Below are 115,343 nucleotides of genomic sequence, written 5' to 3' on the forward strand. Positions count from 1 at the left end.
CCCGCAAGGATCAAATCCTCACAGGCAAAGTGTCAATCAAACCTTCAGCAGTCCCAGGCTTGCGGCAAATCTAGTTAGAAAAAGAATTGGTGATATGTAGGGCCTTTGTGGCAGAACTTGCTTGCGATGGGGAATAAGTCGACATGGCGTAGAAGCATCAAGGGTTTTTACATTTGGCTGTCAACTTTTCAACACCTAAGTTTTGCTCTCCATGAATTTTAGGGCCCAGACCGTTGGGCCAAGCAGTCACGTCAGCTCAGGCGGCAACTGCCGGAAATACCACGATCGATCCGTCCTTGTTCCGTTCGATCTCAATTGCAACGTCGGCTTGTCCGCTGCTTCCGTTCAGGCCAGGTCCAAAATCACGCAGGCGGTATGCCGCCTTAAGCAGGTTGTCCACTTCTCCCTGAGTGACCATGAGGTTGAGGAAACCGCCTCCCCGCTTCAGTTCTATATTCGACAGCCGGGAAAGAACCGTGTTGATGTTAGCTTCCAACTCATTGATACGTTGCTCGTCGTCACGTAGTGCACCGATGAAACTTTTGAATGGGTTCTCTGTGTCCTGTTGAGCGTGCTCAACCGCCTGGAGGACCAGCACGCGACGTTTCAGGGCAATAGCAAGCCGAGCGATCTCAAGGTGGGCACGAAACGTTCCGCCTTCCTCGTTAATACCGGGAAATGACTTCGTCAGCTGATCCAGCTCGACTGGCCCCTCAGGGAGCGCTGCCAGCGCATCCTGCCATTTACTGAGTCTGCGTTCTGTTGCGTGGATGACCACGCTGATTGCATAAGACGAGGAATCTAGGCCCAGGGAAAGACCCACCCTACCCCGATCGAGAAGGACGGAGGTCGCTTTATCGATGGCGTCACGGCAAGCGCCAAGCTCGCTGCGTTCCTGCTCGAGCTTATCGTCGTGTAGCTGCTCCAGCAGGTCAGTAATCCGCTCAATCGCTTGCTGTCGCTGGTGTTCGGCGTGGGCGCTCACGCCCACGGCAACCGCCATCAGCACGAGGGGGGCAGCAACTGTCAGCGCCCCCGCACTAGCGACAGCGACACCAGCGGTTGCGGCCGATCCTGTAGCTGCCCCCGCGACTGCTGCCTGACCGGCAACCGGAACAAAAGTGGCCTGTGCTGCAATGCCGCTCGGGGTGCGAAGAGCGCTGTGGATGCCTCCCGCCACCGCCTTCGAAGCCATGGGCTGCACGAGTCCGCTTCCTACCTGAGCGGCAACCTTTGCCGGCACTACCATCCGATAGAGAACCTCACCGCTGGCTCCGATGTTCAGCTTTGAGGGGGCCGTTTTTGCGGTCTGAGAGACGAGCTGAGCTAGCTGTTGTGCGAGGGGACTGGCCGATCCCAGCGGAATAGCACCCTTTCGATCACGTGGGGTGGTTATGGGATGTGCCTCAAGTGTCGCAACGGGCGAATCGGCAAGTGCTGCGAGGACGGTCCTTAGTTCTGCGAGTCGAGGCGGAGTCATCTCTCCCTCGCCCAGCACATCTGTCACACTGACCGGCTCAGTAGAGAGCGCCCACACTGGCACGAGGTCCTGATTATCACCGGTCACGCTTTGTCCCCTCTGAAAATGAAAGTCTTTACTAACGATGGTAGCGACACCATTCCGGACATCATGATGCAAGACCGTATCGACTGCCGTGTCGTGTCGGCGATTCGAAGTCGCCGTGGCCCGTGTGATGTCCCGTGACATATTCGCGGGTGAGCGCCGCCACTACCCACCGTTTAGCGTCGGTTTCCACGCCTGCGTACGTGACAGGGCCTGCTTCAGCTCTCGGCCCCCTGCCTTTTCCAGCAGCCCTGAATCACCCACAATCACGAGCAGGCTCCGAGCCCTTGACAGCCCGACGTACAGCTGTTCCGGGGCCCGGCCCATGTCCTTGAAACCGTTGACGCAGAGAACAACCACGGAACGTTCCAGGCCTTTGAATCCCAGTACATGGCCATAGAACTCAGCCTGGTTGGCGTGGAATTCCCGCCAGTACTCCTCGGTGGCTTCCCGCTTAAAATAGTCCAAGTGGATGGGGTGCCGGTCCTTCGTGGTGAGGAGCGCGATCTGGTTGTTGGCCCAGCCTTCCTCGATCAGCGCCTCGACGCAGTCGCCCGCGACTTCGAGAGCGTCCTCCGTGGGGCAGTCCACGAAACGTACGGGCAGGCCGGTGCTCCCGCGTGGTGTGAAATGTTCGCCCGCGAAGGGCCGGAAGGACTCGGCGATCTTGCGGGTGTTGCGGAGGTTGTCGTTGATGTGGATAGGCACCAGGGACGCCATCGGGCCATTAGTGAGGTCCGCCGTCGCGCCTCCCCAACGCTGGTAGACATCCTGCCGGTCATCCATGAACGCGTACACTTCGCTCGCGGAGGGATCCGTGGTGCACGCGAGCAGCGCTTCCCACCAGAGAGGCGCGAAGTCCTGTGCCTCATCGACCACCACGGCGTCCAACCGCTCCTGGGGATTCATCCCAGCCGCGAGTTCCTTGAGAAGACGTGGCATCTCGACGTCGAAGTAGTCCTGCCCCTTGCCGTTGGGGACGCCCAGTCCGCGCACGTATTCGTGAAACTCGCCCGTGAACACCGGCTTCGCCTGTCGCCATGTAGCCACACGGTCCTGAAGGTACTGCCCAAGGCCCTTGTTGTAGCAGAAGAGGCCCACGCGCTTGCCCTGCTTGCTGAGCATGCGAGCCTTTTCGACGGCGAGCCACGTCTTTCCGCTCCCCGCACCGCCGGTGAAGCGGATCCGGGGGAGTGAGCGGGTCGCCTCCAGCAGCACGGACTGGCGCTCCGTGAGGTGGTCCTGTGCTGCTTCGTCCTCCTGCGCGGTGGTGGAAGGTACGACGGTAGTGTCCAGGTTTCCGCCCAACTTGCCGACGAGGCGTTCCAAGAAAGCCGGGGCCAGAGGGGCGGCGCCGCCGCCTTCGTTTTCGATGGCCTGACGGACGAGCTCGGCGGGGGACTTGCTCTCGGTCTGGTCGAGGATGAGCGGCCGGGGGCAGCCGGCCATGGCCCAGCCGCAGGGAACGTCGGTATAGGGAAGGCTCACCATGTAGATACTTCGACTGCTGAAGCGTGCACCGAGTTGTTGCTCAAGCCAGTTCTTGAGGGCGTGGAGTGAGCTTTGGGACTGCGCCACGGGGCTTTGGATCCTGCGCTTCTGGGTGCGGTCCGACTGGTACCACTGCCCGTCCATGATGCTGACCTGGCCGCCCTTGACCTCAATCGCCGCCATGCCAACGTTGGGCCAGAGGACCAGCAGGTCAATCTCGTATTCGTTCCGGCCATTGCGGACTTGGACCGAGTGGGCCAGGACGCAGTCATCGGGGAGGCTGTTCCGCAGGGAGGTCCAGACGGCCTTCTCCGCGTGATGTCCCTCGCCGAACTCCGGTTCTTCCGGAATGCACCTCATTGTCGCCCCCATATTGATAAACCGGCCTCCCGATTTTGCCCTTACAACGTTAGCGGAGCCCCCAACTTGGCAGTGCACTACTGCTGGCAGGTGGGCGATTTTCCAGACCCTCGGTACTGACAGCGTGTGGGGCTTCGCAGCAGTAAGTGGCGGTCGCAAAGCTTGGTCACTTCCAGTGCTAAACCCTTAACCCAGTGGGTACTGCCGCCCGTTATCGATACGTGATCTTTGCGCGGATTGGATCAGTAGCCGCATCACGATCCACTTAGTTTTGGACAGCTTGACGAAGAGGTCTCTGCATCAGGACTAGTATTAGCAAACTGAGCGAGGAAGCGTGGGGCATAAGTTTGGATCGGTGGGATTACGATCGGTGGCAGAAGGAACTTGACACCGTCTTGATAAGGGGACGGTCGTCCAAGGAGCCCGTTGTTCTTTTCGTGAATCGCGAATTGTTGCACCAGAACTTCCCGTTCTTCGACGCGCCAATTGAGTCTTTGGCCCAGGCTGTTGCCGAGAATCTACGGTCGGCGTCCATGCGGCACGTGTTCAATCCGATCCGGCAGCGTTTGGACAGATGGCAGGAAGCGGCCCTAGATGCTACCCCGCCGATACTTCCCCTATTAGCACTCACTGTCGTTGCGGCCGCCGATATGGGCGCAGACGATAAGGGCGGCCCTTTGATGTACTACGGGCGTCTCCAAGAAATTTTGGGTCACCCCTTCACTGCAAACCAGCTTGCTAATTCCTATGATGACGTTGCATACATCTGGCGCGCTCTGCATCAATGGATTGAAGATCAAGCCTGGCTGGGTGCGAGCACAATTTTGGAGGATGACCACTTTTCCCGTATTGGATACGCCCGCTCTCAAGCCGTAATGTCCAAGCAGGACGCCCTCAATCTAAGTGATTTTTTTTACAAGGTCGGTAGCGCCAAACTAAACACGCTCAAACAAACCCAACTCCTAGAAGAGTTGGCCCGATGGAATCGAAAGTATAAGCGCCTTTCCAGGACGATGTCCCGGACCTTGGAAGAGGATACCCTGGGATCAGGGCGACTTGTCTTGGCGTCAGTCCTTTCGATTTTGGTGAAAAATTGGGACGGGAAAGCAAAGGTACAACAGGCCGAAACCACTTTTCATGTGCAGATGCGGCTGGATCTCGACGAATGGAAGTCGCGATGGGTTGTTCCTCGCCGTCACGACATCGATTTTTTCGAGGCCGTGGATAGCGGAGGGGTCAAGCTTCGTCTCAGTACCAGTGGTGTTGGGAACTTTTATACCTCCTCAGGCCTGCCTGAGTCCGTACCGGAGTCAATTGACATCAGCCGTACCTGGTCCAATCCAGAAGGAGGGCGCGTCCTGCTAAGGCCGCGTAAAGTTTGGATATTCGCCATCGATCCAGTGTCTGGAGACTGGGTTTCGACGAACGGGGCCGATCCTTATGAGGAGATGGTCTTACTTGTGAGGGATGATCAAGCGGAAGCTCTATCAACCCTCCTCGATACTGTAAGTGTGCAGGGCTACAAGCGGATTGGAGGGCCTCGCCAGATTGTTCGCGGCTGGGACCTATTCCTTCGAGTTGTGATATCGGACTACTCTAGTGATACGCGACTAGGAGACTGGCTTGGATTTGGGCAAGCCTCAGCTGAAGAGGCTGCCGAGAGGCCAAGGCTTGTGAATGGGCTCGGGATACGCACACACTCAGGGGTGGACGTATTCCTCGTTGGTGGCGAACCGGATTTGGTTGTTCCCGCGACCCCGTTCGGAGCGTATTCGCTTTCTTTAGATGACTCACCGGAAACCGAACTTCGCGCAAACGGAAGCCCTCTTCCTTTGCATAAGCTGGTTGTCCCGGCCCCTGGGCAGCACATTCTACTCATAAACGATTCCGACATTTTGGAGTTTGAGACAGTACGTCCCGACCACAACAGCCTTTCATCTTCAACTGGTGAATGCCTTGAGCCGCGACATGACGAAAAAGAGCAGCCTCTCGCTTCAGGTCAGGATCGGAAGATCCTTTCTCGAAGCGCTAGCTACTTTATAGTTCATAAGTTCGGATCAATTTCTGAAGCCACGGCTCCAGTCACACCCCAGTGGCTTGAACGTGCCGGTTATGCGGACGGATCTCGATTTGATTTATCTATTCCTCCAGACGCCATTTGGCTGATCACCTTGCGCAGGGGAACCGTTCGCACAGTAGAAGAATTACTGCACGAAGACGTGGAGGTAAGGCAAAGTGTAGCCGAAGTCTCCATCGGAAAGTGGAATACGTTACTGGAGGACAAAGCACTGAACACTCGAAGTGCCGCATGGCTCAATGTCCTCTATCAGGCTAGACGGACTTTGAGGTTGTAATGGATCGGGCTGATACTTTCCTATTTTGGCTGACGGCTCAGTGTGGGGGAAGCTATGGGCCGCTAATTCGGACCATCTCGAGCTACTTCGGAGAACAGCTTGGCCCAGATGTGTCCAGCAGCGCACGACGTGCAGTAAAGCAACTGCAGCATCTTGGTTATATCTCTGTGGATTGGTCGACGGGGCGCTGGCAAATCAAGAAGCCAAGGATGCATCTGCTCCCGGGGGGGATGGCACTCGCAGCACTTCGAGGTGGAAGGAGCGCCACTACTCTCAGTGAGCTAGCAGATGCGGGCCTATTCCCCAAAGGGATTTGCGCGGGTGGTGCGAGCACCGGAACAGGTTACCTGCCGCAAACGATCTTGGTCGAGTTCGATGATCTAGATGAATTAGCAAGCAGCTGCAGGTTACTCGGGATTCCATTCGAGCTCGCATATGTGGAGCAACTCGCTTCAAAGCTTTCACGAATTGGGAACTTTCCGACGGCGGCCGGCCCCTCACACGCGGGAGCGCCGGTTCAGAAATATGATCCTAATTCTTATACGTACAGGGACGTTTCTCTCATACGAGGCGATGGCCTTTATCGGCAACAGGGGCTGGGTCTCGCACGATACTGGATCCGCATCCAGGAGATTTGGTACCACACAAGCCGTCCAGAGGGTCAATGGTTCGTTTCAGCAGAGGCCCAGCACCGGCTATTGGCTTGGGTATCCGGGACTAACTCCCCGACGGGACAACTGCAGGTTCCATCCGCGCTTATATTCCCAACTCAGCACGCTGAACTTTTGTCGGCCTGTTCGGGCGTGCTTCCGGAGAATACAGCGGAGCGAAATTTGCTGTTTCAGAATATTCCGCGAACTGCCTTTGAAGCCATATGTTATTCGCTAACGTCAAATTCCTTAGAAACGTCTTTTAGTCGCCAGGAGAAGTCTAATGTCATCTAGCAAAGGCATTGATGCCTACGGTTCTTTCGTATCGCTCAAGGATGCACTCTTGAGTTACTATGACACGCCCTTTGCACTGGCTAATGAATCACTCATGGAAGAACGAAGGGCGCTCTTGGACCGTGACGGCGGACTGTACCGGGAGCCTCTGCTCGAATTGAGGGCAGCATATGAGACCACTGGCAGGGAAGTAAGAGAATCTGCTGCCATGGCCGGCCTGACTTCTGATGAGTCTGCCTTTCTGACTAGTGGCCTGTTGGAGTCAGGCCTTCAACTTTATACACATCAAGAAAGCTCCCTCGTTTCGGCACTCAAGAACCAGAGGAACGTCGTTCTTACTCCTGGTACAGGGTCTGGAAAGACCGAAGCCTTCCTGCTTCCCCTGATCGGACAGCTTCTACGGGAATCGCGAGATTGGAAGGAGCCGGGTCCGGAGGCAGGTCGATGGTGGGAGAAGGCAAGGTCTGATTATTCTCCTACACGGCCAAGAATTGCGGGACGGACGCCAGCAGTTCGTGCCTTAATTCTCTATCCTATGAATGCTCTGGTTGACGACCAGCTTGTCAGGCTGCGACGGGCTCTCGACAGCAGTGCTGCCCATGAGTGGTTGGACCAGCATCGGAAAGGCCATCGCTTCTATTTCGGTCGGTATACAGGCGCTACTCCTGTGACTGGGGTGCCAGGGAATAGAAATCAAGTGGAGCTACTGCGTACCCTCATGACCGACGCAGCTTCTCTTCACGATGCGGCTCGACGCGCCGGTGAAGGTCGTGAATTCTTCGTTCCTCGTTTGGACGGAGGAGAGATGTTCAGCAGGTGGGACATGATTGATTCGCCGCCTGACCTGCTTATCACCAACTACTCCATGCTGAATGTGATGATGCTTCGGGAAACGGAAAGTTCCTTTTTCGCCTCTACCCGGGCTTGGCTCGAGGAGCACGACGATAACGTGTTCACCATAGTTCTGGATGAAATGCATTCCTACAGGGGAACCGCGGGAACTGAGGTGGCCTACCTCCTCCGTAACCTGAAAAAGCGACTGGGACTAGACACTTCACCTCATAAGCTTCGTGTTATTGCCGCTTCCGCTTCCCTGGAGCCGGAACGCGACACCGCTTATCTGGCCGATTTCTTTGCCTTACCCACGAAGTCTTTTGACTTTCTGGGCGGTTCGGTACAGAGATGCAAAACCGCCCCCGAGGACACCACGGAACTCACCGATGCACTACTCGGTGAAGAAATTGAACCAGACGCTGCACTTGCGGCCGCGCTGGAAGACGCATTCTATGACGCGCCCAATTCCGGTATTGCGCCTCAGGTCCGAACTATTGAAGACCTAGGGTCCAGGCTCTTTTCAACATCTAATCCCGGCCACGCAGCCGAAGCAGCGAAGGGGCTCCTAAAGTTGGCGCAGAGCCGCCCTGATATTCCTTGGCCCAAACTACGTGCTCACTTGTTCTTCCGTAATATCCCCGGGATGTGGGCGTGCAGCGACCCGAACTGTCGGGAGATCCCCAACACCCGGTCGCAGCCTGCCAGCATCGGGAGGCTCCATGCAGTCGCGACTCCTCGTTGCGGATGCGGCGCCAGGGTGCTGGAACTCCTATACTGTCAAAGCTGTGGTGATGTCCTCCTTGGGGGCTATACGACTGCCGGTGCAACCCAGAAGAAGGCACTAAGCCTAGCTTTGCTGTCGGACATCCCTGATGTTTCCATGGTGCCCGACAATGTCTCTCTGGAACGAACTGCCAATAATTACGTAGTCTATTGGCCCAATCCTCGTCAGCCGGAGGTCATTGCTAAGGACGCTAGCCCCGACGGCGGAAGAGTTTCGTATAACTTCGCCCCTGTCGTCCTAAATCCAGCTGCGGGACGCCTTAAGTCGACTGATGGTAGTCACACTGGTTGGGCCTTTAGGGCAGTTGCAAACAAACCCCAAGACCGATCTCCCGAATCGATTCAGCCATTCCCGGTCTGTTGTCCCGCCTGCGGCGATGACTGGCGAATCAATTATGATTCTGGCGGCCGGATAAAGCCGACAGACGCACGAGCAATGCGATCCTCTGTTCGTACAATGCGAACAGGCTTTGAAAAAGTCAATCAAGTTTTAATAACCGAGCTGATGCGCCAGCTCGATGAAGCAAATAGAAAATGCATAATTTTTGCAGACAGTCGGCAGGATTCCGCGAAGCTCGCATCAGGAATTGCACTTAACCATTACCAAGATAGTGTTCGATCCCTCCTGTATATATCCCTAAACTCACACGGTCAGGGCCTCCCCGACATATCTCAAGTACGGGCATTTTTTTCGGGTGACAGATCGGATCCTAACCGCGCTGCGGCTAATGCGCTGAAGGATCAAAACCCTGCTGTGCTGGCGCGGCTGCAGAATGTGTGGTCGGGTCTTTCTGACGAAACTGAGCAACAAGTAATAGCAGAGCTCACAGCCGCGCCCTCTGTTCTAGAGCTGGCCAAACGTGTGAGGGAGGAATTCCTATCACGAGGAATGAACCCGGGCGGGCCTGGGGTCGATTTGGCTGGGACGGCCGAAGCTGGCGAGGGAAATCGCGAAGTGCCATGGACCAGAATCTATGACTTCAGCACTCCAGTTCCGGAAGTGAAATCGGTCGTCTCCCCCTCATTGGAACTCCTATTCAAGAAGATAGAAGGATCCCTCGTATACAACGTGGAGGAATCCCTTGTTTCAGGAGCTGGCCGTGACTTCGAATCGATAGGACTCGGTTGGCTCGCCACCACTCGGCAGGGAGAACCGGACGCCACGACGGACCTCTACGCTGCGATAGCCCAGTCAAGTCTTCGTATTCTGGCGGAAAAAAAGAGATTCGTCGGCCTCCGCCAGGAACTTGAACAGCCGCCAGCGGTTCTTAAAAAATTCTGGACAAGAGTTTGCGAACGACACAACCTAGATAAGGATGAGCTGAGGGAGAAAGTACTTGCCGTATGGGGCGAAGCGGTCAAGACCTACTTGATAGAGCCCTCGCGAGTGTATGTTCGACGAGCTAGTGATTCCGTCTTTCGGTGTGGAAGATGCCGTCGTATACACATGGTTGCGGGGGTAGGTTTATGCACCAGATGCGGTAACTTGCTTCCCGAAGAGTCGGCCGATGTTACTGCAAGTGTCGACTACTATGCCCGCCGTGCCACGGCTGAAGAGGGCGCCTTCAGACTGAACTGCGCCGAATTGACCGGACAGACTGACAGAAGTGATGCACAGTTGCGGCAGGCTCGCTTCCAGAAGGTTTTCCTCGGGGACCGGGACATTCCCCTGGCTGATGAGGTCGACATCCTTTCCGTAACTACGACTATGGAAGCTGGCGTCGACATCGGTGCTCTTGACGCAGTGGTGATGGGGAACATGCCGCCCACCCGGTTCAACTACCAACAGAGGGTTGGGCGTGCAGGCAGGCGGGGGGCTCCAATGGCGGTTGCCCTCACAGTTTGTCGTCCAAGAAGCCATGACGATCATTATTTCGCCGACCCTAGGGAGATAACTTCGGCCCCAACTCCGGCTCCATATCTGGCCCTGGACAGCGTCACCATTGCAAGAAGAGCACTTTCCTCCGAAGTGCTGAGAATGAGTTTCCATGCGAACGCAGAGTCGATTGCAGAGGAAGATCTGGCTACGACAGTCAACACCCACGGTCGCTTTGGATTTTCCCAAGATTGGCAGACGGTGCGTCCGTTAATAGTCAAATGGATTTCCGAAAATAGTTCCACTATTTTGCATGCGGCGAAAGCACTCCTTGAAGCCACGCCCCAAGCCTCCAATACAGAAAGTTTCGCGAAGGAAACCGTTGAATGGCTGATTCCTAGGGTTGATTCTGTTGCTGCTGATACAAAGGGGCATGACGAGCTTAGTCAGCGACTTGCGGAGTCTGGAGTGCTTCCAATGTTTGGGTTCCCGTCCCAGTCCAAGAATTTGTTTTTGAAGCAGCCGGAAAACCGCTACCCCTGGCCTCCTAAAGCAACAATTGATCGGGATGCAGTGCTGGCAGTGTCTTCCTTTGCGCCTGGTAGTGAATTGATTAAGGACGGTTGGATATACAGGGCAGAAGGAGTAGCTAACTACGTACCCACGTATCCACGCCCAAGTCTTGAGGCGGATCCCATGGGTAAGTCTCGAGTCGTCCAAACATGTCGCCGATGCGCCTTCTTATGTGAGAGCCCGGAACCACAGCAGCAGAACTTACCCTGCCCTCAGTGCTCAGCTGAACCGGGCATTGCCAGATTCGTAGATTTGCGACAACCCGCTGGCTTTTCGGCCAGTAAGGACCGCCGGCCTTTCGACGGCAACTTCTCTTGGGTTCCCGGAGCAACTCCTGTACGGGCCATGGTTGACTTGCATAAACTCACGCCCGATACACACGGCGACTTTGCTACATATAGGGGTGAGGCCTTCAAGTATGTCATTAACGACAATGGGGGTCGAGATTTCGAATTCTTGTCGTTGGCTGGTGGAAAAAAGTTTGTAGAACGTTCTCACTTCACATCTGACATTACTGAAGAAATGTCCAGCAATGCAGTGCGGGTTGCCCTCGGCGCGATTCAACCAACTGATTTTCTGTTTGTTGGACCAAAGACGCCGAAATTCGCGAACGGGTGGAGACTAGATCTAACATCCGAAGGCCAGCAACTAAACGGACAAACCGACCGCATTGACGGTCGGCGTGCTGCTTGGTACTCGTATGCTTTCCTTTTGCGTAAGACGGCTGCCCTTCATCTTGATGTTCAGCCTAACGAGCTTATCGCTGGCCTGTTTTCAACTATGCAGAACGGGATTTCGACATCTTATGCATTCATTGCAGACGAGCTTGAGAATGGCGCGGGTTTTGCTACTAGCCTGGGTGATTCGAAAAACTTTGAAAAATTCAGGGTAGCTATCGACCAGATCCTAGCTCGACTCGAGGAATCGGAACATGCTAGCGATTGCCGGGGTGCCTGCTACGGGTGCCTGCGAGACTACCAGAATATGGCTTTCCATCCTCTTCTTGACTGGCGCCTTGCCCGTGACGTGCACCGTCTGTTGTCCGGGGTATCCGTCGCCGTGAACCGCGAGCGTCAGCGGACCTTGCTGGAACAGTGGCGCCTTGCTAACGACGGTGACGTGCATGAGTTGGAGGCCGGTCCCGTGCTCGCGAGTAGCCATCCGGGTCGCGGCGACTTCCTCATCCTGCCCCACCATCCCCTCGAAGGGGTCACCGATGAATGTGTTACAGAAAGGATCTGTGAACTGATCCTGGAGGCAGAAGAAAAGTTTCCTGAACATACCCCTGTGTTCGTAGACGATTTTTCGCTAGATCGAACGCCAGCAATAGCTTTGGAATTGATGCAGAACCTTGCTGAATCCGGCACCTCGTGACCAGCTCGCGAACTTGGGTGGGGGCGACCAGCATTCATCGATTGATGTACTGCTTAGCCTCCGGCGTGGCTTCCGCCTCGGCGCCAGTACCTAGGCCCGCGTCATCGTTCGGCACGGACATTGGCTCGATGGCACACCGAGCCCTAGAACGCTGGACGCGGCAAGGAATATGGGTTGAAGATGAAGATGGGAGCCTTCTAAGGCGCGGATACGAACTTGAAGGCTTGCGGTCCGGAATCAAAGTGAACGAAGAGCCCGGCGGCCGCTTGCTAGGCATGAGGGTTAGGAACTTGGGGCGATCTCTCCGAGAGAGACTTTCCGCTGTGGCGCCAAACAAAATCTTTCCGGAAGAGGCGGTGAGAGACTCCGCTTCGGGAATCCGCGGCGTCATCGATCTCCTTATTATCGAGGAGGAAACGGCGCACGTGTATGACTACAAGACCGGCAGAAATGCCGTCACCGCGGCTAAGCTTGCTTCGGATTCTGTCCGTACCCAAATGACCGCCTACGGCCTAGTTGTCTCACGCCTGTATCCAGATCGTCAGCTACATTTGGCTGTTGTGAGCCCAAGCCAGGGGATTGTAGAGGTGCCGTTCGACGAAGAGTACGGTAGGCAAATCGTGGACCGTGTCCAAGAGTTCGCCCTTCTGTCCGAAGCAGGACGTGACCAGCTGGCGAAACCTGATTCCTCCTACTGTTACTACTGCCCGCGTAGGCTCCGCTGCGAACCCCAGTGGCAGGCCGCGCTGACCGCCGGCTGGGCAGACGTTGTCGCCGGAGAGGTGGTCGACAAGAGAGTTAGTGACAACAAACGTCTTTCATATGCCGTAAACACGGGTCAGGGTTTGTCGTGGGTACTCGATGCGTCCCCTGAAAGAACGGAGGGGCTCGAGGGGTCGTCAAACTCCTACCTACGCGGCGTCCGATTGAACCGCGTTTACAACGAAGACGGTGTTGACGTGCACTATCGGGCGAGGGCTGATACAGAGCTCATGCTCTCGTCTCAGCCTCTCATGCCTCAATATTTGGGCGATGAAGACTAGCAAAAACCGCTGCGCTGGAGCTTTTCCTTCAATCCCGATGGTGCTGGAACCCTCGATGCTACCTCCTTGGAAACGGATGATGCGCGAGCACTGAAGGCCGCCTTTCGCGTTCCTCTGCCTCGTCGAGTTCCTCTCATCGCGAGAAACACCTGCCGGAGTCCTGCAGGTTGGAGTTGACAGTGCCGGCGAGGGACTCGAGTCGCGTACACAAAACGCTGTTGCGGCGATGTATCTTTTCAAGGTGGGGGAATCGAAGCCTTGGAACGAAGACGAGACGGGTGAACTTGTCAGAGCGTATTTTGCAATGCTCGCAAGTGAAAGGGACGGCCAGGCCTACTCGAAGATTGCTCATAACCGACACGTCCAAGCGCTAACTGGTCGGAGCAAAGGCTCCATTGAGTTCAAATTCTGCAATATCAGCCATGTTCTCGCAGAGGCCGGCCTGCCGTTTGTCCTTGGATACAAACCGCGAAGTCATGTTCAGGAGGCTCTCCGCATAGCCGTCCTTGAGGCGGCGAGAAGCGGGGACAAACGAAGGTCTGAAGGGGCTGTAGCTCCAACCACAATCTATCTACTGCCCTCCGAATCGTCCCCCAAAGCCCCCCAGCTGTCCTCAGCCTTCAACGAAAGAGGTCCGTTGCGCGCTTCAGCCCCAGACTTGAAAAGTGGTAATCCTTGGGATGGCCTTGCCGGTTTATGGGATCGGGCAACAGGAGGAACCGATGTCGCGGCACGGCCCGACCACCCTGTGGATTCGTCTTGGCCGTCTGCACTACGTCCCGCCGGCGTAGAAGAGGCCTGTGAATGGCTGAAATCGGGCGTATCTGCTGGGCGCCCTCCTCGATTCCTGTTCCTGGTCGGAGGGCCAGGCGCGGGAAAATCCCATGCCACGGCGCACGTGGTACAAGGCATGCGCCTCATGAGCGAGCTCGAAGAAGGACTGGCACATCGACTTTACGAATATAGGGGGACGCTGGCTGATCTAGTCGTCGTCAACGACGCCACGATCAACTTGGAGGCTTCCAATCGGGCTCCGCTCATTTCGGACATTGATCGGGTTGCAGGCGTCGGCATGGGAGCGGTCCCGCCGTCCCGTTCGCGCCATTTGATGGCATGTGTGAACCGAGGCGTCCTGGTTGAGGAGATGTCAGAGTCCCGGCTCCGTGATTCACACGACTGGACCGCGGGAGATGTACTGGTGCGCTGGCTGTACGGCTCTCCTCCGACCGGCCCGATTGAGTCGTCGTGGCAGGTGACTGGCGTGACCGGTCAGGACTTTGTCCGTTCCGCCAAGTTGAGCCACATGGGTGAGCACGTCGCCAACGTATTGGCAGTGTTCGTCGACGAGTGCTCGCTTTTCGAGGAACGTCCCGCCATAAGTATCGGGGCCGATTCCAGCGTGTCCGCTGAAGAATACCGGATTGTGCCCCTGACGCAGCGTCCAGAAATGCAGGCGACGCGGTCTCCAGCCGCCGACTTGTTGGTCAATGTCCTAGAGGCTGTGGAAGAGCCAACAAGCGATTCCCAAGGACACGTGTTGGAGACCGTGGTCGACCCTCTTGTGGCCAATCTGCAGTCGCTCCGCTCACCGTTGGTGCGGTCAGGGCTATTGACCATTGCCCGAAGCGCTGAATTAATGTCAGCAACCCGTATGACCTATCGGGAACTTTGGGGTTTCCTGACTCGCGCCTTGGTGGGTGATGCGCCATCCCGGATGCCTCGAGAACACTTGGGCGAGTTTGTCATGGCCAACCAGCCAACGGGTCTGGGGGTGGAGAAAGATTTTGAACGCATGCGAATCCTATCGGCGCTTCGGTTCAACCAGAGCATCTTTGGTGCTGGGGAACGCTCGGCAGCACCGGACGGCTCAATGCGAGATCCAGTCCTGAAGCTCCTCATCCCAGTCGACCCAGTCAGCGATGCCGTACCAGGTTCGAACCCATATGCGCCGGGAGAAGGCTGGGCCACTCGTATTTCTGACGCCTTCGGTGTCCACGCCTCGGACGGGACGCCTCTACAAAGCCTGCTTGATTCGGCGGCAGAGGATGGTCCATTACACGCTGTCGTGACCGACTTTGACCGGCGTCTCGACGAGGCTTTCTGTCAGTTACTTCAGTCGCCAGAGCTCAAGGACGAGAAGCGGTTGGAAGCCATCGGCTGGTATGGGGCCTACCTAACGCGCCTATACGCTGTGTCCCACGGAATCTGCGCGTTCCGGCGCGAGGTGGACATGCTAATTAGAACCTGGGTGCAGTCCCCCCACCTTCCGGATGACTTGAAATCCCCGCTGCGTACCCTCATCAGGCCCAAGCGAAATCCGGCTGAATCTGGCTCGTCCCTCTTGCCGTTATACGACAGCAGGACGGAGCCAATTACCGGAAGAACCGCGGCGCCGAAGCTAGCTGTCCGCGTCAGGGAACCAGAACTTTCAACCGATCGGCAAGGACAGGGTGAGCAAGTCCTTTTGGTGATTGGGACAGATGGAACGACCATGAGCCGAGTGTCCCTGGACTTTCCGTTGATCCGGGAGGCGTTGGCCTGCGTAGACGACCATATAGGCGTCACTGACCTCATTGATGTGACCGCACCACGCTTGGAACGTATTCGAGCATCTCGGCTCCTATCGTCTCACCTACACGGGGCAGAGTTCTGCCTGGCCGATGGCGATCGTGAAGTCCAAATAACTCAGCGATACAGGAAGGACTCTTGATGGACAGGGTTGCCGAAGCGAAACATCTCCTGCTCCCGTTCAATCGGCCCGAGTACTTCTCAGTCCCCGAGGCCCTGCTCTCGTCGCTTGCTTGGCGTGCCTACGACATCGCATCAGACACGGATGCGCGCAAGCCTGTCGGCCTGATGTACAAGGCCGATGCCAAGGAGACACAGTACCTTTCGCTGCGGCCGACGAAACCAGCAGGTGCCGCCGCAGAAGCGCTTGGACATGGGCTCAAGAAAATGGCCCTGAATACCGCTGCTCCTGACCTTCTCTTGGGCGAGGCCGTCGCGTCGAGCGTCATGGGGATCCGAATCGAGAAAACGGGGAACCAGCCCTCCAGCCCGATGACGCCGGCTCTTGCACTCATGCAAGATCCCCGTGGTGTCTTGGTGAAGAAGGGGCCACCAGACTTTGCCTCCATTATTGAAAGCCTATTCACAGTTGGCCATAACCCCGGCGGGCCGCCGGAGTCCGCCACGCAGCTGTGGCTGCGCGCCGCGGATCAGCGGCTGGAGCTGGACCCGCTGTTGAACGTAATTGATGCGTCCATGATGTCGACGGTCTTCGACGATACATGCAAGCGACGCTCATCGTTCCCTATCTCTGAAGACAGCGTCGACTGGTGCGGCTTCTATCCAGAGACCCCCTATCAGTGGTTTGCCAAGTCGTGGGCGACCCTGACCTCTGAAGGGTGGGTCGAGGCGCTTCCCGCACGAGTCTGGGTTGACTGGGCAACCACGGTCCTGCGGCTGGCAATGGGGCTCGGATTCCTGTGGGAATATGCGTGGTACGAGGCGCTGGGCGCCGCGATAATTCAGGACTCCGTGCCTGACACTTTTGAAGAGCTGCGAACCACAGTCAGGTCGCCGCTGCCTTGGCAATCGAGCCGATCGTCTATTTCCGTGCGCGATGTTGGTTCCAGCATCAAGTGGCGTATTTCGCGGGGTGAAAGAATTAGGAAGAGCCTCAAGGAACGGTTGAACGAACTTGGCGGGCAGCAGGACGCCATGGAATTTCTACGCGGCGCGGCCGAAAGTGACTTCAGGCGCTCGCTAGCGGCCGAGATTGCAGAAAAAAAGGAAGCCGGAAAGCTTGTTTGGGAAACCGTTAAGTACGGCCTGCAGGTCCGCGAATCGAGCGGACCTTTCACGGACTATTACGGAATTCTCAAAACGCGGGGGCGCAGGTACCTCGTAATCGATCCTGGCACGGAGTGGATTGCAGTTGTTGCCAGTCTCACGTGTGGTACGCCCGGGTCTCAGTGCAACGTTGGAGACGTCTTACGGGACCTAACGATATTAGGAATGCGGCCTGAACTGGGCGACCTCGTGTCTTTGCTTGAGCGGGCCGGGATGGCACGCGGCAGCGCAGACGCCGACCACGCCGTTATTGTCGAGAGCGCTTTCTAGGAGAATCATGGCGTCGATTTCATTGGGCAAAGTTCTCGGACGTGCCCTTGCAACAACCAGCGGCCTCGTACACGTTCACCTCCCAGAGGGAATCGGAAGCGAGGTTGCAGAGGAGATTGTTCGCTCTGCCAATACTGCTCGGCCGACCACACCCCCGTTTGCCCTTCTAGTCAGGGCAGGGAAAGAGTCTCTCGAGGATGTGAACTGTCCGCGTGTGAACCCCCAGCGCACAATCCAATACCGTCAGGGCGACCATTTGGCGGTCGTTTACGGCCGGCAGCCGGACCTTTCATCATTCGTTCAAGTCTTCCGTGAGGTCTTTGGCCAGAGCTTTCCGGAACAGGCTGAAGGCGCAGTGGCTATCCACGAGCTATCAAACCAATTGGTGCATGAACTTGTCGGGGAGTTCGGCCTCGAACGGCTGAATGAGAGCCAAAGAGCACGCTGCTCCGAGGTTCTTTCTTCGTGCCTATCCACGCTTTCGACTGTACATTCGCGGTCGGCGGACAGCGGACGGAGCTGGAACGCGGCCTGGTTTGCGCATGTTGATCGCGGAATAAGCAACCTGCTTGTAATACTGGACCACTTAGTGGCGACCGGCTCCTCCTTGGAACTGCTGGAGGCCTTGGCTACGTATGCCTACGCGTGCTTCGCGTTGCCCAGACCCAGCTCTGCCGCGGCAAGGTCGTTCCTTTCCTCTGTATCGGCGGCAGTAGCGCTGGGGGATTCCCTATCGGAGTGCTGGAGCGACGAGGAAACCTTTCGGATGAGCGCAGGACAGCTGGCTACCCGTCCAGAGGTCAAAGCGGCCGGGGGCAAGCACCCCCTCGAGGATTTCGCTATTGACCACCTCGATGAGACAGTCTCCCGCGAAGGCAACGCATGGTTGGGGTTGGCCAACGTCATCGGAGTATCTCCGGAGAACATCGAGCGCTTCTCGGAACTGACGGAGGCACAGTTTAGGAGTCCAGCCCGTGAGGACATCGACTCCCTGACTATTGATATCGCGTTCGCGGGGGGAGGGTCGCTCGTGCTTGACCCTGAACTCCCAGAAAGTCCCTTCCTGATTCCTTTGTCTTCGGATGGATCCGCCGGTGGACGGCAGCTCCAATCCGAGCTTCTGGCGATTCGCATACCGACGTTGGAGCGCATCGGTCCAGACGTCACCCGCTCCTCTCAGCTTGCGATTCAAGTCTTGCCTGCAAACATCGCAAATTGGGTGGGGAACGTGGAGATAACCGGAGACGGAAGCTTGCTGGCCGTTGGCAGGTTCGTAAAACCTCGCGGAAACGGGCGCAGGGCCGCGCCATTCCGTTTTGTCTCGCTAAGGGTTTCGCTAACGGCCAACGACCCGCTTGCGCCTTTGGTGCGGACCGACCTCACTGCCAAGGGGTATGTCTTTTCTGGTATGCAGTCCTTTCTGGCGGCAGCGCCATTCAAGAAGTCGGGTGCGCTCGGGAAGGTCTCGTACCTCGGACCAATGGATTGGACTCCGTCCTCCAACCCGGATGAGCGCGAACAGGACTTCGCCGACGAACTTCCAGACGTGCCGGGTGGTTACCAAGTCATGCTTTGGCACCCTGACGCCGCGGAGCGACCGCTGTTGGACGGCGTCGCACTCAAGGTTCATCCTGTACTTGCGGGGCTGTACCCACTCCGCTTCGCGCCCACAGGCGACAACGAATTCGTGGCCAGCGGAACTACGTTCCGTGTGAGGCCCGTGGCAGCTGGAGGGGGCCACCAGTCCGCGCTCCTCGCTGCTGCAGTCAAGCAGCAAGTCGTACCGGACAGGCCCAAACTAGCGACCGAGGGTTCAGTCCGTGGGCAAGCGGAATCGTTCTATGCCAGCCGGATAGTGGCCGGGGACGAGTCCATCATCGCCGCCCTTGGCCACATCATGATGCCAAGTAATGAGTCGATGCGCGTCGCCGACGCGCGTCCCCAGGACCGCGGTGCAATTCTCATGCCAGATGCCGCCCGAACAGCTCTGGACAGTGTCAGCTATTTCGAGGTGGAGCAAGACTTTGTACGTGGCGCCGAAGCGGAGAGGTTCCGAGACGCATTTCGAGCCCTAGACCTGGCCGGCCTCCTCCTGCGAAAAGACGTGCACGGTGAGGGCGTCGATTTTGAATGGCCGTCCCGGACGTCCTGGCGGTCGCTCTGGGGCTCCGCGGAGTTAGGCGAATACTTGGACGCTTACACGCAACTCGTTGACGCTGCTCGGGCAACGGGAAGGGACGAGAACGTCTTCTGGGCGGCTTACCCAATGTCCGTCAGCGTATGGGATGTCAGGGCGGACGAAGGCTGTCAGGCCGTGCTCTTGAGCCCACTCCATCCGCTAAGGCTGGCATGGCTGGCTGGTGTGGAACATGTACTATTCGAAGCCAAGAACTCGGTGCAGCATGCGGGCTCAATCGAAGGATGGAACCTTCCACTAGTTGGCCCCGGCGAGTCTAGCTCTGGACGGATGTTGGCTGTTCCCACGGACTCGGGGGAGGACCAGATATTTCTGGGATGGTCTATGATGCTTCCCCCTGGGCGGTCAAGGCCCAGGAGGCTGTCTCCCCCGGAGCGGATCGGAAATGCCGTCACACCGGGAACGGCAGTGAGTGGCCTGAATGCAACAGCGGTGGATGCTGCCCTGAGATCTTTCCGCAGGATGCATCCCCACATCACGACACTGACGGTCGACTTGCATGCCCAGGACCGCCAGATCCGCTTGACCGAAATTGACGATTCCGTCCTCGCCGTCGCGGAAGAATGGGGTAAGGACGATCCCGGACGCCTGATAGGCGGTGTGAGGGTGCTCGACTCCGTTATGCGCGAGGGCCCAGTCCCCCGGGATGCCGTAACGAGACTAGTCCGAGAGAATCGCGACATGCTCTTGACCTGGTCCAGGTATGTCCCAAGTCCGAACTCAAAGGTCTGGTGCAATATACGGCTACTGCAGGACTCAGGCACTACGGTCCGGGTGGGGGACGGCGGGGAGGCCTACGGTGTGCTGGGAGTTGTGCCCCTTCGACGATTTGAAAGCAACCTCAACCGGCTGACTGAAAGGCGACTCAGCCAGAGCCAGCCAGCGGTTCCAGGGCATATGGGCTGGGTCCCATTTAGCTGCGCCCTCGAGGCATGTGAGTCCGACGATTCCGCTTGCGTCGTTGAAGCCGGGATGATGCGCCGTGACGTAGCGGATGTGACAGCGGACTGGACCGTGATGGGAGAATCGTTCCTTAGCCCCGCGATCATGGCTGAGCTGATGGACGCGCACGGCGAAGGCGCGCGCATGCTGTGGGAATGGCGGCCGCCGGTCTTCGAACGGTCCGCGGACGTTCCTTTCATGGAACGACGTCCCTTTGTGTCAATCGCCAAAGTTCCCGACAGCTTCGGGCATCAACTTGAGAGTCTCTTGACAAAGGCCACGGGGCAAGCGGACACGTCTGCCCTCAAAGCGTCAGTCATGTCGAGACTTGGCAGCCGTGGAGTTGGCCTGTCGTCCCTGCTTTCCATGGGCGGCACGCACGTCGCAGGCGCTCTCGGATTCTTCCTCACGTTTGGCCTTTTTGATAAGGCACTTTCCGGAACAACGAACCGATTCGTTCTCCCAATCGACGCTGCTGACTATTTCCTGCGTACTCTCTCCGGGCAGGCCAACCATGGCCAGCATCAGCGTCGTGCTGACTTGCTTTTCATAGAAATGGATGACGAACAGATCGTTCTTTCTCCGGTAGAGATCAAATGCTACGGCCTAAAAGGTGATTCAATCGGCTCCACGCTTCCCGGCCCAGCCTCGGCGGCACTAAAGGAACCCCTTGCGCAACTCGAAGCCAGCTACCGCCTGTTGACAGGCATTGAGCTCAGGGCTGGCGAAGTCTCGGGGGCGGACAGGGTCATCTGGATGAACAGCTTGGCCACCTTGGTAGAGACAGCGGCGCGCCTTAACCCCGTTCTTGCCGGTTCGCCGGGTGAGTTCGCTAGTCGCCTATCGGCCTTGGTGGATGGTCGAATGAAGGTTCGTGTGGGCAGGCCGCTCCTCACATACCTTCAACATGGCGCGACCACGTCAACAGGTGATGCCTTCTACGCTGGCACGGTCGGCGGCGACGAATTCCAAGTTGGGGCGTTAATTGCCGATACCGCGACAGTCTTTGAGGCGTTGGACACAGCTGATGAGAGCAGGATTATCGAGGGCTGGGCCAAGCTGGTCGACTGGTCCGCGGCCGGGCCAGACAGCGGTGAACTTCCTATCAGGGGCGTTTCGGACGAAGAGCTGATCGCCGAAAATGTTGGCCAGGAAGGATCCGAAAGTCAACAAACGGCCGATCCAGAGTCACGGCAGGGCATGCCTAGCGGTCAGGAGCCGTCTTCCGGATCGGGAGTCGGCGCTGCAACGCAGACTGGTTCCGACAATTTGGAATCAGGTCGAGATGTGGGCGGGGAGCCCGATCCTCGGGTTGGAATAGCTGGGGACGGGGTCCGAATCAAGGTTGGTAGCCTGTTGGGTTCCGTGGGCAACTCGGAGGTGGATTTTTGGCCGAGCACCACGAACCTTAATCAGATGAACGTCGGAATCGTTGGCGACCTGGGAACAGGTAAGACCGAACTCGTGAAAGCTTTGATCGCCCAGATCAGGGAGCAAGCTCGCGAAAAGCAGCCTTCGATGGTGACGTCCATGTTGATCTTCGACTATAAGGGCGACTTCCAAAAGGAAGAGTTTATTAGCCGTGTCGGCGGCGTTGTCTTGGAACCACACCAGATACCAGTGAACATATTCATGCCTGTGACTGGCGAACATTCAAAGCTGCCATACCAACAGGCGGCAGCCTTCGTCGACGTGCTCCGGAAGATCTACCGGGGCGTGGGTCCAGTCCAAGCTAGCCTCCTGAATGAGGCCGTCAGGGAGCTCTATGAGCAGAATGACAATAGGCCACCAACGCTCGCGGAAGTCAGGCTTGCCTATTTGGGGAAGTCGGGCAATCCAGATTCCGTATCATCCATACTCGACAGCTTCGTTCTTAGCCAGATATTTAGTGCCGACAGGGAAAATCTAAAGCCGTTTGGGGCGTTACTCGAGGGCAAAGTACTCATCGTTGCCCTGGACCGACTGGGTCAGGACCAAAGCGCCAAGAATGCCCTCGTCGCCCTGTTTCTGAACCTCTATTACGACAACATGTTGAGGACGCCCAAGCCGCCGTTCCAGGGAGACCCACCTAACCAGCTTCGCTACTTGAAGTCATTTCTGTTGGTCGACGAGGCAGTCAACATCATGCGGTACGATTTTCAGGTCCTCATGGACTTGATGCTTCAAGGTCGCCAGTTCGGGTACGGGGTCATGCTGGCGTCCCAGTATCTTTCGCATTTCAGGGAGGGCCGCGAGAACTACGGACAGCCGTTACGGACATGGTTCATCCACAAAGTGCCGTCCGTTAGCGGACGTGAACTTGCCTCCCTGGGTCTGCCGGACCTTTCGCCGGATGTACCCAGAAGAATTCCCGACCTTCGCCAGCACCAAGTCTTGTACAAATCTCTGGGCTATGACGAAGGTCGCTTCATCAGTGTGGTGCCGTACTACGAGCGATACGGGCTTTGATGCGCGCGCGTCACTGCGCCGTGCCCAAGGAATGGGGTCGAGCTCTGGCACAATGTATCAGTGATGAAGTTCGTTGACCTGTTCTCGGGTTGTGGTGGTCTCTCGTTGGGCATGGAGCGGTCGGGGGGAGAACTTGTCGCTGCCGTCGAGAAGTCAGATATGGCGGCTCGAACCTTTTTCCATAACTATGTCGCGGATGCGGCTGACATGCGTGTCTGGCAGCAATACCTGCAGCGCAGCCTCCGACGTCAGTTCGAGGGCAAAGTGCTGGTAAGTGAGCTGGCCAAGGTGCTCGCTGATGATGACCTCATCGAGAGATTCAAGGAGCAGGATCTTGATGCCGTAGTTGGTGGCCCTCCGTGCCAGGGGTTCTCGCTTGCCGGCCGCAGGCTTAAGGACGACCTGCGGAACCGGCTTGCCTGGGAGTACCTGGACTTCGTGGAACGCACTGCCCCAAAAGCGGTTGTGATTGAGAACGTTGTTGGTATGAGCCAAAGCTTCGTAAAGGGCGAGGAATCCTCCTTCTCGCAGCTGCAGGCCGCACTGACCAACATCGGATCTGGATACGTAGTCCAAGCCGTTCGTGTGAACGCTGTCCACTACGGAGCCCCCCAGTTCCGGCCCAGGCTCATGTTGATTGCCCTGCGGAGTGACGTCGCGAGAGAACTAGGGGTACTGGCGACGCCCGGAATTTGGAAATCAGATTTTGCGGATCTGGTGGGCGACGTCCCGCGCCTAGCGCCCGTACCCACCACCATGTCTGGTCGTGCATTCACTATCCGTGATGCCATCTCCGATTTAGGCGGCTGGGAAGCTGCGGACACTGGTAGGAACGGCGAGTACTTAGCAGGCCTGAGGCAGGCCGAGGCGGCCCTACGCCCCAAACGTCGCGAAAGTCCCGACGATCCTCCAAACCAGACACCCAGACGCCACACGGACCTTGTCGTTACTAGGTTTTCTTTCTACCGGATGATGCACAGCCATGGCATCGACGGGCGCCTGCTCAGCCACATGAGCGCTTTGGACCCGGAAGGTCAGAAATCGCTGGCGAAGCGTGCCTTGGCGAACGTCGAACTTCCCTTGGACCTTCAGTTTTCGACGAGGCCATCAGCGGCGAGGACTATCCGTTCCTTGGACGAGTTGGTGGAACTTGCTGTTGGCCTTGTGACGAGGAAGCACAGCCAGAAAGTACTTAGTGCCAGCGAACCGAGCAGAACGGTAGTCACACTGCCGGACGACTATGTCCACCCCATGCAGTCCCGGATCTTTACAGTTCGAGAGCTTGCCCGTTTCCAAGGCTTTCCAGATTCATTCGAGTTCTTGGGCAGGGAAACCACCGGTGCGCACCGGCGGAAGTTGGAAGTACCCCAGTACACCCAGGTCGGGAACGCAGTATCACCGTGGCAGTCGTTTGCAGTGGGCACGCTTCTCTGGGGGCTGCTGGCAGAATACAGGGGAACTATGGCCTCGGAACAGGTCCCTGCACGCACGGCATAGCGGCCAGAACGAAACTAAAATATGAGCATGGCTGACTTTATGAGCCCTGAACAGCGAAGTGCCCACATGGCAAAAATTCGCTCTAAAGACACAAAGCCAGAGATGCTCCTACGGCGAATGTTGCATCGCGAGGGGCTTCGATACCGCCTCCATGATCGCGGGTTGCCCGGACGGCCGGACTTAGTATTCCCGGGGCGCAGGAAGGTGATCTTTGTTAACGGGTGCTTTTGGCATGGGCACGATTGTCCGGTGGGATCACGCTTACCAAAGAGCAACAGTGAGTTTTGGGCAGACAAACGACAGCGGAATCAGGAACGGGACGCCAGACAGCGCATTCAATTGGTTGACCAGGGCTGGGGCTACCTAGACGTTTGGGAATGCGAAGTGTTGGCCGATAAAGATCTCCTCAGCCACGTCAGGCTCTTTCTGGAGCATTGACAAGGGAAGGAGTACAACTGCCGTCGTGTCGAGAGTTCGATTGCCACCTACCCCTTGGCCCCAGCAGTTCAAATCGGTGCGTGGCCATTAATTCAGGGTGCTAGTTTCGCCCGGCTTCGTCCCTAGCGTCGCACGGTCGTGCTCGTCGGCCATCCGGATAAACAGCGGACTATTTGAGAGACTGTTCATCTGGAACGGATCGTCCGCACAGCAGGCGTACGGAGCCAGAGGTTTGCCATCCGGATCAGAGAAATCCGGCACGCCCCAAATCGGATAGTCTTGCCTTATGAGTATTGAATCTGCGGAATTTAGCAAGGAATACGACCCGCTGGAAAGAATTCTAACCGAGGATGAGTTGCAGGACCTCGTTGAGAAAGAGGGCGCTCCCGTAGCTGTAACATATACAACTCAAGATTTCGATGTGGCGGGCCTGGTTTCCCGCCTGCAGCGAGAATCAATGCTCATTCCCCAGTTTGGTGGTACGGACGGTCGCATCACTACGGCAGGATTCCAACGAGGCTTTGTTTGGACAAAGGCTCAGATGGACCGTTTTATTGAATCGCTACTACTGGGCTATCCTGTTCCGGGGATTTTCTTGATCCGGCAGACCGACAATCGCATGCTCGTACTTGACGGTCAGCAGCGCCTCGTTACACTACGGCACTTTTATGATGGACTTCATAATGGTAAGGAGTTCACCTTAAATAATGTTGGTGACGAATTTGCTGGATTGTCATACAAGACTCTTGATGAAAATCTTAAGTTTAAGCTGGACGATTCATTTTTGCAAGGAACGATTGTTATTGCCGATGGTTCCGCCGAAGTTGACGATGCGATATACCAGATATTTGAGCGATTAAACTCTGGTGGCACACAGCTTACGCCCCACGAAATCAGGGTAGCGCTCTATGCCGGTCCGCTTATTGATCATCTGGAAACATTGAATCAGGATGCAGCCTGGCGCGAGCTTTATGGAAAGAAGTCGGTACGAATCCGTGATCAAGAGCTCATAATGCGCATCTTGGCACTTTATCTTGGCGCGCCTGATTACACGAAACCGCTGAAAGGATTTCTCAACAAATTTGCCGCCGAACACCGATCAGTGACTGCGCCGGTTGTACAGGCGGGCAAACTATTCGCGGAGGCTTCCGGAGCCCTCGCCCGACATGTTGGACCCGAGGCCCTACGGCGACCCGGAGGAAACACCCCAAACGTCGCCCAATCCGAGGCCATCTTTGTGGGTACTATGCGCGCGCTTAGCGCAGGCAATATCGCAAAAGACCTCGCACATCGCGTAGCGGGCCTAAAGCTGGACCCAGAATTCGTCTCCGCAACAACTAGGTTCACCGCGGACAAGGATTCAACACATTCTCGTCTCGAACTAGCCACTAAAGCGCTCTCAGAATAGAATGACTAATTTTCTGTCCGCGTCCCTTGTTCAGCGGCGAATCGACCTCAGAGACACTCAGTCTGCAGTCAGGGACATGCGATCTTCCACTCCCGATATCGTCCAACGTGCTATGGCTAGATATCTGGTGGTTCGGTCCGCCGGCTACATCGAAGCGGTCCGCGACGACGTTGCAGATTATTTTTCGGCGACTAAGGCGTCAGATGAAGTAGTGAGACGTATCCGGCTTCACCTCAGAAACGGACAAGGCGTTATGCCCAACCAGCTCCTCGAGTTTGTCAAGTCCTTTCATCCGGATTGGCACACGGAGCTCGAGACATTGTTCGCTCAGGACGACAATCTGCTCAAAAGCCAACTTGGCGCGTTGGTATCGGCACGCAAGAAGATTGCGCATGGGGAAGGAGAAACTGTTACGGCATCAAAAGCCCTAGCGTGGTCTGAGGCAGCGGAGATTCTGGTGAATTGGCTGGTCCAACGTTTTGATCCGAATTACCCAGTGCGTAGTCCAGTAATTCGGGACGCCTCGAGCTAATTTTTCCGTGCTGTGCCGCTTGGGTTGGAATACCACCGCTGCGTTGCAACAGGCTACTCTTGCGATTGGTCCCCTCTTAGCCCCGTTATCTGGGAAGGCGTCCCCGGTATCTTGACCGTGATGGGCAACCTCGTCCGGGGATGTACAAAGCCCACATCTGGTCCTCCACTAGCTAAGCCAGCCTGGCGACGGCTGGGGTGAGGAGCGGAGTTAGAAGAATTGGCGGAAGAAGAACTACGCGACTCCATCGTTCATGGCCGCAAACCCGCTTCGGGAACCCCCTCGCTCGCGCCAGCCGCGTTCATACGCGACGCCTTCACCATTGTTTACAGATGTTCTCCCCGGGCCGGATCACGGACGCCGCCCACGGGCAATGGCATGCTTCTGCTCGAACGCCTCGCCGGTGCGCTGCTGCAGCGACGCCTCAGGGTGAGCGTTGCCCAGCGCCATTGCCCCGCCGTAGGTGCGGGCCAGCCGGTCCTGCCCGTTCCCCAAGGGAGCGAAATCGTTGCCTACTGCCGCGGCCCATACTGCGTCTACGCGGACGAGGCCGTTCGGCTGCTCACGGACGAAGGGCGCCGTTCCGTCAGGCTTGAAGAGGGCTTCCCCGAGTGGAAGGCGGCAGGGCTTCCGATAGAAAAGTCGGCCACCTGAGCGGCTTCCATCGCAGGAGCGAAACTGCGCCTTTCTGGAACCGTCCCCTTGGCGGCTCAACGACCGAGAGCGGGCGAAGAGCGGAAGGCCAGATACCGGGGATCCCCTCGCCCCACCAGCCGACGCAGGGCTTCGACGGCTTCAAAATCCGCGGCACCCATATCCGTGGACAACCATCGAACCAGCAGCGCGGCGTCCCACTGGCCCTTACAGCCGCCCCAACCGCCAGGTCCAACTGGTCCCGCAGAAGCTGCACCGCCAGAACGCCCGACCGGCTGAGCAGGGGAGCCGGGTAGGCCTCCAACGCTTCCGCCACCTGGCCTTCGCGCAGCAGCCGCAACACCCGCCCCGAATCCGAACACCCGGCCAGCCCGCCAGCAAGCCGGTACGGGTTCGACTCCACGGCATCGCCCAGCATCGACCGCACCCGGAACATCTCCGTCCGGATGGCGTGGGGCGTGCCCGCGTCGCCGCGCAGCTCATACGCAAGCTCCTCAGCACTCCAGCCCTGCGACCGGGAATCCAGCAGCGCCAGGATCTCCGCCCGACGCAGCGTCAGCGGCACCCCGCTCCCGTCGGTAAACACCGCGGCTGGCTTGTCGCCCAGCAGCTCGAGCCGCTCCACGACCACACCAGCCCGCTGGACAGCCTGCCGGGACGCATGCACGGGAGATGCCGCACCTAAGGAGGTGCCGCCGTCGGGCGTTCCCAGCAGCGACTCCGCCGCCCGGACCGCGCACCGCACCATCCGCAGCGTGTCCGCGCTGATGGTGTCCAGCGGCCCGGAAACATCGAGCACACCAAGCAACCCACCCGTCAAAGGATCCGTGATGGGCGCCGCTGTGCAGGCCCAGTCGTGGTGGGTGCGGACCAGGTGTTCGGCGGAGAACAGCTGCACCGGCGCGCCGGTGACCAGCGCCTCGCTGATGGCGTTGGTGCCGATCCCGGCCTCGGACCAGTCCGCACCTTCCGAGAACTCCAGCCGGTCCGCCCGGTGCAGCGCCTCCCGGCTGCCCACCCGCCACAGGATCTCGCCGGTGGCGTCGGTGAGCACCAGCAGGTGCCGGCCGGAACTGGAATCGTCGGCCAGCAGGTCCTGGAGCGCCGGCATCACCCGCTGCAGCTGGTGCTCCCGCCGCAGCTGCAGCACCTCGGATGGATCGTGCAGGTGCCGCGGGCTGTGTTGTCCGGGCTGATGCCCAGCGCCATGGACCGCCAAGATCACCGGCAACGCCGTGGTGATGGACGACGGCACCGAGCTGGAGGCCGACCTGATCGTCTACGCCACCGGCTACGGGTCCATGAACGGGTGGCTGGCGGACCTGGTCTCGCCCGAAATCGCGGACCGCGTTGGCAAGTGCTGGGGATACGGCTCAGACACGCCAAAAGACCCTGGCCCGTGGGAGGGGGAGCTGCGCAATATGTGGAAACCAACCAATGTCCCCAACCTCTGGATCCACGGCGGCAACCTGCACCAGAGCCGGCACTACTCCTCCTACCTGGCCCTGCAGCTCAAGGCCCGGATGGAGGGGCTGGAGACGCCGGTGTACGAACTGCAGTCCAGCCACCACACCCGCTAAAGGAAGAGCCATCATGAAGGCAGCACGATTCCACGCCCGCAAGGACATCCGCATCGAGGACATCCCGGAGCCGGAACTCCGCGCCGGGGCGGTGAAGATCGACGTCGCGTGGTGCGGTATCTGCGGCACCGACCTGCATGAGTACCTGGAAGGGCCCATCTTTTGCCCGGCACCGGGCCATCCGCACCCACTCTCGCACGAGGAATCCCCGGTGACCCTGGGGCACGAATTCTCCGGGACTGTCTCCGAGGTGGGTCAAGGGGTGACGGGCCTGGCGAAGGGGGACAACGTCGTCGTCGAACCCTATTTTGTGGACGGCACCTGCGACATGTGCCAGGCGGGCAGCTACCACCTGTGCCGGCAGATGGGCTTCATCGGGCTGTCCGGCGGCGGGGGAGGGCTGAGCGAGAAGATCGTGGTGGACCAGCGGTGGGTGCACCCTATCGGGGACATTCCGCTCGATGAGGCGGCGCTGATCGAGCCGCTGTCCGTAGCCCACCACGCCGTGGCCCGCAGCGGCGTGAAGGCGGGCGACACGGCGCTGGTGGGCGGGTCCGGGCCGATCGGGCTGCTCACCGCCGCGGTCCTGAAGGGCATGGGGGTGACCACGATCATCAGCGAGCTCACCCAGGCGCGCAAAGAAAAGGCCACCTCCAGCGGCGTGGCCGACCACGTGTTGGACCCAAGCAAGGAGGACGTCCCGGCACGGGTGCGGGAGCTCACCGGCGGGACCGGGGCCGACGTCGCGTTCGAATGTGCGGGCGTGAACGCGGTGTTGGACACCATGCTCGACGCCGTCCGGCCCGGCGCCGTGGTGGTCAACGTGTCCATCTGGGGCGCACCCGTCACCGTGGACATGCAGAAGCTGGTGCTCAAGGAGATCGACCTGCGCGGCACCATCGCTTACGTCCGCGACCACCCCGCTGTCATCAAAATGGTGCAGGAGGGCAAGGTGGACCTGAAGCCGTTCATCACCGGCCGGATCGCCCTGGAGGACCTGGTGGAGCAGGGCTTCGACACCCTCATCAACCACAAGGACACGGCGGTGAAGGTGCTGGTGCACCCGTAGGTTCCGGCGGAAGGATGGCAGGGGAAGGACGACGGCGGGAGGAGCACGCTCCGCCTGATCTTGGCCTACCGCACCGGGCGATGCGCAACGGAATATTCACGCTGCACAAGGCTGCCACCTATGAGGAGCGCCCGGCGGCAGGGTTAGCCGCCGCCTGGGCTAACCGTATGGAGTCCTGCCTGAGTCGCTGCCCTAACGAGCTCCTGGTCGAAGGCGACCAAAGCCTGTGCCTCAAGCCTGATGGCAGCGGCAAGGTGGATCGCATCGTCGCTGCGCAATTTACCCGGGAGTGCGGCGGCGTAGAGGAGGTCTGAACGTGTCAGGTCCACGAGGTTGATTCCGTCCAGCACATCGTTGACCAGTTCTGGCGGCAGGCCCCGGCGGTTGGCCGCACAGTGCAGTTCGGCGTGGAGGAGCATCGAGGCCACAAGCCGCTCACCCCTCTGTCCGGCGGATGAGAGAAAATCCGCGGTGGGACCGGACTCCGGTTCCTCGACCACCAGCTTCAAGGCGGCCGAGGTGTCCACATAGACGATCACCGGTCACCGCGAAGGTCGTCAAGCATCTCTTTTGTGCCGACATCAGAGGTCACTCGCTCGAGCAGCCGGAAATCGACAGGACTTTCGGATGCCCGCCGCACGCTGCCGGACCTGAGCAGACGCTCGAAAGATGAGGCTGCAGGCGGGATCAGGGTGGCGGCCACTTCACCATTGTTTGTGACATCGATGATTTCCCCGTTTTTGACCCGTTCCAGGATCTTGCTGCTTTGGTTCCGCAGTTCTCGGTGGGGGATTGTTGTCATTCCTGCACCTCCGTAGCAATCGTAGCATTCGCGCGCCAAGGCAGATCATGATGACAGCCGACCGAGCGCCCAGTCCCAGTTGATCAACTCCTGCTCCAGACGAACGCCCGCACCGAAGGTGCCGCTGACGAGTGCTTCATACAGCGCAGCTTCGGCTGGCGCTAACCGGCACAGCGCTGCCCGGGCGGGTGATGGCTCGGCACCCCAGGCGTCCCGATGGGCGAGCAACGTCTCCTGGTCCATCAGCACACTCTCCACGTGCGGATGGACTGCCCGGAGTTGGTCGAGGATCCGGAAGCCGTGGGTGTCGATGTCGCCCCAGTAGAGGACCCGGCAGTTCCGGAGCCAAGCGGCGTCCCGCAAGGAAGAGAATCCGTACCCGCCCCCGTAAAGCGCCAGCGTCCCCGGGCGGTCAGGAAGCGCCAGGAAATTCACCTGGTTTTCCGTTGCAATGACGGTCTCCACCGGCAGCCGCAACCTGCTGAACGCTTCGGCTGTCAACGTGATGTCCCGGGCGCCGCCGAACAGGTCAGCGTCCGGATCCAGGAGCCGGAAGCGGACCAGTTCCGGCGGATGCAGGAACCCGTGGCGTCTGGCGAATCTCGCGGCGGGGGTTCGGCCGGCGCCGTTACCCAGCGGCACCTCCTGTTCCGCAGCTTCGGTGCCATCCTCGCCGGTTTCCGCTTCCCCGGTTCCGGGAACGCGTCCGACGGCGGCCAGCATGTGGTCGATGACCTGCCGGTTCCGCTCCACGAACTTTGTGTGCACGCCGGGAAGCCCCAACTGCCGGACATATATTCTCGGTGCTGGGTTGCCGCGCAGCCACAGCGCCACCCGCGCGGCGGTCAAGGCGTCCGGCCCCAGCTCGAGAAGCTTCATCGGCTGCCTCGCTGCCAAGTCCACCAGCTGGGGATCCAGTCCGGCCAGGCCCTCGGTCAGTGACCGGAACACGGCGGCCTCCCGCGCCTTCCCAACAAAGCCGATCTCGTCCTCAACAGTGGCAAAGACAGCCGCGGAGGGAAGCGAGTTGGCCCCTGCGGTCCGGCGCCCGGTCTCGACGGTCTCCAAAGAGTAGGCATCTGCCCCGGAAAATAGCTCAGCTGCCCACGCGCGGACGGCAGCGTAATCGCTGAGCAGTTCTGCCGCCGTCGGCCGTTTCAACGGACGACGGCGGGGGTACAGTCCGCTGGGTTCCAGCACCTCCCGGAGCAGCGAACCGCTGCTCCACGCCTTCAGTGATTGCGCACGCAGGGCTGCCAGGGTGGTCCATACCTTAGTGGCCACGCCGGTCCTTCTCCTCGCGGTACTCCTGGATGGTCATATTGCGAAGGTGCGAATCGTCGCCATTGGTGTTGGCCACGAAGCCCACGTGGGAGACGAACGGCTCGATCACGTGGATCTTCTGCAAGGGAGTGACGATCAGCAGCTGCAGCTTCATCCGCTGGAACAGCTCCAGACCGTAACGGGCGGACTCGTCGGAGCCGCGTCCGAACGCCTCGTCGATGACCACGAACCGGAAACTCCTCCCGCTGCCTGCGTTCCTGCCCGCTCCCTTGCCGGACCCCAGGCCGAACTGGAACGCCAGCGCCGCCGCGAGAATGGTGTACGCCAGCTTCTCCTTCTGGCCGCCGGACTTGCCGCCGGAATCCGTGAAGTGCTCGTACTCCTCGCCGGTCTCTGTCCACTTCTCCGACGCCGAGAATGTGAACCAGTTCCGGACATCGGTCACCTTCGCCGTCCACTTCCGGTCCAGGTCCGTCAGGCCTTCCCGGCCCCGGAACCGGTCGATCAGCCGCTCCACCTGCAGGTACTTCTGCTCCGAGTACTGCTCCGTCTCGCCGATGGTCCCCTCCGAACACGCCCGCAGGTCACTGCCGAACTCCCGCACGTCCTGGTCCGACGTCGCCTGGTGCTCCAGCTGGATGTGCCGGCCCGTGTTATACGGGATGCCCGCCAGCGACCGGTTGATCTCACCAATCCGCGTCATGATGTCCTGCCGCCTGCCGTCCAGGAACGCGTTGAACGCCACCACCTCGCGGATGGTGTTCCGGTTCAGCAGATCCTTGAACTGATCCTCGAACCGGGGCAGGTCGTTGCCCACCAGCTGCTCCAGCAGCCGGTTGTAGTCCGCCGCGGCCTCAAGCGAGGCGTCGACGTCGGTGGTTTCGTTCGGGTACCTGTTGCGGAAGTCCGCCATCTGCCGGACCGTGCTCTCCGCCGCACGGGCGATCCTCTTGGACAGCGCGTCGATGGTGTCCGTCAGCCCGTTCCGGACGGTGCTCTCCACCGCGGCCGTGTTCTTGTACGTGAGCAGTTTGTCCCCGAGGGCAGCTTCGGCGAGGCGTCCGACGGCGGCCAGCACACCGTCGTCGTCCGTCATCGGCGTCGCGTCCAGCACCATTCGGCACTCCTCGATTGCCTCCGCTATGTCCCGCGCGTCCTTTTCATTGGCGCCCAGCCGCTCCCGCAGCTTGCCCGCTTTCTCCTCCCGCCGCTCCAACTCCGCCGTGACCTGCTCCTGCTTGGCCATGAGCTGCTGCAGGACGTCGCTGGTGGTTTCCAGTGCTTGCTTCTCCGCCTTCAGGTCCTCGATGCTGCGGGCCGTGGCCTGCCAGCTGATCTCGCCAAACTCAGCGACGGAACCCACCACGCCCAGCTGCCGGTTCCGCCGGCCCAGTGCCCCCAGCTCACCATTGACCCGATCCAGCTGGCCGGCCACCACTTTCAGCTTGCCGTGCACCTCATCCTGTTCGGTGCGGAAACCGGCGATCTTGTCGTGGTTGTCCCAGCCCAGCACGTAGTTGCGCCGGTCCGCCAGGTCCTTGCGGTCGTCCTTCTCGTGCCGCCCGCGCCCGCCTTTGAGCTGGCCGTTGGCCGTCAGCGCCTTGGGGTAGCGGCGGAAGTCGGCCAGGTTGTCGCAGCAGTAGTAGTCGAACCGGCTGCTGAGCTCATCCTGCAGGAAGTCCCGGAACGGGGTGCCCTGCTTGATGGCGATCTTCGCTGCCAGCGTCCCCGGCTCGGCAGCCCGCGGCGCGTAGAAGTCGGCCATCCTCAGGTACACCAGCCGCCCGCGGAGGTTGTTCGCGTCCACCCAGCTGCTGACCGCGGCGTAATGCTTCGCAGGGACCAGGAGCGAGAGGGCGAACCCGTGCAGGGTTCGTTCGGCGGCACCCTCCCATGCTGACTCGCTGTCCCGGACCTTGAGCAACTCGCCGGCGTACGGCAGGTCGCTGTCCGTGATCCCGGTGCCTTCGCAGAGCCGACGGCGGATGTCCAGCTGGGGGAGCGGGATCAGGTTGCGCCGGGCCTGCAGGCTGGTGAGCTCGGCTTTGATCTCCGCTGACCTGGAGTTGAGTTCGGTTTGCTTGATGGACAGTGTGGTCCGCTCTTCATGCAACGCGTTGGACCGGTCCGCCAACTCCTGTTCCACCCCGGCGAGCCTGGCCCGGTTCGCGTCGAAGAGGACACGGTCCTCCGGTGCCTGCAGGCCAAGCTCCGCTGCTGCATCCGAGTAGGCCTCGAACCGCTGGCGCTGCTCGGCGGATTTGACGGCCAATGCGGCCAGCTCGGCGTCGATCGCTGTGAGCCGTCCACCGCCATTTGTCCGGATGTCCTCTTCTACCCCGGCCAGGTCCCGGCGCAGATGCTTGACCTCGCCGTCCAGCCGTGCCGAGTCCTCCCTGAGCCGGACGCCCGTCTGATGCAGCTCCGCCTGGTGCTCCAGGCTCAGCTGCAGCTTCCGGTCCGTGAACCAGGGGTGCAGCTGGTCACGCTGTTTCCGGGCCAGGTCGTCGTCCGCTGTCAGCCCGGCGTGCAGCGCGGCGCCCTCCTTGATGGGTGTCAGCAGGGCGATCTGGTCCTTGGCCCGCAGGACGGCATCGTGGGCTTTCTTCAGGTCGTCGAAATGGTGGATCAGGTTGCTGATCCGGGTGGCGACGTCGTCCTCCTCCAGCATGTTGCTGCGCACGAACGAGGTGATGTTCTCCACCTGCTTCATGGACACCGTGCGGTGGAACAGCTCCATGGCCTGGTTGCCGCTGATCCCGAACTGGCGCTTGAACGCGGCCGAGTACGGTTCGAAGGAATCATGGACGGAGGCCCCGGCGGCGCGGAGCTTCTTCTTCAGCTTCAGCGGGTCCTGGCCGAAGTTGCTGAAGTCCGCAGCGATGGACTGGTCCGCCTCCGCGAGCGAGTAGAAGCGGTTGGGCTGCCCCGCCTCCTGCGTGGCCCACAGCGTAATCCCCAGGCTGACCCACTTGCCCAGCACGGCGTTGTGGAACACGCCCAGCACCACGGTCAACTGTCCCGTCTGGCGCAAAGGCACCGGCTTGGAATACTCCCCGCCGGCGCTCCGGGCGCTCTTGTGGAAGCCCCGGACGTACGACATCAGGGAGCGTTCTTTCTTCTGCGCCCCGGCGGCCTTGTTGTATTCGATTTTGTGTGCCGGCAGCAGCAGTGTGGTGATCGCATCCACCACGGTGGACTTGCCCGAACCGATGTCGCCGGTGAGCAGGCTGTTCGCACCGTCCAGCCGGAACGTTCGCACGCCTTGGTGGAACGTGCCCCAGTTCAGCAGCTCGAGGCGGTGCAGCCGGAAACCCGGAGGAGTGCCGGCGTCGTCCGCGGTGTCGTCCAGGCTGAACAGGCTCTCCTGCAGGTCCGCCGTCATCGGTCATCCCCGTTCCCGCGCCCGGACGTCCGCTCCCCGGCAGGCGGCGCTGTGCTGGGCGCCTCACCGGCGAGCGTCGCCCGGTAGTCAGCCAGCCGCGCGTCGAACTCCTCCAGCCACTGCGCATCCACGTACGCCTTCAGGATCCGTGCCACCTCGTAGGTGTCCGCCTGCCCCTTGAGCTTGCGCAGGAAACCGAGCTCCACGACCTTCTTCATGTCAGCCCCAAGCCGGTCCAGGACGCGGGCCTCGTTGCTGGACTCGGGCAGGAACACCGAGACCATGTCCGCGATGTCCTGGCCGGTCATGATGAGCCGGACCTCGCTGCTGTTGATGTCGAACTCCATCATGCGCCGGCGGAGCAGGGCCAGCAGCAGGCTGACGTTGAACGTCAGGGTGCGGCGGGCGATCAGCCGGGGGAGCGTGCCGTCCGGATCATCCTTGGAGCGCAGGAACGCGTAGCCCTCGGATTCGTCCAGGACCAGCTCCAGGCCCAGTACCAAGACGTGGTCGCGCACGTGCGAGGTCAGGCCGAGCAGCGACTGCCATAGCTTCTCATCGTTTTCCGCGTACAGGACGCCCTTGAAGAGCCGGGTGACGACGGCGGGAAGCTCCTCCGGTGTGTGGGTTTCAGTCTCAGCTGTGGCGGGGTTCATGCCGGCCTTCCGAAGATGATCTGTTCGAGGGTGGCTTCGCGGATGGTGCCGTCCCCCAGCTGCCAGGTCAGGTGCTGGGACTGCTCCGGGTTGATGGTGGCCCAGTCCGATTCGGTGGCCAGCTGGTAGTACGCCACCACCTCCGCCAGGCCCTGGGAGATCGGGTACGCGTCCGTGACTTCGGCGAGCGTGGCCTGCTCCGCCCCGGCCAGGACGGCGTCGATGTTGGCGCGCAGGCGTTCCTTGTCCACGAAGAACTGGCCAAACAGGGCCGAGGCGTCAACGTCGGCGTCGTCTGCCGTTTCAACGGAGTCGTCCACCAGGACTTTCCGGCTGGGCTCATAGAGGGGCCGCTCAAAAGGCAGCACCACGTCCACGGACGGCGCCTCAATCTCCATGAAAGCGCCCGACGGCGGTGCCTCCCGCGTGCCCAACGCACCGGATTCGATACTGCGGATCAGCTGCATGATGCGTTTGTTCTCAAGGAACACCTTGTCGTCCAGGAGCCGCCGCATCTGCTGGGAAAGTTGCCGGACAGTGGCTTGGGTCTGTTCGACGGCGGGCAGCCAGTCCTGGTGGAGGTTGGCCACCCCGTGCAGGCTGTCGGTTTTGGCCAGCGCTTCGATTCGTGTGGCGCGCTGGAGCAGGTCCTGCAACTCGGTGCGGAGCCGGGGCGACATCAGATAGTCCCAGAAGCCTTGGAAGGTGCGGCCCTGGAGGGAGCTGCTGATGTCCTGCTGGTTGTCGAAAATCGATTCCAGCAGTTCACCCTGGGTGCCGTCCCAGGTGGCGATCTGCTCGCGCACCTGCCGGTCGAGCTTGCGGAAGTTCTGCTCCACCTCACGGAAATCGGAGAGTAAGTCCCTGGCCAGGGCCGTGAGCTGCTGGAGGTGGTCCAGCGCTTCCGGCCCGGTCATGACGCGGATGTTGCCGTCCCGGATCCGCTGCATCTCGGCGTCGATCCCGTCCCGTTGATGCTGCAGCTCGGCGAGCCGCACGTCCGGGTCGGTCTCGGACTGCTGCACCAGTTCCTTCAGCACCGCGAAGATGCTGGTCAGGCGGGACTGTGTGGCCACGAAGTCCCGCCCGCGCAGATTCTCCACCCAACGGACCACGTCCTCGGCCGCCGCCGTGAGGTCGTAGTGGGGTTCGTCCTCGCCCGGGACGTAGTACTTCCTTAACCATTTGCGCTCGTCAGCGGCCCACTCGTCCAGGTATTCACCCGCGGGGCGTGGGAACCTGTCCGCGCCTTCGCTGTCCCGCAGACCGAACAGGACGTCATCCAGGACGTCGATCAGCTCCTGCCGGCCCAGGTTTCGCTGGTTGGGGCCGGTGAACGCGGCCATGAAAAACGTCAATGCCAGGGGCGCATTCTGGGCGCGGAGCAGCGACCAGCCTGCATGGTTTTCCCGCAGGGAGTTGATGGCGTAAAAGTCCATTCGGGCCCCGTGTTTGGCGCGTCACATCGTCGGCTTTTACTTTAGGCGACACCCACGACAAACCTTGGAAGATCTTGCCCGGTGGCCCACCAACGCCTGTAATGGACATGCACGACCGATGAGGCGTTCTGCGCTTGTTGTTTGGACGCACGTCGCTATCAGGTGCAAGGGTGGTCGGATGGAGGCAGACATCAACTTTTACTTTGACCCGTCTCCCCCTTCGCCTGGATGACCAGCAAATGGCCGCGTTCCTGCTCGGCCCGCACGGCAAGTCCATTACGGGCCAAAACTACGTAATCTGCGGCGGCGCCTCCCTGTAGGCAGTGACGGTGGTGGGCCTCTCGGAACCTGCCGGGCCCAGCCGGGGTCTACAGTGGAGGCATGGCTCTTAGCCGCAACCCGCTTGATGACCTGCGCGAAACCATCGGCCACCTGACCGATCAGCTCAAGCTGCCCGGATCCGAGCGCGTGGACGACCTGATGGGCGATCTCATGGGCCCCAAGCTGGGGCCGGCACGGCCGCTGTCCGAGCTGCAGGCCGAACTCGACGCCCTGGTGGGACTGGAAACCGTCAAGGAACAGGTGCGCGCGCTCGTGGCACTGCTCCAGGTGCAGGCCCGCCGCAAGGCCCACGGACTGCCGGAAGTGGCCACCTCACAGCACTTGGTGTTCCTGGGAAACCCGGGCACGGGCAAGACCACCGTGGCCCGGCTCCTGGCCGAGATGTACCGCGCGGTGGGCCTGCTGCAGAAAGGCCACCTGGTGGAGGTGGACCGCTCGGGCCTGGTGGGCCAATACGTGGGCCAGACCGCCATCAAGACGGACCGGGTGATCCGGCGCGCCCTTGACGGCGTCCTCTTCATCGACGAGGCCTACGCCCTGTCCCCGGAAGACAGCCGGATGGACTTCGGCCCCGAAGCCATCGAGGTCCTGCTCAAGCGGATGGAGGACCACCGCCACCGCCTGGTGGTGATCGTGGCCGGCTACCCGCGGCTGATGGAGCAGTTCCTGCTCTCCAACCCCGGGCTGCGCTCCCGGTTCGCCCGCGAAATCACCTTCCCCGACTACTCGGTGGACGCTCTGCAGACGATCTTCCACCAGATGCTGGCCCAGCACGAGTACCTGCTGGAACCGGACGCCGACCAGACGCTGCGCCGCATCTTCCTCGGGCTGCACGCGGGGGAGGACTCCGGCAACGCACGGTTTGCCCGCACCCTGTTCGAGCAGGCGCTCAACCGGCAGGCGCTGCGCCTCTCACTGGACGAGGACCAAAGCCTCGACGCCCTGGACCGGGAGGCCGTCATGACGCTCACCGCGGACGACATCATCCAGGCCGCACTGGCCCTGGGGGAGAAGCCGGAACCCGAACCGGCACCGGAACCCGAGCAGCCCCGCTGGAAGCGCTGGCTCCTGGCCTGACATCCCATCACATGCGCGCCGCGGCGGGGGCGTGCTCCGTGCCTTCGGGCTGAAGGAGGACGACGGCGGGAGGCCAGTCCCGTCGTCGTCTTTCCTGCCGCCTGGTGCTGGAAAGCCTGCTGCCGCCGGACGGACTTACTTGGGGGAGTTGGCCCGGCGGGTACTGTCGCGGACAACAAGGGTGGGGGCAATGGGGGTGCGGTCCACGTCCCGGCCCTCCATGGCACCAAGGAGCACCTCCATGCTCATGAGCGCCAAAGCCGTGAAGTCCTGGCGCACGGTGGTCAGGGGAGGCAGGAAATAGTCTGAGCCTTCAATGTCGTCGAAACCCACCACGCTCACGTCCTCCGGCACCCGGATCCCATGTTCGGCGAAGGCGCGTATCAGCCCGAGCGCGGTGTGGTCGCTGGCGGCAAAGATCGCCTGGGGTACCTTTTGGTCCCGGACGAGCTGGAGTGCAGTCTCGTACGCCCACCCGGGGCTCCAATCGCCTTCGGGGCACAACCCTGGCGTCAGCCCGGCGTCGCGCAGTGCGGCCTCCCACCCGCGTTTGCGCACCCGGCCGTCGAACCACTCCATGGAGCCGGCGAAGTGGGCGATGTCGGTGTGGCCCAGGTCGATCAGGTGCTGGGTGGCCAGCCGCGCGCCCAGCTCCTGGTTCTCCGAGTACGTGAAGACGTTGGGGGTGGACGACGCTCCCGCCGCAATCATCTCCACGGGGACGCGGCAGGTGGCATTCCATACTGCTGCTGCCATGTCCACCACCGGGGCAATGACAATGATTCCCCCCACCCCGGTATCGTCCAGGGTGTCCAGCGCGTCCTGGACTGACTCCTCGTAGGGCTGCTCGACGCTGATGACGGTGGTGGCATACCCCTTCTTGCGCGCAATGTTCTCCAGGGCCATGAGCGTCCCCACCGGGCCGAACCGCGGGGAGCCGTCCGACAGGATACCGATGGACGTGGACCGGCTGGTGACCAGCGCCGTGGCTGCCCGGTTCCTGCGGTACCCGATGTCCTTGATCACCTGCAGAACCCGCTGCCGCGTTGCCGCACTCACGTCCGGTGCGTCATTGAGTACCCGCGAAACCGTGCCAAAGGAAACGCCTGCGATGCCTGCCACGTCGTTGATGGTGGGCTTCCGGCGCAGTGGTGCATCGTGCAGCCCCTCGTTCGCGTCGTGGGGAACAGCTCTGCCTGCCACACTTTCTCCTGTCCTGCACAGCGCAAACGGAAACCCCTTGATCCCGTTCGGTTCGGTGCGTTTTGATCTTACGTCTGCCGGGATTTCCCCGTGCCCGAAACTGCCCTCGATGTGATGCTTGACACGTATCTCCGTAAACGTTTACGATGATGTCCGTAAACGTTTACGGCTTGATCGTAATCGTTTACGGAGAAGATTTTTCAATGATGAAAGGCGCGGGAATGACCAGCCGTATCGTGGACGAACTCGCGCTTGAGCCGAACTCCGGACCTCGGGACATCGACCAGAACCAGTGGGCGAATCTCGAAGCACTCCTGAGGGACACAGCGCCCGGCGATCTGGCACTCGCAGTCCGCACCTTCGTCCCTGCCGGCTCCTCGGCGGTCATTGGAATCTTTGAAGAAAATCGTCTTTGGGCAAGCCTGCTGGTCTCCGTCGACAACGCAGGCAAACCCGCATCAGTGTCCACCATTGAACGCCCGGCCGCGGAAGCGGACGGCGACATGGCGAAGGCGGCCAACGAGTCAGTGAAGTGGGTTCAAGCCCACCACGGCCCGTGTTCCCTGGGCTTCTTCGTCGACAAGGTCCATGCAGAGGCGCTCCTGGGAGCCTCAGACAAGGCCACTGCCATCCGCACAGCCTCGGCCTCCGGCGGGCTCGTCCTGTCCCCGGTCCCGCCGGCCCTTGCCATTGCCCTCGCCTGAACCCCAGGCATCCACCCCAACCCACCCCAAGCACTGGAGAACAATGATGATCCGCAGGCTTCCCTTCGTGGCACTTGCCGCAGCCCTGTCCCTTTCCGTCGCTTCCTGCAGCGGTTCCACAACGGCCTCGTCCAATGCTCCCGACGCCGGTGTGTCCGGCAAGGCCCAGCAGGCCCTTGACGCGATCAAGGGGCAGGTCCTGAGCAAAGGCCCCAACGGCGAGACGCCCTCCCCGGCGTCCACAGCTGACCTGACTCCCGACGAGATCGCGAAGGTCAAGGCGCTCAACGCCAAAGCTGCCATCGTGATGCACTACGGCGGCAACGACTGGGCCACCGCCCAGATCAACGGGCTCAAGAGCGAGTTTGAAAAGCTCGGAATCAAGGTCATTGCCACCACTGACGCGAACTTCAAGCCGGACAAGCAGGTCTCGGACATTGAGACGGTCATGTCGCAGAGCCCCAACATCATGGTCTCCATCCCCACGGATCCCGTGGCTACGGCCTCCGCCTACAAGAAGGTCGCGGATGCCGGAACCAAGCTCGTGTTCATGGACAACATCCCTCAGGGCCTCACGGCCGGCAAAGACTATGTCTCTGTTGTCTCCGCCGACAACTACGGCAACGGCGTGGTCTCGGCCCACCAAATGGCCAAGGCCCTCGGCGGCAAGGGGAAAATCGGCGTCGTCTTCCACCAGGCCGATTTCTTCGTGACCAAGCAGCGCTACCAGGGATTCAAGGACACCATTACCAAGGAATACCCGGATATCAAGATCGTCGAGGAAAAGGGAATTGCCGGTCCGGACTTCGCCGGTGATGCCCAGGCCGCCGCGAACGCAATGCTCAGCAAGTACGCCGACCTTTCCGGAATCTGGGCGGTCTGGGATGTCCCCGCAGAAGGCGTCATGGCCGCAGCCAGGGCCGCCGGCCGGCCGGACCTGAAGATCGCCACCGAGGACCTCGGCAAGAACGTCGCGATTGCCCTGGCCAAGGACGAACTCGTCGTAGGCCTGGGAGCCCAGGTGCCGTTCGATCAGGGCGTCACCGAAGCGCGGCTCGCCGCAGGGGCACTCATCGGCAAGCAGGAGCCCGCCTACGTGGCGCTGAGCGCCCTCCCGGTTGACCACTCCAACGTCCTGGATGCCTGGAAGCAGGTCTACCACGAGGACGCCCCGAAGGACATCCAGGACTCCTACAAGAAGTAGCCAAAACCCGGCGGTGCGGGGACCCCCGTCCCCGCACCGCGCCGAAAGGGCAACGATGAATACCGCAGACAATGTCGTCGAAATGCGCTCGATTTCCAAGAGCTTCAACGGCGTACCCGTACTGAAGGATGTCAGTTTCGACGTCCGCAAGGGTGAAGTCCATGCGCTCGCAGGAGGAAACGGCGCAGGGAAGTCCACGCTCATGAAGATCCTCCAAGGCGTCTACCAGGCAGACGCCGGCGAGATCCTGATCGGGGGCAAGCCCACCGCCATCAACTCGATCCAGGACGCAAAGGCCGCCGGGATCGGCATGGTCTTCCAGGAGTTCAGCCTGGTACCGAGCCTGACCGTTGCGCAGAACATTTTCCTTGCCGCCGAACCGCTCGGCACGGGCGGGCTCATCGACGACCGTGCCTCGGTGCGCCGGGCCAAGGAAGTCTTCAGTGAGATGGAGGTCGACGTCGATCCACGCGCCGGAGTCGCGCGGCTCGGCACCGCTTACTGGCAGCTGACCGAGATCGCCAAGGCACTCGCGCAGAATGCCCAGGTGCTCATCATGGATGAGCCCACGGCCAGCCTCGCCCGGCATGAATCCGAAGCGCTCTTCGAACTGATTGACCGCCTCAAGCAGCGGGGCATCTCCATCATCTACATTTCCCACCGCATGGACGAGGTGTACCGGCTCGCGGACCGCATCACCATCCTCCGCGACGGCCGGCACCTCCTCACCGCGCCACTGACGGATGTCACGCCCGAACAGATCGTGGAAGGCATCGTTGGCAAGAAGATCGAAGGCCAGCTGTCCTACCGTGCCCGTGATCATGTGGCCCAGGACGGGGCGCCCTTGCTGGAAGTCCGCGGGCTCACTGCCGGGCAACGGGTCCGGGATGTTTCATTCGCGCTCCGGCCCGGTGAAATCCTCGGCCTTGCCGGACTGATGGGCAGCGGCCGGACCGAGCTCGCCCGTGCCCTGTTCGGCATCGACAAGGTGGACAGCGGCGAAATCCTCCTGCGGGGCAAGAAGGTCAGCATGGGCTCGCCCCAGCAGGCCATCAACGCCGGAGTGGCCCTCATCCCGGAGGACCGCAGGGCCCAGGGCCTTGTCCTGGAGCATTCCGTCCAGGACAACCTGCTGCTTCCCCTCCTCGGCCAGATCCAGCGGGGGCCCCTCCTGGACGGTGCGAAGGGGAAGGAACTGTCTTCGTCGCTGATCAAACGGTTCGCAGTGAAGGTTGCGCACCCCCACCGGCCGGTGCGGCTTCTCTCGGGCGGCAACCAGCAGAAAGTGGTCATCGCCAAGTGGCTGGGCACGGATCCGGACATCCTGATCCTTGACGAGCCAACAGCCGGGGTGGACATCGGCACCAAAAGCGAAATTCTCGACATGATCCGGGAGCTTGCCAGCGCCGGCAAAGGCGTCATCGTCATCTCCTCCGAGTACCCCGAACTACTCGCGGTCAGCGACCGCGTCCTCGTCGTCAAGGACGGCTCCATCATCCGTGACATCCCCCGCAGCGAGATCGCTGACGAGGAATATCTCCAACTTGCAGTACAGGGAGTCTGAAAGTGAGCAACGCAAACATCACCGCGCCACGGGACACCGTGGCCCCCCGAAATTTCGGCACCATCCTCAAGGAACTCGACTGGCGGCGCTACGTCATCTACATCGGCTTCGTCGTGGTGTTCCTCTTCTTCGCGGTTCTGCTCCGCGACCAGGGCTTCCTCTCGCCCAACAACCTGCTGAACATCTTCCGGCAGACCGCCACCATCACCGTCATCGCCGTCGGCATGACATACGTGATCGCCTGCGCCGAGATCGACCTCAGCGTTGGTTCCGTGGCCGGCCTCTCCAGTGTGTGCACTGCCATGGCCCTTTCCCAGTGGGGCCTGGTCCCCGGGATCCTCGCCGGCCTCGCCGTCGGCCTCGTCGTCGGATCGATCAACGGTGCCCTCGTCAGCCTCCTCGGCATCCCATCGTTCCTGGTGACACTCGGCATGCTGGGAATCGCCGTCGGCGTGGCCCAATGGATCACGGCGTCAGCGCCCCAGCCCATCCTGAACGACACCTTCAACACGCTGTTTGGATCCGGCAACTTCGGCCCAGTCCCGGGCCTGGTGGTCTGGAGCGCCATCTTCGTCGCCATTGGCGCCGTCGTGCTGAACCGCACCAGGTTCGGACGCCAGGTCCTGGCCACCGGAGGCAACCGCAACGCCGCCGAATTCACCGGAATCAACACCAAGCGCATCAAGTTCCAAGTACTCCTGATCTCGGGAATGGTGGCAAGCGTTGCCGGCATGCTCTACGCCGGACGGCTGCAGTCCGGCCGGTTCCAGTGGGGATCGGGGGACGAGCTCTCCGCCATCGCCGCCGTCATCCTGGGCGGAACCAGCCTCTTCGGCGGGTTCGGCTCCATCATCGGCACCCTCTTCGGCGCCCTGCTGATCGGCCTGATCAACAACGGGCTGATCCTCGCCGGACTCGACAGCAGCCAGCAGCAGGTGGTCCGCGGCGCAATCATCATCCTGGCCGTCGCCCTGGCCCGAAAGAAGTAGCCGCCATGGCCTCCCAACTTCGCGCAGGAATTATCGGAACAGGATTCATGGGCTCTGTCCACGCCCACGCTGTACGCGCAGCAGGCGGAGTAGTCACCGCAGTGGCCGGCAGCAGCCAGGCGTCAGCCGAAGCAGCAGCCTCCGTGCTCGGCGCCCGCACCGCCGCCGAATCCGCTGAAGCCCTGATCGCAAGTGCGGACGTGGACGTCATCCACATCTGCACGCCGAACGCCACCCATGCCGGCCTCGCACGCAAAGCCATTGCCGCCGGTAAACCAGTGGTGTGCGAGAAGCCCCTCGCCACCAGCGTCGAGGACGCCCGGGAACTGGCCGAGCTCGCCGAGCAGGCAGGTGTGGTCACGGGCGTGCCGTTCGTGTACCGGTTCTATCCGGCCGTCCGCGAAGCCCGCGACCGTATCCTCCGCGGCGACGCCGGCCGCCTCTGGCTGCTGCACGGGTCCTACCTGCAGGATTGGCTGGTCGGCGCCGAAGCCACCAACTGGCGGGTCGATTCAAAGCTCGGGGGAGCCTCCAGGGCCTTCGGTGACATCGGCGTGCACTGGTGCGACCTCATGGAGTTCGCCACCGGGCACAGAATCACCAGGCTCGTGGCAAAGACCAGCCGGGCCTACGACGAACGCGAAACCGGCGGACAGCTGTCCTCCGTTGCCACCGAGGACGGGGCCACGCTCCTGTTCGAGACGGACAAGGGTGCCACCGGATCCCTGGTGGTCAGCCAGGTCAGTCCGGGCCGCAAGAACCGCCTCTGGTTCTCCTTTGACGGAACCGAAGCGTCCTTCTCCTTCAACCAGGAGCGGCCGGACACCCTGCACATGGGCGGCACCGGGTCCAGCTCGGACATCGCCGTCGGCCCGCAAACACTGACCACCCCCGGCGGCCGGCGGTACGCCAAACTCCCGCCGGGCCACCCCCAGGGATACCAGGACAGCTTCAACTCGTTCGTGGCCGACGTCTACGCAGCTGTCCAGGGGCAAACACCGGAAGGCCTGCCCACGTTCCGGGACGGCCTGCGCGCGGCCCTCCTCACCGATGCGGTGGTCACCTCCGCCGCACAACAGTCATGGGTGGACGTTCCCGGCCCTGACGCTTCACTCGAATTACTCCAGTCCTCCTCAGCAGCTGAAAGGCAGAAGCAATGAAACTTGGTTACTGTTCCATCACCTGGGGCGGCGTCGTTGGCCATGCGCAGGGCGTGACGAGCGTGAAGGACCTCTTCTACCTGACCAACGGGTCCATGCGGGACGCAGTCCAGGACATCGCATCAGCTGGATACCAGGGTGTGGAAATGTTTGACGGCAACCTGGCCGAATATGCAGGGAAGCCCGAAGAACTCAAGGAAATCCTGAGGACCGCCGGAGTTGAACTCACAAGCGTCTATACCGGTGCGAACTTCATCTACGCCGACATCCTGCCGGACGAAATGCACCGCATCCACCGCGCCGCCGAACTGGCGGCAAGCTTTGGGGCGGAACGGCTCGTGGTGGGCGGCGGAGCACGCCGCGCCGCCGGCACCACCGACGCGGATTACCTCCGGCTCGGCGAAGCGCTGGACAGCGTCACGGACATCGCTGAAAGCTTCGGGTTGTCCGCAAGCTACCACCCGCACCTGAGCACCATCGTGGAAAGCCCGGAGGAACTGGACCGGCTCATGCCGCTCACCCGGATCGGCTTCTGCCCGGACACCGCCCACCTTGCGGCCGGCGGAGCAGACCCGGCCGCCGTCATCCGGAAGTACGCCGACAGGATCCAGCACGTCCACCTGAAGGACTTCCAGAAGGACCCCTTCAATTTCCTGCCACTGGGCCAGGGCGAGCTGGACTTCCCGGACATCATCGCCGCCATCCGGGAAAGCGGATACGACAGCTGGCTCATGGTCGAACTCGACAACTACGACGGCGACCCCCGCGAAGCAGCCGTCCTCAGCAAGAAGTACCTCGAAAATCTCCTCTCTCACTAATTTCAACCGCCGGGACTGCCATAGATGGCAACGCCCTGCCTTCCGGAAGGAACACGATCCACATGCAAAACCTCAACGTCGGCCTCATCGGAGGCGGCTTCATGGGCAAAGCCCACTCCCTGGCCTATGCCGCCATGCCCATGTTCTTTTGGCCCGCACCGGCGCTCCCGGTCCGCAAAGTCATCGCCGAAGCCAACCCGGATCTCGCCGCCGAAGCGGCCCGCCGCTTCGGATTCGAAAACTCCACCGCGGACTGGCGCAGCATCATTGACGATCCGGACATCCACGTCGTGGACATCGCCACGCCCAACCACCTCCACGCCGAGATTGCCATCGCCGCCGCCGAAGCGGGCAAGCACATCATCTGCGAAAAGCCCTTGGCGCGTACGGGTGAAGAATCCAAAGCGATGTACGACGCCGTCAAAGACAAGAACATCGTCCACATGGTGGCCTTCAACTACAGGCGCACCCCCGCAGTTGCCCTGGCAAAGAAATACATCGAGGAAGGGGCAATCGGACAAATCCTCAACTTCCGTGGCACCTACCTGCAGGACTGGAGCGCCGACCCCAACTCCCCGCTGTCCTGGCGCTTCCAGAAATCCATTGCAGGTTCCGGCACCCTCGGGGACATCGCAACGCACGTCATCGACATGGCCAGGTACTTGGTGGGCGAGTTCAGCGCCGTCAATGCCCTCATGGCCACCTGGATCCCCGAGCGGCCGCTCCAAACCGGCGGCGCCGATGCACTCGGCAATACACGCGGCGGAGAAGGCCCCCGCGGGCCGGTTGACGTGGACGACGAAGTCATGACCATGATCCGCTTCGCCAACGGTGCCGTGGGTTCCGTGGAAGCAACCCGCAACGCCCACGGAAGGAACAACTACATCACCTTCGAAATCCACGGGACCGAGGGAAGCATCGTGTTCAACTACGAGCGGCGCGACGAACTGCAGGTCTGCTTCGCGTCCGATCCCGGTGACCGCCGCGGATTCCGAACCGTTTACACCGGGCCGGCACACCCCTACGGAGACGCGCTTTGGCCCATCCCGGCCCTCGGCATCGGATACGGCGAAACAAAGATCATCGAGGCCCACGACTTCTTCAAGGCCATCGCAGAAGGCGGCAGCGTGAGCCCCAACTTCGCAGACGGCTACCAGGTGGCGCTCATCGACGACGCCATCGTCGAGTCCGCGGCCAAGGAAACCTGGGTCGAGGTCCCGCAAATCGACGCATAACCCACCGGGAGGGGCGGCCAACAGTCCGCCCCTCCCACAGGCACCGGACAACCCGAGGACGTAAAAATGCCACACACAACAGGCCGCCAAGACGATGCTGAAGTCTGGCTCATGCCAGTATTCACCGCCAAATTAGGGCAGGACACAGCGCTCAATGATGCACTCATCGCGCTGCAATCCTTGAGCCGAAAAGACCCCGGATGCCTGGAATACACCGTCTTCTCCGACGATCACAGGCCAGGTACCTTCGTCCTCATTGAGGGATGGGTGTGCCACGCCGACCTTGAGGCCCACAACGACGAAGCCCATGTAAAGGAATTCGTGGACGCGGTGCAGCCGATGCTGGCCGTACCGTTCTCCGTAAACCCCATCACCCCTCTCGTTTGATGCCTGCCGGGTGAGGAAGGACGACGGCGGGAGGCGAGTCCCGTCGTCGTCCTTCCCCTTCCTTCGCGGTGGAGCGCCGTTGTAGGGTCATCGCGTGATCGTCCCTGATATTTCCCAGAACGCCGAGGCGGTGGCGGATCACTACGATGAGCTCGATCCCGTCTACCGCCGGGTGTGGGGAGAGCACGTCCATCACGGGCTTTGGGCGACGGGCCGCGAGACGCCCGCCGAAGCCGTCGAGGCGCTGGCGGTCACAGTCGGCGACAGGCTGGGGCTTGTGCGCGGGGAGGTGTGTGTCGACATCGGCTGCGGATATGGCGCCACGGCGAGGCAGCTCGCAGGGACGCGCGGGGTCCGCGTCACGGGCTTTACGCTGTCCGCCGGGCAGGCCCGCTACGCAGCCGGACATCCCGTGCCGGGCGTGGACGTCCATGTCCGCGACTGGCTCCGCAACGGGGTTCCCGATGAGTCGGCCGACGCCGCCTGGGCGATTGAGTCGAGCGAGCACATGGTGGACAAGCCCAGGTTCTTCGCGGAAGCGCACCGCGTGCTGGCGCCCGGGGGCCGCTTCGTCATCTGCGCGTGGCTTGCCGGGCCCGACGCCAGCGGGTGGAAAGTCCGCCACCTGCTCGAGCCGATCTGCCGTGAAGGGCGCCTGCCCTCGATGGGCACGCGCGAGGAATACGAGGCGATGGCTGTGGCGGCCGGATTCACGGTGACCGGCTACGAGGACGTCAGCCGCCGCGTGGCCCGAACGTGGATGATCTGCGCTCGACGGCTCCTGAAGGCCTTGCTCGTCGACCGCGAGACCCGCCGGCTGGCCCTGCGCGCGCGCCACCGCGGTGCCGTCTTGGGCATTCCCCGCCTGATCCTGGCCTACCGCACCGGGGCGATGCGCTACGGGATCTTCACCTTGTCGAAGGCCGGGAACGTCAGCCGCTGACCCGGCAAACTAGCGCTGGCAAGCGTATGATCCCTCGGCTCAAGGCACTCCTAGGGCAGCGGCTGGCGCTCGCCCACCCTGACGGAGGACGACGGCGGCAGGTAGTCGCGCCGTCGTCGTTCCATCCGGCGCTGCTGGCTTGGAGACGGGATCCTGGCACGCTTGGCGCCGTTGCACCTGGCACAGGCCGCCACGAAGTTCTGCAGGCTGGTGGAGCCGCCCTTGGACCACGGGTAAAAGTGGTCGCCATGTTCGGCCGGGCGGCCACAGCGGCGCCCGAAGCCGGCTTCCAGCTCGCACAGTCCGCCGGCGCGGGCCATCCCTTCGCGGCGCTGCTGGCGGGTGAACCGGCGCACGGGGTCGCGGCGGCGGACGTCACGGCTGGTCATGACCGCGGCGATGACGGCGAGAACGACGGCGGCTGCGCCCGGAAGCACCGCCGCCGAGCCGACCCGGCCGAGCACGCCGCTAAATACCTCTGAAACGGCGGACACCCCGGCCCCGGCAACCGGTGCCGCCTTTGCCATCAATGCCGCCAGCACTGCGAAGGCGAGCCACAGCAGCACCGCCAGGTACGCCAGGCGAAGCGCCTGCCGGGTCCAATAGATACGGCCGAGCTCCGACATTAATCCCCCAAAAACGTTCACCGGGCGCCACTGGCCCGGGTTGTCCAGGACAGCGTATAAGCCAGCCACGGGCGGCCGGCCCAGTTTTGGCTCAGTTTTTGCTGAGCTTCCGGACGCCCCCGGACGAACCCGTCTGCAAGGATGGATCCCATGACTCACACCATCCGCCAGCACCAGGAATCCGTCACGGTCCACGTCCCCGTCGGGACGCTCTACGACCTTGTCTCCGATGTCACCCGGACCGGCGAATGGAGTCCGGTCTGTAAGTCCTGCTGGTGGGATGACGAGGCCAGTGCCGGCCAGGTGGGTGCCTGGTTCACGGGCCGAAACGAGCTGCCGGAGCGGACCTGGGAGACGCGCTCGCAGGTGGTGGCCGCCGAGCCGGGACGCGAGTTTGCCTGGGTGGTGGGCGGCAAGTACGTCCGCTGGGGCTTCACCATGGCCCCTTCAGATGCCGGAACCATCCTCACCGAATCGTGGGAATTCCTGCAGGAGGGAATAGCCATGTTCAAGGAAAAGTACGGTGACGACGCGGACGCGCAGATCGCCGAGCGCACCCGGCAAGCGCTGGACGGTATCCCCAAAACCCTGGCGGCAATCAAGAAGATCGCGGAGTCCGCGTCGGGCCCGGCCGGCGACGCCACCGGATTCGAGGCCGCGTACCAGGCAGCCCAAAAGAGCCTGGCCGAAGGCGGCATCCCCATCGGTGCCGCGATTACCAGGGGCGGCGTGGTGTTTGCCAGCGGCCACAACGACCGGGTCCAGAACGCCGATCCGATCGCCCACGGGGAGATGTCAGCGCTCCGCGCGGCCGGACGGCAGAAGAGCTACCGGGACACCACCCTCTACACCACCTTGGCACCGTGTGCCATGTGCGCCGGGACCATCATCCAGTTCAAGATCCCCCGAGTGGTGGTGGGGGAGGCACGGACGTTCGACGGCGAGTTGGAGCTTTTGCGCTCACGCGGCGTTGAGGTGGTGGTCCTGAATGACCAGCGCTGTGTGGACATGATGGCCTCTTTCCAGGCCGACAAGCCGGAGCTGTGGGCGGAGGACATCGCCGAATAGCGCCGGTCCATGGCTGCTGCGCTGGTGTCGCCTAGGGGTGAACCGGGGTGGCTGCCTGGTCGCCTAGCACGGTGGTCCAGGGGCTGGCGGTCCAGGCTGTCACCACTCCGTTGAGGACGTAGGGGTCGGCGGCGGCGAAAGCTTCGGCGGCCTCCACCGGGTTCTCGCCGGTGAAAATCAGCAGCCCTTTGAAGGGGCCGCTGCCAATGGCACCGCCCAGCAGGAGCTCGCCACGTTCCACTGCTTCCCACCCCGCGCGGAGGTGGTCTGCACGGTACTGTTCGCGGGATTCAAGGTAGTCGTCCGCGTAGGTGTATTCGAGCACAGCGTGCACGCGTAACCGTCCGTTCCTGGTAGGGATCCGCTGCTTGCAGAAGTAGCGTACCCGCCGGGGGAGTCGGGGGCTAACCCCGGAGCGTCCGGTAGATGCCGGTGTGGTCCAGGCCGCCGTCTCCGGCCGCGATCATCTTCTCAAAGGCACTCCGCAGACAGCCCGCCAAAGGAAGCGTCAGGCCGGAATTCCCGGCAGCCTCGGCGATGAAGTTAAGGTCCTTCAGCTGGTTCCTGGCCGAGCCGCCGCCGTCGAAATCCTGGTCTATGAAGCGGTGCCCCTTCTGTGCCAGCACCTCCGAGCTGGCCAGGCCGCCGGCAAGGACAGCCTGCACCTCCGCAAGATCCAGGCCGGACGCCGCAGCCAGGGCCATGGCCTCGGCCAGCGCCGTCACGGTGGCGGCGACCACGATCTGGTTGCAGGCTTTGACGGTTGAACCGGCCCCCGTCTCCCCGAACCACGCCACTTTGGCGCCATACAGCCCGAACAGCGGTGCGCAGCGTTCAAACGCGTCCCGCGGACCTCCGGCCATGATGCTGAGCCGGCCCTCTTCGGCGCCGATGGTTCCGCCGCTCAGCGGCGCGTCAACCACCGTCACCCCCCAGTTCCGCCGGCACTCCTCGCCGAACGCGGCAACGGCCACGGGTGAAACGGTCCCGTGGACCACGAGGATGGGCTGTTTGGTGCCGGCGCGGTGCCACCCGGCCAGCAGCCCGTCGTCGCCCTCCAGCAGGTCCTTGACCTGCGGCAGGTCCGGCAGCACCGTCAGGACAATGTCCCGGGCCGCGCCGGCAGGGGAGGCCGCAACACTGCCGTCCGCGATGGCCCGGGCTTTGTCCGGCGTCCGGTTCCACAAGGCCAGCGGTATGCCGGCGGCCAGGATGTTCCGTGCGATGGGCGCCCCCATCGGTCCGGTACCCAGCAGGGCCACGGACCCGTGGATGGCGGGCTGCTGCTGATGCTCAAGTGTCAATGTGGTCATGTTCTCTAGAAGGGGATAAGGCCGGCGAGGGCGGGGAGGAATGTGCTGAACCAGGGCACGGCGGCGAGGACGAGCAGTCCGATGAACACGGCGATGAGGTAGGGCCAGAAGTGCTTGAGGCTCTTCTCGACGGTTTCGTGTCCGGTTGCGCATGCCACGTAGAAGCCGACGCCGGCTGGTGGGGCGAAGGAACCGATGCCCATCGAGATGATCAGCACCATGGCGTACTGCACCGGGTTGACGCCGAAGCTGGTGGCGATCGGGAGCAGCAGGGGCGCGAAGATCAGGACTGCAGGGAGGCCCTCGAGCAGCTGGCCCATGATAATCAGCAGCACAACGGTGAAGAGCATGAACAGGACCGGTGAATCGCCCAGGCTGGACATCAGGTCGTGGATCTGCTGGGAGACGCCGGCCAGGGCGAGGGTCTGCGCCAGGGGCGAGGCGGCGGCGATGATGAACAGCACCATGCCCGCCGTGGTGGTGGTTTCCCGCAGCGTGTCACCCAGCAGCCGCTTGCTGCCGCGGCGGTAGGCGGCGGCCAGGATGAAGGCATACGCGACGGCGACGGAGGACACCTCGGTGGGGGTCGCGAAGCCGCTGAGGATCCCGGCCACCATGCCCACAGGAAGCAGCAGCGTGGGAATCGCGAAGAAGGTGGCTGAACCGCGGGTCCGCCACGTTACCTTGGTGCTCGCCACGCCGCCCTGCTTGCGGGCCCGGACAAACACGAGCGCCATCACCACCAGGGCCAGGAAGGCCGCCGGCAAGAACCCCGCCAGGAACAGGGTGGTGGTGGAAATGGTGGTGATGGACCCGAGGACCAGCAGGACGATGCTCGGCGGGATGGTCTCGCCCATGATGGCTGACGCCGACAGGACCGCAACCACCTCGCCGCGCGGGTACTTTCGTTCTTCGAGCATGTTCCGCATGGTGGTTCCTACCGCGGCAACATCTGCCACCTTGGAGCCGGAGATGCCGGAGAAGATGTACATCGTGACCACCACCACCTGAAGCAGGCCACCGCGCAGGTGCCCGATGAGTGCGTCAACGAGCTTGGCCAGGGGGAGCGTGAGCCCTGCGGAGTTCATGACCGTCCCGGCGAGGATGAAGAACGGGATGGCGAGGAGGACGAAGCCTTTGGCACCGGAGGCCATGCCGATGGGGATGGCACTGACGTCAGAGATGCCGCCGAGGTAGAGGTAGATCACGGACGCCAGGGCCAGCACGAAGGCGATGGGAAGGCCCAGGAACAGCAGGATGAACAGCACCGCCAGGACGACGCCGAGGAGGAGGTTTGGCGATGCGTAGTAGAACAGCGGCGGGCTGAGGACCACCAGGGCAATGAGTGCCGCAGTGATGCCGGCCGCGACGAACACGGGGCGCCGCTCTTGCCGCTTCAGCTTGACCAGCGCGAACCATGCGATCAGGAGCATCCCGGCCGAGAAGGGAAGGGACACCCAGAAAACCGGCAACTGGAGGATGGGGGTCTTCTCCTCGATCTGCTGCACCAGGGTGGGGACATAGAGGGCAAACGATCCTGCGCTCATGACGAAGACCAGGCAGTCGACAAGCGCCGCAAGGTAGGGCTTCCAGGTGGCCGGCAGCCGCATGATGAGGGCCTGGACGGACATGTGCGCACCCTTGGGGTAGGCGATCGCCCCGCCGATGAAGGCGATGGTCAAGAGCGCGATCTCCGACACCTCCTGCGTCCACAGCACGGAATCGCCGGTGAACAGCCGGACCATGATGTTCAACAGGATGACCAGGAGCTCGGCAATGATCGCCGCCCCAACAGTGCCTTCGAGGACCTTGTCGAACCATATGGCACCGCTCCAGCGAGGCGGGACGTGACCGTGGTGCAGGATCTCTTCCGCGTCAGAGGGGAGGACCTCTTCAAGTTCCTCGGGAGGGAGGGTGCGTTTCATGTTCTTCCAGACTGTCGACATTGAGAGCGGATGTGGTGCGCGGGCGCCGGGGCTGTACGCCCCGGCACCCTTGCGGTTAGTTGGAGGCAGTGAAGGCGATCGCCTGGTCGAAGAAGTCCTTGCCGATCAGGTCGGAGAACTTGGGGTACAGGGACTTCGAGGCGGTCTTGAATTCCTCGATGGCGGAGGCGCTGAGCTCGTTGGCCTGCATTCCCTTGGCCTTCAGGTCATCCAGCTGCTTCTTGGACTGCTCCTCGTCGTAGCCGGTCTTGAACGTGGCCGTCTCGGCCGAGGCATCGGTGAGGGCCTTCTTCTGGTCGTCCGAGAGCGTGCCCCACTTCTTCGATGACAGCGCCAGGACCCACGCATCATTGATGTGGTTGGTCAGGGACACGTACTTCTGCACCTCGGAGAACTTGTTGGTCCAGGGCACCTCGATCGGGTTTTCCTGCCCGTTGATGGTCCCGGTCTGCAGTCCGGTGAAGACCTCGGAGAACGCCATGGTGGTGGGGCTCGCCCCGAGCGATCCGAAGTAGTCCGTCCACAGTGGGTTGCCCGGAACGCGGATCTTCATGCCCTTCAGGTCCGACGGCTGCTGGATGGGGCGCACCGAGTTGGTGATCACCCGGCCCGTCCTGGTCATGAAGTTTAGCGCCACGGTGTCCTTCTGGGCCAGCTTGTCCTTCAGGACCTGGCCCGGCTTGCCGTTGAGGAAAGCCGCCTCCTGAGTGGTGTCCTTGAACAGGTACGGGATGCTGATGCCGTTCATCTCCGGCACCACGGAGGCGTACACGGACGTTGACAGGATCAGTGCGTCCAGGGATCCTCCCTGGAGGCGGGTCACGGCCGCGTTCTGGTCGCCGCTGAAGCTTGTCCCGTTGGGAACAACTGTGACTTGGACGGACCCATTGGAGGTCTTCTTGACCTGGTCGGCAAAGTGCTGGGCCGAAACGCCGACAGACGAGTCGATCGGGTCCGGGATGGACAGCTGGATCTTCGCCGGGGCTGCGCCGCCGGTCCCGCCGGCCGCCCCGGAGGCGCAACCGGCCAGGAGCGAGGCGGCGAGAGTGCAGGCCAGCGCTCCGGTGAGGGCACGGAGTTTCGATTTCATGTGAAGCCTTTCTTCGTTGGAAGGAGTCAGTTCAAGGGGTGCCGGTCAGGCGGTGAGGGCGGATTCCGTGACGAGCGCTTCGGTTTCCCGGCGCAGTTCCAGGGCCTGGGCCAGGGATTCGTCCATGATGACGTCGTCCCAGCCCACGGTTGCACCCTTGGCGATGTCGTTGCGCAGTTCCACGTGGTGGGCCAGTGCCACGGGCAGCGCCCCGGTTTCCACCGAGTGCCGGGCGGAAACGAGCTTGCCCCAGACGGTGTAGCCGCCTTCGCCGTCGAGGAATTCGCCGGCCTTGAGGTCCTTCTTGGCCGTGGCCACCACGTCGCCGAAGAACCCCACGGGAGAGCCGGTGGCAATACCGCGGAGGGCGGCGTTGGCGATGGAGACGTTAAGTTCCAGGCCGACGTAGTGGTAAGGGCGGTACAGTGCCGCGTACTGGCCGGTGGGGTCCGGGTGCCACGGGTACTCGGTGAAGCAGCCGGATACATAGCCGTTCGTCGCCTTGACCACCACGAAGACGCCTTCCTGGGTGTTGTGGCCGATCCAGCTGCCGTCGCGGTTGACGCTGGACATCACGTCGACGCTGCCCTCGTGGGCGAGGGCGCCGCCCACATCGCTTGGCCGGCAGACCGTGGCGATCTGCTCGACGTCGCCCGGCGTGAAGCTCAGCCCGTTGTCTGAGGGGACCAGTCCGGCACCGTTGGCGACGGCCGCCATCTCAATGGACGCCTTGGTGCCGTCCCGGAACGAGGTGTGCATGTACGGGTTCAGCTGGCCGGAATCGGTGAGTTCCTTCGAGAATTCCCAGTTTTCCCAGACGTTGTCCGGGTTCATCTCGTGGTAATGCTCAAGGTACTTGGCACCCTTGCCGGCACAGACGACGTCGAAACCGCTGGTCCGTGCCCAGTCCACGAGTTCCATGATCAGGGCCGGCTGGTCGCCGTAGGCCATGGAGTAGACCACGCCGGCGGCCTCCGCGCGGCGGGCCAGCGCCGGCCCCGCCAAGGCGTCGGCTTCAACGGTCACCATGATGATGTGCTTCTTGGTGTCGATGGCCCGCAAAGCGTGCTTCACGCCCACGATGGGGTTGCCGGTTGCTTCAACGATGACGTCGATGTCGACGTCGAAAAGCTCGTCCGCGTTCGCAATGATCGCTGTGCTGCGGTCCCGGAGGGCGGTGGCGATGTCCGGCGCGATCTGGTTCTTGGGCCAGCCGACAAGGTCGAAGGCTCCTTCGGCGCGCTTGACGTTGATGTCGGCGATGGCCACCACATGGATCCCGGGGATGTTGTTGGCCTGGGCGAGGTACATGGTGCCGTACCTGCCGGCTCCGATGAGTCCCACTCGGATGGGACGTCCCTGCTGCTCGCGGTCGCTGAGGAGCTTGTGAAGGTTCATGGGGGATCTCTCTGATTGGCGTTTCCGCGTCCGGGAAGCACCCCCACCGCACGGGTGGAGCAACTTCTTTGTCGCGGGATATGAATTCGAGGACCGGAGTGGAACCGGTACCACTTTTGTACCAGCGGGTGTTAGGCTGTGTCAACGGTCACAACGGAAACGCGTTTTCTGACGCCTCCCATGACGCCAAAGCTATTGGCGCCGGCGATCGGGTAGAACCTTCAATGAGGAGGAGAAGTGAAGAAGGCTCCAACAATCCGCGATGTCGCGTCAGCGGCAGGCGTATCGGTTTCCGTGGTATCCCGGGTCCTCAACCCGGAATCGGGACCCGTTGCGCCCGCCAAGCGGGACATGGTGCTCCGGGTCATTGAGGACCTCGGTTACCGCCCGCGCGCTGCCGCCCGGGAGCTGAGCGTGGGCCATGCCCCCACCGTCGGGCTGGTGGTTGCCGACCTGGCCAACCCCTTCTTCGCCCAGTTGGCAGACCGGATTGTCTGGGAAGCGCGCAGCCACGGAGTGCAGGTGGTGGTCATGACCACGCAGGAAGACCCCCACCTTGAAGCAGACTCCCTGGACACGCTCCTTGACCGGTCCGTCGGCGGCGTGATCGCCACGCCTACCGGCGCTAACGTTGAAAAATGGGCACGCCTGCAGTCCCTGGGCGTCAATGTTGTCTTCGTGGACCGCACCATCCCGGAGCTGGCTGACGTTGATGTTGTGAGCATCGAAAACGTGGACTCTGCCCGCCGCGCCACCGAATACATGCTCGGCCTCGGGCACACCCGGATCGGCTTGATCACCGGGCCCATCAGCACTTCCACGGGTAGATCCAGGATCCAGGGCTACCAGGCCGCCCACGACAGCCGCTCGGTGCCGGTGGACCCGCAGCTGATCCGGGATGTGCCCTTCCGTGGTGACGGAGGGGGTGACGCCGTGGGGTCCCTGCTGGCGCTGCCGGACCGTCCCACGGGAATCATCGTGGCCAATACTGCCCAGGTCCAGAGCGCTGTCCGGCGCCTGGTCCAGACGGGCACCCGCATTCCCAACGATCTTTCGGTCATCGTCTTTGACGACAGTCCCTGGACCGAACTGACAAGCCCGCCGCTCAGCATCATCCGCCAGCCCATCGGCATGCTCGCACTTCACTCCCTGGAGTTGGTGCTGGGGCGGATGCAGGGCAAGTTGCCTGACGGCCAGCGCACCATCGAAGTCAATGCCGACTTCGTGCCGCGCAACAGCTGCTCACCACTCGTACTCACGCCAACCAGATAAGGAACACCACCATGACTGTCATCGTTACCGCCGTCTTCACGCCCCAGGAAGGGGCCTTCGACGCTGTTGCCGCGGCCCTTTCCCCCGCCATCGCCGAAGTGCACAAGGAGCCGGGCTGCCAGCTCTACGCCATCCACGAGGCCCCGAACGGCCAGATCGTCATGATCGAAAAATGGGACTCGGCTGAACTGCTCGACGCCCACGGCGCGGGAGACGCCGTCGCGCGGCTGAACGCCTCACTTGAGGGCCTCTTGCAGGAGCCGGTGGCCGTCACCAGGCTGACCCCGATGCCCGCCGGAACCCCGCACCAAGGAGAGCTCTGACAATCAAACTCCCGTCCTGAACGTTTACTTCGACCGCCGCCATCCCGCCATGGACTGCTCCGTTGGGGACGCCTAACCTCAGGTAAAGCGGGCAAAGGAGTCGTCATGAAACGCAGGCCCATCGGTCCGGCCACCGTGGCTTCCGGTGACCGGACCGGAACGGCTTCCCGGTCTCCCAGGCGCGTGCACTGGATGGAACTGTTTTTCGATCTGGTGTTCGTCGCGTTTGTGCAGCAGCTTGCCCACGGGATCCACGGGAACCCGGGGTGGGCCGAGTTCGGTACCTTCGTGCTGCTGTTCTTTCCGGCCTGGTGGGCGTGGGTAAACATAGTTTCCGTGATCAACCTGCTGCCCCGGTTGTCGCCGCGAGCCTTGGGCGTGGCAATGCTCGCGGCCATGGCCGCCGCGGGCCTAATGGCCATTGCGGCACCCGGCGCCTTCGGAGAACGGGCCTGGGCTTTTTCCCTGTCCAACGGCGCAATGCGCGTAGTCCTTCTGGTGCTGTGGCTCTACCACCACTACCACGGGAGGTCGGATGAATCGCCGTGGCGGATCTGGATCTACAACGGCGGCACGGCTGTCCTCTGGTTCGTCGCCGCGTTCCTGCCCCTCCACCTCGCTGTGGTTCTGTGGGCAACATCGATCGTCGTCGAGATTGGCATGGTGGCACTGAGCGGGCGGCTGTGGGCCGACCGCGGCGTGGGCGGCATCGACATTGAGCATGCCTCCGAGCGCCTCGGACTTTTCGTCGTCATTGTCCTGGGGGAGTCCGTGTCCGCGATCGTCACTGAAGTGTCCGGCGAATGGAGCCCGGAAGCGGGTATGGCCGGCGTGTTGGGCTTCCTCGTGGTCGCTTTCCTGGGGTGGGCCTTCTTCCAGTACGGCACCGGCGCCATCAACGAAGGCCTGGAGTGGCTGCAGGGCAGGTCCGATTTCACCGGAATCCTGCTGACCACCCTGTTCTATCCGTTCCTTTTGGTGGCGGGCATGACGGCGATCGCTGCAGGGATCGCCACCGCCATTCCTGCGGCGTTCGAACCGTTGCCGCCAGGCGCAGCAATTTCACTCGGCGCCGGTCTTGCCCTCTTTTATGGCTGCAACGCCATCGTTTCGCTCCGTTATGGCCGGCGTCCTGGCACCGTCCTTCCCTGGGCTGGGCCCGCCGTGGTGGCCGCACTGGGGCTGATACTGCTGAGCGCCCTGGTCCCCGCCGCGGTCAGCCTGCTCCTCGCCGTCGTTCTCCTGTTCTTGGTTACCGCGTACAGCGAGATCCAGCGGCGGATCCGCCTGGCCGATGCTTCCGCGGACCCATCCTCACCGTGATGGCCGAGGGTGTTCGAACCCGGCCCCCCGGAAAATGCACGTTTGTGCAAGCGGTGTTGGGTGGCTTCCCACGGCTTCACCGGCCCAAAATTGCTACTCACCAGTAACAATGAGTGTGATCCCCACCACAGCTGCCGGCGGGAGGGGTGCTGCAAGAACGGAATTCCGGCCGCACATCCGTGCAGTTCCGGTGCGGAGGACCGGCTCCGCTGCCAGCATGGAAACCTCGGTCCGGCGCCTGATGGCCCCCAACACCAGTCGCCGGGCTTCCCCGCAGACAGACGAACAAAGAGGTTTCCATGTCATTCCTAACCCGGGCCCTGTCCGTTGCCGCAGCCGCGGTCCTTGCCTCCTCCCTGATGGCAGTTCCCGCCCAAGCCGTTGATGTGTCACCGCCGGGTGCCAACGACTGGACCTGCAAGCCATCCGCGCAGCATCCGTATCCGGTGGTCCTTGTCCCCGGCACGTTCGAGAGCATGGAGAAGAACTGGTCCACCATGTCGCCGTACCTCAAGAGCGAGGGATACTGCGTCTTCGCCCTCAACTACGGTGAAACGAACGGCGTCTACGCCACCGCTCCGGTTAAGGATTCGGCAAACGAGCTCGCGCCCTTCGTTGACTCCGTGCTTTCCGCCACCGGCGCCAAGCAGGTGGACCTGGTGGGCCACAGCCAGGGCGGCATGATGCCCCGCTACTACATGGGCTTCCTGGGCGGCGCGAAGAACGTCCACCAGCTGGTGGGCATCGCCCCGTCCAACCACGGAACCGAGGGTGCGATCCTCCCGCCGCCGGACCTGGTTCCGACGCCCGACTACACCGCGGCCGGCTGTGCGGCCTGCGCGGACCAGCAGGCAGGTTCACCGTTCATGCAGGAGCTCAACTCCATCGGCGACACTGTCGCCGGGCCGGCCTATACGGTCATCTCCACCACCCACGACGAGGTGGTCATTCCTTATAACAGCCAGTTCCTTAGCGGATCCGCACGGCAGGTAACCAACATCACCATCCAGGACAAGTGCCCGGCGGACGTCATTGAACACGACCAGACGCCGAATGATCCCGTGGTGCAGCAGCTCGTGGGCAACGCCCTGGGTCAGGCCACCGGCCCGGCGGACCCGGCGTTCCAGCCGGTCTGCCTTTAACTCCTGAAGCGCTGACGACGGCGCGCGGCCGGCAGACAAGCCGGCCGCCCGCCGTCGTCCTCGGCTCGGTTTGGGGACGGGCTGCCGGACTTTAGTCCCTGTTCTGGACTAACCCCCGGGCGTACCGTCAAAGTGGATCCTGCGCCTGCGGGAACCGCGTTATGAGGGGGCATCATGGCCAGGCCCGGGCTTACTGTACTCAGTGTCGTGGGGTTCAGTGCCACGCTGATGCTGACAGGATGCTTCGGACCGCCGGCCCCCGCCCCGACCACCAGTTCGGCGGCGCCAACCACTACCGCAGGCCCCTCGGCGAGCACCACGGCAAGCTCCTCCGCCGCGCCTGCCTCCACGGCTCCTTCCACTGCGCCGGCCACCACGTCAGCCGCGCCCAGCACCACTGCCGCTGCGCCGCCGTCGGCCCCGCCGTCGTCCGCCCCGGCCGGCCCAACGGCCACCGCGGAACCCGGTCCCACGGGCCTGCCCGAACAGGTGGGGCCGCTCACCGTGTATTACGTGGCTGTCGGGGACAACGGGATCTCCGGGCCACGGATCGGCTGCGGTGACAGCCTGGTGGCCACCACCACAGCCCCGGTCCGCTTCACGGACCAGGTGGGCCCCAGCGTGGGGACACTGCTGGCGAACAAGAGCCGCGACGTCGGCATGTCAGGGCTGATCAACGTGCTCTACCAGTCCAGCCTCACCTACGTGGCCGGTGAGCTTGACGGCAGCACCATCACCATCTGGCTGACCGGACAGTTCATGCTGGGCGGGGTGTGCGACATCCCCCGGGCGAAAGCCCAGTTGGAGTACACGGCCATGGCAGCTTCCGGTGCCACCAGCGCCCAGGTGTTCGTCAACGGGCGGCCCATTGATGAGGTCCTAAGCCTCAAGTAGCACTGTCGGTCCGGCGACGTACCCTTGGAACCATCCACTACTTGAGTGTGCGAACGGATCCATATGCCAGAGCTGAACGTGCAGGAACGGGCCTCCCTCCTGCTGCCCATTACCGAGGCAGCGGGCCTGACGGCGGACCAAACACTCGCGCGGCTGGGTTCCGGTCCGGGCGGGCTCACCGACGAGGAAGCGGAAACCCGCCTGGCGGAGATCGGGCCCAACGCCGTCCGAACCCACCGGGCCAACGGGTGGGCCGTCCTGGGCCGCCAGTTCGCCAGCCCCATCCTGATCCTCCTGATCATCACCGCCGGGCTGTCCCTCTTCCTGGGCGACGCCACCAACTCGATCGTGATTGGAGTGATCCTCCTGGTCAGCGTTGGCCTCGGATTCACCAACGAGTTCCGGGCCGAGCGCGCATCCGAAGCCCTGCACGACCGCGTCACGCACCGAGCCGTGGTGCTCCGCGGTGGAGCCACAACAGAAGTGGACGTCACCGCACTGGTGCCCGGCGACGTCGTCCACCTCTCCCTGGGCGCCATCATCCCCGCTGACATCCGGCTCCTGGCCACCGGCAACCTGCTGTGCGACGAAAGCATCCTGACGGGGGAGTCCCTGCCCGCCGCCAAGGACCCCGCCGCCGTGCAGGCCGGCGCGGCACTGGCGGACCTCTCTTCCTGCGCGTTCATGGGCACCGTCATCCAGTCCGGCAACTGCACCGGCGTGGTGGTGGCCACCGGCGGGCGCGCCGAATTCGGCCGGATCGCCCTGGGCCTGGGCGAACGGCAGCCGCAAACCGAATTCCAGCTGGGCCTCAAACGGTTCTCCTTCCTGCTGCTGCAGGTGGCTATCGGACTTACCACGCTGATCTTCATCGCCAACCTGCTGCTGCAGCGGCCGCTCATCGAATCGCTGCTGTTCTCCCTGGCCATTGCGGTGGGCATCACGCCGCAGCTGCTCCCCGCCGTCGTCAGCACCTCCCTGGCCACCGGCACCCGGCAGCTGGCCAAGCGGAAGGTCCTGGTCAAGCGGCTGGTATGCATCGAGGACCTGGGTGACATGGACATCCTGGTCACGGATAAGACCGGCACCCTCACCGAGGGAAAAATCAGCTTCACCGCTGCCATCCCGGCCGCCGCGGACATGTCCGGTGACGCCCTGCTTACCCTGGGCCTGCTGGCCACCGAGGCGGACTACACCGAGGCGAAGCTCACCTCCGCCGGGCAAAACCCGCTGGACGCCGCCCTCTGGGACAGCCCGGGCGCCTCCGGGTTTGATCCTGGACGCTACGAGCGGCTGGACATGATCGGCTTCGACCACCAGCGCCGCCGCACCACCGTGCTGGTGCGGGAGGCCGGCGGGCCGCCGCAACTGGTCACCAAGGGTGCGCCCGAGGACGTCCTCGCCCTGTGCGGCCCGGTCCCGCCGGCCGTGCAGGCCTTGCTGGACAAACAGTTCGACGCCGGGTCCAGGGTGGTGGCCGTGGCTTTCCGCCAGGCCGACGGGCCGGGCACGCTGACCGCGGCCGATGAACGCGGCCTCACACTGGCAGGCTTCCTGGTATTCCTGGACCGGCCCAAGGCCAACGCCCGGCAATCGCTGGACCGGCTGGAGGAACTGGGCATCTCCGTCAAGATCGCCACGGGCGACAACGCCAAAGTGGCCGAGAAAGTCTGCGCCGACCTGGACGTCACCTCGGGCGGCACCCTCACCGGGGCGGACATCGACGCCCTGTCCGACGCCGACCTCGCCGCCTCCGCCCGCACGGCCACCATCTTCGCCCGGGTCTCGCCCGAGCAAAAAGCCCGCATCATCGCCTTGCTGCGCCAGAGCGGCGGGTCCGTCGGATTCATGGGCGACGGCGTCAACGACGCGCTCGCCCTGCACAAGGCGGACATCGGCATCTCCGTGGACAGTGCCACGGACGTCGCCAAGGACGCAGCCGACGTCGTCCTCCTGGACAAGGACCTTGGCGTCCTGGCCGAAGGGGTGATGGAGGGCAGGCGGATCTTCGCGAACACCATCAAATACGTCCTGATGGGCACCTCCAGCAACTTCGGCAACATGTTCAGTGCCGCCGTCGCCTCCGTGGTGCTGAGCTTCCTGCCCATGCTGCCCGGCCAGATCCTGCTCAACAACCTGCTCTACGACAGCGGCCAGCTGGCCATCCCCGGCGACCGCGTGGACAAGGAACAACTCCGGGCCCCCTCGCACTGGAACATCGCCTTCATCCGCCGGTTCATGTTCCTCTTCGGGCCCATCAGCTCGCTGTTCGACTTCGCCACGTTTGCCCTCATGCTGTTCGTGTTCGACGCCGTGCCGGGCGAGTTCCGGGCCGGCTGGTTCATCGAGTCCATCGCCACCCAGACCCTGATCATTTTTGCCATCCGCACCCGGCGCGTGCCGTTCGTGCGGAGCCGTCCGTCCGCCGGGCTGATCACCGCATCCCTGGGCGTAGTGGCACTGGGCATCTTCCTGCCGCTTTCGCCGCTGCAGGGCGTCCTGGGATTCGACCCCCTGCCCGTGCCGTTCTTCCTGGCCCTGCTGGGCATGATCGTGCTGTACCTGGTGCTGGTTGAGATCGCCAAAGCGTGGTTCTTCGCCCGCGCCGCGCAGCAGGTGCCCACCGTTCCGGTACGGCGCCGGGCGGACACCCACCACATCGCACGCCGCGCCTTCCGCTTCAGCATCCCTGTCAAGGTTCCCCCGATCCCGGCCGGCCCGGCAGGAATCCGGCCTCCCGGCAGGCGTCGGCGCCAGGTCCAAAGCAATTCCCCCTGACCAGGGCGCGATGCGGCCGCTCGGGGGTTAGCATGGCAGGGAGAGGGTCTTGGACTGTCTTACCCGGATTCAGGGCGATGAAGCCCGCCGTGGATCATGCTGGTCAACCGACCGAGGTGACTTATCGTGTGGCGTGAACCTATCAGGCGGCGGACCCGCGAACTCCTCCGGGAGTTCGTGGACAGGGCAGATGAGCTGGTGCGGACCCAGGAGCATGTGGAGGGGCTGCTCGGCGCGGTCGTGTCCCTTTCGGAAGATCTGAGCCTTGAAGCAGTCCTGGACCGGGTGGTGCAATCTGCGTGCGAACTCGTTGGCGCCAGGTACGGTGCCTTGGGCGTCATCGGTGACGACCAGCAGCTCAGCCACTTCATTACGGTGGGCATCGATGAGGACGGTTCGCGGGTCATCGGTGATCTTCCCACCGGCCACGGGGTACTCGGGCAGCTGATCCGTGAACCCAAACCCTTGCGGCTCCATGACCTGGGCGAGCACCCGATTGCGGTCGGGTTTCCTGCCAACCACCCGCCCATGAAGACCTTTTTGGGCGTTCCGGTCCGGGTCCGGGACACGGTCTTTGGCAACCTCTACCTGACCGAGAAGATCGACGGCCAGGACTTCACTGCCGAGGATGAGGACTTGGCAGTTGCGCTCGCCTCCGCCGCGGGTGTGGCGATCCAGAACGCCCGCCTTTACGAGGACAGCAGCGCCCGCCAGCGTTGGCTCGAGGCGGGCATGGACGTCAGTGACCGGCTCAAGGCCAATCCGCGGTCCGACACCGAAAACCTGGAGATGATCGCCGAAGGGGCAATGCATGCCTCCGCCTCGGCGCTGTCCATGATCGCGTCCGTGGCCGCGGACGGGAGCCTGCGGTGCCGGACTTCCCTGGGCGTGCAATCGATACCGGCAGGACAGGAACTCCCAGCGTCGGCAGCCTTCGACCAGGTGCTGGAGTCGCGGCAACCCAGGATCTTTACCGACGCCCGGCACGTGTTCGACGCCCCATCGGCAGAAAAACTCGGTCCGGTGCTGGTGGCCGCCCTGGGCAGCGACGCCGACGGCCAGGGCGACAACGTACTGGTCCTGGCCCGCGCGTCCGGAGCCGCGCGGTACACGGACGTGGACGTTGAACAGAGCGCCGTGTTCGCCTCCCGGATTGGCCTGACGCTTGAACTGCTCAAAGCCAACCAGCTGCGCGAAGAACACGCGCTGTTCATCGACCGGGAACGGATTGCTGCGGACCTGCACGACCTCGTCATCCAGCGGCTTTTCGCTGCCGGCCTGAGCATCCAGAGCCTGCGCCGCTACACCTCGGACCCGGACGCCCACGAGCGCCGTGTTGCCGGCATCACCGCCGAGCTTGATGACTGCATCCATCAGCTCCGCGATACCATCTACTCGCTCCAGGCGCGGCAGCCCGACAGCGAGCTGCTCAGCGGCCGCGTCCTGCGCGCCGTCCTGGAGGCTGCCAATGCCGCCGGCTTCCTGCCGAGGGCCCAGTTGTCCGGGCCCATCGACCTGGTGGGCGACGAGGTGGCCGAACAGCTGCTGCCGGTGCTGACGGAAAGCGTCAGCAACGCGGTACGGCATTCGGGATCAGAGGATATCCAGGTAATGCTGGCCGCCCTGGAGGGCGAGGTTGTTCTCACGGTGCGCGACCATGGGCGGGGTTTTGAAAATCCCGCACGGGTCAGCGGGTTGGACAACATGAAGAACCGTGCCATCCGCCTGGGCGGCAGCTGCGTCATCGACAGTGCCCCCGGCGAGGGCACGAAAGTGACATGGAGGGTGCCCCTGTCCTCAACTCACGTGTAGCCAAACGGACGCTGCATCGCCTGGCCGCGGCGCCTGAAGCCCAGCTTGTACAGCACGGAGGACACGCAGGCAGCCACCGCGTCATCAGCCAGGGTCATCTCCTGCCCGATCTGCTTGTTGGTAAAGCCACGGGCCATAAACGCCAGCACGTTCCGCTCCACTGCCGTCATCGATTTCAGCCATGCGGCGGAGGCGGTGGCGTAAAGGCTGTCAGCGACCCGCTCCCTGACGCCGGGCAGGAGAAGCTGTTTCCCGGCGATGACGCTTCGGACACTGTTGACAATGCTGTCTTTATCGCCCACCTGCATGAGCACGTAACCGGTTGCATCCGCCAGGACTGCTGCCCGCAGGGCATGGTGTTCATCCCTGCTGGTGAGGATCAGGCATTTCACGTGCGGAGCGGTGGCCCGGAGGCCGCGGCACACCTCGATGCCCGTACCGTCGCTCAGCCTGTCGTCCAGCAGCACCAGTTCCGGTTCCAGGATGTGGATGAGGCGCGTGGCTTCCGCCGCGGAGCCGCTTTCGCCAACGATTTCGAACCCGTGGTGTTCCAGCAGGTCCCGGAGCCCCTGCCGCAACAATGCATGGTCGTTGAGGATGAAGATCCGGACCGCCCCGATCCGCGCCCGATCCCCGTCCGTCTGTGTTGCTGGTGTGTCCATGGTGACGCCCTCGCTGGCTTGATTCCCTTCCCGGCCGCCTGTTCACTGCAGCCGCCGGGGCCGGGAGGAACCTCACTTCATCATCCTGCAGGGCGGCGCGGGCCGTCAGGGTCCAAAGTCCGGTGCCGGCGCGTTACTTTGGTCCGGCCGAGCTGGGGCTCCCACGGTGGAAGGCTGGGGCTTTGTGCCCTGTCGGGCGCCGAGGACCCCGCCCTAGCCTGAATTAAGCAGGCGGTTCCCAACTGCCTGCCGTACCCGGGAGGCGTACCGTGAAATCGACAAACGCGAGCATCATTGCAGGCATCGTCCTCATCGCGCTGGGTGTGCTGTTACTGCTGGACCGGCTTGGCGTCACGGACAGCGGGGCCTTCGTGGCACCACTGATTTTCGCGGCGGTGGGGGTCCTGTTCGCGTCCCTGTTCGTGCGGCGCCGGGAAAACTGGTGGGCGGCCATCCCGGGCTCGGTCTTCCTTGGCCTCGCCGCCGTCATCGTAGCGACCCAACTCACGGACGGTGCCTGGGGCGCGGCGCTCCTGTTCGTCTTCATGGGTGGTGGATTCGCAGCCGTGTACCTGCGCGAGCGCAGCAACTGGTGGGCACTGATCCCCTCCGGGGTCATGCTCACCCTGGCCGTCATCGTGGCACTCCCGCAGGCGATGCAGGGGACACCCACTGCAGCTGTACTGTTCGTTGGCCTGGCGGCCACGTTCGGTGTGCTGTCCTTGGTTCCGGTCCATGCCGCGGACCGCCCCGGCGGTCACGAGCGGATGACGTGGCCGCTGGTCCCGGCCGGCATCCTCGCCGCCATGGGCGTGATCTTCATCCTGCAGTCCGCGGCGGTGCTCATCCCCTTGGACTTCGCGTTCCCGGCGGTCATGATCCTGGCAGGAATCGCCCTGATGGTTTACGCGTACCTCGCCCACCGTGACGGGCGGCAGAAGGCCCACCGGCCCGGCCCCACCGTCGGGTAGGCTCAGCCGGCCGCTTCGGCCCGCTCCCAATGCCCGCGGAGCAGTCCGGCGACGCGGTCCGGTTCCACGCGGTGTGGAGGATCGAAGTGGTGCCGGTCCGGAAACACCTCCAGGCGGAAGTCGGGAAAGACCGTGGAAAGCCTGTCCGCGATCTCCCCGTAATCGTCGGGGTTGCTGAGGCCGCCCAGTACGAACAGCACGGGCTTGCGGAAGGCGGCCAGGCGGTCCCGGTCCAGCTGGTAGGTGCCGAATGTCCGGAGGAAAGCGGTGATCCCGGCTGGCCGTTTCGCCATCCAGGGCAGGGGCGGCCCTGGCTGCGGCCTGAGTTCCACGCCGGGCCGGACTCCGAGCCGCATGAATCCTGCCATGAACTGCTCCGGCGGCAGTCCGTCCAGTTTCGAGTACTCCTTCCACAGCTCGGCGTGCGCCGGGCTCCAATCCCAGTTCCCGGCCCAGGCCGGCTCGAGCAGGGCCAGGCTGCGGAGCCGGCCCGGGTGCGAGGCCGCCAGCGCCAGTGCCGCCGCGCCGCCGCCGGAGTAGCCCACCAGGTGGAAGGTGTCCCAGCCGCGGGCGTCGGCCTCGCGCAGCACCCCGTCCGCTTCGGTGTCCAGGGTCCAACCCGGCGGCGGGGCGTCGCCGGCATACAGTTCGAGGTCTTTGGCGATCGCGTCAGCGTCCGGGCCGAGGGCCTCCAGCAGGCCGTCATAGGCCGGGCCTGCGGGGAGGACACTTCCGGGGAGCAGGATCGCGCGGAACGGTTTCACAACTTGACCTCCGTTGGGTGTGGGTCAGCCTCGCGCTGCCAGGTGTTCGGTCACGTATTCGGCGTCCGGGCCCACGCCAACCAAAGTGGCGGAAATGTGCCGGGTGAGCCACGGGAGCCCGACGGCGTACAGGCCCGGGTGCTCGGTGACCCCTTTGCTGTGGCGGGGGTAGCTCCACGCGTCCAGGAGCGGAAGGTCCAGCATGCTGAAGTCCAGCGCATAACCGGTGGACCAGATGATGGACGTGATTCCTTCTTCGCCAAGGTCCAACCTGGAACCTGATCCGGTGGGCTGCCAGCTGTCCGGTTCCGCTGCTTCTGCGTCCGGGGCGTCGATCCCCGCGGCGTCGATGTAGGCGTCAAAGAGCTTCTTGAAGCGCTGGCTGAACCCGGCCTCCGCAGCAGCCAGGCGCTGGGCGACGTCGTCCGTGAAGACGGGGACACCGTCGTCGACACCCTCAAACCGGCCGTGCAGCCGGACGCCGCGCCGGCCCAGTCCTCGCAGCCGGACGCTGTGCCCGCCCCCGGTACCGGACAGCAGCGGGTTGCACATGAACCGCCCGGCGGGGGAGGGCAGCTGGTCCACCAGTAGCGCGTTGATGCCGTAATCCGGGCCATGGACGTTCACCTCCCGGATCCAGTGGAAGATGTCCTGGCCGCGGTAACGGCGCGGCGCCTCCGGGCAGGACGACACGGACAGGTGCACGGTACGGCCGGCGTCGAGCAGGTCCTCCGTGATCTGCCCGCCCGACTGCCCCGTCCCCACCACCAGGACTGCGCCATCGGGCAGTTGATCCGGGGCGCGGTAGTCATGGCTGTGCAGTTGCAGGACCTCCGGGGAGATTCCGACGGCGGCGGCCGGGGTCCGCGGGCGCTGGAACGCGCCGCTGGCCAGCACCACGTTCCGGGCCGCCCAGGTTCCCTGGCTTGTCCGGACGGCGAACCCGGCTTCCGTCGGGGTGATCCGGGTGACCCCGGTGTCCAGGTCCACTGGAGCGTCGATGTCCCTGGCGTAACCGCGGAAAAACCCGATGGTGGCTTCCTTGGTCAGGAACCCGTCCGGGTCGCTCCCTGCATAGGGTGACCCCGGCAGGTCGACGGAGAAGTTCGGCGTGTTCAGGTAGAAGGAGTCCCACCGGTCCTGCCAGGCGCCGCCGAGAGCGGGCCGCTGCTCCAGGATGCGGTGCTCCACTCCGCGCTGCGCCAGCCAGTAGCTGGTGGCCAGGCCCGCCTGGCCCGCGCCCACCACCACGGTGTGGGTGTCCTCCCGGGGACCTGCGGAAGCAGACATGGCTACCCTGCCGCCGTCCCGCGCCCGGCCCGGGCTTTGGGTTCCTTGGGCGGCAGGGTGGAGACGTAGTCCAGGGCTTTCCCGGCCCACGCACGCGCCCGGGTGTCGTCGCCGTCGCCCTCTTCGTTCCAGACTTCCGGCAGCCCGGTGTAGCCGCCCATGGGTCGCTCCGCGGGTCCGAACGGCACTGTCCGCTCGGAAGACTCCAGCAACTCCTTGTCCTCCCGGGAAAGCTTCACCCCGATGGTGGAACCGAACAGGCCGGCGAACATGTTGCCATTGACGAACGCGCCGAGGTTGCCGAACATCGGCTTCACCACCACGCCCGGATGATCGGGAACAACGCGCCGGAAGCGGTCCTTTTCTTCCTCCGTTGCTTTGGGCATTTCCATGGCGTGACCTCCCGGTGGCGGCGTCTTTGTCCGCGGATATGGATGCAGGATATGCCTGTTCGCGGGTGGGGTCGAGGGCCGGATGCCCCGGCATATCGGCGCCAAGCAGGCCCGGGCAGGCCGGCCCCCGATCCTGAATTAGGTATGGGACCAATCTCCTGTAGAGTTGAGCCTGTTGTTGTGTTTATGCAGTTGGTAGTTCAGGCAGTACGCGCGGTCGAAAGTCCGTGTTCTTCTGAAGTAGCGGTTTTTGAACACCCCACGCCGGAGGGCCCGAAAGTCGGGATTTTCCCTCCACCTTCACGAAGGACAAAATAATGGCTACTGGTACCGTCAAATGGTTTAACGCTGAAAAGGGCTTCGGCTTCATTTCCCCGGACGACTCCTCGCAGGACGTTTTCGCGCACTACTCCGCGATCAACTCCAACGGCTTCCGCTCCCTCGAAGAGAACCAGAAGGTTTCCTTCGACACCGAGCAGGGCCCCAAGGGTCCCCAGGCTACCAACATCCAGGCTCTCTAATTTCTTAGGGTTCCGGGACCGTTAGGTTTCCAGCAGGGCTTGCCGTTACCGGCAAGCCCTGCTTTTTGTTAACCCGGGTGTGCGGGTTCCCGGCCACCCTGCTCCCATGGGCGGCCGGCGCCGGGTCAACCGAGCTCGGCGAGGACGGCGGCAACCCTGCGGGCGCGTGTCCCTTCGGTCCGTGCCCCGGTCACGGCCAGCACATGGCGCCGCTGATTGCTGTAGGAGAGGGACTGGAAACGCTCCGCCGCGGCAGGACTGGCGGCCAGGTCTTCAGGTACGTCCACCGACCGCGGGGCATCGTCCCGGATCAGATCCACGGCCACCTCATCGCCGGCGTTGATGCCCGCGAGCTTGCGGATCTCCGCGCTCACCGGAACCTTGGGCACGCCTTTCATGGTGGCCACCGTACTCGGGTATTCCACCTCGTTGATGGTGACGCGGACAGGGATGCGCTTGCCTCCGCCGAGGGCGTCGACCACGTCGTCAGGGACGCGGATGCCGGTGGCAGTGGCGCCGTCGAGCTGGACGGTGGCGGTGAACTTCATGGTTGGCTCCTGGAAGAGTTGCGGCCGGACGAATGCTGCGATGAACAAGTCCACCACGGACCCCGTACCCGAGGACAGCGGTTTGCCTTCTCGACAAACGTCGGTTGAAGGAGCAATCTGAAAGGTGCGAGCCCCTGCCGCGTGGCAAGCCACGGCGGCGGCGTGTGAACAAAAAAGATTCAACCTCTGCGACACCAGTTGGGGTGGTGCATGTCCGGCGCATTGACGCGCCGGAACCGGTGCCCGTGCCCCCAGGCCGGGCGTCCGGCACCCTGTTACTCCAAAATCAGTGGCCTGTTCGGCCCGTGGGTTGAGTTGGACCGGCTACCGCTGCATCGGCCTCGGGCCGAATACCGTTCAAGAGAGCGTTGCCATGAAGCAAAACCGGGGAAACACAACAAGATTCAACAAACTCGCATTTATTGTCGCCTTCGCTGTCGCATTACTGGCCTCCATGGCCGCGGCGGGTCCGGCATCGGCCAGCGGCTGGGGCCCGCGGACCTGGCAGGTACAGGTGGGCTCTGAGTCCCGCGACATGGAAATCCAGGGAATGTCATTCCTTCCGTCGGAGATCTTTATCAATGAGCACGACACCATCACCTGGGAGGCAAACGCCGCGGAGATCCACACGGTGACCTTCCTGGCGGCCGGCCAGCCGCTGGAGCCTTTCAACCCGTTCAACGCCGATGAGCTGCTCAAGCGCGGCGGGGACAGCTACGACGGGCACTCGTACTACAACTCCGGCCTCCTTTCGAACGTCACGGTGCCGGGTTTCCCTGTCACCACAAGCTACAGCCTGACGTTCCCGCGGGAGGGCGACTTCACCTATTACTGCCTGGTCCACGGCGAGGTAATGAAGGGCATGGTCCACGTCCGCGAACATGGCACCGACTACCCGTACAGCCAAGCTGACTACAACAAGGCATCACGGGCCCAGGCCCGGGCCATCCTCCAGGACGGGCACCAGCTCGACGCTTCGCTGGCAGCACAGGCCACCAACCATCGGGTCCTCGCCGGCGGCGACGACGGCGTTGCAATGGTCATGCGCTTCGTCCGGCCCAGCGTGACGGTGCATGTGGGCGAAACAGTGGTGTTCGCCAACACCGGGATGGGTGCGCCCCACACGGTCACCTTCGGCACCGAACCGGCGAATATCTTCGCTCCGTCGGGAACGCCGACGAACTTCACTGGTGGCGACCTCAACTCCGGCATCATTCCGCCGGGCGGCGAGTTCTCAGTGACTTTCACGGCTGCGGGGACGTTCAAGTACATCTGCGCACTCCATGACTTTATGGGCATGATGGGCCAGGTGAAGGTGGTCGACTGACAACCAACTGCAGCGATGGTCCGGCCGGGGCGGTGCTTTCCGGCCGGACCATCGGCGCCTACCGTGTGATCACACTGAATACCGCGTCGGTCCGGTTGAGGGTGTTTGCGTCGTTGGCCCGTATGGACAGCGATGCGAAGGATGAACCGCTGGCCGCCAGTCCTGCGTAGTCACCTACGAAGAACCCTCGGGCCGAGGGCGCGGTCATCATGTCCGATGGGCCATGGACGTGTGTTTCGCCCCCGAGAGCAAGGGATCCCACGGGGGAGGAGGTGAACCAGTAATCGGTTGGCAGCGTACTGGTGTTCCCGGCGGTGAGGCTCCGGAAGTCGTAGTATGCCACCGCGACGTTCCCGCCGGCGACGCGAACGCTGGGGGTGAACGCCGGGACGCCGTGGGGAGTGTTGGCCCGCTGCGGTGCGCTCCAGGTTACGCCGCCGTCAGTCGACGTCGAGATCGCGATTTCGTCGTAGCGGCCGCCATTGAATCGTGAATCCTGCCACACAACGTACAGTTGCCCGGTGGCGGGATCTACGGCCGGCTCCGGGATAATGTCACCTGTCCGGACAGGCGCTCCGGTGTTCGGGTCGGTAACCCCGGCAGTGTCCAGCTTCGCGATGACCTGAGGCGCCGTCCAGCTGGTGCCACCGTCTGTCGATTTGGTGTAGGCCACGTTGAGGCCGTGCAACTTGTCGATACCGTTTTGGCCCGTGCCCAGGATGAGGTCGAAGAAGTTGTACAGTGTCCCGTCCGCGCCCACCACGATCTGGTTGCCGATGGTCTGCTGTTTGTTGTCGGTGGGAACGATGACCGCCGGGGCGCTCCAGGTGACGCCCGCGTCTGTCGTCTTGGAGAAGAGCGTCGGTCCCGTGTAGGCGGCAGCGTGGGCCGCTGACCGCGGATTGTCGGTCGGAGATACGAGACGATCCCACACGGCGTAGGCGGTGCCAGGAACCTGGGGGTCGGCCGTGACCGACTCCTTGTCATTGAAGAACTGGGCCGATCCGAGGTCTTCAATCAAGGCTTGTGGCGTACTCCATGTTGCTCCGCCATCGTGCGAGGTCGAGGCGAGGACAGCATTGTCGTAGCCGACACCCTGGAAAGAGATGGACACCGAATATGCCGTGCCGTCCGGTCCGATCGAGACCCAGGGGTCGGACGCGCGGTCGTAGCGGGTGGGGTCTCCGGGGGCGCACACCGAGAACGGCTGTGCTGCCTCATTCCAGGTCTTGCCCCCGTTCGTGGAGTATCCGGCCACAAGGCCCCGCGCTCCGCCGTCCGACCAGCGGTCCTGCTGCCACACCCCAATAATGTTGTTGGAGTGTTGCGGATTGACGGCAACCCAAGGCTCGACCTCGGCGTTCGTGTAGTTCACGGCGCCCGGCGCGGAGCCTGCATTGCAGCTTGAGAACGGGCTGGGTCCGCTGGTAACCGTTGGGGGAGTGAGCGTCGCGGCTGCGGCTCCGCTCATGTTTAGGATGAGTGCTGCCGGCAGCATGGTGAGCAATGCGGCTGCGCGCGCGTATCTCTGGATCACTGGGTTTTCCTATCGGGGAAAGGTCTGATGCGGCGACGACCCCAAGGGGCCGTACAGGAGACCGGTGCGTTCCACAAAGAACCAATGTTGGGAGTCAGGGAACGCTCGGCACGAGGGCACGGAGCCGGCCCTGCGGGGAAGCCCGCTGAGCCGGGGTTGGACGCGTCCGCTGTTCGTGGGAGCAGGCCACAAGGTCCGTCGGTTCCGGCGTCGGTGCCCGCAGCGGATAGGTTTGCGGAAGGCCTGGATCCGGCGGCGCCGCTTGTCCATGCAGTAAAGAGCACCATACGGTTGTTCACCACGCAAGGGCGCGCGTCCGGCAGATTCGGGTAGTCGAAGGGCATCAGATCCATGCCCTGCCGGGAACACCGTGCGCCCCGCCGTCGTTGTTTCCGTTGGTGTGCTTTTCCGGTGCGCCGCCCGCCGACCGAAGGACACCCCTTGACTCCTCGCACCATCGTGATTACCGGCGCCAGCGACGGGATCGGCGCGGCAGCCGCCCGGACGCTGGCCAAGGCAGGGGAACAGGTGGTCGTCGTCGGCCGGTCTGCGGAGAAGACCCGCGCCCTGGCCGCTGAGATCGGCGCGGACCACCACCTGGCCGACTTCGCGGACCTGGCCCAGGTCCGTGCCCTGGCCGACACCCTGCGCTCCACCTACCCCCGCATCGACGTCCTGGCCAACAACGCCGGCGGCATGATGGGCAAGCGCACGCTCACCGTGGACGGCAACGAGCTGACATTCCAGGTCAACCACCTGGCCCCGTTCCTGCTCACCACCTCCCTTATGGACACGCTGACCGCCAGCAACGCGAAGATCATCAACACCGCCAGCGCCGCCAACTTCTCCGGCAAAGTAGACCTGTTCGACCTCAACGCCGAGCACGGGTACCGCACCTTCCGCGCCTACGGCACGGGCAAGCTGGCCAACATCCTCTTCACCTCCGAGCTGCACCGCCGCTTCCACGAACAAGGAATCACGACGGCGGCCTTCCACCCGGGCGTGGTGCGCACCAACTTCGCGGCGAACTCCAGCAGCCCCTTCCGGCACGCCTACAAGAGCGTGGCCAACCGCTTCATGCTCAGCCCCGACCAGGGTGCCGACACCATGCTGTGGCTCATCAAGGGGACGGCCGGTACCGACTGGATTTCCGGCGCCTATTACGCCAAGCGCGCCCTGGCCAAAGCCAACCGGCAGGCCTACGACGCCGACCTGGCACGCGGGCTGTGGGAGAAGAGCGAAGAACTGGTTAAAGCCGCAGCCTAAGCCGCGGCTGAGGTGCGGGGACTGATGATCTGCGAGGAGGCTCCCAAATAACCCCTCCGGTTCAGGCCGGGTTGGCCGGCCCGTCGGTTCCCGTTCACCGGCTGTCGCGAGGCTCTCTTGGTGAGTTCACCATGCAAAGCCCACGAGGGCGAAAGTATTTCCCTGTCCCCTTCCCGCCGCGGATTCCTGGCGGCCGCGCTGGCCGGCGCCGCCGTATCGCTGGCCCCCATGTCATTCGCGGCCGCGGACGCGGGCACCAGCAAGACCCAGACCATCACCGGCCACCTCGATCCTGGTGCCGCCGACTTTGTGTACCTCCCTGTCCAGGTCCCGGCCGGGGTCAACAAGATCAGCGTGTCCTACAGCTACAGCAAGCCCACGGTCGCTCCGGGGCTGCTGTCCAATGCCTGCGACATCGGCGTCTTTGACGAAAAGGGCACCGACGTTGCGGGCAAGGGGTTCCGCGGCTGGTCGGGCGGCTTCCGGACCGAGTTCTTCATCAGTGCCGCCGAAGCTACCCCCGGCTACCTTCCCGGACCTGTCGGCAAGGGCACCTGGAACATCGCCCTGGGCCCCTACCAGGTAGCCGACCAGGGCATGGACTACACCGTCAATGTCACCCTTGAGTACGGTGCCGACGGCAAGCCGTTCCAGCCGCAGTATCCGCCGAGGCAGGTCGCCGGCCGGGGCGCGGCCTGGTACCGGGGGGACGCGCATCTTCACACCATCTACTCGGACGGCAAGCGCACCCCCGCCGAGGTCGCGGCCGGCGCACGCGCAGCGAAGCTCGATTTCATGATCAGCACCGACCACAACACCCCTGCCTCCCACGGCATCTGGGGTCCGCTGGCCGGGGACGACCTGCTGATCCTCACCGGCGAGGAAGTCACCACCCGCAACGGCCACTACCTTGCCCTGGGGATTGAACCCGGGGACTGGATCGACTGGCGCTACCGCGCCCGCGACAAGGGCTTCGAGCAGGAGGCGCAGCACATCCACGCGTCCGGTGGACTGGTGGTCCCGGCGCACCCCTACTGCCCCTATGTCGCATGCCGCTGGAAGTTCGGCTACGACGACGCGGACGCCGTCGAGGTGTGGACCGGTCCGTGGACCGCCGATGACGAGTACGCCATCAACACCTGGGACTCCATGCTGGCCCACTCCGTCCGCACCGGCGGCCGCTGGGTCCCGGCCATGGGCAACAGCGACGCGCACAGCGAGCCCCAGGTCATCGGCCTGCCGCACAACGTGGTCAACGCCGCAGCGCTCTCCCATGACGCCGTCCTGGAGGGCATCCGCAACGGGCGCAGCTGGATCGCCGAGTCCGCCGGCATCTCCCTGGACTTCAGCGTGTCCGCGGGCGGACGGAAGGCAGGTGTCGGGGAGCGGCTGGACGTCAAGGCCGACTCACCGGTGACGGTCAGCCTCGACGTCACCGGCGTCCCCAACGGCGTCATCCGCATCATCACCGACGAAGGGCAGACCCAGCAGGTCACCCTGCCGGCCTCGGGCCAAGGAACCCATACCTGGGTCACCACCGCGCAGCTCTCCGCCTACGTCCGGGCCGAGGTACGCCACCCCATGGCCGACGGCAGTGCCAGCAACGGCACCAACATGGGCACGACGTTGCTGCTTGGCCCCATGGCCGCGCTGACCAACCCGATCTTCCTCGGCGGAAAATAAGCTTCACCGTTAAACACCAGGGGCCGGGCCGCGAATTCGCGGCCCGGCCCCTGGTGTTTAACCCGTGGGGGAGAGGTCAGTGGCCGGAGTTGTCCGATCCGCTGCCCTGGACGTTGCCGTTGTGGCTGATGGAGGCGACGGCGCCGGACTGTTCGTTCAGGAGCACCTTGTCGTTGCGCTCATGGTGGAAGTTGAACATGGCGTCCACCGATCCTGCTGCAGCGTCGGCCGAGGAGTCACCGATCTGGCCGGTGTGCCAGTTGTCCTCGATGAACCGCAGGATGGAGGCCTGGTCGGTTTCGGTGTGGTCCACGAAGTTCTTCTTCGCGTACGGAGAGATGACCACCAGCGGCTGCCGGGGGCCGGGGCCGCAACGGTCGGCGTAGCCGCCTGCCACCGGGACGCCGTTCGCGGCGGCATTCAGGCACCATGCGGCGTCGTCGGATCCGGTGGAGGCGTTCTTCGGCTGGGTGGCGACGTGGTCGTACCAGCCGTCGGAGTCGTCATAGGCGAGCACGATGGCGGTGTTGTCCCAGTTCTTGGACTGCTGGATCTGGTTGACGGTCTTGGTGATGAAGTTCTGCTCGTCCACGGGATCCGAGTACGCCGCGTGGCCGTCCTGGAACATCCCCGCTTTGAGGAAGGAGACTGCGGGCATGTTGTCGCTGTCCACCACCTTGCTGAAGTCAGTCAGGTCGTACTGGTGGTTGGCCTGGCCATCGTGGCCGATCTCCGCGTCGGAGGCCGGGGCCAGGTGGTGCGGGTTGGCCGTGGACTTGTAGTACTGGAACGGCTGGTGATGCGGGGAGTAGTCCACCACGGAGGCGCCGGCAGCGTTGGTGTGGCTGGTCAGGCACGACGCCGGGGCCGTGGCCGTCGCGGGGGTGGTGGGGGCGAAGCCGCCCTGGAACCATCCCCAGGATGTTCCCTGGGCGTTGAGCAGGTCGCCGATGTTCCTGCCGGTCATGCCGGCCAGGTTGTTGGCCTTGGCGTGGCTGTTGTTGGAGCAGTCGTCGTAGACGGGGTCGGGGTCATTGATCACGGTGCCCACGCCGTTGGCGTCCGGCTGCCGCACGGCGCTGCTTCCAGCGGCCGGCGTGGCGACGGGCGCTCCGGCGGCGTCGTACTCCTTGACGCCGTGGGTTTGGCCCGAGACCAGGTTCAGCGCGCCGGGGGTGGACGGGCCGAAGACGGTGCTGAAGTGGTTGTCGCTCATGGCGTAGTTCTGGGCGTAGTTCCAGATGCCGGTGACCGTGTTTCCGTCGTAGTAATCCATGGTCAGGCCGGGACGTCCGTATTGGTTGGTGCCGCACGCGTCACGGCTGGTGAACTGGACGAACTTGTCCATCGCCCCGCCGTTGTAGGCGTTCTGTTCGGCTTTGTAGCCGTGGTCCTGGTCGCAGGTGACGGCCTGCATGGGGGAGAGCCGCGCGGGCTGGACGGAGTTGGGGTTCTTCGGTGCCATCAGTCCTGCATTGGCCAGGGTGTTGATGTCCTTGGGGGTGTCCTGCGAGGCGGTGAACTTGGCTGCCGGGGCACCGGAGCCCTGCTGGGTTTCCCCTGCGGTGTTCGCCGCGTTGGGGTAGGTGGCGAAGTAGTGGTCGAATGACACGTTCTCCTGGAAGAGCACCACCACGTGCTTGATCGGCGTCGCCGTGTCGTCGTGGGTGCCGGCGGTGGCCGGGGCGGCGCCGAAGCCGACCAGCCCGGCGGTCAGTGCGGAGGCGGCCAAGGCGGCCGCGCCGGTGGCGGCGGTGACGCTTTTCCTGGTGAATCTGGGTGCCGGATAAGGCATGGGGTATCCAATCGTTCCTGTGGGGTGTACCGCCGCGGCTTGCGGCAGGTGCGGGGAGTGCTACTTTGCGGGGGTGGCGTCGGCCTCGTAGGTGAGGATTTCGGTGCCGTTGCCTTCATCGCCGTTGTCGGGGGCCACCGTCATAGTGAGGTGTCCGCCGTTGGCGGTCATTTTGAACGGGTTGCGGGTGGCGACGTGCCCGGCAGTGGACCACTGCTGGAACGGGACCTCACGGGTCACCTGGTGCGACTTCAGGTCGATCATCGCCATGCCGCCCAGCTCGTAGGTGGCAGCGGTTCCACCTGCCTGCGGGGTTTGCGGAAGGTTGGTGACCCCGCCGCAGAGCATCCTGGCGTTGGGAACGTACTGGCAGTCCTGGTAGTCGATGAAGTAGTTCGGGTTCTCCCAGGTGGAGAGCTCCTTGCCCTGCAGGTCCCATTCCGCGAACCGCCGGGAGCCCCAGGTGTTCCCCACGAGGTGGCCGGTCTGCTGGTCCAGGACGATGCCGCCGAAGTGGTCCTTGACCTCGAACTGCTTGTGGACGTCCAGGGTCTGCGCATCCACCTTGTAGATGATGGCGCTGCTGTCCGGCCGGTACTGCGCTACCGGCACCCAGACGTTGGTGCCGTCGAAGTCGATGCCGCCGGGGTGGTACATGTCACCCTCGCCGAGGGTGATGTCTTTTTGCAGGTTCCCGGCTTTGTCCATGACGAACAGGTGGCCGATGCCCTTGCCCGGCGTACGGTCGTAACCGTCCTGCGGGGTGGGGTACTTGACCGTGGGTTCGAGGATCTGGACGGCCGAGAGGAAGATATGGTCCTGGCTGTAGGCGATTCCCTCGGTGTGGTAGGTGGGGAAGTTCAGTTTCAGCTTGGACGTTTGCTTCCAGGCCGTGGCCCGGGTGAGGGAGCCGAAGGCGTCCGCCAGGTCGGTGTTTGTTTCATGGTGGGTCCCGGACGCGGGGCTGCTGCCCGTGTCCGGGGTGTCCGCTTGGGCGGCCACTGTACCGGCGGCCGCACAGGCGGCGACCATCAGGGACGCTGCCACGGTGAGGGCGCGGCGCGTGGGTTTGAAGCTCATGGGGCCTCTTAAGGTTGGGGTCTCAACAGGAGCTCTCAAGTTACTAATGGGTAATGAACCGGGCATGGCGCACCGGTGAACTGCCGTTGTCGCCGGACTGTCCGGTTGGCGCGTTTCCGCCGAACGGTCCTCTGTGGCCCTTAGCCTTCCTGCCTCGCCAGCGCATCGCCGATGACCCGTGCCCCGTCCGGATACGCGCCCGGGTTGGGACCCGAAAAGTTCAGCCGGATGAAGGCGCCGGTGGGTTCCGCAGGGAACCACTCCGTGCCGGCGGCGATGATCACTCCGGCATCTTCGCAGTCGCGAGCCAGCCGCGGGAGGTCAGTGCCATCGGGCAGGCGCACCCAGAGGTTCAGTCCGCCGCGGGGGAGATGGTCGATGTGGGCTTGGGGGACGTGTTCGCCGATGCTGGTGGCCAGCAGGTCCCGGCGCGACTGGAGCTGTTGCCGGAGGCTGCGCAGGTGCGTCTGCCACCCTGGCTGGGTCACCACGTCCAGGGCGGCGGCCTGGAGGAGTCCGCTGACGTACATGGACTCCGCCGCACGCTGGCCAAGGATGCGTTCCCGTGCCGGGCCCCGGGCAATGACCGCCGCGATACGGATGGCAGTGGAGACGCTTTTGGTCAGGGACCGGATATAGACCACGTGGCCGGAGTCATCCCGGGTGGCCAGCGGCACCGGATCGGAGGTGATGCCGAAATCGTGCGCCCAGTCGTCCTCCACCAGGAACGCGCCGTGCAGGCGGGCCACGTCCAGGATCTCAGCGCCGCGTTCCGCTGCCCACTGTGTGCCGGTGGGGTTGGCGTAGTTGGGCTGGACATAGAACGCCCGGGCTCCGGTCTCGGCGAAGGCGCGGTCCACCTCTGCGGGGTCGGGTCCGTCCGGCCCGGTGGGTACCGGCACCAGGCGTACCCCGGTCTGTGCGGCGGCCAGGATGGCGCCCCAGTAGGACGGCGATTCGATGAGCATCGGCTGCCCGGACCCCACGAGTGCGCGGAAGATGGAGCTCAGTCCGCTCTGGCTTCCCGGCAGCACGATGACGTCGTTGGGGGTGGGCGGCGTAACGCCCACCGGGGTTGCCTGCCCCAGTTCGCGGGCGAACCACTGCTGCAGTTCCGGCATCCCGGCCGCGGGCGGGCGTGACAACGCGGCGTCACCGCGGGCAGCACGTGCCAGCGCTGCCCGCACCAGCCGTTCGGGGAGCAGTTCACGGTCCGGGTATCCCGAGTGCAGCCAGATGGCATCGCCGGGAACGCTGCGCATGGTGCTTGACGACGACGGCAGCGGCGAGGACGGCGACCGCAGCGCTGCGGTCTGCCAGCCATAGTCGGAGGGGCGCGCCGTCCGGACCGCCCGGACGAAGGTGCCGACGCCGGGCCAGCTTTCAATCAGTTCCTGCGCTGCCAGGCTCTGCAGGGCCTTCTGCACCGTGACCGGGCTTGCCTGGTGTTCGGCCACCAGTTGCCGGGTGGATGGCAGCCGGGCGCCGGGAGCGGCGCTGCTGATCCACTGCCGGAGTGCCGCAGTGATGCGTGAACTGCTATCGTTGTTCATGAAAGAACATAGTAGCGCTACCGTACTGGAGCGCCCAGCGATACCGCAGAGGATGTCCACCGGAGTCTGGTGGGGGCTCCTTGGCGTGGCAGCCTTTTCCTTCACCGTACCCTTCACCCGTGTGGCCGTGGCCGGGATCCCGCCGTTGTTCATTGGCTCGGGGCGTGCCGTTGTCGCCGCTGTCCTCGCCGCCGCAGCGCTTGCCCTGGCCCGGCAACGGCTGCCCCGCCGCGGCACCTGGCTGCGCCTTGCCCTCGTGGCCGGAGGCGTCGTCGCGGGCTTCCCGCTACTGACGTCCTACGCCCTCACCGCCGTGCCGGCCGGGCATGGTGCCGTGGTCATCGCCCTGTTGCCCGCGGCGACGGCGACGGTGGCAGTCCTGCGGACGGGCGAGCGCCCGGCCGCCGCCTTCTGGGTGGTCATGGCGCTTGGTTCGCTGGCGGCGCTCGCCTTCGCGTTCGTGCAGTCCGGCGGCGTCGGGCATTTGCAGTGGGCCGACCTCCTGCTGTTGGCAGCGGTGGCCTGCGCCGCCGTCGGATACGCCGAAGGGGGACTGCTGGCCCGTGAACTGGGGTCGTGGCAAACCATCGCCTGGGCCCTGGTCCTCGCCGCCCCGGCCATGCTGGTCCTGGCCGTCGCTTCCGTCCTCAGCCAGCCGCCGTCGGCCACGCCTGTCCAATGGGCAGCCTTTGGCTACCTGGCCGTTGTCAGCATGTTCTTCGGCTTCTTCGCCTGGTACCGGGGGCTGGCCATTGGCCCCATGGCCCAGGTCAGCCAGATCCAGCTGCTGCAACCGGTCCTCAGCATCGGCTGGGCGGCGCTGCTGCTGGGGGAGGCGCTCACCTGGACTACCGTGCTGGGCGCCTTTGCCGTCATCTTCTGCGCTGCCGCGGCCGTCCGCGTCCGCCTCAAACGTCCAGCCCGCTAGCCTTAAAAGGAGCACCCGTGTACATCCCCGCCCACTTCGCCGCCGACCCCGAAACTGTCCACACCCTGTTGGGCCGGCCCGGCGCCGCCAACCTCATCACCATGACCGACCAAGGCCTGCTGGCAACGCTGCTGCCTTTCGCCTTCAACCCGGGGGTGGGGGCACACGGTGCCCTGCAGGCGCACATGGCACGCAACAACCCGCAGTGGTCCAGCCTGCCAACCGGCGAAGCGCTCGCCATTATCCAGGGCCCCGACGACTACATTTCGCCGTCGTGGTACGCCGCCAAGGCCGAGCACGGCCGCGTGGTGCCCACCTGGAACTACGCCACCGTGCATGTTTACGGCGAGCTGGTGATCCATGACGACGCCGGTTGGCTGGCACGGCATGTAAGGCACCTGACCGGCCTGCATGAGGACGGCCGGGAGCGCCCCTGGGCCGTGGACGATGCGCCGGAGAAGTTCATTGCCGGGCAGTTGCGGGCGATTGTGGGCGTGGAACTGCTGGTCACCCGGATCGAGGCGAAGGAGAAGCTGAGCCAAAACCGTTCCGACGCCGATGCCGCCGGCGTGGCGGCGGGCCTTCGGGGCTGCGGGCGGGAAGCCGGGGCTGCCGCCGTGGAACGCGCCCGCAGGAACTGACCCCTTCGGCAGGACGGCGCAGGACGGGGCAACTGGTCAGGCGGCCCGGTCCAGGAGCACCATCACTTCGTAATGCGTGGTCTGCGGGAACATGTCCAGCACCCGAGCCCGCCGCGCGGTGAAGGACGGAAGGGCCGCCAGGTCCCGGGCCAGTGACTGCGCGTTGCAGCTGGAATACACCACGTGCTGCACGTCCGAGGCTTCCAGCCAGCCGCACAGCTCCTTGCCAATGCCGCGCCGGGGCGGGTTCACGATCACCAGGTCCGGTGACTCCTCCGCCGCCAACGCAAACGCGGTGGCGTCGCCGGTCTGGAATTCCATCCCCGCCAGGCCCGCCTCCCCGCTGCTGAGGCGGGCAGACACGATTGCCTCGCTGCTGGTTTCAATGCCGGTGACGGTGCGGGCCGGTGCGGCGCAGTGCAGGGCGAAACCGCCCACCCCGCAGTACAGGTCCCAGACCGATGCGGGTGCGAGCTCGTTGACCCACTCGCGGCCCTGCCGGTACAACGCCGCGGCCATGTCGCTGTTGGTCTGGAAGAAGCTTTGCGGGCGCAGGTGCAGGGTGACGTCGTTGACCCGCATGGCCAGGGTTTCCTGGCCGGTCAAGAGGATCTCCCGGTCACCTTCGAGCACGGCTTTGTGTTCCGGGTGCAGGTTGACCGAGACCACCTTCACCTGGGGCAGCGCCGCCAGCAGTTCCGGCAGGTGTTTACGGATGCGCGGCACCGTCTGCTCGGAGCGCAGGACCAGGCGGAGCATGACCTCGCCGTCGGGGGATTCGGTGATGATGACGTGCTTGAGTTCGCCGGTGCGGCGCGGGAGGTCGTACGGCGTCAGGTGGACCCGGCGGATGAAGTCCGCCAGCACCGGGAAGCACGCCAGCAGGCCGGCGGAGCAGACGCCGCACCTGCGCAGGTCCACGCCGTGGCCGTCGGCGTCGAGGATTCCGATGGTGGGGTTCCGGGCTGTTCCGCCGATCACCATCTTGGCCTTGTTGCGGAAGCCTGACTCCCGGCTGGCCACCGGTGGCAGCCATTCGAGCCCGGCGTGTGCGGACAGGAGTCCCTGGCAGTGGCGTTGTTTGCCGGCCAGCTGTTCGCTGTACGGCATACCCATGTGGGTGCAGGAACGGCAGGCGCCGGCATCGAAATAGGAGCAGTCCATGACCGCACAAGTTTACCTGTTCGCCTTCCCGGCCTCGACGTGAACGGGCGACGACGGCACCCGGCCGCGTGCCGTCGTCGCCCTTTTCACGGGAAGGGAAGCGGCGCCGGGTGTGCCTTACGGCCTGAGGGTACTTCCCGGCCCATGACCGCAGGGAGCACCGCGGCCGGTGAGGCGGCAACGCAGGCGGCTCCGTCGTCTTCCCCTGCGCGGCCGTACCCCCAGCTTGCGAAGACTGCGGGAATGCCGTGGACGGCGGCTCCCGCAACGTCGTAGCTGCGGTCACCCACCATGAGCGGGGCGGCAACGTCCACCTTCGCTGTCCGCAGCCTGCCCAGTGCCTCGGCAATGACCTCCGCCTTGCTCCACCGCCGGTCCTGGTCCGATGCGCCGCAGATCGCGGTGAAGTAATGGTCAAGCCCAAACCGGCGTGCCATGAGGACCGCCTGGTCCTCGGCCTTGGACGTGGCAACCGCCATCGGTATGCCGGCGAACCGGAGGTGTTCCAGCATTTCCCGTACGCCAGGGTATGGAACCGACTGTTGCGCGCCGGCCTCCGCATAGGCCTGCCGGTAATGCGTGAGGGCCCGCCGGGCGAGGACTTCATCGTGTCCCAATATTTCCCGGAAGGATTCGAGCATGGGCGGTCCCACCAGTCGGAGCAGATCCGCATCCGGGGGAACCGGCGCCCCCACGGCAGCCAAGGCAAGGGCTGCACTTCCCGTTACACCCGGTGCCGAATCGAGGAGTGTCCCGTCCATGTCGAACAGCACGCAGCTGAAGGCTGCCGTTCGGCGTTGGAGCGGCTGGTGCCGAAGTATCATCACTGTGTGCTTTCATTCTGGAGCCGGGCCGACTCGTGTCTGCTGTTGGGAATTCATGCGGTGAAGGGTGGACATGGACCGGGCTAGTCTTGATCGGATCGATCAGAGCATCCTGGCGGAGCTGACGCGCAATGCCCGCGTCAGCCATGCGGAGCTGGCATCGAAGGTGATGCTCTCCCGCAACGCCGTCAGGCAACGTATCGACCGGATGGAACGGCAGGGATACATCCAGGGCTATACCGTGGTGGCCGGCGCTCCGGGACACGGCACAGTTTCGGCCTTCCTGATGGTCTACCGGAAGGACAGGGTTCGCGGGGCGGACGTCATTGCCGTCCTGCAATCGATCCCGGAGGTGGTCCTGTGCGATGTGGTCAGTGGTGATTTCGACCTCCTGGTGCGCCTGGAAGCGCGTTCGCTCGAAAGGATCCAGGAGATCTGGGAGCAGATAGCGGCAACCCCCGGTGTGACGGACACGGTAACGGCAATGACCCTGTCCAACTACATCCGGCGCGGCGCGGGAGCGCTGCCGGCCTAGCCACCCGCCCGCTCCCGGCCACCCCATGGTCTGCAGCAGGACCAGGTCCCACCCTCATTGGCGCTTGATGCACACAACCTTGGGCTGGGTCATCTCCTCATAGGCGAACCGCACCCCTTCCCGGCCCATGCTGCCGTACTTGGATCCACCGAACGGCATGCCGTCGAAGCGGTAGTCGGAGGAGTCGTTGACCATGACTCCGCCCGCCTCGATGCGGGAGGCAGCCTGCAGGGCCGTGTCCAGCGACCGTGTGAAGATCCCGGCATGGAGGCTGAAGTCGGTGGCGTTCGCCATGTCCACGGCTTCCTCGAAGGTCGAGAACGGTTGAAGCATGGCCACCGGGCCGAAGACTTCCTCCAGCCAGAGCGCGCCGGAGGTGCTGACGTTCTCCAGGACCGTGGGCTGGAGTACGTTGCCCACCCTGGTGTTGCCGGCGAGGACAGCAGCCCCGGCGGCCACCGCCGCATCGATCTTTGCCATGAGCTGGTCCACGGCGGACGCAGTGATCATCGGACCCATGTCAGTGGTTTCGTCATCCGGGTCGCCGGAGACCAGCTGCGCCGTCCGGTGCAGGAAAAGCCGGCGGAATTCCCGGTAGCGGGGTTCGGCCACGAGGATGCGCTGCACACCCACGCAGTTCTGGCCTGCCGCCCAAAAGGCTCCCGAGACGCAGGCCTCCACGGCAGCGTCGATGTCCGCGTCGTCCATGATGATCACCGGGGCATTCCCGCCAAGATCCATGGAGAGCTTCTTCAGGCCCGCCGTCCTTGCGATGGCTTCCCCGGTGGAAAACCCGCCAGTGAAGGACACCATGCGGATGCCGGGGTTCGCCACGATCGCCTCCGCAACGTCCCTGTCCCCATGGAGCACCGTAAGGACCCCCGGCGGCAGGCCGGCTTCGGTGAGGACCTCCGCCAGCAGTTCCGCACTTAATGGCGTCAGGGCTGATGGCTTGAGGATGACGGCGTTTCCTCCCGCGATGGCGGGACCCACTTTGTGCACCACCAGGTTCAGGGGATCGTTGTAGGGCGTTATGGCCGCGATGATCCCCAGCGGTTCCCGGCAGTACCAACCCGTGCGGTCTTCCGAGCCCTCGTAGGAATCGAAAGGGATTACCTCGCCGGCGTTACGGCGGGCCTCCGCCGCGGAGAGGCGCAGGGTGTTGACGGCCCGCAGCACCTCCTTGCGTGCCTGTCGGATGGTTTTTCCGCTCTCCGCCGTAATGGTGCGGGCAAATTCCGTGCACCGTTCCTCGATCTTCGAGGCGGCACCATCCAGGATCTTTCCCCGGGCATGGCGGGACAACGCGCGTGCCTGCCGCGCACCTGCCCGGGCCGCCGCAACCATCCCCTCCACGGATTCCGCTCGGGCCAGGGCCACGGCGCCCACCACGCGGCCATCATAGGGGCTCACCACGTCACGGAAGACGGCCACTTCAGGGGCAATGGGTGCCAGCATCGTTTCACGCATCTGCGGCCACCCGGTTCCGGGCAGCGTGCATGTCAATAATGTCCGACAGGAGGGCGTACGCCGTCTCAACCCGTCCGGCGCCAGGCCCCGAAACGGTGACCGGCCCGAGCAGGTCGGTATTGAACGAGACGGCGTTCTGCGCACCGGAGACACCCGCAAGCCCGTGGTCCAGGGGGAGTGCCACGGGTGCCACCGAGGCGCTGACGGTTCCGTCCGGGTTCCGCCGTGCGGAGCCCACGAGTTTCCATCGGCGGCCCTCACTTGTTGCTTTGCTGAGGTCCGCTGGGGTCAGGGCGGAGATGCCTTGGCGCTGGACGTCGGCAAGGCTAAGGCCCGCGCCGAGCAGTTCGTTTGCCAGGATCAGGACTTTGAGCTGGACGTCATAGCCGTCGATGTCAGCTGTGGGATCCGCCTCGGCATATCCGCGCCGCTGGGCTTCCCGGACTGACTCCGCAAAACCGAGGCCTTCCTCCATCCGGCCCAGGACATAGTTGCTGGTTCCATTGAGGATGCCCTCGAACCCGTGGAGGGTCAGCCCGGGAAACAAGTGCTTGGCGAACCGGATGACGGGGGTCCCGCTCATCACGGCGCCCTCGAATTCGAAATGCAGCCCGTTCCGCCGGGCAAGTCCGGTGAGCTCGGCACCGTGCAGGGCCACCGGGCCTTTGTTGGTGGTGCAGACACTCTTTCCGGCTTCGAGGGCCCACCGCACATGCGAGGCAGCCGGCTCCCCGGTGGCCGGGTTGGTGAAGGTGGCCTCGCAGATGATATCGGCAGAGGACGTCCTGATGACGCGTTCGTTGTCCGGGTCCGCGGATCCTCCGTGAGCGGCGAAGGTCTCGTCAGCGGGGTTGATCCGCAAGGCCATATCCATGTCGATTCCCCCGTCCCGGACCAGGGAACCGAGGCGAAGGTCCGTGATGGCGACCACCCGCAGGCCGAAGCCCAGCTCGCGGCTGAGCTCATCACCCCGGGTTGCGATCAATTCGGCGAGGGTACGGTTGACGCCGCCGAATCCGATCAGCGCAATGTCGTAGGTGGTCATGATGCTCCTTTGATGGGGTGGTTTGGTGCTTCCATCGTGGCCCCCACCGCTGTCAGTCCGGATATGTCCAAACGCACGATCGGGCAGCCATATCGACCATTGGGGCACCACATCGACACATGACGTAATGGCCATAGGCGTGCAACATTCGCATTTTCATATGATTTTGATGACTAAATCTTCATTTTCGTGTTACTTTCGTCACTGTCGACGCGCTAACAGCTCCTCTTGGACGGGCCATCGCAACGCGGCCGTCCTTCACCCCATCCCCCCACTGGAGGCATCTCTTGGAATCTTCGACCCCCCTAACCCTCAAACCGGAGCCGGGTGCGCCACCGGCCACAGAATCGGGCCTGCGCCGCTCCATGGGGCCCCGGCACCTGGTCATGATCGCCATGGGCGGTGTGATCGGTTCCGGCTTGTTCCTCAGCTCGGGATACACCATTTCCCAGGCAGGCCCCCTGGGCGCCGTGCTCGCCTACTTGGTGGGCGCCTTCGTGGTCTATCTGGTGATGGCCTGCCTGGGTGAGCTCGCCATCGCGTACCCCGTGTCCGGTGCATTCCACATCTATGCTGCGCGGTCCATCGGTCCCGCCACCGGATTCGCCACGGCCTGGCTTTACTGGCTGTGCTGGGCCGTTGCCATCGGATCCGAATTCACCGCCTCAGGCTTGCTGATGCAGCGGTGGTTCCCCGGCGTTGATGTGTGGGTCTGGTGCCTTGTATTCGCCTCCGCACTGTTCGGACTCAACGCGGTGTCATCCAAGTTCTTCGGTGAGTCGGAATTCTGGTTCGCCATCATCAAGGTGGGTGCCATCATCGCGCTCATCGTCCTGGGTGGGGCAGCCCTCCTGGGCTTCCACCCGCTGAGCGCATCCGGAGCGCACCCGTTCCTGTTCGAAAACTTCAATACCGAGGGTGGGCTGTTCCCCAACGGATTCACCGGCGTCCTCGTGACAGCACTTGCGGTCTTCTATGCCTTCTCCGGCTCCGAACTCATTGGTGTAGCCGCAGGGGAGACCAAGGACCCCGCAACAAGCATCCCGAAGGCAATGCGGAGTACGGTCATCCGCCTCCTCGTGTTCTTCGTAGGTGCCATCGCCGTCATTGCGGCCACCATCCCGTACCAGGAAGTCGGGCTCGATGAGAGCCCCTTCGTCACCGTGTTCTCGGCCACCGGTGTCCCGTTCGCCGCGGACCTGATGAACTTCGTCATCATCACGGCGCTGCTCTCTGCCGGCAACAGCGGCTTGTTCTCCTGCGCCAGGATGCTCTATTCCCTCGCCGACGAAGGCCACGCACCCCAGGCGCTTAAGAAGTTGACGGGCCGCGGCATCCCCATGGTCGCCCTCTCGGTGAGCATGCTCGGCGGCCTGGCTTCACTCATCAGCAGCGTGGTCGCCCCGGAGACGGTCTACCTGGCGCTCGTCTCGGTTGCGGGCTTCGCCGTGGTGGGAGTGTGGATGTCCATCACTGCCTCGCATTTCTTCCACCGGCGGTCCTTTGTCCGGAACGGCGGTGACGTTTCCACGTTGCCATACCGTGCGCCCCTTTTCCCGCTGGTGCCGGTCCTGGCCTTTTCCCTTTGCGTCGTTTCCCTCATCGGCATCGCTTTGGACCCGGCCCAGGTTGCGGCCCTGTACTTTGGCGTCCCCTTCGTTGCTGCCTGCTACGCCTACTTCCACCTCAGGTACGGACGGAAGTCCCGGGCAGTCCCGGCGGACTAGCGCACCAGGTCTTACCGGGTCCCGGCGCAGGCGGCGGAAGCTCCTGCGCCGGGACACGCGTTTTGGACATGGCACGGTGTTGCTTTTGGGCCGGGAAAACCCAGCCCGTGTGAGGATAGTCTGGTTGCCGGTCGGAAGGAGCAGTAAGCGTGGACAACTCCCCGGAGGCGTCGTCCCTGGCGCAAGGGCTGAGGATCGTGCGTTTGGTGGTTGATCGGGAAAAAGCCGGCAAGCAGCTCCTGGGCGTCTCGCAGTTGGCCGCCGAACTGGAGATGGACCAGAGCCGCGTCTCCCGCCTCACGCAGGAACTTTGCGACCTTGGCCTCCTGGAACGCCGCGAGCGGGGTCCGTTCCGCGTGGGAAGCGGCTTCTTCAGCCTTGCGGCCACCCTTAACACCGGGTGGCTACGGGATGCAGGAGCGGAACTCGAGGCCCTGGTGGCCTCCACCGGGCTGCGTGCCAGGGTGTCGGTCCGTGATGGTTACCGGGTCATCCTGCTTCTGGCGTCCAGTAACGATTCGCAGGCCGGCAGCTTCGTCCAGCCCGGCATGGTCACCCCGGTCTGGTGTACCGGATCGGGCCGCGCCCTGTTGTGGGACCACCGCCGGCGCGGGTTTGAGGCTTTGCTTTCCGACGTGAATTTCGTCGGGGTCGGGGGCCCCGGCGCCCCGCATTCCAGCGCGGAGGCCTGGGAGTTGATGGCCGCGGACAAACCCCGGGGCTATGTTGTTGCCGCTGAAGAGTTCGAGCACGGCATCACTGAACTGGCCGTGCCCATCCGTGATCAGGAGGGCGGCATCCTGGCATCGCTGAGTGTGCTGGGCGGCCGGGCCGATCTTGAAGGCCAGACCGGGGAAGTGGCGGATCTCCTCGCCGGGGCTGCAGCCAGGCTCGGATCCGGTGTTCCCGCGACGCACCACTAAAAGCAGTCCACTGCACCTAGGAATGGTTGTGCGGCGAACGCCCTCCGAGCATGGCTTCAAGCCATTGCCCTTCGTTGCGGAGAGCCGTGGCGTGTTCGGCCTGCCTGGGTTCGATGCGGCTCTTCAGGCCAACCACCTGCAGCGCCGCCACTACGTCGCCCCTGAAGTCCCTGACGGGCACGGCCAGCGAGTAGAGCCCCGGTTCCGCTTCCTCGTCGACGATTGAGTAACCGCGCTGGCGTGCCTTCTCCAGGCGCGCCAGGAATTCCTCAACGTTTGCCGGTGTGTTGGGGCCGTGCTGCTGGAAAGTCACGCCCGCGAAGATCTTACGGACTTCGTCATCCGGGGTTTCCCAAAGGAGCGCCTGCCCGGCGTCACTGCAGTAGGCCGGGTAGGGCCGGCCCAGCCAGGACCCCACCATCCTGCTGCTCGCCGGGATGCTTTCCCCGACCGTTACGGTGCTGTTGCCGCTGATGACCCCCAGGAAGCACGCCTCGTCGGTCTGGCCCGAAAGGTGCTCCAGCGCGGCCGCCCCGTCCGAATGCAGCCGACGCCGGGTCAGCAGATGGGCGTCGGTCAGGACACCCCAGTCCAAGGCAAAGGTGCGCTGGGGCGTCCGCCGCAGGAAACCTTCCTGCTCCGCTGTCCGCAGGCTCCTGGAGACCTGGCTGCGGTCCTTGCCGAGGTCCGCGGCGATCTCGGCCACACTGCCGCCGGGGAGGCCGCGGGCATGGCGCTCCCCGGCAGCCAGGACTGCCATGATTCCCCGCCCCATGCTTGTTGTCCTCAACATGGTCCGAGTCTAGATGACCCTCGGCGGCGGTCAGGAGATGGCGAAGACGCGGGCGGGAAAGCCGCTTCCTTCGCGTGGCTTCGCCCAGCTGGCCACCACCACGGCCCCGGACTCCGGAAGCCCGGCCATGTCCGCCAGGAGCTCTATCTGCCAGCGGTCCCGGGCGAGGATGTAGGTTTCCAGGCTGAAGTCTCCCCGGGACGTTGCTAACCCGGGGTCCGTGTCGGTTTGCTCGTGCCCGACGGCTGAGATCGAACGTTCCTCGATAAGGAAGGAGAGCACTTCCCGGGACCACCCGGGAGTGTGGCTCACGCCGTCGGCGTCCCTGTTGGCCATGGCCTCCGCGTCCGGCCACCGCCGGCTCCACCCGGTCCGCAGGGCAACGAAGGATCCTGCGGGAATTGTTCCGTTCCGGTCCTCCCACTCCCTCAGGTCTTGCAGGGCAGGGGTGGCATCAGGATCCTCCACAACGCGGCGGGTGATGTCCAGTACCACAAGGGGAAGGATCATGTCCTGGACCGGAATCTGGTCAAGGGTGCGGCCGCCACGGATGAAGTGGGACGGCGGGTCCACATGCGTTCCCCACTGCCCCACGATCGAATACCGGTGGGCCGTGAATCCGTCGCCCTTTTCAAGATCGAACAGCGTTTCCCTGCTTTCGTCCGGAAAAGCGGGGAAACGGGGCTGCCCCGGGTGGAAGGCGTGGGTGAGGTCCGTGAACGTCCTGCCTGCCAGCGCGGACTGCAGCGCGGGCCAGGCGGCAGTGGTGGTGAGAGTCATGACGCTGCCGCCGCTGAAGGAGTCTTCCGGTACAGGCCGCCGGCAACGCTCAGCGGACCGGTCACCTCGATAACGGGCAGTTCCCACGGGTGGATGGCAACCAGTTCCTGCATGGCCCGCTCCAGGACGGCGTCGTCCAGTGCGGCATCAAAATAGGTGGTGAAAACGAACGTGGGAGAGAGGGTCTGCTCGCCCACCCGGCCAAGGGTGGGCGTGGCCCCTTCGCCGCAGGAGAATCCTTCGAACCCGATTCCGGATTCGAAGACGTGCTGGTAGTTTCCGAAATCACCAAGCTCCGGAAACTGTTGCACGGCCTTCAGGAGTTCTGCCAGCCCCGGATCCTGCTGGACCGCATGAGTATCTCCGGCCGCTATGCGACCGAAGGTTTCTGTGCTGATGGGCCAATGGACCCTCAGCTTGCGGACGCTGTTCAGGTGCACATTCACGAATTTTCCTCCTGTGATGGTCATCGATGCTGTCATGGTGACACAGAGTGATATTCATTACAAGCATGGAAACTTGTCTATAATGAGTAAAACTGCCAACAACTGACCGGAGTTGCGATGCCTCACCGCCTTTCCCTGTCCACTTCGCTTGGAGACACTGCCGCCCTGGTCTCCGACGGGGCCCTTGCCACCGAACTTGAGGCGCGCGGCTGCGATTTGAACGATCCCCTCTGGTCCGCCAAGGTCCTCCTTGAACAACCCGACCTGATCAGGGACGTGCACCGGGACTACTTCGCCGCAGGTGCGAACATCGCCACCACCGCCAGCTACCAGGCCACGCCCCAGGGTTTTGCCGCCCGGGGGATCGGCGGGCAGGAATCACTGGACCTTGTCGGCTTGTCGGTCCGGCTGGCGGACGAAGCCCGGCGGGAGCACCTGGCGGACCACCCTGACGCGGGTCCGCTGCTGGTCGCAGGATCGGTGGGCCCGTACGGCGCCTACCTCGCCGATGGATCCGAATACCGCGGGGATTACGCCCTCAGCCCGGCGGAATTCCGTACGTTCCACTGGCCCCGCATCGCTGCCTTGGTCCAGTCCGGCGTCGACATCCTGGCCTGTGAAACGCTGCCCTCCTTCGCCGAGGCGGAGGCTTTGCTGGCACTCACTGCCGAAGCCGGCGTGGACTCCTGGTTCTCCTTTACCCTGCGCGATGACGCGCACATCAGCGACGGCACACCCCTGGCGGACGTGGCCAGGTTGCTCGACGGGCACCCGCACGTTGCCGCGGTAGGGATCAATTGCGTGCCCCTGCACCTCGTGGCCCCGGCGCTCGCCGTCCTGCGGCAACACACGGACAAGCCCCTGCTCGCGTACCCGAACTCCGGTGAGACCTATCACCCGGACACCAAGACGTGGGCCGCGGCGGGGAGCGACAGCCCGGTGGATGGGGTTCCCCGGGACCTCGCCGGCGGAGCACCTGCCTGGCGTGAACAGGGTGCCCGGATCATTGGGGGCTGCTGCCGGACCACACCCGCCGACATCGCCGCCGTCGCAGCCGCCATCTAAGCACCCGCCATCCAAGCACCCGGCGGGCCCTGTCCACAGGCCAAGCCCACCCGGGAACACCGCACTGTCCCCGGGTGTTAAAGGGTGTGGAAAGAGCAATCATGGACAGCAGAACTTACACAGCACTAGTCGTACCGGCCAGCAACGCCGAGCCCATCCGCATGGAGCAGGTAGGGGTGGACGTGCCCGCCTTGGAAGCCATGGTGGACGGTCCGCTTGAATCCGTGATCCGCGGCGACTGGCACGTGTACCTGAACGCCGAAAGCGCAGCCATGCTGCTGCCGGTGAATTACCGTGCCGGCCAGCTCATGCACGAATGCGGCCTGGACCTGGACGGAATCCGAGGCACCGCCGTCTTCCTCGGCCGTGGCGAACACGGCGCCGAAGCGGACATCCCGGAGCACCTGCCCCGGCTCGCGGAGGATCTGTTCGGGGCGCCCCTGGCGGCATGACCTACCCGGCCCGCACCCCATACGTGCTGAGCACGTTCCCCTTGCTGGTCCGGGACTGCTCCTGAAGCACCAGTCGGGTCAGCGGGTCGCCATCCTCGAAGAGACGGCGGCCCGTGCCCGCGATGACCGGGTGGGTCATCAGTTGAAGCGAATCCAGCAGCCCGGCAAACAGCAGCTGGCGCACCACGGAGATACTGCCGCACACGGCGATCTCACCGCCGTCGCGCTCCTTCAGGCCGGCCACGAATTCCTCCAGCGGTGTATCCATCAGCTGCGAGTTCTCCCACTCCAGCGGCCCCGTCAGCGTCCGCGACACCACATACTTCTCCACCGGGTTGATGAAAGCCGCAAAGTCCTGGTCCGCAGAGGCATTGGGCCAGTAGCCCGCCCACTCCTGGTAGCTGACACGCCCCAGCACCACGGTGTCCACGGAGTTCATCATCCGCGTCAGCCCCTGGCCGAGTTCCTCATCGAAGCTGTCGAACTGGAACTTGAACGGTTCCGACACCACCCCGTCAACTGAGTGGAACAGGCCGGCAGTGACTTTGCGCATGGGTCCTCCATCGATCGTGTGGTCAGCCCTACGCTATGCGCCCGGCGGCGTTGGGTGGAAGGGTCCGGCAGGGCATTTTCGGACCGGGAATCCGCACGACGCCGGGCGGCCGGGTTAGTTTGGTCACTCACCGTGGCGTCTTGCGCAGTTTCGCGCGGGACGGGCCCCATACTTGTCTTGAAACGGCCTTCGCCGTCCCCCGGCCAGGCAGGAGGAATCGCATGGAAACCCTGAAAAAAATCGTGACCAACCAGTATTTCCCTGCCGGATCCGTGCTGGCGGCCGTACTGCTCTTCTGGGTGGTGGGCCTGCTCGGCGGACTGTCGCTGCTGAACAACAACCAGCCCCCGCTGACCACGCTGACCTGGCTGCTGTTCGTCTACTCGGCCGCGGTCCTCAGCCCCGTCGCGGGACTGGTGGCCGGCATCGACCTGGTCCGCCGCTGGCGGCGCAACCGTGCCGCCGCTCCGGAAACCCGCACTGAAGCCGAGGCTGGAGGCTTCGGCGACCAAACGGCGTCGGACTCCGCTGCCGAACCTGCCGCCCCTGCCGAAGAAGCTGCGCAGCCGTCTCCCGCTGCCCCGCAAACGTCGCGCCCGCCGCTGCCTGCGAAAAAGCCGCGGCAATCCGGCCGGGAAGCAGCCTAGGCTTTCCCGCCCTACCGCCCTTTCAAAGCATTGAGCGCCTCTTCGGCGTGCTGCAGGGCAGGTATCAGCCTGTCGCCCGGCTCCGGCAGCGAGAACAGATAGCCCTGCAGTGAATCGCACTCCAGCGCTGTCAGGTAGTCCGCCTGCGCCGCCGTCTCGATCCCTTCCGCGGTGACGGTCAGGCCCAGGCTGTGGGCCATGTTGATCATGGAGCTGAGGATCGGCAGGCGCTCGTTGCCGGTCCGCACCATGGACACAAAGGTCTTATCGATCTTGACCGTGTCCACGGGCAGCTCCTGCAGCCGGCCGAGCGAGGAGTAACCGGTGCCGAAGTCGTCCAGCGCCACCCGGGCTCCCGCGTCCCGCAGCGTTCCAAGCTGGTCGATCAGGCCGCCGTCGGCGTCGAAGAAAACGCTCTCCGTCACCTCCAGGACCAGCTGGTAAGGGGCCACGCCGCTGGCTTCGGCGAGCGTGAGGACCGTCTCGGCAAAGTCCGGCTCCTGCAACTGCACGCCGGACACGTTCACGGCCAGTGACCGGGACGGATCCTCGCTCAGCCAGCGCGCCAGCTGCACCATGCCGCTGGCCATCACCTCGGCCCCGATTTCGTTGATCAGGCCGGTGCGCTCAGCGAGCGGAATGAAGATCGACGGCGGCACGCGTTCGCCGCCGCGGTCCCACCGGGCCAACGCCTCCAGCTGGACCACCTGCCCCATGCGGTGTGAGACGATCGGCTGGAAATCGACCGTGATCTCGCCCCGTGGTACTGCCAATTGCAGGCCGCTTTCCATGTGTGTCCGCTGCACCAGTGCCCGCATCATGTCCGGGTGGAAACGCAGGAAGCGGTTCTTGCCGGCAGCCTTGGCCGCATACATGGCGATATCGGCGTGCCGGAGCAGCTCGGAGGGGCCCACGCTGGCTTGTCCCAGGGAGGCAAGCCCCAGGCTCAGGCTTGGCCGCAGGACCGTGCCGCTGATGGTCACCGGAACATGCAGGCACCGTACGATGCACGCAGCGATCTCGTCCGGATCGGGGCAGGCGGTCAGGAGAACCACGAATTCGTCACCGCCCAGGCGTGCCACCACGTCCGCGGTGGGCGTGCAGCCGCGGAGCCGGCGCGCCACCTCCACCAGCATGTCATCGCCGGCCTGGTGGCCAAGGATGTCGTTGACCTCCTTGAAGTCGTCCAGGTCAAGGAGCAGGACGTCAACCGTCTTCAGACGTGGCTCCGCGAGGGAATTGGCCAGCGCCTCGTTGAACACCGCCCGGTTGGCAAGCCCGGTCAAAGGGTCCTGGAAAGCCATGGCCCGCAACTTTTCGGCCTGTTCAGCGAGGTCCTTCAATGCCTGGTGCGCCTGCTCCTGCGCCTTGCGGCGCGGGGTTACGTCCCGGAAGCTCCACACCCGGCCAACGATCTTCTCACCCACCCGCTGGGGGCGGGAGTAACGCTCAAAAGTGCGTCCGTCGAGCAGCTCAACCACATCGTGGCTTTCGGCCGCCGGGTCTTCCTGGACTTCGTTCAGCCGGGCGGTAAAGGCAGCAGGATCGGCCACTTGCCCCATGACCACCCGCAGCGCCGGCTCCTCACTGTCCGCCTGCAGGAACTCGGGCGGGATGCCCCACATGGTGAGGAACTGTTCGTTGAATCCGGCCACCGTGCCATCAATGCCCATCACCAGGATTCCGTCCGCGGTGGACTCCAGGGTGGCGGCGAGCAGTGACATGGCTTCGCGCAGGCCGTCGGTGGCGGCCTGGCGGTGGGCTGTTCCCCGGGCGGACAGCAGGAGGTGCGCTCCGGCAGGGCCGGTGTGGCTGGCCGGGATGAGGGCGGGATCGGCCAATGACCCGGCGGGGAGGACCGCAACGGCAACCTCCAGGGGGAACTCGGTTCCATCGCTGTGCAGGGCGGTAATCTCGCGGGGCGGCTGCGGTTGCTGCGGTTGGGCCAGAAGCTGCCGGAACAGGTCCTCAATCTCATCGTGGAATCCGGCGGCGATCAGGAGCCGGTGGTCCAGGCCGGCAAAAGCCTCCTGCGGAAACCCGAAAAGACGGGCAGCAGCGGTGTTGGCGCAGACGATGACTCCGTCCGTGTCCAGGGCCAGCAGGGCATCCGGGCTGGCGTTCATGACCGCGCCAAAGATTTGTAATGCCACATCACTGCCACGGCCCGAAAAACCGGTCATAACACCACCCCCTCGCCATCATAAAGGGCAGATCCGCATATTGGGCGGCCCACCGGCAAAGCTGTCAGTTTGCCGTGCCTTCATCGGCACGTAAAAAGGCGCCGGACTCCCGATCGGGAGTCCGGCGCCTTTTTACGGATGGGACAAGTGGTGCGGCTACACCCTGCGGCCGCTGCGGTTGGTGATGGCTCCGTAGACCAGGAGCACGATGATCGAGCCGAGGATCGCCAGCAACCACGTCCGCAGGTCGAAGAACTCTGCCAGGCCGCCGCCGAAAATCAGCGATCCGATCCAGCCGCCCAGGATGGCCCCCACGACTCCGAGAACCATCGTGACCACCCAGCCGCCGCCCTGGCGGCCCGGAAGGATGGCCTTGGCAATAGCGCCGGCGATCAGGCCCAAGATGAGAAATCCGAGAATGCCCATTTCTAACACTCCTTGTCAGTAAGTTGTGCCGGGCCCCCATTTCCGGTTCCCTCATTCAATCAGCAGGCTTACTACTCTGCAAGGCTTTGGATATCACAGGATGGCTGTCAGTTTGGACCGGAATGCGGCCTCTGCCCGCGCCCTGGGAAGCCAGGGGGTGGGGATAGGATTTGGATGTCCTGCAACTGACCAAGGAGCCCAGGCATGCCACGCCAGACTGCCAGGCCGCGTGCGGTCTTCCTCGATATCGACGGTACCTATGCTGACCACGGGCTGGCCCCGGAGGCGCACGTGGCGGCGGTCCGGGCCGCCCGCAGCCGGGGCCACCTGGTGTTCGTCTGCACCGGACGGCCCCTGTCCATGGTGCCCGGCCACATCCTGGATGCCGGCTTCGACGGCACCATCACGGGAGCCGGTGCCAGGGTGGAAGTCAATGGAGAACTCCTTCGGGACCAGCGTTTTGAGCCGGGCCTGGCGGCGCTCATCGTGGAGACCCTCGATGCCCATGGGGCGGCCTACATCCTGGAAGCTCCGGAGGCCCTGCATGGCCGCACCGGCGTGGACCAGCGGCTCCGGGAGGTCCTTGGGCCCATCTTCGCGGGCCGCCCGCAGCACGATGGAATCCTCAGCACCGACGTGGATCCGCTGGAGGACATCCTGGGGCCGATGCAGTACAGCGACGACCTCCGGAGCACGTCCTATGCCAAGATCTCGGTTTTCGATTCGCCGGTCCCGCTGAAGCAGTTGATGGAAGGATTCGGCCCCGGCGCAGGGTTGATCCCCAGTTCGTTGTCAGCCCTGGGGGACCGTGCGGGGGAGATCTTCATGGCGGGCACGCACAAAGCAGTGGGTATCCAGGTGGTGGAGGCCCGGCTTGGGCTGCACCGGGCGGATATCGTGGCTATCGGGGACAGCGCCAACGACATTGAGATGCTGGAATACGCCGGGGTGGGCATTGCCGTGGAAGGGGGCCACCCGGGCGTCCTGGCCGTGGCAGACCGGACCACCGCCGGACCGGCGGGGGAAGGCGTGGCGCTGGCGTTCGCCGATCTGGGGCTCCTGGGCTGAACCTCAGCGGACTGCAGTTGCAGCCGGGACCGCGGCGGCAGATGTTCCAAGCCCGCGCACTGTCCAGCCGTCCGCCTGCCATGCCGCGGCGTCCAGGGCGTTCCGCGCATCCAGGACCACCCGGCGTCGGACCAGCCTGCCCGCGGCCTCGGGGCAGAGCTGCCGGTACTCATCCCACTCGGTGAGCAGCAGCACCAGTTCCGCGTCCTGGAGCGCCCGCCCGGTGGACACTTCAAACCTGAGCCGGGGGTAGCGGCGCCACGCGTGGTTGACGGCCTTGGGGTCGGTGACGGTGACGTGCGCCCCGGCGGCGGCCAACCGGTCCGCCACATCCAGGGCCGGGGAGTCGCGGATGTCATCCGTGTCCGGCTTGAAGGAGGCTCCGAGCACCGTGATGGAACGCCCTGCCAGCGTGCCGCCGCACATTTCCGCTGCGAGCTCCACCGTGCGCGCCCGTTGGCCCAGGTTCACCGAATCGACCAGGCCCATCCAGTCCTCCACAGCGGAGACGCCCAGCGCGGTGGCCTGGGTCCGGAAACTGCGGATGTCCTTGGGGAGGCAGCCGCCGCCGAAGCCCAGGCCCGCGTGCAGGTACCGGCTGCCGATCCTCGGGTCCAGCCCCATCGCCTCGCTGAGTTCGCTGACATCGGCACCCGCAGCGTCGCACAATTCGGCGACCGCATTGATGAAGCTGACCTTGGTGGCTAGATAGGCGTTCGCGGCCGACTTGATGAGTTCCGCCGTGGCGAAGTTGCAGGCAAGCCGGGGAATTCCGGCGCGGAGCAACGGTTCGTAGACGGCGTCAAGTGCCGCCGTCACTCCCAGCGGCGCGCCGGTGGCAGGGTTGAAGGCCCCGGCCCGGCCGCCGTCCACGCCGTACACCAGCCGGTCCGGCACCAGGGAATCCTTGACGGCCGTGCCCTGCCGGAGGAACTCGGGGTTCCAGCCGAGCAGCACGTCAGGCCGCGGAGCCAGCACGCCGCGAAGCATGTCCACGGTGCCCACGGGCACCGTGGATTTCCCGACGACGACGGCGCCCGCGGCCAGGTGCGGCAGCAGGGCTTCCGTCGCGGAGACCAGGAAGGTGAGGTCGGCGGCGTCGGACGTCTTGTCCTGCGGCGTCCCCACGCAGAGGAAATGTACCTGCGCTGCCTTGGCCTCGGCGGGGTCGGTGGAGAAGCGCAGGCGGCCGGTGGCGTGACCGTCCCGCAGGAGCTCATCGAGTCCGGGCTCGTGGAACGGCGCCAGGCCGCGGGCCAGCTGCGCCACCTTGGTGGCGTCGACGTCGATACCCACCACGCTGTGGCCCATGGATGCGAGCGTTGCGGCGTGGACGGCTCCGAGGTAACCGCAGCCGATCACGGAGATTTTCACAGTTTCGCTCCCTTGCTGTTGAATCGCTCCGCTGCCACCGGGACGTCCGCGATGACGTCCGTATAGTGCTGCACCAGTTCAGTGCAGAGGGCGGGCCAGGTTCGGTCCCGTACGGAGGCGTGTGCCGCGGCGGCGAACGCTCGGCGCTTGGCGTCGTCGCCTATCAGGTCCTGGACGCGGGCACGCATGGCGGTCAGGTCGCCCGGCTCGTACAGCCACCCCGTCCGCGAATTCTCGACTAGGTCCAGGGGGCCGCCCCGGCCCGTGGCCACCACCGGCACACCCGATGCCATGGCCTCCTGGATGGTTTGGCAAAAGGTTTCGAACTCGCCCGGGTGGACGAACAAGTCGAACGACGCCACTGCGCGGGCCAGCTCATCGCCGCCCAGGAAACCTGTGAAGGCCGCATCGGGCAGCGCAGCTTCCAGGGCGGTCCGCTGCGGCCCGTCGCCGACCACCACCAGTTTGGTATTGGGAATTCCGGCCAGCGCGGCGAGGTCTTCCACCTGCTTTTCCACCGCGAGCCTGCCGACGTAGCCGATAATCCGCTCGCCGCCGGGGGCAACTGAAGCCCGCCACCCGTCGTCGCGCTTTTCCGGCGAGAACCGCGCGGTATCCACACCCCGCCGCCACATCCGTACACGGGGGATACCTCGTCCGCGCAACTGGTTCAGCGCGAACGTTGACGGCACCAGGGTGCGAGTGGCCAGCAGGTGGATGTTCTCCACGCGGTTCCAGGCCCAGTTCTCCAGGAACGGCACACCGTACCGGGCTGCGTAACTGGGAACTTCGGTCTGGTAGATGGCAACCGACGGGATGCCGAGCTGATGGGCGGCCTGGGCGGCCCGCCAGCCCAGCACGAACGGCGAGGCGAGGTGCACCACGTCAGGGGCGTACTCGGCAAGGATTCGCTTGACCCGGTACACACCTCCCAGTGCCACCCGCACATTCGTGTATCCCGCCAGCGGAACCGCGGGAAGCCGGTGGACCTCCGCGCCCTTGACCTGTCCCGGCACCTGTCCGTCGTGGGCGGACGGCGCAATGACCAGGACGTCATCGCCCCGGTCCTGGAGGTGGTCCAGGACGCGCAGGATTGAATGGGTGACGCCATTCATCAGCGGCAAAAATGATTCGGCAACGATTGCGATCCTCACCCTTCAACCGTGGGTGCCGGCCTTGAAATGGCGGGGGAGAGGGCGTGGCCCGCAGGGAAAGGTTGGGTGAACAGCTGCCCTTGGACCCCAAAAACTACTAAGTAGGCTTGGCATTTGATGCTAAGCATGCTTACCTTGTGGAGGTAGCCAGCGCGGGCCTCAAGCAGCCGGGGCAGGGGCCGGACACCGGGGCGACCCGGTGCCCGGGCTCCGGGCTGGCCAGCCCGGCACAAAAGACAAGACCAAGGAGACGTCATGCTCAACAGGGAAAACCTCGAAAGCCTGCTTGCCAAGAGCGGCAACGTCGTGGGTACCGATGGTGCAAAAATTGGTTCGATCGGCCAGCTCTATGCCGACGATGAGACGGGTGAGCCCACCTGGGTCACCGTCAAGACCGGCCTCTTCGGCACGTCCGAGACCTTCGTCCCGGTCGACGGGGCCCGCAGCGAGGGCGAGGACCTGGTTGTTCCGTTCACCAAGGAGCACGTGAAGGATGCTCCCCGGGTGGACGCCGACGGCCACCTCACCCCTGAAGAAGAGGACCGGCTGTACACCTACTACGAGCGTGGTGCGCGGACGTACTCGGAAGCCCGCACCGGCATCGAATCCGACGCCGATGATGTGGACCTGCAGGGCGACGCCGACCTGAACGCCGGCACGCCCACCGACGGGATCACCGCCGAGCGGGACACCGCACCCCGGCTTCGGAAGTACGGGCCGACGGCCTAGCCCGCTTCCGCAGTGAACGGCGCCGGGAGCCTTGGGGGTTGCCGGCGCCGCACCGTTAAACGCTGGTGCACCCACGCTGTATGCCGTGGGTGCACCAGCCAGTAGGACGAATATCTTCAGAACTTACGGTTCATCTCTCATTCGCGGCTCCTGTTTCCCGGTTTACGGATCCGGGTCCTTGGCCGGCGCGGGTCACGTCCGGCGGCCGGCACGAATCGCAGTGCGTCCTGGTGCACGGGGCGTTGGTTTCAGATACCAATTTTACGGCGGGCCCTCCCAAAAAGCGCCGGACAGCCCTTCATTTGATTGTGCACTCAGTGCCGCCGCGGAGCCTGTCGTTCGCGGGCAGGACGCACCCGGCGTGACACCATGGAACACGATGAAACTGCGTGCTGATCAGACCGGAAACCGTGGCCTTCCCATGCCTTTGTGGCTGCAGGGCGCCCTTGAAACAGCTCAGGCGGCCATCATTTCCGCACTGGTGGTGATAGCCCCCATCATCGCCGTCTGGGCCACCGCGGGTTTCCAGAACGGGCAGTTTGAGGTTTTGGCCCGCCTGGCCGGCCAGTCCTGGCTCCTGGTCCACGGCGTGCCCCTTGAACTCACGGGAGCAGGGCCGGCCCCGGCAGCGCACGGGGGTTCGGACGTCCTGAACCTGATTCCACTTGGACTGACCCTGATTCCCTTCCTGCTGGCCTGGCGGGCCGGCCGCCGCCTGGCCCGGGCCTCCTACACCGACCAACTGTGGCAGGCGCTGCTGGGCTCGTGGGTGGTGTACGCAGCCTTCGGCGTGGCCACCGGTTTCGTATGCCGCAGCACCGACGTCGTCATCAACCTCTGGTACGCCATGCTGGTTCCGCTGATTCCCTACGGACTGGGCATGGTCATCGGCGCCCGCAGGGAGGCAGGCTCCTGGAGCCGGCTCATCGGCGTCGACGCCGTGGACTGGATCTCGCGCACCAGCCAGCACTCCCGCTGGGCCGGCTCCTACTTCTCGTCTGCGGCGAAGGCAGGCTTCGTGGCCGTGGTCTCAGCGCTGACCCTGGCCGCCGTGCTGCTGGCCGTGGACCTGTTCATCCACTGGAACCTCGTGGTTTCCGTCTATGAAGCGCTCGACGCCGGTCCCGTGGGCGGTGCCGCCCTCACCATTGCGCAGCTCGGCTTCCTGCCAAACCTGGTGGTATTTGCCCTGGCATGGACCTCGGGGTCGGGTTTCGCCATGGGCGTGGGGTCCCAGGCCGGGCCGCTGGGCACCGCGGTGGGGCCCATGCCATCCGTCCCCGTCCTGGCGGCCATCCCTTCGGGCCCCATGGACTATGCGTTCGTGGCGTTGATCGTCCCGGTGCTGGCCGGCGTGTTGGCCGGGTGGTGGTTCCTCCGGGAGGGGGAGAACCACTTCGACGAATGGCTCGCCATCAAGATCCATGCGCGCTGGTTCACGGCCACCGTCTCCACCCTGGTGCTCGGGGTCCTCACCGGGTCGGCCGCCGGAGTGTTGACGATGTGCCTGGCCTGGGTGGCCAGGGGGTCCGCCGGGCTCGGCCGCCTGACCGATATCGGGCCCGACCCGCTCTGGACCGGCATGTGGGTGGCAGCAGAAGTCGGCGTCGGAGTCGTCATCGGCTACGCCGCCGGGCCCTGGCTGGAACGGGAAGACAGCGCTGCCGCCGAACGCGACGCCGAACTCGTCAGCTAGGAGCTTCGCCGGCCGGCGCTAACCCATCTTTGCGGGCAGCACATCCTGGAACTGCGTCACGCACGCCTGCGTTGCCCGGTCCGTCAGTGCCCGGGCCACGCACCCCTGGTAGTCGCGCACCTGGTTGAAGAAGACCATGGCGGTGACCAGCAGCGGCACCATGACGAGGGCCACCACCAGGCCCGAAATGGTGCCAACGAGAACCAGCTTGGATTCCTTCAGCCGGATGGTCCTTGCCAGCAGGAATATCCCCAGGACCATGCCGGCCGCCGTGAGGATGGTTGACAGCCACAGGTAGTTGACGTCCAACTGGTAGACGAACAGCGCGCCAAAGACCGAGACCAGGAACATCCGGAACAGGGCAAGGGTCTTGGTACGGGAGGCTTTTGCTGCCTCGCTGAGCGGGGGCTTGGCCTGTTGCTGCACGCCCCGGCCCGGTTGGCTGTTCATGTTTTCCAGCGTACGCGAGCGTGCACCTAAGCTGGACCAATGCGTATCGTCGTCCTCGTCTCCGGCACCGGGTCCAATCTCCAAGCAGTTATCGACGCCGTCAAGGCGGGGGAACTCGACGTGGAAATCGCTGCCGTGGGCGCGGACAGGGAGGGGACCTTCGGCGTCGAACGCTCCGCCGCGGCAGGCATCCCCACGTTCGTGGTGGACTTCAAGTCCTACCGGGACCGCGCAGACTGGAACGCTGCCCTGACCCACGCGGTGGCCGCCTTCAAGCCCGATGTGGTGGTGTCCTCCGGCTTCATGCGGATCGTCAGCCCGGAATTCATCGACGCGTTCAACGGCAAGTACCTGAACACGCACCCCGCGCTGCTCCCGGCATTTCCCGGGGCCCACGGTGTACGGGATGCCATGGCCTACGGCGTGAAGGTGACCGGCTGCACGGTGCACTGGGCCGACGCCGGCGTGGACACCGGGCCCATCATTGCCCAGGAAGCGGTGGCCATCGAAGACTCTGACACCGAAGAGACCCTGCACGAGCGCATCAAGGTGGTGGAGCGGCGGCTGCTGGTGTCCACCCTCGCCGCCCTCGCCGCGGATCCCGCCCCACCCAACTGACTCGCAGTTGTTGTCGTTTTGAGCCCGGAAAACGACAACAACTGCCAGCCAGATGTCCCAGGCCCTCCCGGCCTGTGGATAACTCCAAGCGGGGAGTCTAAATTTGCAACGATGTTGACGTGAAGACCCCCAGCCCGCTCCCGGGCTCTCTCCTGAATCGGCCGTTTACCTTCCAGGAAGCGGTCGACGCCGGTATAAGCCTCAGGAGACTGCGTCACCATGGGCTGCACGCCCCCAGCCGCGGCATTAGGATTCCGGGCGCGGCGGCCCCAGCTGGTCCGGAGGCCATATCCAAGCCGGAGGTTGTCCGGCCGTTTACGACGATCACGGCATTCTCCGCTGCGTCGCACGCAACCGCTTTCACGTTTTGGCAATTTCCGGGGTATTTGCCCGGGGAGAATGACCGTCGCATCCATATTTCCCGCCCCGACACGATGGCTATACCGCGCCGCCGGGGAGTCGTAGGCCATGTGGGGCAGTTCTTTGACGACGAGATTGTCTGCGTGGAGGGGCTGCTGGTGACCAGCAGGCCCCGTACCTGGCTGGACAACGCCAGAAAGATGAACGTTGACGAACTAACGGTCGTGGCGGACCACCTGGTCAGGATCCCGAGAGTTGCCTTTGAGTCCCGATCAGAGCCATACTGCAGCCTTGAGGACCTGGCCCAGATGCTGGACCGGCACAAAGGGACGCCAGGCATAAGGAAGGGCCGCCTGGCGCTGGACCAAGCACGAGTGGGCTCCGACTCTGCGCAAGAAACGCGTTTGAGGCTGGCACTGGAGAATGCAGGCCTTCCCGCGGCGCGGTTAAACGTGCCCACGCAACTGGGCGACGGCGTCGTGCGTCAGCCGGACATGAGCTACCCGGGATACCGGGTTGCGGTGGAATACGACGGCGAAGCGCATTCCACAGCGGGCCAGGTGATCAAAGATATTGCCCGGGAGGAAGACTTCAACCGTGCAGGCTGGCTACTCGTCAGGATTTCCAAACGACACATGGACAACAACGACGCCGGGCATGCGGTCTCGAAGGTAAGGGCTGCGCTGCTAAGTAGGGGCTGGTCACCGTGAGAAGTGCCCACGGAGCCGCCGGCGGTCCGCCAGTGCGCGGGATTCCACCTAAAGAGGCATGTGATGTCGAAGCTGCCGGAGCTTTCGAACCGTGCGGACTCTCTTCACGGCCACGCGCAAGGAATCCACATCTCCGGGCGGATGCTTCATGGGGGAAGTAGAGGGCAGCCCGTTAGCTTTTCGTGCCCGCCATTGCCACACGAGGAGCCAAATGACAGTCGATATCGTCGTCAGGAAGTATAGCCACTTGTGGAACGCATTTGGACTGGCTTGAAGAAGCCTCAGCACTTCATCGGCGGACGCCACGAGCGCAATGACCGCCAGAATAGTCACCGCCGATACCGCATGTGAAACGAATCTGACCCGGGCCTCCGCGGTTTCCAAAAGGTCCTGGGTGTGAAGCCTAAACGCCATCTGCAATCCGGCAACAGCCTCCGTCTGTTTCCTTCGTGCCCTTCCTTCCGCCTCCCACGCGGCAGCGCACCTCTGTTCCATTTCTTTCATTTTGGCTTTTTGGAGGCCGATGGAAGCTGTCCGGGCGGCCAGTTCTTCCTCCCTGCGTTCCTGCGCCAATGCATTGCGCGCATCCCTCTTCCGCCGCCACCGATCGAGGTCCAGAACGTTAGCGATCGCCTCAGCCGCGGCTGTCGGAGTGGTGAATGACAGCATGGCCGCCCGATCGGCCAATGAAATGTTGGCGTCATGTCCCACCGCCGTTGCAACAGGGACCGGCGACCTATGGATTGCCAGAGCCAAATCCGCGCGTTGGTACTCCACCCCTTCGGGAGACACGGATGCGAGGTCAAAATTCCACCTGTTTTCAGACGTGCGTGGAGCTACGCATTCACCCTGCACAGCCAGGGCAACACCGCGGATCCGATTACTTACCCAGCCACGGACTTCGCTGACGGACCCTTCAGTTGACCTTGGTACTGGCGTTTGGCGCGGACTCATATGGCTTCCCCCATGGCTTGGCCGGGATTGGTCCCGGCATGCGTGCGGGAGTTAGCGGCAGCCTCGGACACCCGGCGAGTCAAGCATCCAAGCTGTCAGCAAACTGACTAGCAGTTGGTGCCGTTTTGACGGGCGAAAACGACAACAACTGCGAATTAGTTGGGCACCCTACTGCATACGGCGCTGCCGGGTTTCGGGGGAAAAGAAGGCCATCCACAGCACGGACACCAGGACCAGGGCGCCTGCCAGCGCAAAGGACGTGGCAAGGCCCAGCTCCGGCCAGAAGTAGTTGGCGAAGATCAGCGGACCAAAGCCGGCGCCCAACCGGGAGAACGTGGAGGCCCAGCCAAAGCCGGTGCCCCGCAGTTCTGTGGGGTAGAGCTCTGAAACGTACGCGTAGAGCACCGGGATGGCAACCTGGACCACGAACCCGAACACCAGCAGCCAGAAGACCGCGGCCGTGGGAATGTCCACCACGAACGCCACGATCACCAGGGTCAGGGCTGACAACGGCCCCGTGATGGCGAGGATCCACTTGCGTCCCACCCGTTCCACGAGCACCGCTGCCACCACCACGCCAAGGAAGCCGACGGCGGCCATGGACGCCGTGGTGACGAACGCCTTAAACTCAGCGAACCCGGCGCCGATCAGGATCCTGGGCATCCAGGTCAGGGAGAGGTAGTAGACCAGCAGAATGCTGAAGAACAGGGCCCACGCGGCGGTGGTGATCTTCCAGTTGAACTGCCAGACGGACCGCAGCTGAGTCCAGGCGCTGCCGGCCGAAAGCCGGGGCGCGTCCTTGGCATCGGGCAGGCTGTAGGCCCGGGCTTCGGCGCCTGTGGCCACCACCAGCCCGTCAATGATCCTTGCCGCTTCGTCCCGCCTGCCCTTGCGGATCAGGAACAAGGGCGACTCGGGGACACTCCGGCGCACCCAGAACACCAGGAGGGCGGGCAACACCATCACCAGCATGGTCAGGCGCCAGTCACCGTTCAAGGCCACCAGCCCGGCAGAGACGAACCCTGCCAGGGCGGCGCCGATGGGCCACCATCCGTCCATGGCCGTCAGAACCTTGCCGCGTTGCTTCCGCGGCGTGAACTCACCCACCAGGGCGTAGTCCACCGGAATGCAGCCGCCCAGGCCGAACCCTGCCAGGAACCGGAAGATGCAGAACCACATGAAGTCGGGGGAGAGGGCGCCCAGCACGGTGAAGATGGAAAACAGGAGCAGCGTGGCTGTGAATGCCTTCTTGCGGCCCACGGTGTCCGCGATGGTTCCCCAAGCGAACGCGCCGAGGGCCATGCCGATAAGGTTGGCCGTGCCCACCCATGCGGCCTGGCCTGGGGTCAGTGCCCAGTGCGTGGACAGGAGCGGAATGAGGATGCCGTTCAGGGTCACATCCCAGGCGTCGAACATGAAACCGAGGCCCCCGATCAGGAAGATCCTGCCCTGGACTTTCCATCGCCAGGGCAGTTCCTGGACCACCTGTTCGCCGCTGGGCACAGTGGTGTAAGTATTCATCGCCGCCTCCTGTGAAGACTCTATCCGGGCCCGCGGAGGTTCACACTCCGGCGCACACAGGGGTAACCGTTGCCTTCGCGATAAACTGACCCTATCCCCACCAACCGCGGCCCTGGTCCGCGAGATAAGACGGAGACATTTGTGAGCTTCACGCAGCATGAGCGCGTATCCATTGACCGTGTACCCATCCGCCGGGCCCTGATCTCGGTTTACGACAAAACCGGCCTGGAGGATCTCGCCAAGGGCCTGCATGCAGCGGGCGTGAAGCTCGTGTCCACCGGTTCCACCGCCAAGAAGATTGCCGCCGCAGGCATCCCGGTCCAGGAGGTGGAGGAGGTCACCGGTTCGCCCGAGATGCTGGACGGCCGCGTCAAGACCCTGCACCCTCGCGTCCACGGCGGCATCCTGGCCGACCGGCGCGTTCCGGCGCACATGGAAACCCTGGCCAGCATGGATATCGAGGCGTTCGACCTGGTGGTGGTAAACCTCTACCCGTTCGTGGAGACCGTCAAGTCCGGTGCCGCGCAGGACGACGTTGTGGAACAGATCGATATTGGAGGCCCCGCCATGGTGCGGTCGGCAGCCAAGAACCACGCCGCCGTCGCCATTGTGGTTGACCCGACCTTCTACGGCCAGGTCGTTGAGGCTGCCGCAGCAGGCGGCTTCGACCTGAAGACCCGCCGCCGCCTCGCCGCCAAGGCGTTCGCGCACACCGCCGCCTACGACAACGCCGTGGCCACCTGGACCGCCAGCCAGTTCCTTGATGAGGACGGCGACGGCGTCATCGACTGGCCCGCGTATGCCGGCCTTTCCCTGGAACGCTCCGAGGTCCTGCGCTACGGCGAGAACCCGCACCAGCAGGCTGCCCTGTACGTGGACAAGGCAGCCCCGGTTGGCATCGCCCAGGCGGACCAGCTGCACGGCAAGGCCATGAGCTACAACAACTTTGTTGACGCCGATGCCGCCCTGCGCGCCGCCTACGACTTCAGCGAACCCGCTGTCGCCGTCATCAAGCACGCCAACCCGTGCGGTGTTGCCGTTGGTTCCGCCGACGCCGCAGACCCCATCGCTGATGCCCACGCCAAGGCCCACGCCTGCGACCCCGTCTCCGCGTTCGGCGGTGTCATCGCTGCCAACCGCACGGTGACCGCGGCCATGGCCAACACCGTCAAGGACATCTTCACCGAGGTTGTCATCGCCCCCGGCTTCGAGCCCGAGGCCGTGGACATCCTCTCCAAGAAGAAGAACATCCGCCTCCTTGCCCTCCCCGAAGGGTACGGCCGGTACCCCACGGAATTCCGCCAGGTTTCCGGCGGCATGCTGGTCCAGGTCCGCGACAAGGTGGACGCCGACGGCGACAACCCCGCCAACTGGACCCTCGCCGCCGGTGAAGCCGCGGATGAAAAGACCCTCGCGGACCTCGCCTTCGCCTGGACCGCGTGCCGGGCCGCGAAGTCCAACGCCATCCTCCTTGCCGAGAACGGCGCCGCGGTTGGCATCGGCATGGGCCAGGTCAACCGCCTGGATTCGTGCCGGCTGGCTGTGGAGCGGGCCAACACCCTGGGCGTGACGGTGGAGTCCGACGTTGACGGTGCAGGCGGTGCCTCCAACGCCGACGCGAGCGGCGCACCTGAGCGTGCCCGCGGCGCCGTGGCAGCGTCGGACGCGTTCTTCCCGTTCGCCGACGGCCTGCAGATCCTGATCGACGCAGGCGTCCGCGCCGTGGTCCAGCCCGGCGGCTCCGTCCGCGACGAGGAAGTCATCGCAGCCGCCAACGCGGCGGGCATCACGATGTACTTCACCGGAGCCCGGCACTTCTTCCACTGATCCCACACCCATCGATTGCTCCGTAACTGTCGTTTTCGAGCGTGATAACGACAAGTACGGAGCAATGGATGGTGCGTTTAACAAACGACGGCGCCCGTTCCCTTCGCAGGGGACGGGCGCCGTCGTCGTTGTGCTCGCTCAGTCCTGGCCGGCCGGGCCGGGCCCGGGCTCCGGAAGCTTTAGCTCCCGGGGCTTGGCTTCCGCCATCCGCTCTTCCGTCCAGTACTCGAGGACTTCCTCGGGCGACTGGTCCAGGTCCACGTGGCTCACGGAACCTTCGTCAGGGTGCGGTTCAGGAGGCTGCTGCATTGGTGTACGTGGCCTCAATGACTGAACCCCAGTACGGGCCGTACATGACGGCGGAGCCGCTGTAGCCGTAGCTGTTGATGGAGTTCTGCAGCCCATCGGAACCGGTGGAGGAGCTCGTTTGGATGAACCAGGGGCCGCCCGAGGAACCGCCCGTCATGTCGCAGGGAATCCCCTGGGTGCCGAACTGCGGGTTGTTGGTGTCATTGGTGGCCTTGCCGGTGCAGCTCCACAGGGACGTGCCATTGAACGGTGAAGCCTGCGGGTAGCCGAAGGCCTTGTAGGTGAGCCCGCGGGCCTGGTTGAAGGCCGTGCCGGAGCCGCCAACGACGTCGGTGAGCAGCTTACCGTTGCTGTCCGGGTTGACCACGGCGAAGGCGGTGTCGTACGTCATGTCGCCGCCGGTAACCCACTGGCTGGGGGCATACAACCCCTTGGCGGTCCACTTGCCGTACGGTGCGGCACCGTTGTCGTACGCGGGCACGAAGACGAAGTTGGTGGCGTACGCGCCGCTTTCATTCACACAGTGTCCGGCCGTGGCAACTGTGCTGCGGTTGCCCGAAGTGACGGCGTTGCCGGAGCACACATAGTTGGTGCTGCCCATGGTGAAGAAGACCTTGCCGATATGGGAGACAGGATTCTCGCTCTGCGCAATGGTGGGCTTGCCCTTGGTTCCCTTGGTGCTGGACGGCTTGCCCTTCTCCACCAAGGCGGGGCTGGTGCGGTTGCCACGCTCAAGCGCCTTGCCCGCCAGGGTGTCGCCCGGGACGGCGCCCTGCATCCGCTCGGGGGTCCAGTAGTCAGCGGCTCCGCCGGCATCCACAGAGACGCTGGCAACCGAGGGATTTGCCTTTCCGTCGGAGGGGGAGGGGGCGGCGGATGCCGCGCCCGCTGAGGTGAAGGCCAGCACGGCGGCCGCGGAGAAGGTCAGGAGGCCGGATGCCAGGGACCTGGTACGTGTCATTGTTGTCCTGTCTGAACGGGGTTGGGCCCGGGATCGGGAGTGACTTAGCGAACTTATCGCCGCGCGCCGCGTTTGTACACACTCGTTACCAATCCTCCGGCGGCTGCGCCGTGGGCAGCCCACTGGCGGCGACGGCGGCCGGGGCGCCCGCGTGCGTCCCCTCGTCGGGCCTCTCTATCGCTGTAATCCTGCTCTCACCGGGGTAATCCGGGAGGCCCGTTGAGGTTCAAACCGGCGTCCTCGGGTAAGTTGTACTTGGTGAAATAGACAAAGGTTTCACAACCAAGCCGACCTTCAGGGAGACGCCCGCGCATGTCCAAGATTATCTACACCCACACCGACGAAGCGCCGATGCTGGCTACCTATTCGTTCCTGCCCATCATCGAGGCCTTCGCTTCGACTGCAGGTGTGGAGGTGGAGACCCGCGACATTTCGCTCGCCGGCCGCATCATTGCCGTGTTCGGTGACTACCTCACCCCGGAGCAGCAGATCGGCGACGCCCTTGCTGAACTCGGTGAGCTGGCAAAGACGCCGGAAGCCAACATCATCAAGCTGCCCAACATCAGCGCCTCCATCCCGCAGCTGAAGGCGGCCATCGCCGAACTGCAGGGCCAGGGCTACGCCCTGCCGGACTACCCGGACAACCCCACCTCGGATGAAGAGACCGCCATCCGCTCGCGCTACGACAAGATCAAGGGTTCCGCCGTGAACCCGGTCCTGCGCGAAGGCAACTCGGACCGCCGCGCGCCGCTGTCCGTGAAGAACTACGCCCGCCAGAACCCGCACTCCATGGGCGCCTGGACCGCGGAATCCAAGACCAACGTGGCCACCATGGACCAGGACGACTTCCGTTCCAACGAGAAGTCCGTGATCATCGAGGCCGACGGCACCATTGCCATCCAGCTGGTCCGCGAGGACGGCTCGGTCAAGGTCCTGAAGAAGGCCTTCCCCGTCCTGGCCGGCGAGGTCATCGACGGCACCGTGATGCGCGCCGCCGCCCTGGACGAGTTCCTGAAGGCCCAGGTGGCCCGCGCCAAGGAAGAAGGCGTGCTGTTCTCCGCGCACCTGAAGGCCACCATGATGAAGGTCTCGGACCCGATCATCTTCGGCCACGTGGTGAAGGCTTACTTCTCCGAGCTCTTCGAGACCTACGGCAAGCAGCTCAGCGCCGCCGGCATCAGCCCCAACAACGGCCTGGCCGCCATCCTGAGCAGCCTCGAGGACCTGCCGGCGGACGTCCGCGACGGCGTCCAGAACCTGATCAAGAAGGGCCTGGAAGACGGCCCGGCGCTGGCAATGGTTGACTCGGACAAGGGGATCACCAGCCTGAACGTTCCTTCCGACATTATTGTCGACGCCTCCATGCCCGCCATGATCCGCACCTCCGGCCACATGTGGGGCCCGGACGGCAAGGAAGCCGACACCCTGGCGGTCCTGCCGGACAGCTCCTACGCCGGCATCTACCAGGTGGTCATCGATGACTGCCGCGCCAACGGCGCCTTCGACCCCACCACCATGGGCACGGTCCCGAACGTGGGCCTGATGGCCCAGGCAGCCGAAGAGTACGGCAGCCACGACAAGACGTTCGAAATCCAGGAAGCCGGCAAGGTGCAGGTTGTTGACGGCAACGGCAACGTCCTGATCGAACACGACGTCGTCCCCGGTGATATCTGGCGCGCCTGCCAGACCAAGGACGCCCCCATCCGCGACTGGGTCAAGCTGGCCGTCACCCGCGCCCGCGCCTCGCAGACCCCCGCCGTGTTCTGGCTGGATGAGGAGCGCGCGCACGACGCCAACCTGATCGCCAAGGTCAACGAATACCTGAAGGACCACGACACCGAGGGCCTGGACCTCCAGATCATGTCCCCGGTCAAGGCCACCGCCTTCACCCTGGAGCGCATCCGCAAGGGCGAGGACACCATCTCCGTCACCGGCAACGTGCTCCGTGACTACCTCACGGACCTGTTCCCCATCCTGGAACTGGGCACCAGCGCCAAGATGCTCTCGGTTGTGCCGCTGATGAACGGCGGCGGACTCTTCGAGACCGGCGCCGGCGGATCTGCCCCCAAGCACGTCCAGCAGCTGCTTAAGGAAAACCACCTGCGCTGGGACAGCCTGGGTGAGTTCCTGGCTCTGGCCGTGAGCTTTGAACACCTGGCCACCACCACCGGCAACACGCGCGCACAGGTCCTGGCCGACACGCTGGACCGCGCCACCGGCACGTTCCTGCTGGAGAACAAGTCGCCCAGCCGCCGCGCCGGCGAGCTCGACAACCGTGGCAGCCACTACTTCCTGGCCCGCTACTGGGCTGAGGAGCTGGCCAAGCAGACGTCCGACGCCGACCTTGCCGCCGCGTTCAGCTCGGTCGCCAATGAGCTGTCCGCCAAGGAAGAAACGATCGTTGGCGAGCTGGCTGAGGTCCAGGGCTCACCCGTGGACATCGGGGGCTACTACCGCCCGGACGACGCCAAGGCTTCCGCCGTGATGCGTCCGTCCGCCACGCTTAACAAGGTCATCGCCAGCCTGGCCTAGCCCGGCCGCTGCAACGGCAGCAACACAAGAGGCGGTGTTCCGGATGATTCCGGAGCACCGCCTCTTTTGCGTGCCAGTGCCGTCGACTGGCTAGTTCTTGCCTTTCCCCTTGTCGCCGCCGCTGTTCTTCGCACCGCCGCCCGCGCTGCCCTGGACAGGAGCTGGTTGGGCGGCGGGTGCATCCGCAGTGGGGGACGCGTTCTGGGCCGCTTGTTGCGCTGCGATCCTCGCGTCCTCGGCGGCTTTCGCGGCAGCTTGCCGGGCGGCCACGGCATCGTTGAGGTCTGCCCTGACTGCGCTGGCCACGGTGGTGATGCTGCGGCTCCGTTCCGGAGAAACCTGGCCCTTCGTGGTGGCAGCGGAGAGGTCTGATTCGAGCCCGTCCAGCGCCTTGAGGGCCGAGGCAGGATCGTCCTGCGAGGCGGCCTGGGTAATTTCCAGTACCCGGGCCTGGAGCTGTGTGGCGGCTTCCCGTTGCAAGCCGGTCGCGGGGGAGGCACACCCACCCAGGAGCCCTGCGGCCAGCAGCGCCGCCGAACCCGCCACAGCCAACCGCAGCATGGTGGTCACGCTGAACGTCACGGAGCTACGCTCCGCTGCAGTTCCTTGAGATGGTCGCCCAGGGTGCCCGTGACGGTGGGATAAGGGACGACGTCGGCGGGCCGGGCGGACACGCTGATCATCACGGCAGCTGCGATGGCGGCGACCACCAGGATGCCGAGGACCACGGCCAGCCAGATCCGGTTGCTCCGGACAAACCGGCGCATCCGGGAGTTCTTCTTTTCCGCCGGGCGTCGCACAACCCCCGGTGCCGGCGAGTCGCGATCGGCGGTTCCTGCAGGAGCAGACGCTTCGCGCAACTCATCCACCGATTCTTCGGCAGTGA

93 protein-coding genes and 3 pseudogenes (1 of these 96 running past the window's edge) are annotated in these 115,343 nt (G+C 63.9%); 51 read left to right on the plus strand and 45 right to left on the minus strand.

Going from position 1 to position 115,343, the window contains the following annotated elements; all coding sequences use genetic code 11:
• Nucleotides 1-256: 256 nt before the first annotated feature.
• Nucleotides 257-1,567 (minus strand): hypothetical protein, encoded by a 1,311-nt coding sequence (locus QRN53_RS15220; RefSeq protein ID WP_285244680.1) that lies wholly within the window; start codon nucleotides 1,565-1,567, stop codon nucleotides 257-259.
• A gap of 162 nt (nucleotides 1,568-1,729) precedes the next feature.
• Nucleotides 1,730-3,415, minus strand: a complete 1,686-nt coding sequence (locus QRN53_RS15225; RefSeq protein ID WP_285244681.1) for an NERD domain-containing protein — start codon at nucleotides 3,413-3,415, stop codon at nucleotides 1,730-1,732.
• 437 nt (nucleotides 3,416-3,852) lie between these two features.
• Here QRN53_RS15225 and QRN53_RS15230 point away from each other — a divergent pair, with 437 nt between their 5' ends.
• The 10 genes from QRN53_RS15230 to QRN53_RS15275 all read left to right on the plus strand — a co-directional run bounded on the left by QRN53_RS15230 (nucleotide 3,853) and on the right by QRN53_RS15275 (nucleotide 26,723).
• Nucleotides 3,853-5,769, plus strand: a complete 1,917-nt coding sequence (locus QRN53_RS15230; RefSeq protein ID WP_285244682.1) for a hypothetical protein — start codon at nucleotides 3,853-3,855, stop codon at nucleotides 5,767-5,769.
• A gap of 933 nt (nucleotides 5,770-6,702) precedes the next feature.
• Complete coding sequence (locus QRN53_RS15235; RefSeq protein ID WP_285244683.1) at nucleotides 6,703-12,093, plus strand: DEAD/DEAH box helicase; 5,391 nt, start codon at nucleotides 6,703-6,705, stop codon at nucleotides 12,091-12,093.
• Nucleotides 12,094-12,137: 44 nt separating this feature from the next.
• Nucleotides 12,138-13,136 carry a PD-(D/E)XK nuclease family protein gene (locus QRN53_RS15240; protein WP_350224179.1) on the plus strand — a complete coding sequence of 333 codons (999 nt, stop codon included), beginning with the start codon at nucleotides 12,138-12,140 and terminating at the stop codon, nucleotides 13,134-13,136.
• A 919-nt stretch (nucleotides 13,137-14,055) separates the two neighbouring features.
• On the plus strand, nucleotides 14,056-15,846 hold the full coding sequence (locus QRN53_RS15245; protein ID WP_285244685.1) for a hypothetical protein: 1,791 nt from the start codon (nucleotides 14,056-14,058) through the stop codon (nucleotides 15,844-15,846).
• A complete protein-coding gene (locus tag QRN53_RS15250; RefSeq protein WP_285244686.1) occupies nucleotides 15,846-17,261 on the plus strand; it encodes a hypothetical protein in 1,416 nt (471 codons plus the stop codon). Before QRN53_RS15245 ends, QRN53_RS15250 begins: the two co-directional genes overlap by 1 nt.
• A 7-nt stretch (nucleotides 17,262-17,268) precedes the next feature.
• Nucleotides 17,269-22,848: an ATP-binding protein gene (locus tag QRN53_RS15255; RefSeq protein WP_285244687.1), complete on the plus strand. Its 5,580-nt coding sequence runs from the start codon at nucleotides 17,269-17,271 to the stop codon at nucleotides 22,846-22,848.
• A 63-nt stretch (nucleotides 22,849-22,911) separates the two neighbouring features.
• The gene (locus QRN53_RS15260) at nucleotides 22,912-24,345 is read left to right on the plus strand and encodes a DNA cytosine methyltransferase (RefSeq protein ID WP_285244839.1); all 1,434 of its coding nucleotides are present in this window, start codon (nucleotides 22,912-22,914) and stop codon (nucleotides 24,343-24,345) included.
• Between the two features lie 39 nt (nucleotides 24,346-24,384).
• Nucleotides 24,385-24,783, plus strand: a complete 399-nt coding sequence (locus tag QRN53_RS15265) for a very short patch repair endonuclease (RefSeq protein WP_350224180.1) — start codon at nucleotides 24,385-24,387, stop codon at nucleotides 24,781-24,783.
• A 286-nt stretch (nucleotides 24,784-25,069) separates the two neighbouring features.
• On the plus strand, nucleotides 25,070-26,191 hold the full coding sequence (locus QRN53_RS15270) for a DUF262 domain-containing protein (RefSeq protein ID WP_285244689.1): 1,122 nt from the start codon (nucleotides 25,070-25,072) through the stop codon (nucleotides 26,189-26,191).
• Nucleotide 26,192: 1 nt separating this feature from the next.
• Nucleotides 26,193-26,723 carry a HEPN domain-containing protein gene (locus QRN53_RS15275; RefSeq protein ID WP_350224178.1) on the plus strand — a complete coding sequence of 177 codons (531 nt, stop codon included), beginning with the start codon at nucleotides 26,193-26,195 and terminating at the stop codon, nucleotides 26,721-26,723.
• 331 nt (nucleotides 26,724-27,054) lie between these two features.
• Here the strand turns inward: QRN53_RS15275 and QRN53_RS15280 are convergent.
• Both QRN53_RS15280 and QRN53_RS15285 read right to left on the minus strand, forming a co-directional pair.
• Nucleotides 27,055-27,230: pseudogene (locus tag QRN53_RS15280) on the minus strand (DeoR/GlpR family DNA-binding transcription regulator); the annotation flags it as partial.
• Between the two features lie 79 nt (nucleotides 27,231-27,309).
• Nucleotides 27,310-28,527, minus strand: a complete 1,218-nt coding sequence (locus QRN53_RS15285) for a GAF domain-containing protein (protein ID WP_285244691.1) — start codon at nucleotides 28,525-28,527, stop codon at nucleotides 27,310-27,312.
• A 64-nt stretch (nucleotides 28,528-28,591) separates the two neighbouring features.
• Here QRN53_RS15285 and QRN53_RS15290 point away from each other — a divergent pair.
• A pseudogene (locus QRN53_RS15290) lies at nucleotides 28,592-28,957 on the plus strand (NAD(P)/FAD-dependent oxidoreductase); the annotation flags it as partial.
• A gap of 13 nt (nucleotides 28,958-28,970) precedes the next feature.
• Complete coding sequence (locus QRN53_RS15295) at nucleotides 28,971-30,026, plus strand: 2,3-butanediol dehydrogenase (RefSeq protein WP_285244692.1); 1,056 nt, start codon at nucleotides 28,971-28,973, stop codon at nucleotides 30,024-30,026.
• 143 nt (nucleotides 30,027-30,169) lie between these two features.
• Here QRN53_RS15295 and QRN53_RS15300 read toward each other — a convergent pair whose 3' ends face one another.
• Genes QRN53_RS15300 through QRN53_RS15325 form a run of 6 tightly spaced genes read right to left on the minus strand, consistent with a single transcriptional unit; the run spans nucleotide 30,170 to nucleotide 37,592 of the window.
• Nucleotides 30,170-30,565 (minus strand): type II toxin-antitoxin system VapC family toxin, encoded by a 396-nt coding sequence (locus QRN53_RS15300; protein ID WP_285244693.1) that lies wholly within the window; start codon nucleotides 30,563-30,565, stop codon nucleotides 30,170-30,172.
• Nucleotides 30,562-30,828: a type II toxin-antitoxin system Phd/YefM family antitoxin gene (locus QRN53_RS15305; RefSeq protein ID WP_285244694.1), complete on the minus strand. Its 267-nt coding sequence runs from the start codon at nucleotides 30,826-30,828 to the stop codon at nucleotides 30,562-30,564. Before QRN53_RS15305 ends, QRN53_RS15300 begins: the two co-directional genes overlap by 4 nt.
• Before the next feature lie 45 nt (nucleotides 30,829-30,873).
• Nucleotides 30,874-32,112, minus strand: a complete 1,239-nt coding sequence (locus QRN53_RS15310) for a Wadjet anti-phage system protein JetD domain-containing protein (RefSeq protein ID WP_285244695.1) — start codon at nucleotides 32,110-32,112, stop codon at nucleotides 30,874-30,876.
• Nucleotides 32,102-35,497: an ATP-binding protein gene (locus QRN53_RS15315; RefSeq protein ID WP_285244696.1), complete on the minus strand. Its 3,396-nt coding sequence runs from the start codon at nucleotides 35,495-35,497 to the stop codon at nucleotides 32,102-32,104. Before QRN53_RS15315 ends, QRN53_RS15310 begins: the two co-directional genes overlap by 11 nt.
• Nucleotides 35,494-36,153: a DUF4194 domain-containing protein gene (locus QRN53_RS15320; RefSeq protein WP_285244697.1), complete on the minus strand. Its 660-nt coding sequence runs from the start codon at nucleotides 36,151-36,153 to the stop codon at nucleotides 35,494-35,496. The genes QRN53_RS15315 and QRN53_RS15320 overlap by 4 nt, the downstream gene beginning before the upstream one ends.
• Nucleotides 36,150-37,592 carry a DUF3375 domain-containing protein gene (locus tag QRN53_RS15325; RefSeq protein ID WP_285244698.1) on the minus strand — a complete coding sequence of 481 codons (1,443 nt, stop codon included), beginning with the start codon at nucleotides 37,590-37,592 and terminating at the stop codon, nucleotides 36,150-36,152. Before QRN53_RS15325 ends, QRN53_RS15320 begins: the two co-directional genes overlap by 4 nt.
• Before the next feature lie 381 nt (nucleotides 37,593-37,973).
• On the opposite strand from QRN53_RS15325, the gene QRN53_RS15330 reads away from it, so the two are divergent.
• Nucleotides 37,974-39,011 carry an AAA family ATPase gene (locus QRN53_RS15330; RefSeq protein ID WP_285244699.1) on the plus strand — a complete coding sequence of 346 codons (1,038 nt, stop codon included), beginning with the start codon at nucleotides 37,974-37,976 and terminating at the stop codon, nucleotides 39,009-39,011.
• A 135-nt stretch (nucleotides 39,012-39,146) separates the two neighbouring features.
• Here QRN53_RS15330 and QRN53_RS15335 read toward each other — a convergent pair whose 3' ends face one another.
• Nucleotides 39,147-40,214: a LacI family DNA-binding transcriptional regulator gene (locus tag QRN53_RS15335; RefSeq protein WP_285244700.1), complete on the minus strand. Its 1,068-nt coding sequence runs from the start codon at nucleotides 40,212-40,214 to the stop codon at nucleotides 39,147-39,149.
• A 221-nt stretch (nucleotides 40,215-40,435) separates the two neighbouring features.
• Between QRN53_RS15335 and QRN53_RS15340 the strand changes: the two genes are divergently transcribed.
• From QRN53_RS15340 to QRN53_RS15380, 9 genes are all read left to right on the plus strand, one after another.
• A complete protein-coding gene (locus QRN53_RS15340; protein WP_285244701.1) occupies nucleotides 40,436-40,918 on the plus strand; it encodes a hypothetical protein in 483 nt (160 codons plus the stop codon).
• A 43-nt stretch (nucleotides 40,919-40,961) separates the two neighbouring features.
• Nucleotides 40,962-42,122, plus strand: a complete 1,161-nt coding sequence (locus tag QRN53_RS15345; RefSeq protein ID WP_285244702.1) for a substrate-binding domain-containing protein — start codon at nucleotides 40,962-40,964, stop codon at nucleotides 42,120-42,122.
• 55 nt (nucleotides 42,123-42,177) lie between these two features.
• Complete coding sequence (locus QRN53_RS15350) at nucleotides 42,178-43,686, plus strand: sugar ABC transporter ATP-binding protein (RefSeq protein ID WP_285244703.1); 1,509 nt, start codon at nucleotides 42,178-42,180, stop codon at nucleotides 43,684-43,686.
• A gap of 2 nt (nucleotides 43,687-43,688) precedes the next feature.
• Nucleotides 43,689-44,675, plus strand: a complete 987-nt coding sequence (locus tag QRN53_RS15355; RefSeq protein WP_285244704.1) for an ABC transporter permease — start codon at nucleotides 43,689-43,691, stop codon at nucleotides 44,673-44,675.
• A gap of 5 nt (nucleotides 44,676-44,680) precedes the next feature.
• The gene (locus QRN53_RS15360) at nucleotides 44,681-45,835 is read left to right on the plus strand and encodes a Gfo/Idh/MocA family protein (protein ID WP_285244705.1); all 1,155 of its coding nucleotides are present in this window, start codon (nucleotides 44,681-44,683) and stop codon (nucleotides 45,833-45,835) included.
• Nucleotides 45,832-46,653, plus strand: a complete 822-nt coding sequence (locus QRN53_RS15365) for a sugar phosphate isomerase/epimerase family protein (protein WP_285244706.1) — start codon at nucleotides 45,832-45,834, stop codon at nucleotides 46,651-46,653. Before QRN53_RS15360 ends, QRN53_RS15365 begins: the two co-directional genes overlap by 4 nt.
• A 62-nt stretch (nucleotides 46,654-46,715) precedes the next feature.
• Nucleotides 46,716-47,888: a levoglucosan dehydrogenase gene (locus tag QRN53_RS15370; RefSeq protein WP_285244707.1), complete on the plus strand. Its 1,173-nt coding sequence runs from the start codon at nucleotides 46,716-46,718 to the stop codon at nucleotides 47,886-47,888.
• A gap of 66 nt (nucleotides 47,889-47,954) precedes the next feature.
• Nucleotides 47,955-48,275: a putative quinol monooxygenase gene (locus QRN53_RS15375; protein ID WP_285244708.1), complete on the plus strand. Its 321-nt coding sequence runs from the start codon at nucleotides 47,955-47,957 to the stop codon at nucleotides 48,273-48,275.
• Between the two features lie 94 nt (nucleotides 48,276-48,369).
• Nucleotides 48,370-49,218: a methyltransferase domain-containing protein gene (locus QRN53_RS15380; RefSeq protein WP_285244709.1), complete on the plus strand. Its 849-nt coding sequence runs from the start codon at nucleotides 48,370-48,372 to the stop codon at nucleotides 49,216-49,218.
• 50 nt (nucleotides 49,219-49,268) lie between these two features.
• On the opposite strand, the gene QRN53_RS15385 is transcribed toward QRN53_RS15380, so the two are convergent.
• Entirely contained in the window at nucleotides 49,269-49,844 is a 576-nt protein-coding gene (locus QRN53_RS15385; protein ID WP_285244710.1) for an HNH endonuclease, read from the minus strand.
• Nucleotides 49,845-49,994: 150 nt separating this feature from the next.
• Here QRN53_RS15385 and QRN53_RS15390 point away from each other — a divergent pair.
• Nucleotides 49,995-50,354: pseudogene (locus QRN53_RS15390) on the plus strand (SRPBCC family protein); the annotation flags it as partial.
• A 96-nt stretch (nucleotides 50,355-50,450) separates the two neighbouring features.
• Entirely contained in the window at nucleotides 50,451-50,912 is a 462-nt protein-coding gene (locus tag QRN53_RS15395; RefSeq protein ID WP_285244840.1) for a nucleoside deaminase, read from the plus strand.
• Between the two features lie 31 nt (nucleotides 50,913-50,943).
• Here QRN53_RS15395 and QRN53_RS15400 read toward each other — a convergent pair whose 3' ends face one another.
• The 5 genes from QRN53_RS15400 to QRN53_RS15420 form a co-directional block, all read right to left on the minus strand.
• Nucleotides 50,944-51,246 carry a YciI-like protein gene (locus QRN53_RS15400; RefSeq protein ID WP_285244711.1) on the minus strand — a complete coding sequence of 101 codons (303 nt, stop codon included), beginning with the start codon at nucleotides 51,244-51,246 and terminating at the stop codon, nucleotides 50,944-50,946.
• A gap of 70 nt (nucleotides 51,247-51,316) precedes the next feature.
• Nucleotides 51,317-52,225, minus strand: a complete 909-nt coding sequence (locus QRN53_RS15405; protein ID WP_285244712.1) for an NAD(P)-dependent oxidoreductase — start codon at nucleotides 52,223-52,225, stop codon at nucleotides 51,317-51,319.
• Between the two features lie 5 nt (nucleotides 52,226-52,230).
• Complete coding sequence (locus QRN53_RS15410) at nucleotides 52,231-54,150, minus strand: TRAP transporter large permease (protein ID WP_285244713.1); 1,920 nt, start codon at nucleotides 54,148-54,150, stop codon at nucleotides 52,231-52,233.
• Nucleotides 54,151-54,226: 76 nt separating this feature from the next.
• The gene (locus tag QRN53_RS15415) at nucleotides 54,227-55,261 is read right to left on the minus strand and encodes a DctP family TRAP transporter solute-binding subunit (RefSeq protein ID WP_285244714.1); all 1,035 of its coding nucleotides are present in this window, start codon (nucleotides 55,259-55,261) and stop codon (nucleotides 54,227-54,229) included.
• Nucleotides 55,262-55,306: 45 nt separating this feature from the next.
• Nucleotides 55,307-56,659: an NAD(P)H-dependent oxidoreductase gene (locus tag QRN53_RS15420; RefSeq protein ID WP_285244715.1), complete on the minus strand. Its 1,353-nt coding sequence runs from the start codon at nucleotides 56,657-56,659 to the stop codon at nucleotides 55,307-55,309.
• A gap of 237 nt (nucleotides 56,660-56,896) precedes the next feature.
• Here QRN53_RS15420 and QRN53_RS15425 point away from each other — a divergent pair, with 237 nt between their 5' ends.
• The 7 genes from QRN53_RS15425 to QRN53_RS15455 all read left to right on the plus strand — a co-directional run bounded on the left by QRN53_RS15425 (nucleotide 56,897) and on the right by QRN53_RS15455 (nucleotide 66,203).
• A complete protein-coding gene (locus QRN53_RS15425; RefSeq protein WP_285244716.1) occupies nucleotides 56,897-57,931 on the plus strand; it encodes a LacI family DNA-binding transcriptional regulator in 1,035 nt (344 codons plus the stop codon).
• A gap of 11 nt (nucleotides 57,932-57,942) precedes the next feature.
• Entirely contained in the window at nucleotides 57,943-58,254 is a 312-nt protein-coding gene (locus tag QRN53_RS15430; RefSeq protein ID WP_285244717.1) for a putative quinol monooxygenase, read from the plus strand.
• Nucleotides 58,255-58,359: 105 nt separating this feature from the next.
• On the plus strand, nucleotides 58,360-59,577 hold the full coding sequence (locus QRN53_RS15435; protein WP_285244718.1) for a low temperature requirement protein A: 1,218 nt from the start codon (nucleotides 58,360-58,362) through the stop codon (nucleotides 59,575-59,577).
• Nucleotides 59,578-59,876: 299 nt separating this feature from the next.
• Complete coding sequence (locus QRN53_RS15440; RefSeq protein WP_285244719.1) at nucleotides 59,877-60,719, plus strand: esterase/lipase family protein; 843 nt, start codon at nucleotides 59,877-59,879, stop codon at nucleotides 60,717-60,719.
• Between the two features lie 207 nt (nucleotides 60,720-60,926).
• A complete protein-coding gene (locus QRN53_RS15445; protein ID WP_285244720.1) occupies nucleotides 60,927-61,613 on the plus strand; it encodes a hypothetical protein in 687 nt (228 codons plus the stop codon).
• Between the two features lie 63 nt (nucleotides 61,614-61,676).
• Nucleotides 61,677-64,391, plus strand: coding sequence for a magnesium-translocating P-type ATPase (gene mgtA, locus QRN53_RS15450; protein WP_285244721.1), 2,715 nt, complete (start codon nucleotides 61,677-61,679; stop codon nucleotides 64,389-64,391).
• A 126-nt stretch (nucleotides 64,392-64,517) separates the two neighbouring features.
• Nucleotides 64,518-66,203, plus strand: coding sequence for a GAF domain-containing sensor histidine kinase (locus tag QRN53_RS15455; protein ID WP_285244722.1), 1,686 nt, complete (start codon nucleotides 64,518-64,520; stop codon nucleotides 66,201-66,203).
• On the opposite strand, the gene QRN53_RS15460 is transcribed toward QRN53_RS15455, so the two are convergent.
• Nucleotides 66,194-66,865, minus strand: coding sequence for a response regulator (locus tag QRN53_RS15460; RefSeq protein ID WP_285244723.1), 672 nt, complete (start codon nucleotides 66,863-66,865; stop codon nucleotides 66,194-66,196). The genes QRN53_RS15455 and QRN53_RS15460 overlap by 10 nt on opposite strands.
• Nucleotides 66,866-67,134: 269 nt before the next feature.
• Between QRN53_RS15460 and QRN53_RS15465 the strand changes: the two genes are divergently transcribed.
• Nucleotides 67,135-67,836, plus strand: coding sequence for a hypothetical protein (locus tag QRN53_RS15465; protein ID WP_285244724.1), 702 nt, complete (start codon nucleotides 67,135-67,137; stop codon nucleotides 67,834-67,836).
• Between the two features lie 2 nt (nucleotides 67,837-67,838).
• Here the strand turns inward: QRN53_RS15465 and QRN53_RS15470 are convergent, their stop codons facing one another.
• From QRN53_RS15470 to QRN53_RS15480, 3 genes are read right to left on the minus strand one after another with little or no spacing between them, the layout of a single operon-like run.
• Nucleotides 67,839-68,600 (minus strand): alpha/beta fold hydrolase, encoded by a 762-nt coding sequence (locus QRN53_RS15470; protein WP_285244725.1) that lies wholly within the window; start codon nucleotides 68,598-68,600, stop codon nucleotides 67,839-67,841.
• A gap of 24 nt (nucleotides 68,601-68,624) precedes the next feature.
• Nucleotides 68,625-69,890, minus strand: coding sequence for a flavin-containing monooxygenase (locus QRN53_RS15475; RefSeq protein ID WP_285244726.1), 1,266 nt, complete (start codon nucleotides 69,888-69,890; stop codon nucleotides 68,625-68,627).
• A 2-nt stretch (nucleotides 69,891-69,892) separates the two neighbouring features.
• Nucleotides 69,893-70,282 carry a TfoX/Sxy family protein gene (locus QRN53_RS15480; protein WP_285244727.1) on the minus strand — a complete coding sequence of 130 codons (390 nt, stop codon included), beginning with the start codon at nucleotides 70,280-70,282 and terminating at the stop codon, nucleotides 69,893-69,895.
• A 317-nt stretch (nucleotides 70,283-70,599) separates the two neighbouring features.
• On the opposite strand from QRN53_RS15480, the gene QRN53_RS15485 reads away from it, so the two are divergent.
• Nucleotides 70,600-70,803 (plus strand): cold-shock protein, encoded by a 204-nt coding sequence (locus QRN53_RS15485; RefSeq protein WP_009372930.1) that lies wholly within the window; start codon nucleotides 70,600-70,602, stop codon nucleotides 70,801-70,803.
• A 125-nt stretch (nucleotides 70,804-70,928) separates the two neighbouring features.
• Here QRN53_RS15485 and QRN53_RS15490 read toward each other — a convergent pair whose 3' ends face one another.
• A complete protein-coding gene (locus tag QRN53_RS15490) occupies nucleotides 70,929-71,351 on the minus strand; it encodes a YdeI/OmpD-associated family protein (protein ID WP_285244728.1) in 423 nt (140 codons plus the stop codon).
• A gap of 373 nt (nucleotides 71,352-71,724) precedes the next feature.
• Between QRN53_RS15490 and QRN53_RS15495 the strand changes: the two genes are divergently transcribed.
• Nucleotides 71,725-72,678 carry a plastocyanin/azurin family copper-binding protein gene (locus tag QRN53_RS15495; protein ID WP_285244729.1) on the plus strand — a complete coding sequence of 318 codons (954 nt, stop codon included), beginning with the start codon at nucleotides 71,725-71,727 and terminating at the stop codon, nucleotides 72,676-72,678.
• A gap of 58 nt (nucleotides 72,679-72,736) precedes the next feature.
• Here the strand turns inward: QRN53_RS15495 and QRN53_RS15500 are convergent, their stop codons facing one another.
• Nucleotides 72,737-74,215 carry a sialidase family protein gene (locus QRN53_RS15500; protein WP_285244730.1) on the minus strand — a complete coding sequence of 493 codons (1,479 nt, stop codon included), beginning with the start codon at nucleotides 74,213-74,215 and terminating at the stop codon, nucleotides 72,737-72,739.
• Between the two features lie 441 nt (nucleotides 74,216-74,656).
• On the opposite strand from QRN53_RS15500, the gene QRN53_RS15505 reads away from it, so the two are divergent.
• Entirely contained in the window at nucleotides 74,657-75,481 is an 825-nt protein-coding gene (locus tag QRN53_RS15505; protein WP_285244731.1) for an SDR family NAD(P)-dependent oxidoreductase, read from the plus strand.
• Between the two features lie 120 nt (nucleotides 75,482-75,601).
• The gene (locus tag QRN53_RS15510) at nucleotides 75,602-77,164 is read left to right on the plus strand and encodes a CehA/McbA family metallohydrolase (protein ID WP_285244732.1); all 1,563 of its coding nucleotides are present in this window, start codon (nucleotides 75,602-75,604) and stop codon (nucleotides 77,162-77,164) included.
• Nucleotides 77,165-77,240: 76 nt separating this feature from the next.
• On the opposite strand, the gene QRN53_RS15515 is transcribed toward QRN53_RS15510, so the two are convergent.
• The 3 genes from QRN53_RS15515 to QRN53_RS15525 form a co-directional block, all read right to left on the minus strand.
• Nucleotides 77,241-78,959, minus strand: coding sequence for a phospholipase C (locus QRN53_RS15515; RefSeq protein ID WP_285244733.1), 1,719 nt, complete (start codon nucleotides 78,957-78,959; stop codon nucleotides 77,241-77,243).
• Nucleotides 78,960-79,019: 60 nt separating this feature from the next.
• Nucleotides 79,020-80,039, minus strand: coding sequence for a DUF6454 family protein (locus tag QRN53_RS15520; RefSeq protein WP_285244734.1), 1,020 nt, complete (start codon nucleotides 80,037-80,039; stop codon nucleotides 79,020-79,022).
• Nucleotides 80,040-80,179: 140 nt separating this feature from the next.
• A complete protein-coding gene (locus QRN53_RS15525) occupies nucleotides 80,180-81,592 on the minus strand; it encodes an aminotransferase-like domain-containing protein (protein ID WP_285244735.1) in 1,413 nt (470 codons plus the stop codon).
• Between the two features lie 52 nt (nucleotides 81,593-81,644).
• Here QRN53_RS15525 and QRN53_RS15530 point away from each other — a divergent pair, with 52 nt between their 5' ends.
• Complete coding sequence (locus QRN53_RS15530; protein WP_285244736.1) at nucleotides 81,645-82,520, plus strand: DMT family transporter; 876 nt, start codon at nucleotides 81,645-81,647, stop codon at nucleotides 82,518-82,520.
• Nucleotides 82,521-82,537: 17 nt separating this feature from the next.
• Nucleotides 82,538-83,161 (plus strand): FMN-binding negative transcriptional regulator, encoded by a 624-nt coding sequence (locus QRN53_RS15535; protein ID WP_285244737.1) that lies wholly within the window; start codon nucleotides 82,538-82,540, stop codon nucleotides 83,159-83,161.
• Between the two features lie 36 nt (nucleotides 83,162-83,197).
• On the opposite strand, the gene rlmC is transcribed toward QRN53_RS15535, so the two are convergent.
• Both rlmC and QRN53_RS15545 read right to left on the minus strand, forming a co-directional pair.
• The gene (rlmC, locus tag QRN53_RS15540) at nucleotides 83,198-84,325 is read right to left on the minus strand and encodes a 23S rRNA (uracil(747)-C(5))-methyltransferase RlmC (RefSeq protein ID WP_285244738.1); all 1,128 of its coding nucleotides are present in this window, start codon (nucleotides 84,323-84,325) and stop codon (nucleotides 83,198-83,200) included.
• An 86-nt stretch (nucleotides 84,326-84,411) separates the two neighbouring features.
• Nucleotides 84,412-85,098, minus strand: coding sequence for an HAD hydrolase-like protein (locus tag QRN53_RS15545; protein ID WP_285244739.1), 687 nt, complete (start codon nucleotides 85,096-85,098; stop codon nucleotides 84,412-84,414).
• 124 nt (nucleotides 85,099-85,222) lie between these two features.
• Here QRN53_RS15545 and QRN53_RS15550 point away from each other — a divergent pair, with 124 nt between their 5' ends.
• Entirely contained in the window at nucleotides 85,223-85,684 is a 462-nt protein-coding gene (locus QRN53_RS15550; protein WP_285244740.1) for an Lrp/AsnC family transcriptional regulator, read from the plus strand.
• Between the two features lie 54 nt (nucleotides 85,685-85,738).
• Here QRN53_RS15550 and QRN53_RS15555 read toward each other — a convergent pair whose 3' ends face one another.
• Together QRN53_RS15555 and QRN53_RS15560 are read right to left on the minus strand one after the other, a co-directional pair.
• Nucleotides 85,739-87,154, minus strand: coding sequence for an aldehyde dehydrogenase family protein (locus QRN53_RS15555; protein WP_285244741.1), 1,416 nt, complete (start codon nucleotides 87,152-87,154; stop codon nucleotides 85,739-85,741).
• Nucleotides 87,147-88,199 (minus strand): homoserine dehydrogenase, encoded by a 1,053-nt coding sequence (locus QRN53_RS15560; protein ID WP_285244742.1) that lies wholly within the window; start codon nucleotides 88,197-88,199, stop codon nucleotides 87,147-87,149. Before QRN53_RS15560 ends, QRN53_RS15555 begins: the two co-directional genes overlap by 8 nt.
• 287 nt (nucleotides 88,200-88,486) lie before the next feature.
• Here QRN53_RS15560 and QRN53_RS15565 point away from each other — a divergent pair, with 287 nt between their 5' ends.
• Together QRN53_RS15565 and QRN53_RS15570 are read left to right on the plus strand one after the other, a co-directional pair.
• A complete protein-coding gene (locus QRN53_RS15565) occupies nucleotides 88,487-89,926 on the plus strand; it encodes an amino acid permease (protein WP_285244743.1) in 1,440 nt (479 codons plus the stop codon).
• A 149-nt stretch (nucleotides 89,927-90,075) separates the two neighbouring features.
• Nucleotides 90,076-90,849, plus strand: a complete 774-nt coding sequence (locus tag QRN53_RS15570) for an IclR family transcriptional regulator (RefSeq protein WP_285244744.1) — start codon at nucleotides 90,076-90,078, stop codon at nucleotides 90,847-90,849.
• 16 nt (nucleotides 90,850-90,865) lie between these two features.
• On the opposite strand, the gene QRN53_RS15575 is transcribed toward QRN53_RS15570, so the two are convergent.
• Genes QRN53_RS15575 through QRN53_RS15585 form a run of 3 tightly spaced genes read right to left on the minus strand, consistent with a single transcriptional unit; the run spans nucleotide 90,866 to nucleotide 92,892 of the window.
• Entirely contained in the window at nucleotides 90,866-91,642 is a 777-nt protein-coding gene (locus tag QRN53_RS15575; protein ID WP_285244745.1) for an IclR family transcriptional regulator, read from the minus strand.
• A 30-nt stretch (nucleotides 91,643-91,672) separates the two neighbouring features.
• On the minus strand, nucleotides 91,673-92,422 hold the full coding sequence (locus tag QRN53_RS15580; RefSeq protein WP_285244746.1) for a cyclase family protein: 750 nt from the start codon (nucleotides 92,420-92,422) through the stop codon (nucleotides 91,673-91,675).
• Entirely contained in the window at nucleotides 92,419-92,892 is a 474-nt protein-coding gene (locus tag QRN53_RS15585; RefSeq protein WP_285244747.1) for a hypothetical protein, read from the minus strand. The genes QRN53_RS15580 and QRN53_RS15585 overlap by 4 nt, the downstream gene beginning before the upstream one ends.
• A gap of 93 nt (nucleotides 92,893-92,985) precedes the next feature.
• Between QRN53_RS15585 and mmuM the strand changes: the two genes are divergently transcribed.
• Nucleotides 92,986-93,933, plus strand: coding sequence for a homocysteine S-methyltransferase (gene mmuM / locus QRN53_RS15590; RefSeq protein WP_285244748.1), 948 nt, complete (start codon nucleotides 92,986-92,988; stop codon nucleotides 93,931-93,933).
• A 101-nt stretch (nucleotides 93,934-94,034) separates the two neighbouring features.
• A complete protein-coding gene (locus QRN53_RS15595; RefSeq protein WP_285244749.1) occupies nucleotides 94,035-94,385 on the plus strand; it encodes a DUF3846 domain-containing protein in 351 nt (116 codons plus the stop codon).
• 1 nt (nucleotide 94,386) lies between these two features.
• On the opposite strand, the gene QRN53_RS15600 is transcribed toward QRN53_RS15595, so the two are convergent.
• Complete coding sequence (locus QRN53_RS15600) at nucleotides 94,387-94,938, minus strand: dihydrofolate reductase family protein (protein ID WP_285244750.1); 552 nt, start codon at nucleotides 94,936-94,938, stop codon at nucleotides 94,387-94,389.
• A 221-nt stretch (nucleotides 94,939-95,159) separates the two neighbouring features.
• Between QRN53_RS15600 and QRN53_RS15605 the strand changes: the two genes are divergently transcribed.
• On the plus strand, nucleotides 95,160-95,585 hold the full coding sequence (locus QRN53_RS15605; protein WP_285244751.1) for a hypothetical protein: 426 nt from the start codon (nucleotides 95,160-95,162) through the stop codon (nucleotides 95,583-95,585).
• A gap of 11 nt (nucleotides 95,586-95,596) precedes the next feature.
• Here QRN53_RS15605 and QRN53_RS15610 read toward each other — a convergent pair whose 3' ends face one another.
• Both QRN53_RS15610 and QRN53_RS15615 read right to left on the minus strand, forming a co-directional pair.
• On the minus strand, nucleotides 95,597-97,768 hold the full coding sequence (locus tag QRN53_RS15610) for a putative bifunctional diguanylate cyclase/phosphodiesterase (protein ID WP_285244752.1): 2,172 nt from the start codon (nucleotides 97,766-97,768) through the stop codon (nucleotides 95,597-95,599).
• 156 nt (nucleotides 97,769-97,924) lie between these two features.
• Complete coding sequence (locus tag QRN53_RS15615; protein ID WP_285244753.1) at nucleotides 97,925-98,194, minus strand: GlsB/YeaQ/YmgE family stress response membrane protein; 270 nt, start codon at nucleotides 98,192-98,194, stop codon at nucleotides 97,925-97,927.
• A gap of 204 nt (nucleotides 98,195-98,398) precedes the next feature.
• Here QRN53_RS15615 and QRN53_RS15620 point away from each other — a divergent pair, with 204 nt between their 5' ends.
• Nucleotides 98,399-99,262: an HAD hydrolase family protein gene (locus QRN53_RS15620; RefSeq protein ID WP_285244754.1), complete on the plus strand. Its 864-nt coding sequence runs from the start codon at nucleotides 98,399-98,401 to the stop codon at nucleotides 99,260-99,262.
• A gap of 3 nt (nucleotides 99,263-99,265) precedes the next feature.
• On the opposite strand, the gene QRN53_RS15625 is transcribed toward QRN53_RS15620, so the two are convergent.
• Both QRN53_RS15625 and QRN53_RS15630 read right to left on the minus strand, forming a co-directional pair.
• Entirely contained in the window at nucleotides 99,266-100,636 is a 1,371-nt protein-coding gene (locus QRN53_RS15625) for a UDP-glucose dehydrogenase family protein (RefSeq protein WP_285244755.1), read from the minus strand.
• Entirely contained in the window at nucleotides 100,633-101,790 is a 1,158-nt protein-coding gene (locus tag QRN53_RS15630) for a glycosyltransferase family 4 protein (protein WP_285244756.1), read from the minus strand. The genes QRN53_RS15625 and QRN53_RS15630 overlap by 4 nt, the downstream gene beginning before the upstream one ends.
• 255 nt (nucleotides 101,791-102,045) lie before the next feature.
• Here QRN53_RS15630 and QRN53_RS15635 point away from each other — a divergent pair, with 255 nt between their 5' ends.
• A complete protein-coding gene (locus QRN53_RS15635; protein ID WP_285244757.1) occupies nucleotides 102,046-102,519 on the plus strand; it encodes a PRC-barrel domain-containing protein in 474 nt (157 codons plus the stop codon).
• A gap of 379 nt (nucleotides 102,520-102,898) precedes the next feature.
• Nucleotides 102,899-104,215 carry a cell division protein PerM gene (locus QRN53_RS15640; protein WP_285244758.1) on the plus strand — a complete coding sequence of 439 codons (1,317 nt, stop codon included), beginning with the start codon at nucleotides 102,899-102,901 and terminating at the stop codon, nucleotides 104,213-104,215.
• Nucleotides 104,216-104,233: 18 nt separating this feature from the next.
• Here QRN53_RS15640 and QRN53_RS15645 read toward each other — a convergent pair whose 3' ends face one another.
• Nucleotides 104,234-104,665 carry a hypothetical protein gene (locus tag QRN53_RS15645; protein WP_285244759.1) on the minus strand — a complete coding sequence of 144 codons (432 nt, stop codon included), beginning with the start codon at nucleotides 104,663-104,665 and terminating at the stop codon, nucleotides 104,234-104,236.
• Nucleotides 104,666-104,704: 39 nt separating this feature from the next.
• On the opposite strand from QRN53_RS15645, the gene purN reads away from it, so the two are divergent.
• Both purN and QRN53_RS15655 read left to right on the plus strand, forming a co-directional pair.
• Nucleotides 104,705-105,283, plus strand: coding sequence for a phosphoribosylglycinamide formyltransferase (gene purN / locus QRN53_RS15650; protein ID WP_285244760.1), 579 nt, complete (start codon nucleotides 104,705-104,707; stop codon nucleotides 105,281-105,283).
• Between the two features lie 119 nt (nucleotides 105,284-105,402).
• The gene (locus QRN53_RS15655; protein WP_285244761.1) at nucleotides 105,403-106,353 is read left to right on the plus strand and encodes an endonuclease domain-containing protein; all 951 of its coding nucleotides are present in this window, start codon (nucleotides 105,403-105,405) and stop codon (nucleotides 106,351-106,353) included.
• Between the two features lie 48 nt (nucleotides 106,354-106,401).
• Here the strand turns inward: QRN53_RS15655 and QRN53_RS15660 are convergent, their stop codons facing one another.
• Together QRN53_RS15660 and QRN53_RS15665 are read right to left on the minus strand one after the other, a co-directional pair.
• On the minus strand, nucleotides 106,402-107,145 hold the full coding sequence (locus tag QRN53_RS15660) for an exodeoxyribonuclease VII large subunit (RefSeq protein WP_285244762.1): 744 nt from the start codon (nucleotides 107,143-107,145) through the stop codon (nucleotides 106,402-106,404).
• A gap of 330 nt (nucleotides 107,146-107,475) precedes the next feature.
• Complete coding sequence (locus tag QRN53_RS15665; RefSeq protein WP_285244763.1) at nucleotides 107,476-108,828, minus strand: MFS transporter; 1,353 nt, start codon at nucleotides 108,826-108,828, stop codon at nucleotides 107,476-107,478.
• Between the two features lie 141 nt (nucleotides 108,829-108,969).
• Between QRN53_RS15665 and purH the strand changes: the two genes are divergently transcribed.
• Nucleotides 108,970-110,655, plus strand: coding sequence for a bifunctional phosphoribosylaminoimidazolecarboxamide formyltransferase/IMP cyclohydrolase (purH, locus tag QRN53_RS15670; protein ID WP_285244764.1), 1,686 nt, complete (start codon nucleotides 108,970-108,972; stop codon nucleotides 110,653-110,655).
• Nucleotides 110,656-110,793: 138 nt separating this feature from the next.
• On the opposite strand, the gene QRN53_RS15675 is transcribed toward purH, so the two are convergent.
• Both QRN53_RS15675 and QRN53_RS15680 read right to left on the minus strand, forming a co-directional pair.
• On the minus strand, nucleotides 110,794-110,925 hold the full coding sequence (locus QRN53_RS15675; RefSeq protein WP_285244765.1) for a hypothetical protein: 132 nt from the start codon (nucleotides 110,923-110,925) through the stop codon (nucleotides 110,794-110,796).
• Between the two features lie 22 nt (nucleotides 110,926-110,947).
• Nucleotides 110,948-111,925 carry a trypsin-like serine peptidase gene (locus QRN53_RS15680; RefSeq protein ID WP_285244766.1) on the minus strand — a complete coding sequence of 326 codons (978 nt, stop codon included), beginning with the start codon at nucleotides 111,923-111,925 and terminating at the stop codon, nucleotides 110,948-110,950.
• Between the two features lie 312 nt (nucleotides 111,926-112,237).
• Between QRN53_RS15680 and QRN53_RS15685 the strand changes: the two genes are divergently transcribed.
• Nucleotides 112,238-114,457, plus strand: coding sequence for an NADP-dependent isocitrate dehydrogenase (locus tag QRN53_RS15685; RefSeq protein WP_285244767.1), 2,220 nt, complete (start codon nucleotides 112,238-112,240; stop codon nucleotides 114,455-114,457).
• A 90-nt stretch (nucleotides 114,458-114,547) separates the two neighbouring features.
• On the opposite strand, the gene QRN53_RS15690 is transcribed toward QRN53_RS15685, so the two are convergent.
• Entirely contained in the window at nucleotides 114,548-115,039 is a 492-nt protein-coding gene (locus QRN53_RS15690; RefSeq protein ID WP_285244768.1) for a hypothetical protein, read from the minus strand.
• Nucleotides 115,036-115,343, minus strand: the 3' portion of a protein-coding gene (locus tag QRN53_RS15695; RefSeq protein ID WP_285244769.1) for a serine/threonine-protein kinase. 922 nt of this gene lie beyond the right edge of the window; only the last 308 of its 1,230 coding nucleotides appear in the window; its start codon lies off the right edge, out of view — the gene reads right to left on this strand; the stop codon is at nucleotides 115,036-115,038. The genes QRN53_RS15690 and QRN53_RS15695 overlap by 4 nt, the downstream gene beginning before the upstream one ends.

It is taken from the genome of Pseudarthrobacter sp. fls2-241-R2A-127 (assembly GCF_030209355.1).
GTDB lineage: Bacteria > Actinomycetota > Actinomycetes > Actinomycetales > Micrococcaceae > Arthrobacter.

What these genes read in the sequence shown, in the direction of transcription:
- QRN53_RS15250 (WP_285244686.1), top strand. Translation starts at nt 15,846, where the DNA reads ATGGACAGGGTTGCCGAAGCGAAACATCTCCTGCTCCCGTTCAATCGG.
- QRN53_RS15365 (WP_285244706.1), top strand. Translation starts at nt 45,832, where the DNA reads ATGAAACTTGGTTACTGTTCCATCACCTGGGGCGGCGTCGTTGGCCAT.
- purN (WP_285244760.1), top strand. Translation starts at nt 104,705, where the DNA reads ATGCGTATCGTCGTCCTCGTCTCCGGCACCGGGTCCAATCTCCAAGCA.
- QRN53_RS15240 (WP_350224179.1), top strand. Translation starts at nt 12,138, where the DNA reads ATGTACTGCTTAGCCTCCGGCGTGGCTTCCGCCTCGGCGCCAGTACCT.
- QRN53_RS15430 (WP_285244717.1), top strand. Translation starts at nt 57,943, where the DNA reads ATGACTGTCATCGTTACCGCCGTCTTCACGCCCCAGGAAGGGGCCTTC.
- QRN53_RS15480 (WP_285244727.1), bottom strand. Translation starts at nt 70,282, where the DNA reads ATGGAAATGCCCAAAGCAACGGAGGAAGAAAAGGACCGCTTCCGGCGC.
- QRN53_RS15490 (WP_285244728.1), bottom strand. Translation starts at nt 71,351, where the DNA reads ATGAAGTTCACCGCCACCGTCCAGCTCGACGGCGCCACTGCCACCGGC.
- QRN53_RS15550 (WP_285244740.1), top strand. Translation starts at nt 85,223, where the DNA reads ATGGACCGGGCTAGTCTTGATCGGATCGATCAGAGCATCCTGGCGGAG.
- QRN53_RS15575 (WP_285244745.1), bottom strand. Translation starts at nt 91,642, where the DNA reads ATGTTGAGGACAACAAGCATGGGGCGGGGAATCATGGCAGTCCTGGCT.
- QRN53_RS15615 (WP_285244753.1), bottom strand. Translation starts at nt 98,194, where the DNA reads ATGGGCATTCTCGGATTTCTCATCTTGGGCCTGATCGCCGGCGCTATT.
- QRN53_RS15225 (WP_285244681.1), bottom strand. Translation starts at nt 3,415, where the DNA reads ATGAGGTGCATTCCGGAAGAACCGGAGTTCGGCGAGGGACATCACGCG.
- QRN53_RS15605 (WP_285244751.1), top strand. Translation starts at nt 95,160, where the DNA reads ATGGAAACCCTGAAAAAAATCGTGACCAACCAGTATTTCCCTGCCGGA.
- QRN53_RS15350 (WP_285244703.1), top strand. Translation starts at nt 42,178, where the DNA reads ATGAATACCGCAGACAATGTCGTCGAAATGCGCTCGATTTCCAAGAGC.
- QRN53_RS15330 (WP_285244699.1), top strand. Translation starts at nt 37,974, where the DNA reads ATGGCTCTTAGCCGCAACCCGCTTGATGACCTGCGCGAAACCATCGGC.
- QRN53_RS15340 (WP_285244701.1), top strand. Translation starts at nt 40,436, where the DNA reads ATGACCAGCCGTATCGTGGACGAACTCGCGCTTGAGCCGAACTCCGGA.
- QRN53_RS15610 (WP_285244752.1), bottom strand. Translation starts at nt 97,768, where the DNA reads ATGACCGGTTTTTCGGGCCGTGGCAGTGATGTGGCATTACAAATCTTT.
- mmuM (WP_285244748.1), top strand. Translation starts at nt 92,986, where the DNA reads ATGCCTCACCGCCTTTCCCTGTCCACTTCGCTTGGAGACACTGCCGCC.
- QRN53_RS15585 (WP_285244747.1), bottom strand. Translation starts at nt 92,892, where the DNA reads ATGACCATCACAGGAGGAAAATTCGTGAATGTGCACCTGAACAGCGTC.
- rlmC (WP_285244738.1), bottom strand. Translation starts at nt 84,325, where the DNA reads ATGGACTGCTCCTATTTCGATGCCGGCGCCTGCCGTTCCTGCACCCAC.
- QRN53_RS15305 (WP_285244694.1), bottom strand. Translation starts at nt 30,828, where the DNA reads ATGACAACAATCCCCCACCGAGAACTGCGGAACCAAAGCAGCAAGATC.
- QRN53_RS15515 (WP_285244733.1), bottom strand. Translation starts at nt 78,959, where the DNA reads ATGCCTTATCCGGCACCCAGATTCACCAGGAAAAGCGTCACCGCCGCC.
- QRN53_RS15315 (WP_285244696.1), bottom strand. Translation starts at nt 35,497, where the DNA reads ATGACGGCGGACCTGCAGGAGAGCCTGTTCAGCCTGGACGACACCGCG.
- QRN53_RS15640 (WP_285244758.1), top strand. Translation starts at nt 102,899, where the DNA reads ATGAAACTGCGTGCTGATCAGACCGGAAACCGTGGCCTTCCCATGCCT.
- QRN53_RS15405 (WP_285244712.1), bottom strand. Translation starts at nt 52,225, where the DNA reads ATGACCACATTGACACTTGAGCATCAGCAGCAGCCCGCCATCCACGGG.
- QRN53_RS15440 (WP_285244719.1), top strand. Translation starts at nt 59,877, where the DNA reads ATGTCATTCCTAACCCGGGCCCTGTCCGTTGCCGCAGCCGCGGTCCTT.
- QRN53_RS15525 (WP_285244735.1), bottom strand. Translation starts at nt 81,592, where the DNA reads ATGAACAACGATAGCAGTTCACGCATCACTGCGGCACTCCGGCAGTGG.
- QRN53_RS15580 (WP_285244746.1), bottom strand. Translation starts at nt 92,422, where the DNA reads ATGACTCTCACCACCACTGCCGCCTGGCCCGCGCTGCAGTCCGCGCTG.
- QRN53_RS15265 (WP_350224180.1), top strand. Translation starts at nt 24,385, where the DNA reads ATGAGCCCTGAACAGCGAAGTGCCCACATGGCAAAAATTCGCTCTAAA.
- QRN53_RS15620 (WP_285244754.1), top strand. Translation starts at nt 98,399, where the DNA reads ATGCCACGCCAGACTGCCAGGCCGCGTGCGGTCTTCCTCGATATCGAC.
- QRN53_RS15415 (WP_285244714.1), bottom strand. Translation starts at nt 55,261, where the DNA reads ATGAAATCGAAACTCCGTGCCCTCACCGGAGCGCTGGCCTGCACTCTC.
- QRN53_RS15375 (WP_285244708.1), top strand. Translation starts at nt 47,955, where the DNA reads ATGCCACACACAACAGGCCGCCAAGACGATGCTGAAGTCTGGCTCATG.
- QRN53_RS15260 (WP_285244839.1), top strand. Translation starts at nt 22,912, where the DNA reads ATGAAGTTCGTTGACCTGTTCTCGGGTTGTGGTGGTCTCTCGTTGGGC.
- QRN53_RS15275 (WP_350224178.1), top strand. Translation starts at nt 26,193, where the DNA reads ATGACTAATTTTCTGTCCGCGTCCCTTGTTCAGCGGCGAATCGACCTC.
- QRN53_RS15255 (WP_285244687.1), top strand. Translation starts at nt 17,269, where the DNA reads ATGGCGTCGATTTCATTGGGCAAAGTTCTCGGACGTGCCCTTGCAACA.
- QRN53_RS15345 (WP_285244702.1), top strand. Translation starts at nt 40,962, where the DNA reads ATGATGATCCGCAGGCTTCCCTTCGTGGCACTTGCCGCAGCCCTGTCC.
- QRN53_RS15295 (WP_285244692.1), top strand. Translation starts at nt 28,971, where the DNA reads ATGAAGGCAGCACGATTCCACGCCCGCAAGGACATCCGCATCGAGGAC.
- QRN53_RS15235 (WP_285244683.1), top strand. Translation starts at nt 6,703, where the DNA reads ATGTCATCTAGCAAAGGCATTGATGCCTACGGTTCTTTCGTATCGCTC.
- QRN53_RS15320 (WP_285244697.1), bottom strand. Translation starts at nt 36,153, where the DNA reads ATGAACCCCGCCACAGCTGAGACTGAAACCCACACACCGGAGGAGCTT.
- QRN53_RS15520 (WP_285244734.1), bottom strand. Translation starts at nt 80,039, where the DNA reads ATGAGCTTCAAACCCACGCGCCGCGCCCTCACCGTGGCAGCGTCCCTG.
- QRN53_RS15635 (WP_285244757.1), top strand. Translation starts at nt 102,046, where the DNA reads ATGCTCAACAGGGAAAACCTCGAAAGCCTGCTTGCCAAGAGCGGCAAC.
- mgtA (WP_285244721.1), top strand. Translation starts at nt 61,677, where the DNA reads ATGCCAGAGCTGAACGTGCAGGAACGGGCCTCCCTCCTGCTGCCCATT.
- QRN53_RS15595 (WP_285244749.1), top strand. Translation starts at nt 94,035, where the DNA reads ATGGACAGCAGAACTTACACAGCACTAGTCGTACCGGCCAGCAACGCC.
- QRN53_RS15435 (WP_285244718.1), top strand. Translation starts at nt 58,360, where the DNA reads ATGAAACGCAGGCCCATCGGTCCGGCCACCGTGGCTTCCGGTGACCGG.
- QRN53_RS15530 (WP_285244736.1), top strand. Translation starts at nt 81,645, where the DNA reads ATGTCCACCGGAGTCTGGTGGGGGCTCCTTGGCGTGGCAGCCTTTTCC.
- QRN53_RS15680 (WP_285244766.1), bottom strand. Translation starts at nt 111,925, where the DNA reads ATGACACGTACCAGGTCCCTGGCATCCGGCCTCCTGACCTTCTCCGCG.
- QRN53_RS15555 (WP_285244741.1), bottom strand. Translation starts at nt 87,154, where the DNA reads ATGCGTGAAACGATGCTGGCACCCATTGCCCCTGAAGTGGCCGTCTTC.
- QRN53_RS15370 (WP_285244707.1), top strand. Translation starts at nt 46,716, where the DNA reads ATGCAAAACCTCAACGTCGGCCTCATCGGAGGCGGCTTCATGGGCAAA.
- QRN53_RS15475 (WP_285244726.1), bottom strand. Translation starts at nt 69,890, where the DNA reads ATGTCTGCTTCCGCAGGTCCCCGGGAGGACACCCACACCGTGGTGGTG.
- QRN53_RS15385 (WP_285244710.1), bottom strand. Translation starts at nt 49,844, where the DNA reads ATGTCGGAGCTCGGCCGTATCTATTGGACCCGGCAGGCGCTTCGCCTG.
- QRN53_RS15485 (WP_009372930.1), top strand. Translation starts at nt 70,600, where the DNA reads ATGGCTACTGGTACCGTCAAATGGTTTAACGCTGAAAAGGGCTTCGGC.
- QRN53_RS15360 (WP_285244705.1), top strand. Translation starts at nt 44,681, where the DNA reads ATGGCCTCCCAACTTCGCGCAGGAATTATCGGAACAGGATTCATGGGC.
- QRN53_RS15645 (WP_285244759.1), bottom strand. Translation starts at nt 104,665, where the DNA reads ATGAACAGCCAACCGGGCCGGGGCGTGCAGCAACAGGCCAAGCCCCCG.
- QRN53_RS15685 (WP_285244767.1), top strand. Translation starts at nt 112,238, where the DNA reads ATGTCCAAGATTATCTACACCCACACCGACGAAGCGCCGATGCTGGCT.
- QRN53_RS15560 (WP_285244742.1), bottom strand. Translation starts at nt 88,199, where the DNA reads ATGACCACCTACGACATTGCGCTGATCGGATTCGGCGGCGTCAACCGT.
- QRN53_RS15495 (WP_285244729.1), top strand. Translation starts at nt 71,725, where the DNA reads ATGAAGCAAAACCGGGGAAACACAACAAGATTCAACAAACTCGCATTT.
- QRN53_RS15420 (WP_285244715.1), bottom strand. Translation starts at nt 56,659, where the DNA reads ATGAACCTTCACAAGCTCCTCAGCGACCGCGAGCAGCAGGGACGTCCC.
- QRN53_RS15600 (WP_285244750.1), bottom strand. Translation starts at nt 94,938, where the DNA reads ATGCGCAAAGTCACTGCCGGCCTGTTCCACTCAGTTGACGGGGTGGTG.
- QRN53_RS15270 (WP_285244689.1), top strand. Translation starts at nt 25,070, where the DNA reads ATGAGTATTGAATCTGCGGAATTTAGCAAGGAATACGACCCGCTGGAA.
- QRN53_RS15325 (WP_285244698.1), bottom strand. Translation starts at nt 37,592, where the DNA reads ATGGACTTTTACGCCATCAACTCCCTGCGGGAAAACCATGCAGGCTGG.
- QRN53_RS15460 (WP_285244723.1), bottom strand. Translation starts at nt 66,865, where the DNA reads ATGGACACACCAGCAACACAGACGGACGGGGATCGGGCGCGGATCGGG.
- QRN53_RS15410 (WP_285244713.1), bottom strand. Translation starts at nt 54,150, where the DNA reads ATGAAACGCACCCTCCCTCCCGAGGAACTTGAAGAGGTCCTCCCCTCT.
- QRN53_RS15245 (WP_285244685.1), top strand. Translation starts at nt 14,056, where the DNA reads ATGAGCGAGCTCGAAGAAGGACTGGCACATCGACTTTACGAATATAGG.
- QRN53_RS15665 (WP_285244763.1), bottom strand. Translation starts at nt 108,828, where the DNA reads ATGAATACTTACACCACTGTGCCCAGCGGCGAACAGGTGGTCCAGGAA.